This window comes from Psychrobacillus mangrovi (assembly GCF_037104765.1).
GTDB classification, from domain to species: Bacteria; Bacillota; Bacilli; order Bacillales_A; family Planococcaceae; genus Psychrobacillus; species Psychrobacillus mangrovi.
Genome location: NZ_JBAWSY010000001.1, coordinates 519,042 through 634,384, shown reverse-complemented (window position 1 = coordinate 634,384; position 115,343 = coordinate 519,042). Strand labels below are relative to the sequence as shown.

Genomic DNA, 115,343 nt, shown 5'->3' with positions numbered 1-115,343 from the left:
GCCAATTATCGATTATCACTGCCATTTGAGTCCAAAGGAAATATTTGAAAATAAAACATTTCAAAACATTACAGAGGCGTGGTTATATGGCGACCACTATAAATGGAGAGCAATGAGAGCTAATGGAATTAAAGAAGAGCTCATTACTGGAGGAGCTTCGGACTATGACAAGTTTTTAGCATGGTCAGCGACTATACCGATGACCATTGGTAATCCCTTATACAATTGGACTCACTTAGAGCTTCAACGTTTCTTTGATGTATATGACATATTAAATGAAGAAACGGCTCCAAGAATATGGAAGGAAGTAAATAGAAAGCTTACTGGTGGAGGCTTTGGAGCAAGAGATTTAATTAGGAAGTCAAATGTTGAAGTGATTTGTACTACGGATGATCCAATTGATACATTAGAATATCATGCGAAAATTAGAGATGAATCCGATTTTGACGTTAAGGTGCTACCGAGCTTTCGACCGGATAAAGGTTTAGAAATTAATTTGGATGGATATTTGCAATGGATTGACAAACTAGAGGAAGTGTCGGAAATACAAATTTCCAACTATGATGACTTCTTAAATGCATTACAGTCAAGAATTGAGTATTTTCATTTAAATGGCTGTCGTGTTTCTGATCATGCGCTAAATACATTGATGTATGAAGAAACAACAAAGAAAGAAGCATCAAATATTTTTACTAAAGCATTAACAGGACAAAAAGTATCGCTGGATGAAGAAAAAAAATATAAGTCTTACACTTTAACTTTTTTAGGGAAACAATATGCGAAATTTGAATGGGCGATGCAATTCCACATTCAAGCATTACGTAATAATAACTCGAAAAAGTATAAAGAATTAGGACCTGACACTGGATTTGACAGTATTAATGATGGACAGATAGCTGTGCCTTTAAGCCAACTACTTGATTCTTTGGCACGAGAAGATGCTCTTCCAAAAACAATATTATATTCAGTGAATCCAAAAGACAATTACGTGATTGGTAGTTTAATTGGTAATTTTCAGGGAGGGGAGCCAGGGAAAATACAGTTTGGTACAGCATGGTGGTTTAATGATCAAAAAGATGGCATGCTCGAACAAATGAAAACGTTATCTAATCTCGGTCTATTTAGCCGTTTTATCGGAATGCTGACAGATTCAAGAAGTTTTCTTTCCTACACAAGACATGAGTATTTTAGAAGATTAGTATGTGAGTTGATTGGAGAATGGGTGGAAAATGGGGAAGTCCCGAATGATATGAAAATGTTAGGTGGTATTGTTCAAGGCATTTGCTATCAAAATGCAAAAGAGTATTTTGACTTTTAATATTAATTGCTTGTAATTAAAGCAGAAAGTATACGAAAAGACATTAATTTGTTTTTTTAAGTATTTAGCAATGCGATTGAGAAAAATACGTATTGAGATTTCAGAAAAATCAGATTACAATAACAACTATTTTATTGTTTACACAAGAAACTTCTTTTCCACTTTTGAGGGGGTGATCTTGTTAAAATATTGAAACAGTGAATTCTGCAAGCAGGTAATTACTAAAGGGGAGGAAAGGCATGGGTTCAATATTGAAGAATCTAAAAGTCAAAAAAACAAAAAAGGCTATAACTGGTATCCTTGCACTATCATTGATTGCATCAATCGGTATTCCACAAGTAGGAGCAAATGAAAACTTAGGGTATGTTGATCCAAGCAAGAATACAAACCCTGGACTTTCAAGTACTAATGTTGAGACATATCGTGTTCTAGCTGACAGTAAAACTGGTCAACCGGAAATCGAAGCAACCAAAAAAGGCGTTCTTACATTTGATGGGAAACAGTTCAGAGACCTAAATGGTAACAAGAGTCTAGACCCTTACGAGGATTGGAGAATACCTGTTAATCAACGGGTAGCTGATTTAGTATCAAAGATGACACTTGCTGAAAAAGCAGGATTAATGTTGATTAACACTCATACTCCAATTGCGAATCCAACAGATGGAAAGTATGTTAAATCAGATGATCCATTAATTGTAGGAAAGAATATGCGCTATGTCATTTTCCGTCAAACTCCTACTGTTGATGTTATCGCTAAATATACAAACCAGCTACAAGAATTGGGTGAGGCTTCAAGATTAGGGATCCCAGTAGTAGTTACTTCAAATCCGAGAAACCATGCCTCAACGGACTACACAAATATAGCAGCAAGTGAAGGACAACATTCATTTTGGCCAGGACCATTAGGGTTTGCAGCAGCAGGTGACACAAAAGCTGTAAATGAATTTTCCGAAATTGCGGCAAAAGAATGGAGAGCAGCAGGAATTCGTAAAGTCTACGGATATACTGCAGATATAGCTACGGATCCACTTTGGGCAAGAATTGAAGATACATTTGGTGAAAACCCTGAAGTTGCTTCAAATATGATTTATAACGTCATCAAAGGATTTCAAGGTGATAAGCTTGGAAAAGATAGTGTTGCAATAACTGTAAAACATTTTCCAGGTGGTGGGGCACGTGACAATGGGTTAGATCCTCACTTTGTAGAGGGTAAATTCAATCCTTATCCAACTGAAGGAAGTTTACTTAAGTATCATATTCCTCCTTTTGAGGCTGCAATCAAAGCGAATGTTTCATCGATCATGCCATATTACGCGTATCCTAGCAATGATAGTGCAGATCAAGGATTACCATGGTTTAGTAAAGGACAGCAATTTGAAGAAGTTGGCTTTGCCTTAAACGATGCTATTTTAGATGGCTTCTTACGCAGCGGACTTGGATTCAAAGGATATGTTAACTCTGATACTGGTGCTGTTGGTGATAATGCTTGGGGAGCTGAAAGTTTATCTCCGGAACAAAAGTTTGCAAAAGCAATCAACGCTGGAACAGATATTATTTCTGGATCATCAGAACCACAGTATATTATCAATGCAGTAAATCAAGGCTTACTATCAGTAGAAGCAGTAAACGAATCTATCACATTATTGCTAACAGAAATGATGAATTTAGGGTTATTTGAAGACCCTTATGTAGATGCACAACATGCACTTGATGTGGTGGCTAATCCAAAGGCACAAGAATTAGCGTATAAAGCACACTTAAAATCCTTAGTTCTTTTACGTAATGATAAAAATATATTGCCTTTAAAGGATGCTAAGTTAAAGAAAGTAAAACTGTATGTTGAAATGTTCCCAGGAGGAACAGATGGAGCAAGTACAAAGGGATTAATAGAGACGATTAAAAAGCATGATCCTTCCATTACAATCACGAATAAACTGGAAGAGGCAACACATGCGTATATTTATGTAAAACCTGTTCAATCGAACTGGGATAATAATCCACGCATAACAGTAGGTCCTGAAACAGGAATCACAAATGTTGATCGAATCGTAGCTATACAAAAAACTGTTCCTACTATTACGGCAGTAAACATGACAAATCCATGGGTACTTGATGAAATTGAGCCAAATGCTGCAGCACTAATCGGTACTTTTGGAACAAAGGCGGAAGCTATAATTGATGTTATCCGTGGTGAGTTTAATCCAACTGGAAAGCTTCCATTTGCTCTTCCTGCAAGTATGAAAGCGGTAGAAAACGAAGTTGGAGATGTTCCTAGTTACGCAAAAGAAGAAGATCCTTCCTATTCTTATGTAAATAAATCTAAAGATGTATACAAGTATGGATTTGGTCTTTCTTATAATCAAGGGAAAGCAAAATAGAAATCTAAAAGAAATAAAGAACTATAAAGAAAATCGGCTGGATGTGACGAAGTCAACTTCCAGTCGATTTTATTATTAATAGAACGTAGTTAACTTATATTAGAATAGTAGTCATTTACCTATTTTCATTATTAATTTCATTCGAACCTTATACAACAGGGCAACTTTCATTGAAAAAGAGAAAAGTGAACTTAAATTGTCTATGTATAACAACTTAAGCTCACTTTTGTTTTCCTTATTCTTTATTCATTATGCTATGCTTTCTACCGTAAGTAAAATAGATGATCAGTCCAAAGACAAACCAAATAGCGCAGGCAATCCATGTAAAAACAGATAGTTGTGTAATTAAAAATAAACACAGTAGGAATGATAATATCGGTATTACTGGAAAGAATGGTACTTTAAAACTTCCAGATGGTATGCTTTTATTTTTCCTTAAATAAACAACTCCAATTGAAACGACTGTAAATGCTATTAATGTGCCCATGTTCACTAATTCTGCTAGCTTAGATAACGGAATGACGCCGGCACAAAAAGCTACTAATGTTGCAAACAACCACGTATTTTTAACTGGTGTTTTATATTTTTTATTAAGTTCGGACATACTTTTCGGCAATAATCCATCACGACCAAGGGCGTAAAGAAGTCTAGTTCCGCCATATAACATAACGAGTATAACTGTCATCATTCCAACAACAGCCCCAAGTGAAATAATGCCAGCCACCCAATCTTGGTTTACAACTTGCATAACAAAGCTAACTGGGTCACTTACATTTAGATGATTATATGAAACAATTCCAGTCAAAACAAGTGAAACAGCTACATAAAGAATTGTACAAATAAAAAGCGAACCAATAATTCCAATTGGCATATTACGTTGTGGATTTTTTACTTCTTCAGCTGCTGATGAAACTGCATCAAACCCAAGATAAGCAAAGAAAACTAGGGCCGCTCCACCCAAAACTCCATTCATTCCGAATGGCATAAATGGTTGCCAATTAGCAGGCTCAACATAAAAAATACCTACTCCAATAAATAAAAGAATAACAATGACTTTAATAAATACCATGATCGCATTAATTTTCGTAGACTCTTTTATACCAAGCGATAATAAAAAAGCAATGGTAAATATAATGGCTATAGCCGGTACATTTAAATATGTTCCCTCTGCTGGATTAAAAGAACTGGAGATGGCTCTTGGAATAGTAAGATTAAATCCCTCTAACAAAGAACTTAAATATGATGACCATCCAGTAGCAACCGCCGCAACTGCTAATCCATATTCTAATAGCAAAGCCCAACCAACTAACCAAGCAACTAATTCTCCAAACACAATATATCCATACGTATATGCACTACCTGTTACTGGTACAGATGAAGAAAATTCTGAATAACACAAGCCAGCCAATGCACAAACAATCGAAGCGATAATAAATGAAAAAACAATAGCAGGTCCAGAATGCTCCGCAGCTACTGTTCCAGGCAGGATGAATATACCTGTTCCTACAATGGCACCAATCCCAAGTAACACTAGATCAAATGCTCCTAGCGTTTGCTTGAGCTGTACATTACCATTTTTTTGTAGTAATTCTTCTACAGTTTTCCTTCTGAATAACCCACTTTTCATACCTAAAACACCCATTCTTTTTTAGAAACATATAAAGATTCTATACATTTATCTTTTAAAGGTCAAATAAATTCTGTCGAATTATAAGATATTTTGTCGAAAAATAATGTTTTTTAAGTCTTTCGAACCTGATTTGTTATAATCGGATGGATTTGTCGAGAAGAAGACTTAAAAGTCTAGACACATTAACGCTGAGTATTAAGTATCAGATGCAATGAGCTTTTCGATTGATAGTATTTCCAATATTCCTTGTATTAATTCTTTGCCGTACTGTGAAAAAAATTTCAAGTGAGAATTGAATATGGTTATTACTGTATTGATTCTTCATGTGGAAATCATTACAGAGTATCTTTATTTGCCTATTTATAATCCTAAAGATTTTTTATGCGTTCTAACTTTTAATTGAAGTAATACATGATGAACAGCTTTTATTTTTTGGTAAGATACTTAAATACCTACGAGGAAACTAAATAATCTCCATGTAAATACTATCAATATAACCACTATCCCCCTTCCCCGGTAGTATAAGAGTCACGAGCTAATTGTTAAGTGGCATTTCTTAAGAATCGTTTTTGTGAGTGTTATAACTTTTACCTTTACCTTGATGCTCAAAAATGGAATATTATAACTATTGATAGGTTACTAGAGGAGGACAAGAATGTTAACCTGTGGCGTATTATTGTACAATAAAAAATATTGGGTTCATTCAAAAGTGATTGATTCTAGGCAAATGATGAGGCATTGTCTATGAAAGTGTTGGACGTAGATACGGACTAGTTCCTGACGGTTGGCAAGTCCCTCATAAAATTTCTTTGGATCAAAGTGGTACCAATGTTGTGGAAAACTTAGTTCTAATAAAAAACGATCCCTATCACAAGGTTATTACAAATGAGCAAAATTCCTTAACAAAGGGTATGAAACCTGGGGACAGTAAAATAGTGGATTTTCCTATTCCAGAAGGAGACATTTATCCTCCTAATAAGGAATAAATAATTTTAGAAGGTGATTATATGTGGAGAGAGCAAATTAGTCAGATTTCCAAAATAAGAGAGAAACGAGATCGAAAACTCAATTTACCTACCAATGAAAACGAGTTATCAAGATTTCGTAAATCTGTAGTAGAAAAGTTTGGTGAAGATGTACTGCCACAGCAATACTATGAATATCTACAAACTGTTAATGGCATTGAATTTAATGGACTTAAAATTTATGGGATTGACCAAGTTTTTTTGGATTCTAACCCAATAAATCAGGTAGATAGTTTTTTTGATGCCAATGAAACATGGGAGTCAATTAAAGACGAAGATGAACTGATTTTTTTTGGAGATTCCGATATAGCTTGGTATTGTTATAATGTTTCTAAAAAAAGTTTTGTTGAACTAGATAAGCCTTCAGGTGAGCATATGGAGACTTTTTCCGATTTTGACACTATGCTTGAATCTGCTTTCTCTGCAGCACTTAGTTAAATGTATAATCCACCGCCAATTTTTGGAGGATGGAAAATGTAGTGTAGCACATAGAACCTGACCATCAGCTAACTGTTTATTTTCGGAAATGAATTGATGGAAGTGCACAAGCAGAATAGCTAGAATCAGGCAATTGGGTTGTATGCAGCATACCAGGAGTTGGGGAAATAGCGGATGGGGTAAAATAATTTGTAAAACTAGATCTTGACTGTCTTTATGCGGATGTTCACTCCAAGATTTTAATAGAAATTTTTTCAAATAATAAAATTTATTATTACTAATCATCTAAATAATAGTGTCACATAATGACATAAGTATTTTTTTTTGAAGTCAAATGAAAACATGACGAAATCCCTAAAGGATAACGTGATGTTTTTCTTTTTTTGTATTTTATAGCAAAGAGCACTGAAATGCTTGAATGGCAACCGGAAGCTGGAAAAGAGCAGCAAAGATGCTGATAGTCCTAAACTCCAAAGATAAGCCAGTAAGTAATGGTAAGCCTTTTTTTAAGATACCAATGTCGAAAGATGATTTGAAATTTTATGAATGGGGTATTAGTAACTTTGGATACTACCACAATTTATAGAATTTGAATCGTGGTCATTTCCCATATTGAATATTAAGTGTAGCGCAAAGAACATTTTTGGGAATTGGGTCTGGTTGCTTTTCCAAAAATCACTTTACTACATAAAATATAAATACTTAATTTCTTCAACATGAGTTGAAAACGCTTTCATTAAATAGTTGTCTAGAATAAACGGAAATGGTTAACAATCACAGTATAGGTATTATTTAAGGGAGGTCTTGTATATGAACATCAACAATGCAATTGAGGTTTTAGATCGGATGCGCCTACCGAACGGCGCTTACACTGCCAGTATTTCAAAGGACTACCATTTTGTTTGGATACGTGATGTCGTTTATACGGTTTTGCCTTTTTTGCAAAGCCAATCTGATCGGTATGAAAAAGCATATCATGCCTTATTCGAACTATTTAAAACCTATGAATGGAAAATCGATATTCACCGTGAAAAAAAACCGGTTTATCTTTTTGAATATATCCACTCACGCTATTCAACAGATTTAAAGGAAATGAGCCAAGAATGGGGTCATGCTCAGAATGATGCAATTGGTGCCTTTCTGTGGGGAGTAGGGGTGGGCGTTAGTCACGGACAAAAGGTTATCCGTGATGAGAAAGATCTCGCAATTGTTCAGAAGCTAGTCGACTATCTAGAGTGTCTTCAATACTGGCAGGCAAAGGATAATGGAATGTGGGAAGAGAATATGGAACTGCATGCTTCAAGTGTAGGTGCATGCGTGGCAGGCTTGCGTGCGGTGAAAATGCTCGTAAATGTAAAGAATGAACTGATTCAAAAAGGTGAAGAGACGCTACGTTTTCTTCTACCACGAGAAAGTGAAACGAAAGAAACAGACTTATCCCTACTTTCACTTATCTACCCTTATCGTATAGTGGAAAGGAAAACGGCACTTAAGATAGTCGAGATGGTTTCCGAAAGCCTTGAGCGGACAAATGGCTGTATTCGTTATCAGAACGATCAGTATTACAACGAAGGTAGCGAAGCAGAATGGTGCTTTGGATTACCTTGGCTAGGACTGTGCTATTTTGAAATGGGTATGCATGATAAGGCTTATGAATATGTGAATAAAACGGTACGAATCGTACCAGATAATTGGGAAGTCCCTGAATTATATATTGGCGGTAAAAATGTGCCAAATGGCAACACTCCACTAGCTTGGTCTGTCTCCCTTTCCTATTTATTTTTAAACCGTATGATTAATATGCCTTCCTCACAATTGACAGGAAATGACTGAGCTTAAAATGTAGGTATATATTTATAAATTCTCATGGGTCACATTTAATATAGTTTATTAGACAATCTTCACAATCAGTCAAAAGTAAGGTATAAAAAAGTATGGTATGTGGGAGGACAGCTGATAACTAGTCTACGGTTACTGCACCATAGAATTTTATTAATTTTAACAATTCAAGATAAAATGAAAGCTAAAAAAGTCCTTCATTCTATGGAGGATTTTTTATTTTGTCTAAAATTATTGATTATTTAAAAAAGTAAAATATTTTAAAGGTGATTTTAGATAGATGGCGAATAATTTAGGATAAGAACTGGTATATAAATTGAAATAATCATAGATTGAAAGAGGTGTTGAAGTGGTAGGAATTATGAAGTTGAATAACCGGCAATACCCAAGTGATTTTGATGTATATCTTTTTCATGAAGGAACACTGTTTGAAAGTTATAAGATGCTCGGAGCTCATATACTTTATGAGAACGATATTCAAGGTGTGCGTTTTGCAGTTTGGGCGCCGAATGCGAGGCAAGTTTCCGTTGTGGGTAACTTTAATAATTGGACTGGTACCCAGCATCCAATGGAACGCTTGGCTTCTGGGATCTGGGTATTGTTTATTCCCGAGCTTGCACATGAAGATATCTATAAATATGAGGTTACAGGACCAGATGGACGGAAGGAACTAAAAGCAGATCCGTATGCCTTTTATTCAGAGTTGCGACCGGCAACAGCTTCTATCATCTACAATTTAAATACATTTGAATGGCAAGATCAAAAATGGATGGCACAACGATTAAAGAAAGATATTTACAACAAACCGATGACGATTTACGAAGTTCACTTGGCTTCCTGGAAACAAAAAGAAAATGGTGAGTTTTATAGTTATCAAGAACTTGCTGACGAATTAGTCGATTATGCAATTGATAATGGTTTTACGCATATTGAGTTGATGCCTGTTATGGAGCATCCTTACGATGGTTCATGGGGTTACCAAATAACTGGATATTATTCTGCAACTAGCAGATACGGTACACCTGAGCAATTAATGTATTTTATAGATCAATGTCATCAAAAGGGACTTGGTGTCATTCTGGATTGGGTGCCTGCACATTTTTGTAAGGATGCTCATGGCCTTGGACTGTTCGATGGAACACCTCTCTTCGAATCGGTAGATCCCATGCGAGCCGAGAGGCCAATCTGGGGAACATATAGTTTTGACTATAGTAAGCCAGAAGTCGTCAGCTTTCTGATTTCAAATGCAATGTTTTGGATGGATTTTTATCATGTTGATGGAATTCGAGTTGATGCCGTTTCATCAATGATTTATCTAAATCATGATAATCCTCTTCCAGTAAAATTGAAAAATCAGTTTGGTGGCGAAGAAAATCTTGAAGCAATTAAATTTCTAAAAAAGTTAAATGAAACCATTTTCCAAAAGTATCCTGGTGCCCTCATGATGGCGGAGGAAGCAACCGAATGGCCGCTGGTTACAAGTCCTACTAGTACAGGCGGACTTGGATTCAATTATAAATGGAATATGGGTTGGTCAAATGATGTACTTAAATATATGAAGCTTGATGTTAAAGAACGACCAAAGCATCATCACCTACTGACTTTTTCATTTTTATATGCTTTTACGGATAATTTTGTCCTTCCATTTTCGCATGATGATATGGTTCATGGAAAAAGATCATTATTAAATAAAATGTCTGGAGATTACTGGCAAAAATTTGCAAACTTACGTCTCTTGTTCGGCTATTTATTCGCACATCCAGGAAAAAAGCTTTTATTTATGGGCAGTGAATTAGGCCAGTTTGACGAATGGAAATATCAGCAAGAAATGGATTGGATGCTGTTAGATTTTGAAGCTCACTCCAATTTCTATCGATACTATAAAGAGCTAAATAAATTTTATCAGGAAACCAATTCCCTATGGCGCCTGGATCATGAGCAATACGGCTTTCAATGGATTGATGCGGACAATGCGGAACAAAGCGTAATTACTTTTATGAGGAGAGGAAAACGGAAGGGAGATTATTGCATAGTTATTTGTAATTTTTCAGCCGATGTTTACCATAATTATCAAATAGGGGTTCCGTCCAACGGGAACTATTTCGAAGCATTTAATAGTGATGCTACATCATTCGGCGGATCGGGACAGTTGAACTCTGCCCCAATCCATGCCAGTAAAATTCCGCACAATAATCAACCTTACTGTCTAGAAATAACTGTACCGCCGCTAGGGATTGCTATTTTCATGAAAGAAACAAAAACAAGGAAAAGGGGAGTCAGTACAAATGGCATCTAAAAAATGGGTTGCAATGCTTTTAGCAGGAGGTCAAGGCTCAAGACTCGGGGAATTGACGAGTGACTTAGCTAAACCCGCAGTACCATTTGGAGGGAAATATCGGATCATCGATTTTACCTTAAGCAATTGTACACATTCAGGTATAGATACAGTTGGTATACTTACTCAATATCGTCCACATATTTTGAATTCATATATTGGTAACGGCCGCCCGTGGGATCTTGACCGCAATAACGGTGGAGTTTCTATGCTTCCACCTTATCAGGGAAAAGATGGTGGGGAATGGTATAAAGGTACCGCAAATGCCGTGTATCAAAATTTCCATTTTATCGATCATAATGACCCGGAATATGTACTTGTAATCTCAGGGGACCATATATACAAGATGGATTATAATAAAATGCTCGAAGATCATATTGATAAGGGTGCACATGTGACTATTGCTGTCATAGAGGTACCATGGGAACAAGCAAATCGCTTTGGTATCATGAATACCAATGAAACGGATCAAATTATTGAATTTGATGAAAAACCTAAACATCCAAAAAGTAATTTGGCTTCGATGGGTGTGTATATTTTTAATTGGAAGCATCTAAAAAAATATTTAACAGAAGACGAAAAGGATAGCAGTTCCACTAATGACTTTGGGAAAGACATTATTCCAAAGATGCTGCAAGATGAAGCAAAATTACAAGCGTATCGATTTAAAGACTACTGGAAAGATGTCGGTACGATTGATAGCCTGTGGGAAGCGCATATGGATTTATTGGAAGAATCATCCGATTTTAAGCTCGGAGACTCAAACTGGCAAATATATGCAGGGAATGCCAACCACCCCCCACAATATATATCTGAAGATGCTGATGTGACACAATCTTTAGTCAATGAAGGTTGTTTGGTATTTGGGAAGGTCGACCATTCTGTTCTTTCCTATAATGTCCAAGTTGGAAGTGGCTCTATCATAAGGAATTCTGTAATCATGCCAAATGTGAAAATTGGAAATAATGTAATAATCGAAAAGGCAATAATCGGTAGCGGTACAATTATCGAAGATGGTGCTGTAATCTCTGACACTAAACAAAGACTTACATTAATCGGTGAAAATCAGCTGGTTTCTTCGGAAAGTGCTTTGCTGCAAGCTTTATAATAGGAGGTAACTTATATGAGGAATGTATTGGGTGTAATTAATCTTGTAAATGAAAGACCCATTTTAAAAGAATTGACCCATCATCGTTGCCTGGCCTCCATACCATTTGGCGGACGCTATCGGATGATTGATTTCACTATGTCAAACTTTATGAACGTTTCCGTAAGTAAAGTTGCCATTTTCACAAAAGATAAATATCGATCGTTGATGGATCATCTAGGTTCTGGAAAGGAATGGGATCTCGATCATCGTTCACAAGGTCTATTCATTCTTCCTTCGATTCATCCTGATGAAAAAATCAGAGGAGATTTACAGCAGTTCTATGATCATTTAGAATTTTTCCAACGGGCAACTGCAGATACAGTAATTATTGCTCCTGGTCATCATATTTGTAAAATAGACTTTAACGATGTGATTAAAGAACACGAAAGTAATGAAGCTGATATTACAGTTCTGTATAAGGATTATGATGGGGTATCAGTGAAAAGACCAATATATCATCAAATTTCACTTGATACAAACGGTGAAGTCCGTGATATTAACTTTTATACATCACCTAAGAAAGGTGATCATATATGTTTGGAAACATATGTGATTAAAAAACAATTATTAATAGATTTAATAATGAATTGTATAGATTATGATGAATATGATTTTTTGAAAGATATTGTTAAAGCAAATTTGATAAATCTAAAAGTGCAAGGGTACCAGTTCACGGGTTATATGCCATTCATTCATTCCCTAGAAACATACCATGCTAGTAATATGGAATTTCTTAATCCAGAAATTCTTCGTAACTATTTTTATGATTCATGGGAAGTTTTCACGAAAATTAAACATGAAGCACCTGCCGAATTCACAAATTCCTCTAAGGTGTCTAATTCTTTAATTGCCAATGGATGTATTATTGAAGGCACCGTCGAAAATAGTATTATTTTCAGAGGAGTAAAAGTAAAAAAAGGTGCAGTAGTTAAAAACAGTATCATTATGCAAAAGGGTGATATTGAAGAGGGAGCACATGTCGAAAATGTGATTACTGATAAACAAGTAATCATTACTAGGGATCAAATCATAACGGCGAGAAATAAGCCGATGGTGATCAAAAAAGAGGAAGTAGTTTAAACTGGAGGTACACCAGCATGAATGTTTTATTTGCAGCCTCAGAGTGCGCCCCATTTATAAAGACCGGGGGACTGGGTGATGTTATTGGCGCCTTGCCTCAAGCTTTACATAAAAAGGGAGCAAACGTTAGCGTGGTACTACCGAAATATGACGACCTTCCATTACATTTTAAAGAACAAATGCAATGGATCAAAAGCATTGAAGTGCCTGTAGGCTGGAGACGTCAATTTTGCGGTATAGAAAAAATTAATTATCAAGGGATAACAGTATACTTTCTCGATAACGAATATTATTTTAAAAGGCATGGCAGTTATGGTTTTGGGGATGATGGTGAGCGTTTCGCTTTCTTTTCGCGAGCCGTGCTGGAGGCTTTACCGCATTTAGAGGAACGGCCCGATATTATCCACTGCCATGATTGGCAAACAGGGTTGATTCCTGTTCAGTTGAAGGCCAATTATGAAAATAACCCATATTATCGAGGAATCAAAACTGTCTTTACCATTCATAATTTACGCTACCAAGGTGTATATCCTAAATCAGTGCTTTCTGATTTACTGGATATAAGCGAGCTTTATTTTCATATGGACGCTTTAGAGTTTTATGGGGATGTCAGTTACCTCAAAGGAGGACTGGCCTTTGCTGATTCCGTGACAACTGTTAGTTCAACCTATGCATACGAAATACAGTCTCCCTATTATGGTGAAAGACTTGATGGGTTTTTACGAAAAAGAGGCGCTGATCTTCAAGGAATCGTGAACGGTATTGACAATGACTCCTATGATCCTAAACGTGATGAAAATTTGTTCATTCCATACGACGATTATAAGGGGAAGTATGTAAATAAAAAGCACCTCCAGGAAACACTTGGGCTTCCTATTAACGCTGATATCCCAATAATTGCTATGGTTACAAGACTAGTCGATCAAAAAGGTATAGATTTGATTTTACATGTCTTCCATGAAATCATCGGTTTGAATGTCCAATTTGTTTTATTGGGTACAGGCGATCAGCAGTATGAGGAGGCATTCAGATATTTTGAAAAAATTTTTCCCCAAAAAGTTTCAGCCAACCTTTATTTTGATGAAGCATTGGCACGGAGAATTTATGCCGGTTCTGATCTTTTTCTAATGCCATCACAATTTGAACCATGTGGCATTGGGCAATTGCTTGCACTTCGCTATGGAACCTTGCCGCTAGTTCGTGAAACAGGTGGTCTAAAGGATACGGTTATACCTTATAATGAATTAACCGAAGAAGGAAATGGATTCAGCTTTGCTAATTATAATGCCCACGAATTGCTGTATACAATTGAGCGAGCAGTTGCACTTTTTCGCTTACATCCTAACAAATGGAGGAACTTAGTAGAGCACGCAATGGGTCTCGACTTTAGCTGGTCATCATCTTCGCAACAATACCTCAAATTGTATGAACTCCTGAAATCTGATAAATAAAATAGAATGGTTTTCAAATTGTTGAGAACCATTCTTTTTATGGATCCTTAAATTAAGGGTTTCCAATCACAAAAAAGATGACACAGTCCTAGAGGGATGCGTCATCTTTTTTGTGCATAATATGGATGAGTCTTAAGGGGAAATAACTGAATTATTTAAATCGTATTATCGTTGAATTTATGTTAATAGCTGTATTATCGATTCTGTTGGTTATTTTGTTGCTCGTTTTTACGTTTAGTTTGGTTTAGATCTAAATCTTCTGCAAATTCTTCACGATTGTCCTTTCGTGAATTAGGTTCTTTCTTCTTAAAGTTTGGTTTACTTTTATTTGACATGGTATCGTCACCTCCTAGAGTTTAATGTGCTCAGTATAGATGGTCTTATTCAAAATGATTAGTTCTTTGCAATTCTTTAATGAAATTGGACTGATTCATTAAGTAAAAATTTTTAATAGGCTGGTTAAGGAATTTGAGTTTGCCTACAAATAACTGATCACTATAGTTGGTTCTATCTTTCTTTTTTCTGATTACACTTAATGTAAGAAAGAGTGTATGGAGGTGAAGTGGATTTGGTAAAAAAATACGGAATTACCGCACTTTTGTTATTTGGAGTATATGTATTCGTGATGTATGTATATATTTTTCATAGTAATAGTGGGGGAATACCTGAATCCTTGAAAGGGACAGTTGCAGATCCGCATGTTTTTATGTCGGAGCATGAACTGTACCTTAGTGAGGAGTATTCAAAAATAAAGAATTTCCTCTTTTTTGTAGCAACACCGTTCGAGTGGCTTGTCTATTTATTTATATTAATTACTGGACTTTCTCAAGCGTTTGAAAGTTGGATTCCGATGAAAAACAAATCGGCAATTTTGCAAAACGCAGTCTATTTATTTTTGCTTTCTCTTTTTATATTTATCGTTTTATTCCCTTTAGACTATTACAGTTATTTCTTAAGCAAAAGCTACGGGATCAGCACCCAAATTTTCACCTCCTGGATGCGGGATAATGTCATAGGATTTTGGATTAGCTTTGGTACGACATTAGTGATTGTGACGGTTCTTTATTGGCTTATTAATAAGAACCCAAAGAAATGGTGGATAAATGCTGGGTTATTAATGATTCCGTTCTCCATTTTCCTTATGTTCATTCAACCAGTAGTAATCGACCCACTATACAATGATTTCTATCCGCTAACGAATAAAGAATTAGAGACGAAAATTCTCACATTGGCTGAGCAAGCAAATATTCCAGCCAATCATGTGTATGAAGTGATTATGACAGAAAAGACAAATGCGCTAAATGCCTATGTAACGGGAATCGGTAGTAATTCAAGAATCGTATTATGGGATACGACATTAAACCGCTTATCAGAAAGTGAAATTCTCTTCATTATGGCACATGAAATGGGACATTATGTGGAGAAACATATATATTTCGGAATAGCAGGTTATATCTTAACTACAATTTTGGGGCTTTGGTTAACAGCGAAATTAATGCCTTGGATCATCGCACGCTTTGGACGTGGATTAAAAATAAAACGGATAAATGCTATTCACTCGTTACCATTGTTTTTCCTAATTACATCCTTTCTATTATTCGCTTCTAGTCCACTTTCAAATTATATTTCTAGGTATCAAGAAACTAGAGCTGATGAATATGCACTACAATTAGTGGCAGACCCAAGTGCTGCTGTGAGCACTTTTCAAGAACTTACGAAAGCTGGATTAAATGAAGTGAATCCACCACTCCTCGTAAAATGGTTTCGATATTCCCATCCGACAATGCTAGAAAGAATTATTAATGTAGCCAATGAAACAAGAACAAAAGAATGAGCAAAGACTATAAAATAAAAGACTTGTCCTTTAAAAGGCAAGTCTTATTGTTATCACAGTAAAAGAATCCATTTTGATTATTTTTTATTCAAAAGTGGATTTTTATTATGTAACATGAGGTTAAAAATTGAACCTTGTAGGATATATATATGAGTCTTCACGCAAGGGCAAGCTAAAGATGGATATTTATCGAGTTCTTTTTTTACTCAGTGAAGCTTATAAAGTTAACTAGAAAGCACTTAATTGTATAATAGACGTTTTAGCAAAGAAGAATTTGAATGATAGGCAAATTCATTCCAAGTGGTAACGAGTTCCAATGAGTTAATACACTGACTCAGTTAGAATAAAAACCTTTATATAGAGCAAATTAGACTCTAGGAGGTGAATATCCATGAGTAAAAATAACAATAAGACAATTAATGTTAGAACGCATAATAGTTTCGAACTGTATAAAAATCCTACGAATAATCCCGACGAAGAAATTGCTGAAGAATTTATCGCTATATCTAAAAATAAGGTGACGAAAGAAATTAATAAAAATAAACCTAAAAAAAGGGATTAAACCAGTACATGAAAGGTGAGTGTATTAGCTCACCTTTTACCTGGTTTCACCTTATCTATTAACAAGAGAGTTTCGCAATCAACCAATGTATACATTTTGAATGTTTTTAATACACGTCTACTTTAAATGTATCTATCGCTTCCAATGGAAGTAAAGCATTATTAACATTTTATTCTTTACTCATAATACTTAAATATACATACGAGTAAACAAGATAGAATTTAATTAACTGTCACGTACAATTACACCTAAAAAATTGCCATAAAAAAACTACAGCTACCCGAATTTCTAGGAGTATTACTGCAGTTTAAATGTTGCTAATCGTGTATAAGAAATTTATTCAAATTCTATTAGATCGAGAAATTGCCAATTTCCAGTTGCATCCTTTTCTAATAGATAAGTTAGATTATATTCAAAGCTTTCATTTTGTTCTGTTTCCACTTCATTATGACTCACAAGTGCCATACCATCAATAACAAAATGAGTTTCGATACCTAGTGTCTCGTACCTTAAGTCAAAGTCTTTAAATGTAGTTTCCATGTCATTTTTTAGAAACAAGTAATCAGGAAAGTCTTGGCTATAAAGACCTAAAAGGGACTCAACATCTTCTGTATTTGTATATTCTGTTGATTTTTTGAAGAACTCGATTATTTCTTTTTCTTGTGCTAAGAAGTTTGAATCCTTTCTAATAATTTCATAATAAGTTGTATATAGATCAGCAGCAATTTCCTCGTTTTTTATCATATCTTGCATATCGAAAAATTTAGCTACATTTGCCTCTACTTTGCTTTGAGTTGCTTTATTAGCAATTAAGCTATCTAAATAATTTAAATGAATCTTTGAAGAAATTACATATTTAGAAGCTAGAAGTGCCTTCTCACCAGGCTTTTTATATTTAGCTAAAATTGCCTCTCGGGTTGATTTTCCGTAAACGTGATAAAGAATCTGAGCTTGTTTCCGAATCTCAGTCGATAAATCATGGTACTTTTGTACTGTCATATTGGATGTTGGCGTTGAAGCATATAAGGTGTTGTATTGATTTGTTAAATTCGCAATTTTATTGCCAGAAGTAATTGCATCGATATATGATGTTGTTCGTGAAAGATGAATACCAACATTTTCATGTAATCGTTTTTCAAACTTAGCCTTGTCATTCTCACTTAATTTTTCAATTTCAAAATAAGCTTTCCAGTAAGCATTTTTAGTTAAGTTAAAAACAGTCATATCTGGATATTTTATTTCCTTCGTTATTTCATACGAACTTTGCCACTTAAGAGCACCTGCATGTTGCTCTGCTGTTTTCAAAAAAGATTCAACTCTAGAAATTGAAGCAGCTTCGGCATTGGCTAAAGGTAGTTGTAAACTAGTGCCGATAATTACAACTGCCAATACGATAAATAATAATTTCTTCATAATAATCTCTCATTTTTGGTAAATAGTCTTATATTGGTATGCTATGTATAAGCCTTATTTAGTATATTATATAACTATAATATCCGCTATTAATTATTGAATGTAATAGATAGAAATGTTATAAAATCGTTTAACTGTTTTTTAACTGTATTGACTAAAAGTTCAAGCATTTATTCAAAAAGGATTCATACTAAATGAATTATAATCATAAGAATAATTACTAAATACTCCTTTTGGCATTGGCAAGACCCCTCGTCTTAACTCCTACTAAATAACCGTTAAACCCCTTTTATAATAGTTTAAGAGTCACGAACAAATTTTTAAAACTTATTGCATAAGTTTATTTTTAAGAAAATTACAACTTCTCACTTTACCTTTCTATGGAAAAATGGAATATTATAACTATTGATAGGTTGCTAGAGGAGGAGGAGAAGAATGTTCACCTGTGGGGCAATATTGAACAATAGGGATTATGGGTTTTATTCAAAAGTAGTTGATTCTAGGTCAATGATGAGGCAATGCCTATGAAAGTGTTGGACGTAGATTTATTTCAAGATGGGCTACAGCGGAATATTACTATGCTTGACAGGCTACGAAGTGAAATAGAAGCAATCCATCGTGCAGTCGATGGACTCGTACAGATGGAGGATCAATTGAAAGGCGAGGGAGGGAATGCCATTCGCTCCTTTTATGGAGAGTGCCATTTGCCATTTCTTCAATATTTCCAATTGTTCTCCGAGAATTTCAAACAAGTTCTTCACCAGATGGAGGCTGCTCTTAACTCACTCGAACCTGATTCGGCAGGCCACATACTAGAACAATTCCTAGAAGGTGAGCTGGAACAAGGACTTACGCTTATCGGCCAGCTGACAGCTAGTTTGACTGATGAAACTAACAGTATCATGGATCAGGTAAGCGACATTGTCGGGCTACCCCACTTAGATGATAGCGGAGTGCAGGAGGGAGTCATTAATTCTAAGAGGAAACGTGATGACACGGTCACGCAGCTTCACGAATTCGATTCGAGCCAGACGACCGCACTGATGCCTATTGAGCAAGATATGCAGACTATGGAAAATTGGCTTGCGGATTTAGAGAGAATCTTTGAGTCTGGACTTACGGAAATCCATTTTCAAACAGAAAATTGGACAGGATTGACTTCTAAAAATAAATTAAAGACAGATTTGGTGTATCGTACAACTTCGATTGCCAGACTTTCCACCATATTAGATATTGAAAGTCAGATGACGACCATGTTACAAACATTTTTAGCTGGAGCGCGTCCAATTCAATTTGGCTATGGTGGTTTTATTAACATACAAAGTCCTTTTGTTGGTACTGATATGATTGCACTATCATGTCCAAGACCAGAGGGAAATGGGGCTGAACAAGAAAAAGTAAACGTCAAGAAAAATAGTAATATTCTTCAGGACTTAGCTGACTTAGGTATAGGTGCTATAAGTTCTATTCCTTCATTCTTTACAGGCGACTTTGGTTCAAAAATGATGGGAGAAGCAGAAAAAATAGCTCCTAGACAATCTAAAATTTTTGAAAACGTGCAACGCTTTTCACATAGAACAACTAATTCAGCTCTTTTAGGTCTACCTGCACAACTGGAGAAGAACGTTACAGGTGTAGTTTCGCCTTTCCAATCTCAACGAAAGTTTGGTGAGGGTGGAGGTACGGACATTTTAGCTGATATGCTAGGCTATTTAGTCCCTGGGGTTGGAACTGTAAAAGCTATTAGAGGTACAGCATTAGGTGCGAAAGGACTTACAACTGGGGTTTCTGCACGCAATTTAGTACAATTTGCTAAAGAAGGTGCTGCAGTTGGCGGTGTTATGTCTGGAGTTGAGGTCGGAGGTCGTGAGTTACTAAATCCAGAAGACACAAGTTGGGAACAAAATGCTTTGGAGCTAGGTTTGAATGTTGGTGCCGGTGCAGCACTTGATCCATTAGTTTCAATGTCAGTACCTATAGCTAAGTCTGTGCAGAAGATGTTAAATGACAAATCTATTGTAGATGCAGTGAATCGATCGTCGAAAACTGATGAAGGAATCCCTAAGGGTATCGGTAATAAGGAAGTAAGTGGAACTAATAGTACAATCCTAGATGAACAAAAAATTAACACAAAGGGTGGATCGAAGTCTCCATCAGAAATCGCTCAAAGTTGGCAAGGTTCAGGGAAATATCCAGGGGTTGATAAATATAAAGACATAGTCATTAAGAAAGATAAAATTATATATAGAGGTGAACCTAATGGGACTGGGTATTTTACAACAATATCGGCTATAGAGAGATCTTATAAAGATGCAACTAAAATTTTTGAAGGCTTACAGGTTGAAAAAAATGCAATACATGGATATAGAGGGACTATGCAAGGGTATAAAGTAAATATTGATATCGATGCCGCATTCGGTATTACAAAAGCAAATCCGCAATTTGGAAAAGGAGAATTACCTCAGATTTTCGTTCCTGACGTTGATGAATTAATTAGCAATGGATATTTAGTACCTGTAGATACTATTATTTTAAAAAAATAAGGAGAAATTATTCATGATTGATATAACAAGTGGTGAATTGTTCATAAATAATGAATTAATATTTAGACCCCTATATAGATTTGAAGAATTTAAAAATACATCATATTATAAAAATCAAGATGGTATAAGAGTAATATATTTAGAAGGAAAACAATCTATAGATGGAAATGACTATTACGTTAATTTTTTCTTTAGAGAAGGAAAGATTTATGCTGTAAATCTGATTAAAGATGATGAGAATATTACAGAGTTGACAGAACCACTAAGAAAGTTAGTACATGATAAGATATTAGTCAAATATGGAATTGAAAACGGAAAAGAATATCCATGGGGAAAAGTTGTTTCGGATTATGATGCAAGAGGGAATGTGAGTGCAATAACAATATATTATAATTAAATATGAGTGAGTGAAGTATAATCATTGTGAGTAGGGCAACAAAGTAACGAGATTAAAATAAATGATTTTGTTCTGCATAACATTTATTTATTGTATAAAAACTTCAAATATTTAATAAAATATCTACTTTAACGTAAAGCACTTAATTGTATCAAGGCAATGGGTGCTTTTGTTTTAATTTAACAATAAATGGTCATTTAATACTCGGTATTCTTTAAAAAACGTGATCCAAATTAAAATACATGTATCGGTTATATGGTTTTTCCTATTTAATTTAAAATTACAATAGTGAAAATTTTGTTTTATTCATAGGCGTGTGATGGAACATTAGGATGTTATAAGAAGTTATAAATAATAGGAGGATAAAATGATTAGGAATGATATTTACTGTCGATACAAAGGAAAAGAGTATCGATTTGTTCACAAAGCTGACGGAACTTATGAGATTGTAACTAAAAATAAATTTAATATTGATGAATCATTTGATTTTTATCAAAATGAAATTTATCGAAAACAAGTAGAATTAGATGAAATTGAAGATGTATATTCTATAAACAGTTTTGCCGTATATAAGGGAGAAATTTTTGGAGTCAGTCGCTCTATTGGACCTGACGTAGAATTGTATACATCAAATATAGATTTAGCTAAAGAGAATAGGATGAATCAAATTGGAAAAAGTGAGTTTATAAAAGTAGTTTCTAAATCAGAAGTTGAAGTTTTTGAAGAAAAGAAACAATTAAATCTGAAATAAGCAATAAGTGGTTGATGGAATTGTAAATATTAAATAGTTTTTTCAGGTTTCAGTTAGTTGGAGTAGGAATTTAATATAAAGTTGGGACAAAGAACAAAACTTTGTCCCCTAAGATTTGATTGATTCCTGTATAAATATAGACTAATGAAAACATAGATTATTTGTATATTATGGATAAAAAAATTATATTTGAACGTGGACACTTAACAGAAGAGACTCCGTTATTATCACAAATGATTAAACAAACTAAGTCTGATTGTGAATCGTTGTTACTCGCATTTGATACAGAACTTAATTTTGACATCTAATGCTTTTTATTCTGTCATCAGATGAACTTTAAAATTTATATAGCTGTAAAACAAAATGAAGTATAGACCGAAAGTATTGACACATAGATTGATGAATTAGTTTTAGGTATTCAGTGTGAACTTAACCAATCAGTAAGTAATTTAATAGAGCAAGGAGTGCTCAGAAGGGTGAGAAAATAGAATGAAGAAGGAAGAATTGCATAATTTACTGATTAACTCCAATGTTCCACCAGATTCGTATAACTTAAATGGAGGACTACCTAATGAGGCATTTTGTTTAAACAAAGAGATCATACTTGGGAAGTTTATTATAGTGAACATGGTGTGAAATCACAATTAAAAAAATTTGAATCTGAAGAAGACGCTTGCGAGAATTTATATATTAGAATTTCAAAATTTCTCAATTTATAGGGGGAACATTAACGTTTAATTCATAAAAGTAATGATTGTTTTAATTAGTTAAAGTTTAAATACCTTGACTGCTTAATCATGAAAAAAATCGAAATTAAGATAGGAAACCATCAAGTGAAAGATGGTAAATGTTTTTTGAAAATTTAACTAGTTATTTAAGTCAAATAAAAACATCTTTACGTTGAATTAAAACTGGGAATTGTCCCTTTAAATTCTAAGTGGAGGTGTTTTTTTTATATTAGTAAAAGTTAATTGTGTAACATTCTATCTCGTTACCACTTGTTAATGAATTTGCTTGTTATTTGCGTAATTCCTAACTCTCAAAAATAACAGTCAAAGCCAAAGTTTAATGCAACTGTTGCTGTCGTTATTTGTATTACAATTGCTTAGCAGACTCCACTTAGAAACTTCATGTTTTTGATTGTAATCCACAAGGAAGTGGAGATTGAAGAGTATAATTTAAATTACGATGAATTTAAAGATTTACGATTAAAACCATCTTATTAGTTAAATGATATTGAAAGAAATGATTATTCAAGAAATTCGTGACTATGTCCCACTACCAGATAAAAATACAACCTTAATAAAGAACATCATGTTAAAGATTTTCAAAAATACCTTGATGGAGAGTATACCTCTGTTAGAGGTTTTGTGGCAAAAGTTGAGGATAGTTATTTTTAACGGAAAGGTATTTATTGATGTAGATTAAGGAGGTGAATAATATGTTAAAAACAGGTTTATATGGATCTTATGAGGGAGTCGAGTAAGGATTAACTGTTGATAGGGATAATAATTTGAAATTTATGACTGATGAGAAAGAAAAAATAGATGCAACATTTGAAGATACTTACCAAAGTGGAGTTTACACTAAGATAGTGATAGCAAACGAATTAGTGAATTGTGTAAGTATTATTCCTTATGGAATTATAAAAGGAGAGAAGTTCAAATTTTAAAGGAAAAGGATGACCAATATCAAGTTGCTACAGATTCTTTACTAGTGGGTAGTAATCTAAATCTGCCTAGAATAGATAGAGATTCTTGGCTTGGGTGGGTATCTAAAAGTGAGATCAGGCTAATTGAAGAAATAACACCTATTAATCTGGAAGATTTATAATCGTTGCTTAAAATTTATTTCTAGTTTTGGAATTATGGTAGAGAGATATAATAATTAGCCTTGAATAGGTATAACCTTTTAAAATTTCTAAAACATTTGGAAATCAAATGATAACCGGAAGCGTTGCGCCACAATATAAATTTGAACAAAAATATGTAGAAGGAGAAAATAACTGGTGGATAATGGAATGAACAAAATTAATCGAGAAGTAGAGAATCAACAAACAAAGGTAATTGGTTTAATAGATATAGTTCTGGAAGAGCTATCTCTAGAAATAGAGGCTAGAAAAACGATAAGTGGCAATGAGATACCTTCAGTATTACAACTTGAATCTATTTCAAATGAATTAATTAAAATGAAAAATGTGTTGTCACCAAAAAATTATTATCCGACTTATACTAGACAAATAGTAGACTCTTGGGAGATAAATTCAAAATTCGGTGATAAATTATTGAGTGTTGAACAAGAATATACAAAATTAAATTGATTGGAATAGCCTTGACTAGTCTCGAACCAGTAACCCCCACCTTGTCGAGGTGAAACAAATGAGATAATTTTTTATACCTATTACCTTTCACTCGTGAACTGTTATTAGTAAGTAAATCTAGCCATAAAAAACACCCCGCAAATGTTAGTTTAGTGTCTAACATTTACGGGGCAGTTCATTGTATCTTCGGCTGCTTTCTTTATCAATAGATAAGAATCTCTTCTTTCATTCCCAAAAAGAACAAAACCACTTTGTATCTTGTGGTTGTAGGAGTGCGATGGATTCACATTTGCCACAGGATTACCGAAAAGAAAAAAATCCGCTGGAAGTGACGTAATCAACTTCCAACAGATTTTATCATTCTCTCGTTAAAGGTGTAGAAAATGTGCAATCCATAGCAACCCGAAAACCACTCAACACTAAGTTATTTCTATTTCTTCATATGTCTTATTTTCTCTTCATCCGGTGTAACAAACAAAGTAGTTTGCTCAAAATAAATCACAAAACCAGGTTTAGCCCCACTAGGCTTCTTCACTTGCTTAATCACCGTATAATCTACAGGCACTGAAGAAGATTCACGAGCTTTACTGAAATATGCAGCAAGATTCGCTGCTTCTAAAAGAGCTGTTTCTGACGGATCGTCGGAATGTATAACAACATGGGATCCTGGGATATCCTTGGTATGAAGCCATGTGTCTGTTTTTTTCGCCAGCTTAAAGGTGACAAAATCATTTTGTTTATTATTTTTACCTACAGAGATTTCCGTGCCATCTGAGGCAATGAATTTTTCTGGTGAAGGTTTTGTTGGTTTCTTCTTCTTTTTCGATGCTCTTGCTTTTAATAACCCTTGCTCCATTAGTTCTTCTCGAATTTCTTCGATGTCGGTTGGAGAGGCTTGCATTACTTGTTGGAGAAGCAACTCAAAGTACGCAATATCATCTTTCGTTATTTCAAATTGTTGTTCGATTTTTAGTAATGCCGTTTTCGCTTTTGTATAGCGATTATAATAGCTTTGTGCATTTTGCGTAGCTGTTTTTCGGTTATCTAATGGGATGGTAACTGTTTTACCATCTTCATCGTAGTAGTTGATTAGCTCCACTTCTTTTAAGCCTTTTTCAATTGCATAGGCATTTGCCATTAATAGCTCCCCGTACAATTGGAATGTATCCAGTTTTTCGGCTTGTTCAAAGTCTTTTTGGAGTTTTTTCATTTTCAGCTTTAATTTGTTTAATTCGTTTTGAAGCCATCTTTCTAAATCTCCAGCCTGTTGTTTCACACGGTCACGTTCTGCTTTGGCGAAGTACACTCGATCTAGTAAATTTCCTAGAGTTTCTTCATTATATTTATCTCCATCTAAATGAGATAAAGCATTAGGAGAATAAAACGTTTTTCCGTTGAATTCAACTATTTGTTTTGCAGAGCCACCTTGCTCAAATTCCTTCATATATGCTTTATAAACTTCTACACGAGCTGTCACATCATTAAATCGATGCAATAATTCCTTTGCATGTAATGGAGAGAAACTTGATATTTGCTCCACAATTTCTTTTGATTCATGAACGGATTGTATAACATTTATCAGTTCTTCTGAATACTCTAAGGGATGGAGCTTATTTTGAGCAGGAGGTGCAATGTAAGGTTGGCCAGGTAAAATTGTACGATAGCTATTCATGGAAGGTGATAAATGCTTAATACTTTCCAAAATTAGATTTCGAGTAGGGTCAACTAAAAGTAAGTTACTATGACGTCCCATGATTTCCATGTGGACTTCTCGTGTAATATCATCTCCGATTTCGTTTTTACTTTGGATTTCGAAGATGAGAATACGATCGGTTTCATGTTGTCGGATGGAAGTAATAATTCCACCTTCTAAATGCTTGCGTAACACCATGCAAAAAAGAGGTGGTTGTGCAGGGTTGTCAATTGTTTCATGAGTAATTTGCACACGTGAATAAGAAGGGTGAACAGAAAATAATAATTTATAGTTTTGCCCTTGAGCGCGAATTTGCATTAAAATTTCTTGTGCATTTGGTTGATGTATTTTAGAAATACGCCCACTAACTAATTGCTGTAATTCAGTTTTCATTGAAATTGTAAATAAACCATCAAAAGCCATAATATGTCCTCTTTCAAAACGTTTTTTTCGATCAAGCTTTGTCGCCTAATATCGACGCATGAGCTTTTCTATATTGTCCAGCTCCAGCGCCTTGCCCCTCGGGGTCAAATGGTAAAAAGCGAGGAGGCATATCTCCAGCCACCACAGCTTTTTACCATTTGCCTGTCGGGGCAGACATAGACGCTTATGCTTTTCTTATTATCTTATCATTTTCTGAGAAACTTGTGTTATAATCAGTTAAGTATGTAATTATAAGAAGAATTCGGTATATGAATGTATTTGAAGGAGACGTTATGCGAAGAGAAAAAGGGATATTAATCGTCTTATCGGGTCCATCCGGAGTCGGAAAAGGGACAGTGAGAAAAGAATTATTTTCAGAGCCTGGAACAAATTATGAGTATTCTATCTCGATGACTACAAGACTTCCAAGAGAAGGAGAAGTAGATGGAGTAGATTACTTTTTTAAAAAGAATGAAGAATTTGAGGAGTTAATTGAACAAGGAAAATTATTAGAGTACGCTTGTTATGTAGGTAATTACTATGGTACTCCTATTGATTATGTCAATGAAACGCTCGACTCTGGACGAGATGTATTTTTAGAAATAGAAGTTCAGGGTGCTGCACTTGTTCGTGAAAAAGCGCCAGAAGCACTATTTATATTCCTTGCGCCTCCTAGTTTGTCTGAATTAGAGCAAAGACTAATCGGCAGAGGGACGGAAACAGAAGATGTGATTAATTCTAGAATTCAAGCTGCAAGACAAGAACTAGAAATGATGCATTTATATGATTATGTCGTTGAAAATGACGAAGTAACAAAAGCATGCGCTAAAATTAATGCCATTGTTGCTGCGGAGCATTGTCGACGTGAACGAGTTGAAAAAAGATATTTAGCCATGTTGGAAGGGGAATTATAAATGTTATATCCATCAGTAGATTCATTAAAAAACAAAATTGATTCAAAGTATTCGTTAGTGAGTGTAGCCTCTAAAAGAGCTCGTCAGTTACAAGAAGAAGGCGGCGAACGTTTAACTTCATATATTTCTCATAAACAAGTTGGGAAAGCTTTAGAGGAAGTAGCTAAAGGTGAACTTTCAATCGAATCATCGAGTGAAAACGTAATTTACGAGGACGAAGTATAAAATATCCACTTCATTAGCTAGTCGTCCGAACGACTGCAGGATAAAGTGGATGCCTTTGGCGGATGCTACTGATTTTGTGATGGAACTCATTCAGCAGGCTGAATGTAAAATCTGGGCGCAAATACGCCAAGGCGAATTAGATTTGAAGCAAACACCTCCCAAGGAATAGTTCTTTGGGAGGTTGTTTAGTTAAGAGGACGAATTAACGATAAAGTAAATGTCTAGCTTCAGACGCCAACTGCGACTGCGCAAGCTCGTCGCAATAAAACCGCGTGCTCGAGGTCAAATGCCCATTTTCTGAGGTGGCTGAGGAACTGCCTCCTCGAAAACCGTCATTTGCTTGTCGCAGCTAGGCGGCGTCTGCCGCTTTTCCTTGGGAGGAGAAATCATTATGTTAACTTCAAAAAAAATTGTTGTTTGTGTAACAGGTGGTATTGCTGTTTATAAAGCGGTTGCGCTCGTTAGTAAACTTTCACAGGCTGGAGCGGACGTGCGGGTCATCATGACGAAATCAGCGATGGAATTTGTACAACCTTTAAGTTTTCAAGCGATGTCTCGAAATGATGTTTATTTTGATACGTTTGATGAAAAAGATTCTAGTGTTATTGCGCACATCAATTTAGCCGATTGGGCGGATTTAGTTATTGTTGCACCGGCTACCGCAAATGTTATTGGTAAGCTGGCAAACGGAATAGCAGACGATATGGTAACAACCACTTTACTTGCGACAACTGCTAAAGTGTGGATAGCACCTGCGATGAATGTGCATATGTATGAAAATGCTGCGGTTATACGAAACATCGATCAACTTTCAAAAGACGGATATTCATTTATCGAACCTTCTGAAGGTTTTTTAGCATGTGGTTACGTTGGAAAGGGCCGTTTAGAGGAGCCCGAAAAAATCGTTCAACTGCTGGAGGAATATTTTGCTCCCAAAGAGTTACCACTTAAAGGACAAAAAGTTGTTGTGACTGCGGGACCTACAAGAGAAAGAATTGACCCCGTGCGCTTTTTAACTAATTTTTCTAGCGGCAAGATGGGCTATGCAATGGCAGAAGCAGCAGCTAATTTAGGAGCAGAAACTATTTTAATATCTGGGCCAGTAAGCATAGATGCTCCAAGTAATGTAAAGCTCGTACCGGTGGAAAGTGCACAAGAAATGCTTGATGCAGTTCTAAAAGAGTTTGACACAGCTTCGATCGTTATCAAAACAGCAGCAGTGGCGGATTACAAACCGAAGGAAGTACATAGTCAGAAAATGAAAAAACAACCTGGTGAGTCTACAATTGTTTTAGAACGTACAACTGATATTCTGTCTGAGCTTGGCAGTAGAAAGACAAAGCAATTGTTAATCGGTTTTGCGGCAGAAACGAATGATGTGCTTCATTATGCAAAAGGTAAATTGGAAAAGAAAAATGCAGACTATATCATTGCCAATGATGTGACAGAGGCAGGTTCAGGCTTTGGAACGGATACAAATTCCGTTACTTTAGTAGGTAAACATGATGTTGAAGTGCATTTCCCTCATTTAAATAAAAAGGAGCTTGCTCATCAATTGCTTCAAACAATTATCAAACTCGAAAAAGATGAGCTTAAATGATAGTAGAAGTTATTGTTGATGTTTCTGCTTATCCAATTGACCGACCATTTGATTATATTGTTCCTGAGGAATTGAAGGATCTCGTTGAAAGAGGGAGCCGGGTTCACGTTCCTTTTGGAAATCGTAAAGTGCAAGGTTTTATTACCAATATCAAAGAACAAACAGATATCGATACTTCCAAGCTAAAAGAGGTACAATCCATTATTGATGTAGAGCCTGTTGTCACGGAAGAACTTCTACAATTATCTAAATGGATGACCAATAAAACACTTTGCTATGAAATAGATGCACTTCAGGTTATGCTTCCTGCTGCTTTACGTGCTTCGTATAAAAAGAATATAAAGCTGATAGATTCTAACGCAGTGGATGAATCATTTTTAGCTCTGTTTGGAAAAAAAGACACTATTACTTACGAAGTAATTGAAAAAGCTGGTTATTTACGACAAATGAAAAAGTATTTAACACAAGGTAGCGTTCAACTGGAGACAGTTATTAAACAGCACGTAAAAGCAAAGACGATTACAAAGTATAACGTCATTGCTACTAAAGAATACATTCAAAATCAAATAAGTAACCTAGCTAAAAATGCCGTCAAACAAAGAGAATTAATGGAATGGTTATTAATCCAAGAACAAGATTCTTTTACAATGGAAGAACTAAAAGAAACAGTCAACGCAAATAATAATGTAGTGAAAGCTCTAATTGAAAAAAATATTTTAGCATTAGAAAAAGCCGAAGTTTATCGAGAAATTACTACATTGGAGCATCATGACACGGACCATAGATTCCAGCTGACAGAGGAGCAGTCTGTTGCACTTGAAAAGATAAACCATGCTCAGAATCATGCAGAGAATACAACATTCTTATTACACGGGATTACTGGCAGTGGAAAAACTGAAATTTATTTAAATGCAATCGAGAACTCCATTTTAAAAGGAAAGCAAGCAATTATGCTTGTGCCAGAAATTTCATTAACTCCTCAAATGACTCGACGGTTTAAACTTCGTTTTGGTGATGAGGTTGCTGTAATGCATAGTGGCTTATCAATCGGTGAAAAGTATGATGAATGGCGTAAAATATGGCGTGGAGAAGTGAAAGTTGTCGTTGGTGCAAGATCTGCTATTTTTGCTCCATTTAAAGATCTCGGTGTCATCATTTTAGATGAAGAGCATGAATCTACCTATAAACAAGAAGATAATCCAAGATACCATGCAAGAGACGTAGCAATTTGGCGTAGCGAGTTTCATAAATGTCCTGTCATACTAGGGAGTGCTACTCCTTCACTTGAGTCGTATGCTCGCGCTTCAAAAGGTGTTTATTCGTTGTTAACGCTGAAAGCACGTGCGAAAGAACAAGCCTTACCAACCGTGAATGTAGTCGATATGCGAGTGGAACTGAAAAATGGTAATCGTTCTATGTTCAGTGTAGAGCTTGCAGATGCGATAAGAGAAAAACTCGATAGGAAAGAACAAATCGTATTATTTTTGAATAAGAGAGGTTTTTCTTCATTTGTATTATGTCGTGACTGTGGAACAGTCGTGGAGTGTAAGAACTGTGATATCTCCTTGACGTATCATCGTTCGGGAGAGCAGCTTAAATGCCATTATTGTGGACATGAGGAACCAGTTCCATCTATATGTCCAGAATGTGCAAGTGAACATATTCGCTTTTTTGGGACAGGTACACAAAAAGTAGAAGAAGAAATTGCGAAATTGTTTCCTTTTGCAAGAGTCATTCGAATGGATGTAGACACTACTAGAACAAAGGGTTCCCATGAACGAATTTTAAAGCAATTCGGTGATGGCGAAGCGGATATATTGCTTGGTACACAAATGATTGCAAAAGGGTTAGACTTCCCAAATATTACACTCGTAGGAGTGTTAAATGCTGATACAACTTTACACTTAGCAGATTTTCGAGCAGCGGAAAAAACGTTTCAATTGATGACGCAGGTTAGCGGAAGAGCAGGTAGGCATGATAAAGAAGGAAAAGTATATATTCAAACGTACACTCCCGAGCATTATGCTATTGAACTTTCCAAATTACAGATGTATGAACCTTTCTATCATAAAGAAATGCTCGTTCGTAAGCAGTATGAATATCCACCTTTTTATTATTTGACGCTCGTTCAAATAACGCATGAGAATGTTATGCTCGCATCCGAATATGCGAAGCTTGCAACGGATTGGCTAAGAGCTAATTTATCGGAACAGTCAATGGTTGTTGGCCCGACAGCTTGTGCAATTAGTAAGATACAAAATAGATATCGTTACCAATGTTTGATAAAATACAAAAAAGAACCAATTTTAATCGAAAAACTACAGCAATTAATAAAAATATATCGTACAGAGTGGATGAAAAAAGGTATTATCTTATCGATTGATCTAGATCCTTCCACGATTTTATAGGCGGTTTGAAAAGAGGAATAAAGAAATGGCAATAAGAGAAATTGTTACACATCCGAATGAAGTACTGACAACAAAATGTAAGGAAGTTACTGTATTTGATCAGATGCTAGCGACACTTTTAGATGATATGTACGATACGATGATCGCTTCAGACGGTATTGGAATAGCCGCTCCCCAAGTAGGTGAAGCAATTCAAGTTGCAATTGTGGACCTTGGCGAAGGGCAAGAAGTCATTGAAATGGTAAATCCGGAAGTAGTCGAAATAGGCGGTTCTGAAATTGAAGTGGAAGGTTGCTTAAGTTTTCCAGATTTATATGGGGAAGTAGAGCGTCCATTTTATGTAAAAGTAGAAGCGCAAGACCGAGATGGCGCTTTATATGAATTAGAAGCTGAGGATTATGAAGCACGAGCTATCTTGCATGAAATTGATCATTTACATGGTGTTTTATTTACATCTAAAATTATACGTTATGTGGATTTGGAAGAAATAGAGAAAGAGCTAGAGGAGGAACAACTATGACATCTATCGTTTTCATGGGGACACCTGCTTTCTCCGCTCCCGTTTTACGTATGTTAGTGGAGGAAGGCTATGATGTTTTAGCTGTTGTCACGCAGCCAGATCGTCCAGTTGGTAGAAAAAAAGTACTAACTGCTCCTCCTGTAAAAGAAGAAGCGGTTAAACTAGGACTTCCTGTCATCCAACCTACGAAACTTAAAGGTTCAGAAGAGTTAAAGCAAATTATAGCATTGCATGCAGATATCATCATCACTGCTGCATTTGGTCAATTACTTCCAAAAGAGTTGCTAGATGCTCCTGAACTTGGATGTATTAATGTTCATGCTTCCTTGTTACCTGCATATCGGGGTGGTGCGCCTATTCATCAAGCAATTATCGATGGGCAGGACAAAACAGGTATAACCATTATGTATATGGAAGAAAAACTGGATGCAGGGGATATAATTGCACAACGTGAAATTTCAATAAATCATACAGATGATACTGGGCTTCTATTTGATAAATTAAGTGTAGTAGGCACTGATTTATTAAGAGAAACACTACCATCCATCATTACAACAACAAATAATCGAGTGAAACAAGATGAGTCTCTTGTGACGTATGCAAAAAATATTTCACGCGAACAAGAACGAATTGATTGGAACAAATCTGCACTAGAAATACACAATCAAATCCGAGGTCTACACCCTTGGCCAGTAGCTTACACAACGCTTGATGGACAGTCGGTAAAAGTTTGGAAGGCAGACACAGTACAAGCGAAAACGAAAGAATTACCAGGAACAGTTGTGAAGGTGGAGTCGGATTATTTTGTTGTTCAAACAGGCTTTGAAGAAGCAATTCGAATAGATGAATTACAGCCAGCTGGGAAAAAGAAAATGTCCGCAGTAGATTATTTGCGTGGCGTAGGTTCGAAATTGCGAATAGGGGATAAATTTGAATGACAAAAAAACAAGAAAAAATTTGGTTAGGGAATGTTCGGGACGCAGCACTTACAATATTAATGGCAGTTGAGAAGCAACAAGCATACAGTAACTTATTATTACATCAAACAATTGAAAAATATAATATTGAAGATAAAGATCGAGCGTTATTGACAGAGTTAACGTATGGAACAATTCAATATAAAATGACGTTAGATTATTATTTACAACCGTTCATCAAAGGGAAGTTGGAGGACTGGGTTCTACAATTACTTCGCCTCTCTCTATATCAAATTCATTATTTATCGCGTATTCCAGATCATGCGGCTGTGAATGAAGCGGTTAATATTGCAAAAAGAAGAGGGCATAAGGGTATAGCAGGAGTAGTGAATGGTATCCTTCGTTCTATTTTAAGAGAAGGCGTTCGTTCAACCGAAGAAATTAAAGATGAAGTAGTTCGACTTTCGATTGAAACAAGTCATCCTCTATGGATGGTGAATCGTTTTATTTCAGAATATGGCTTTGAGACTACCGCTAAAATGTTAAAAGAAAATAATGAACCTCCAGTAACTACACTTCGAGTGAATTTATTTAAACGTACAGTGGAGCAGGTACTTCATTTAATGACACAAGAAGGATATGTCGTTGCACAAAGCGAAGTTATCCCAGAGTGTATTTATTTGTTTAACGGTCAAGCGGCTAAATCAACTGCTTTTCAAAAAGGCTTTGTCACGATTCAAGACGAAAGCTCCATGATTCCGGCTTATGCACTTCAAGTAGAGCCAGGAATGACTGTACTTGATATGTGTTCGGCACCAGGTGGTAAAACGACACATATTGCAGAAAAAATGAAAAATACCGGAAGACTTATCGCAATGGATATCCATCAGCATAAACTAAAGCTAGTAAAAGAAAATGCAGAAAGGTTGGGCTTTAGTTTTATTGAGACAGTAGAATTAGATGGACGAAAAGCAACAGAGGAATATCCAGAGCAATCTTTTGACCGTATCTTAGTAGATGCACCATGTAGTGGTTTAGGTGTAATGAAGAGAAAACCAGATATCAAATACACGAAAAATGAAAAAGATTTTGCTTCATTAAAACCGATTCAGCTGAATTTGTTAGAAGAAGCATATAAACTTTTAAAGAAAGATGGTTTATTAGTTTATAGTACATGTACAGTTGATCGGGAAGAAAATGAAGGAACCGCCAAATTGTTTTTAGAGGCTCACCCAGATATGCAACTACAAGCTTTTCCAGACGTTATTAAAGACATAAAAGACCAAGAGCAAGCAGGAATGCTTCAATTGTTTCCACAAGATTTAAGAAGCGACGGTTTTTTTGTATCAGTCTTTAAGAAAGCTTAAGACGCCCACTAAGCCGAGAAATGGCAAAGAAAATTTTCATTTCATATTAAAGAGGTGACGGAATAGATGGAGTTTGTTGTTAAAACGGATGTAGGAATGAGAAGAACTGTAAATGAAGATCGAGCGGACGTTTTTGTTCGCTCCGATGGGCGCATTTTAGCTGTAATAGCGGACGGTATGGGTGGTCATAATGCTGGTGATGTCGCGAGTGAAATAGCCATTTCTGAATTCAAAAGATACTTTGCGGCCTATAATCCAGCCATTGTGAAAGCAAAAGACTGGTTAACTTATACGTTTCAGTCAATTAATCAGGCAATTGTACAGCATTCAGCTGTTAATGTAGGTTGTGAGGGCATGGGGACTACGCTCATTGCTGGATTATTTGAAAAGAATAAGGGGATTATTGCACATGTAGGAGATAGTCGTGTATATGAACTTCTACCAAACAGTATAGCAAAGATAACAAGAGATCATTCTTATGTAAATGTCTTGATAGATTCAGGTGAAATAAACGAAGAACAAGCAAAAACACATCCAAAGAAAAATGTTCTTATGAAGGCTGTAGGAACAGAGCATACCATTCAACCAGATTTTCATGAAGTAGAATTTCAACCTAATTCTATTTTTCTCTTTTGCACAGATGGATTAAGCAACAAATTGAATGACCCATTTATTCATACAATTCTTTACTCGAAGGATTCTTTAGCGGAAAAGGGTACCCAGCTAATTGAAGAAGCAAATCGTGCGGGTGGAGAAGATAATATTTCTTTAATAATACTATCTAATAACAGTGAGGAGGTGTGAGGATGTTAATTGGAAAACGAATTAGTGGCAGGTATAAGTTGCTAGAAATGATTGGTGGCGGAGGTATGTCTCACGTTTATTTAGCGCATGATATGATTTTAGATCGTGATGTTGCCATTAAAGTGCTACGTTATGATTTTTCTAACGAAGAGGAATTACGCCGTCGATTTCAACGCGAAGCATTATCTGCAACAAGCCTCACACACCCTAACATTGTGAATATATACGATGTAGGTGAAGATGAAGATATTCACTACATCGTGATGGAGTATGTTAAAGGTGAAACATTAAAACAATACATACAACGTAACGCACCTGTTTCTCCTGCGAGAACAATAACGATCATGAGACAGCTAACATCTGCAATTGCGATTGCTCATAACAATCATATTATTCATCGAGATATTAAACCACAAAATATCTTATTGGATGAAGAAGGTAAAGTGAAAGTAACTGACTTTGGTATTGCCATGGCATTAAGCGCTACTTCCTATACACAAACGAATTCAGTACTTGGAACAGTGCATTATTTATCGCCTGAACAAGCTCGTGGTGGAACAGCAACAAACCGTTCGGATATTTATGCATTGGGGATTGTCCTATTTGAACTTTTAACTGGACAACTTCCTTTTTCAGGAGAATCAGCAGTTTCCATTGCATTAAAGCATTTGCAAGCAGAAACTCCATCTATTCGTTCTATCATACCGTCTATACCACAAAGCCTAGAGAATGTGGTACTTAAAGCAACTGCTAAAGATCCAAACAATCGCTATAACACCGCAGAAGAAATGGAAGAAGATTTAGCAACTGCTTTGTCACCAGAAAGAGCTGGTGAAGAAAAATTTGCAATAGCCGTCGATAATGACGCAACTAAGGTTTTACCTGTTATTAAGGAACCTGTGCCTTTTCAAGAGGTTGAGGAGACGAAAAAGATTCCTGTTACACCGAACAAGTTGGACAAGGATGTTCCAAAGAAAAAGATAAAAAAGTGGAAAATTGTAGCTGGGGTTATAGCAGGTGTGCTACTACTAGCATTATTATTTTTCATTCTCTTCCCGGGTGTATTTAAACCAGATAAAGTAGAAGTACCTGATGTTGCAAATCTAAATGTACAAGCTGCAATTGAACAATTGGAAGCAGAAGGTTTCGCAGTAGGTGAAGAAATATTAGAGTTTTCAGATGAGGTGGAAGAAGGGAATGTTATTCGAACCTCACCAGAAGCAGGTAAGCTGCGCGAAAAAGAAACGAAAATTGATTTGTTCATATCATCAGGAAAAGAAAGTTCTGAAATTGCCGATTATAGAGGGAGAAATATTAATCAAGTCACTGAATTACTTCAAAATCAAGAGTTACGTTCCATTAAACCTGAAGAACAATTTTCAGAAAAGCCAATTGGGGAAATTATCGGACAAGATCCACCACCAGGCACTGAAATTATCCCATCTGAAACAGATTTAGTGTTTACTGTTAGCAAAGGACTAGACTTACGTTCAATAAGCGACTTAACAGATTGGAATGAAAAAGCATTAAAAGATTATGAGAAATCTTCTGGTTTTAAAATAAAAATAGCAGATTCGAAGTATTCGGATACCATCCAAAAAGGTAATGTGATTAGTCAACAACCTCAAGCGAACAAAAGAGTGGCCCCTGGAAGTACAATAGAAGTTGTAGTCTCAGATGGACCAAAACCTGCATCTACAAAATTGGTAGTTAAAACGGTAACAATACCTTACGAGCCTCCAAAACCTGAAGAAGGTGATGGTGGTGAAGAAGGGGAGAATGAAGAAAATGTAGAGCAGACCGCTCCTGAAGAACAAGTTGTAAAAATTTATGTACAAGATAAAACACGTACTATGGCCGTTCCGATTGAAGAGTTCGTATTAACTGAAACGGTAGAAAGACATATTAAACTAGAAATAAGTGAAGGGCAAAAAGCTGCATACCGAGTAGAAGTTGGTAACACCGTATTTGCTCAAGAAACGATTGATTATAAGGATGTAAAATAGGGAGGTAACGGATGCCAACGGGTCAAATTAGAAAAGCATTAAGTGGATTTTACTATGTTTATGACAATGGACAATTAATAACTTGTCGAGGAAGAGGCGTATTTCGCAATAGAGGAGAATCACCGTTAGTAGGAGATATCGTTGACTATAAAGTAGAAGGTGAGAATGACGGAACAATTACGGTCATTCATGAACGAAAAAATAGTCTCGTTCGTCCGCCTATTTCCAATATTGATCAAGCAATTTTAGTTTTTTCTGTGAAGGAGCCAGATTTTAATACAATCTTATTAGATCGTTTTTTAGTTGTATTGGAGTCATTTCATATCGAACCGATTATTTGTTTAACAAAAAGTGATTTATTAGATGAAAAGATGGAAAAAACAATCTCACAGTATATAAAAGAATATGAACAAATAGGCTATAAGGTTTTAATGACGTTTAAAGATGACCCACAATTTGACGATAAAATTACTCCTTTATTAGAAGGAAAGACTACAGTGCTTGCTGGACAATCTGGTGTAGGTAAGTCTACTCTTTTAAATACAATTTTACCTGCACTTAATCTAAAGACAGGCGTAATTTCGGATGCTTTAGGACGTGGTAAGCATACGACAAGACATGTGGAACTTATAGAGGTATGTGGTGGCTTACTCGCCGATACTCCTGGTTTTAGCTCATTTGAGTTTGAATTAATGGAAAAAGAAGAGCTTTCTAGTTGTTTTCCAGAGTTTGTAGAAATTCAAGATGAGTGTAAGTTTAGAGCCTGTTTGCATGTAAATGAACCAAAATGCGCAGTAAAAAATGCAGTGGAAATAGGTAGCATTAAAGATTATCGATATAAACATTACCTACAATTTTTTAATGAAATAGTGGAAAGAAAGCCGAGGTACTAAATTATGGTTAAAATTGCCCCATCCATATTAGCAGCTAATTTTGCAAAGCTGGGAGAAGAAGTGTTAGAAGTAGAAAAAGCAGGTGCTGAACTTATCCATATAGATGTAATGGATGGTCATTTTGTTCCGAATATAACTATGGGACCAATTGTAGTGGAAGCACTACGACCTTTAACGAAGCTCCCTTTAGATGTACATTTAATGATAGAGAATGCAGATCAATATATTGAGTCATTTGCAAAAGCAGGTGCAGATTATATTACAGTTCATGTTGAAGCTTCTCCGCATTTACATCGTACAATTCAGTTGATTCGTTCTTTTGGAGTGAAACCGGGAGTAGTGTTAAATCCGCATACTCCGATTGAATCGATTCAACATGTTTTAGAGGATATAGATATGGTTTTATTTATGACAGTAAATCCAGGCTTTGGAGGTCAAAAATTTATCCATTCTGTTGTTCCTAAAGTAAAACAATTGGCTGATATCGTGAAAGAAAGAAACTTAGCGATTGAAATCGAGATTGATGGCGGCATAAATGAAGAAACAATTATTCCTTGCGTAGAGGCAGGGGCTACGATATTTGTAGCAGGTTCTGCCATCTATAATGCTGCTGACAAAGGAAAGGCTCTACAAGCGATAAAAGAAGCCGGTTTAAGTGTAGCGGTAAAATGAAAACGGTTATTGTTTGCTCAGGAGGTCCAGTAGAGGAAGTTGTTGATTTTAAACAACTTCCTTTTTCCAAAGAAGATACTTTTTTTATCGGAGCTGATCGCGGAGCTCTTCATTTATTAACAAATGGAATAACGCCACATGAAATAATAGGTGATTTCGATTCTTTAAAAGAAGAAGAATTTCATTTATTAGAATCAATGGTTCAAAAAGTTACAATATTGCAAGCGGAGAAAGATGAAACAGATACACATATAGCAATCCTTCGCGCTTTAGAATATAAACCGGATAACATTATATTAACAGCGGTTACCGGTGGAAGACTGGATCATTATGAAGCAGTTTTACATGATATGATCCGCTTTCAAATGAAGCATCCAGAAATTGTTTTCTACATACGTAATAAGCAAAATATTATTCGTTTTTTATTACCTGGAACATATGAAATTAAACCTGATCAACATTTTAAATATATTTCATTCTTTTCATACGGTGAAACAGTTAAAAATATATCTCTCAGAGGCTTTCTGTATGAAGTTACCAAAGAAAATATCTCCTTTGGCAATTCAAAATTTACTAGTAATGAAGTAAGTGGACGAATTGGTACTATCTCTTTTACCGCTGGCATATGTTTAATGATAAGAAGCAGCGACTAAAAGGGAGGAATTGTGTGTGAAGGTCTACACATTTAGATTGCCTAAATCAGTAAGTAGTTTTGTGAGAGTTTGCATTCGCATGTTTAAGAAAGAAGAAGTCAAGAAATAACAGATGACAGACGCCATGTCTTCTGGAGAAGAAAAGAAAAAATGCCAGGTCGACTGTTGTCGGCCTGGCATTAATTATGAGTACGATTAAACGCGCTCAATTTTTCCTGATTTCAAAGCTCTAGCAGAAACCCAAACACGTTTAGGTTTACCGTCTACAAGAATGCGGACCTTTTGAAGGTTTGCCCCCCATGTACGCTTGTTAGCGTTCATTGCGTGAGAACGAGCATTACCAGAACGAGCTTTACGCCCAGTGATTGCACATACTTTTGGCATTATATTTCCTCCTTTAAAAAAGAAGCTGAAAGATTTTTCAGTTCGATATTTCACATACTTTAATAATTTACCACAGACTAATATGAAGTGCAAGCATATCAAGAAAAAAACCTTTACAGTATATTTGCGTTAGACATCAATTTGTAACGCACAAAAAAAGTTTTTCTTTATCAAAAGCAAGACGTTTTTTGCCTATCTTTTCTTATTACCCTATAATATAGGGAAGATATGATAAATAGCAAACGCTCTCTTTTATAATTTTGAACGGTGTAGTACAATAAAGGATAGTCAAAAAGACTTGGGAGGTTTCATCATGTCAATTGAATTGAAAAATGAATTCGGACAAATTGATATATCGCAAGATGCAGTTGCACAAATTGCAGGCGGAGCCGCTATAGAGTGTTACGGAATAGTTGGTATGGCATCTAAGCATCAAATTAGAGATGGATTGACAGACATATTAAGAAAAGAAAATTTTACAAAAGGTGTTATAGTAAGACAAGAAAAAGAAGACTTACATATTGATATGTATATTATTGTTAGTTACGGAACAAAAATTTCGGAAATAGCTTATCAAGTGCAATCAAAAGTGAAATATACACTAAACAAATCTCTTGGTATGTCAGTGAAATCCGTAAATGTATATGTACAAGGAGTTCGCGTGGCAAGCGTGTGAATAAGGAGAGAAAACAATGAATTCAATTAATGGTATACAGTTTGCAGATATGGTGAAAATGGGTGCTCATCACCTTTTTCAAAACGCAGATTATGTAGATGCTTTAAATGTTTTTCCAGTTCCAGACGGAGACACAGGTACGAATATGAACTTATCGATGACTTCTGGAGCAAAGGAAACAGCAGCTCACACTGTAGAACATATTGGGAAAACAGCTCAAGCATTATCTAAAGGATTACTTATGGGAGCTAGAGGTAATTCAGGGGTTATTCTTTCACAATTATTCCGAGGATTTGGGAAATCAGTGGAGCAATCTTCTACACTAGATGCTAAACAATTCGCTGAAGCCTTAAATTATGGGGTAGAAACAGCATATAAAGCAGTTATGAAGCCAGTGGAAGGTACTATTTTAACTGTTGCGAAGGACTCTGCTAAAAAAGCAGTAGAAGTGAGCGAAACAGAAGAAGATATTCGTTTGTTAATGGAAGCGATTGTAGTAGAGGCAAAAGCTTCTTTAAATAGAACTCCTGATTTACTACCGGTTCTTAAAGAAGTAGGGGTAGTAGATAGTGGTGGTCAAGGCCTTGTTTTTGTATATGAAGGATTTTTAGCAAGCTTGAAAGGTGAAGCGTTACCGGAGAAAACAGTTACGTCATCAATGGATGATTTAGTAAGTGCAGAGCACCATAAAAATATTCAAGGATTCATGGATACTTCAGAAATTGAATTCGGTTTCTGTACTGAATTCATGGTTCGTTTTGAAGATGGTAAAAAAGCATTTGATGAAACTTCCTTCCGGAATGATTTAAGTTCTTTTGGTGATTCATTATTAGTAATTTCAGACGACGAAATTGCCAAAATCCATATCCACTCTGAAACGCCAGGTGAAGTACTGACATATGGTCAACAATATGGTGATTTGATAAAAATCAAAATCGAAAACATGCGTCAGCAACATACAGATATTGTTGGTGAAGGATACTCAAAAGAAGCCCCAGCCAAAAAAGCAGAGGTTCATCCTTATGCAGTCGTAACAGTTGCAATGGGCGAAGGGATATCAGATCTTTTAAAAAGCCTAGGAGCTTCCGCAGTAATTGAAGGCGGACAAACTATGAACCCTTCAACTGAAGATATTGTAAAAGCAATCGAAGCTGTTGGAGCAGAACGTGTCTTAATCTTGCCGAACAATAAAAATATTATTATGGCTGCAGAACAAGCAGCAGAGGTATTAGGTATTGAAGCAGCAGTTGTACCAACAAAAACACTTCCTCAAGGAATGGCTGCTATTTTAGCATTCAATCCACAAGCTACTGTGGAAGAAAATAAAGTACAGATGACTGAAGCTTTTTCTCATGTTAAAACAGGCCAAGTTACTTTCGCTGTTCGCGATACGTCAATTGATGGGGTGGACATTAAGAAAGATGATTTCATGGCACTGGCAGAAGGAAAGATTATTCTTTCTAATCCTTCAAGAGAAGAGGCAGCGACAAAGCTGGCACAAACGTTAATCGATGAGGAAGCAGAAATCGTAACTATTATTTACGGTGAAGATGTAACCGAAGAAGAGGCAACGAAATTTGCAGCTTATATTGAAGAGCGATTCGAAGATGTAGAAATTGAATTATATAACGGAAAACAACCTTTATATCCGTATATTTTATCAGTTGAATAGTAAGATGCCACGAGGATAGAAATTTAAATTTCCTCGTGGTTTTTTATTTGGTATTATTTGCTAGCTAATTCAATTTCTGATAAACCTGTTGCAGTAGTGTATACCTTACTACTCACACTATTTTCTCTTAATCTTCTAACCTTTGTTTAAAATGTTCATTCAGTGTAAAATAAGAATTAAATAATATATTGGAGGTCTATGCAATGAAGTTCAAATCCGTTTTTGACATTATTGGACCTGTTATGATTGGACCATCTTCTTCCCATACTGCAGGAGCAGCACGTATAGGAAGAGTAGCAAGAGATTTATTTGGAAAGCAACCTACATGGGCCAGAATACATTTATATGGTTCATTCGCAGAGACCTATAAAGGGCATGGAACAGACGTAGCGATTATTGGTGGGTTGCTTGACTATGATACATTTGATGAGCGTATAAAAACTGCTTTCGAAGATGCAAAAAAGGTTGGCATGACATTTGAGTTTATACCAGAATCAGCCCATACGGAGCATCCTAATACCGCTCGAATAGTGATTGGTGATGGTACACAGGAGATGTCAATGGTTGGGATTTCTATTGGTGGCGGTAAAACAGAAATAACAGAGTTAAATGGTTTCCCACTTCGCTTATCTGGTAATTTAGCTGCAATTTTAGTAGTGCATGAAGACCGTTCAGGTTGTATTGCAAATGTGGCAAATTGTCTCGCGAAATATGATATTAATATAGGTCATATGGAAGTTTCTCGTAAAGAAAAAGGAAATATGGCATTAATGGTTATTGAAGTGGACCAGAATGTGGATGCCAATATACTTGCGGAATTATCTACATTACCTAATATTACGCAAGTTACTAGAATAGCGGACTAAGGAGGAAGACAAATGGATGTTTTATTTCGTAATGTTCGTGAATTGGTTGATTTAGCTAATAAAGAACAAAAACTGATTTCAGAAATCATGATTGAACAAGAGATCTTAATAACAGATCGCACACGAGAAGAAATAATGGCTCAAATGGATCGTAATTTGACTGTTATGGAAGAAGCGGTTGAAAAAGGCTTGAATGGAGTTCGTTCAACGTCCGGCTTAACAGGTGGAGATGCGGTACTTCTTCAAAACTATTTACAAAAAGGTAACACTTTATCTGGAGAATTAATGTTAGATGCAGTTAGTAAAGCAGTCGCAACGAATGAAGTTAATGCAGCCATGGGAACTATCTGTGCAACTCCTACTGCTGGTTCTGCTGGCGTTGTACCAGGAACTTTATTTGCAGTGAAAAACAAGTTAAACCCTACGAGAGAGCAAATGATTGGTTATTTATTCACAGCAGGTGCTTTTGGTTTTGTGGTGGCTAACAATGCTTCTATTTCTGGAGCGGCAGGTGGCTGCCAGGCAGAGGTTGGATCAGCAGCAGGTATGGCAGCAGCTGCAATCGTTGAAATGGCGGGAGGAACACCTCAACAATGCTCTGAAGCTTTTGCAATCACCCTTAAAAACATGCTCGGCTTAGTGTGTGATCCTGTTGCAGGGCTTGTGGAAGTTCCATGTGTAAAACGTAATGCAATGGGTGCTTCTAACTCATTAGTTGCAGCAGATATGGCGCTTGCAGGTGTGACGAGTCGGATTCCATGTGATGAAGTAATAGATGCGATGTATAAAATTGGCCAAACGATGCCAACTGCCTTAAAAGAAACAGCTCGAGGCGGACTAGCAGCAACTCCTACTGGAAAATGGTTAGAATCAAAAATTTTTGGTGGGGCAGTAGTTAATAGTGGAAACTAAAAGGGATGAGTTAGTTACTTCCTTAAAAGGAGTGGGAAGTGGTACAGCTAACGCATTGCAAGAACTAGGGATCATCACATTAGAAGATTTGGTTATGACTTTTCCTTATCGCCATGAAGACTTTCGATTAAAGAACTTAGCGGAAACCGCTCACAATGAACGAGTAACAGTAGAAGGAAGGGTCGAGAGTGAGCCTTCTCTTCTTTTTTTAGGTAAAAACAAATCAAGATTACAAGTCCGTTTATTAGCAGGACAACATCTTATTAAAGCAGTTTTTTTTAATCAAGCGTATTTAAAAACGAAAATTATACCAGGCTCAGTCATTACAGTTACCGGAAAATGGGATAGAGGAAGACAAGTGATAAATGTTTCTACCTTTTCGGCAGGCCCTAAGACAGATCAACAAGATTTTGAACCTGTCTATTCGCTTAAAGGTACTATTAGCCAAAAGACTTTTAGAAAATTTATGAGGCAAGCATTAGATGAGGTAAATGGATACCTAGTAGATGTCTTGCCTAAATCTATTAGAGAGACCTATCGTTTACCGGATATTTCGTCTGCATTGGAAGGAATTCATTTTCCGCAAAATGCAGAGCATTCAAAAGATGCGAGAAGACGCTTTGTTTATGAAGAATTATTAATTTTTCAGTTAAAAATGCAAGCGATAAAGAAAGCTCGAAAGGAACAGAATGTTGGTAATAGCGTTGCATTCAATAACGATTTGGTTAAAAAGCTTATTGAATCTTTACCATATGAATTGACCGATGCACAAAAAAGAGTTGTCAACGAAATTTGTCGAGACTTAAAAGAACCTTATCGGATGAATCGACTATTACAAGGGGATGTAGGCTCTGGGAAAACGGTTGTTGCAGCTATTTGCTTATATGCAGCAATTACTGCAGGTTATCAAGGGGCACTTATGGCTCCTACCGAAATATTAGCAGAACAACATGCTAGCTCTTTGGATGATTGGCTTACTCCAATAGGAGTAAAAATTGCTTTACTGACAGGTTCTACAAAAGCGAAGGCTCGTCGAGTAGTACTAGAAAATTTAGAAGCTGGTAATATTGATTTATTAATAGGAACTCATGCTTTAATTCAGCCTGACGTCTCATTTAAAAATTTGGGATTAGTCATTACAGATGAGCAGCATCGATTTGGAGTCGAACAACGTAGAGTATTGAAAGAAAAAGGCGAAGACCCAGATGTATTATTTATGACAGCAACTCCAATACCCCGAACATTGGCGATTACAGCGTTTGGAGAAATGGATGTATCTGTTATAGATGAAATGCCGGCTGGACGAAAAAAAATTGAGACTCATTGGATGAAGCAAGATCAATTGCACAAACTAATAGTCCGTTTAAAAAAAGAATTAGCTAATGGTAGACAGGCTTATATTATCTGTCCGCTCATTGAAGAGTCAGAAAAACTAGACGTCCAAAATGCAGTAGATGTATACAATATGATGGCTACTGATTTAGGGAAAGACTATTCAGTAGGTTTGATGCATGGTCGCCTTCATCCTTACGAAAAAGAGCAAGTGATGAGAGATTTCTCAGAAGGAAAAGTACAAGTACTTGTCTCAACAACAGTTGTGGAAGTTGGAGTAAATGTACCAAATGCAACCTTTATGATTATTTTAGATGCAGAGCGATTTGGCCTAGCGCAACTTCACCAACTTAGAGGGCGTGTCGGGCGAGGAGAGCACCAATCGTACTGTATTCTACTAGCTGATCCTAAATCAGAAGAAGGAAAAGAACGTATGATTTCAATGACGGAAACGAATGATGGTTTTGCTCTAGCTGAAAAGGACTTAGAATTACGTGGTCCTGGTGACTTTTTCGGTAGAAAGCAAAGTGGGTTGCCAGAATTCAAAGTAGCGGATCTTGTACATGATTATCGTGCACTTAATACAGCAAAAGTGGATGCAGAAAGTTTGTTGAATTCTGATTCTTTTTGGCAGTCGGAAGAAATGGAAGGTCTAAGAAATATTTTAATAAATTCAAAAGCGTTAGATGGTGAGCGCATTGACTAAGAGAATGCAGGAAGGAATGCAAATCAATTCTTGCATTCTTTTTTTAATATTTATATACTGATATTAGTACCAAGTGCTAAAATGGTGGTGATTGGATGAAATACACAAAAAAAGATAGACAGAAGTTACTACTTAATACGTTAGAGAAGAACCCATTTATCACGGATGAAAACTTAGCTTCTACATTTAATGTGAGTGTGCAAACAATCCGTCTGGATCGAATGGAGTTAGCCATTCCGGAATTACGTGAGCGAATAAAATCTGTAGCAGCACATAATTTTGAAGAAGAAGTGAAATCACTTCCGATTGACGAAGTAATTGGTGAAATAATCGATATCGATTTAGATAAACAAGCGATTTCTTTATTGGATATTACAAAAGACCATGTGTTTGCAAGAAATGGAATAGCTAGAGGACATCATTTATTTGCGCAAGCTAATTCATTGGCAGTTGCAGTCATAAATGATGAATTAGCTCTTACAAGAAAATCTACCATTACATTTGTGAAGCCTGTTAAAGAAGGTGACAGAGTGATTGCAAAGGCAGTAGTAGTTTCATGTGATATGGAAATAAACACTACGCTTATTGAAGTAACGAGTAAAGTGGAGAATGACACTGTTTTTGTAGGCCAATTCAGCATGTATAGAGTGACAAAGTCTTAAATAAGGTGATGACATATGAAAATTTCTATTGATGCAATGGGTGGAGACAATGCCCCACATGAAATAGTAAAGGGTGTATATGAAGCGTTACACACTTTTGAAGATCTGCATATTCAGTTATACGGGGACGAGGAAAAACTGTCTTCTTTAGTAACCGCCCATGATCGATTACAAGTGATACATACGGATGAGATTATTGAAGGTACGGATGAACCAGTACGAGCTGTCCGGAAAAAGAAAAATTCTTCGATGGTTAAAATGGCAGAGTCTGTGAAAAACGGAGAAGTGGATGCATGTGTTTCAGCAGGGAATACAGGTGCTTTGATGGCTGCAGGTTTGTTTGTGGTTGGTCGTATTGATCAAGTCGATCGTCCAGCACTTGCTCCTACTTTGCCAACTTTGGATGGTAAAGGGTTTGTTATGCTTGATTTGGGAGCAAACTCGGATGCAAAACCCGAACACTTGGAACAGTTTGCCGTTATGGGGAGTGTTTATGCCGAAAAAGTTCGAGGTATTAAAAATCCACGAGTTGGACTTTTAAATATTGGTACAGAAGAGAAAAAAGGAAATGAACTAACAAAAGCGACATTCGATCTATTAAAAGAAGCACCAATTAATTTTGTTGGGAACGTGGAATCTAGAGATCTTCTAAATGGTGTTGCGGACGTTGTTGTGACAGATGGATTTACCGGTAATATGGTATTAAAAACAATTGAAGGAACAGCTTCTGGAATATTTACTTTGTTAAAAGAGGCATTTAATACCTCCACGAAAACAAAAATTTCTGCCCTTCTAGTAAAAGGCCAGTTAAAAGAGTTAAAAGGGAAGTTAGACTATTCCGAGTATGGGGGAGCAGGATTATTTGGTTTAAAAGCTCCTGTCATTAAAGCACATGGTTCTTCTAATGCAAATGCAATTTTTCATGCTATTAGACAAGCTAGAACGATGGTAGAACATGATGTATGTGGAATTATTCAAAGTACTTTACGAAAGGAATTGCCAAATGACTAAAATCGCATTTATTTTCCCAGGACAAGGTTCACAGTCTGTTGGAATGGGTCAACAATTTATTGAAATTGATCACCAAAGCAAAAAGTATTATGAGGTAGCAGATGAAGTTTTAGGCTTTTCTCTATCCAATATTATGTTAGAAGGACCTACTGAAGAATTGACAAAAACGTTTCATGCGCAGCCCGCTTTACTTACTACTAGTACAATGATAGCTAAAAAATTAACAGATGCTGGTATTTCTCCTGATTATACAGCCGGTCATAGCTTAGGGGAATATTCTGCATTGGTTGCTTCGAATGTAATGAGTTTTGAGGAAGCTGTTTTATTGGTGCACCAAAGAGGCTTATATATGAATGAAGCTGTCCCTGCAGGCGAAGGCGCAATGGCGGCTATTTTAGGGTTAGATAAAGAAGCGTTAACGGAAGTGACGAATGAAGTTTCTAATAGTGGTGAAATTGTCCAAGTTGCCAATTTGAACTGTCCAGGTCAAATCGTTATATCCGGAACTGTTGCTGGTGTTGAGACAGCTTCAGCTAAAGCAAAAGAAGTCGGAGCGAAAAGAGCGATACCACTAGTTGTAAGTGGACCATTCCATTCAGAGCTAATGCGACCGGCTGCACAAAAATTAGATTCCGCAATTTTGGCTATCACGTTAAATGATACGAAAACTCCGGTTATTTCTAATGTCACAGCACTTCCTGTTACTGAGGCTTCAAGAATAAAAAACTTATTGGTAGAGCAACTTTATTCTCCAGTTCGTTGGGAAGAATCAGTGGAGAAAATGATTGAGCTTGGTGTAAATGTATTTATCGAATGTGGCCCTGGAAAAGTACTTAGCGGCTTAGTGAAAAAAATCGATCGCTCTGTAACGACTTATTGCGTGTATGATGAAGCATCATTGCAACAAGTTATTTCAGAATTAGGAGAGGTTATGAATGGGTAAATTAGATGGCAAATCTGCAATTGTAACTGGAGCATCACGTGGAATTGGGAAAGACATTGCTCTTTATCTTGCAAAAGAAGGCGCAAAAGTAGCAGTTAACTATAGCGGTAGTAAAGAAAAAGCGGAAGCAGTTGTAGAGGAAATTAAATCATTTGGTGGGGAAGCATTTACGATTCAAGCGAATGTTGATCAAGCCGAAGACGTACAAAATTTAATTAGTGCTACATTAGAAAATTTTGGTTCTATCGATATTTTAATAAATAATGCTGGGATTACAAGAGATAATCTTTTAATGCGCATGAAGGAACAAGAATGGGATGATGTTCTTGATACAAACTTAAAAGGTGTCTTTCTTTGTACAAAAGCAGTTACTCGTCAGATGATGAAGCAAAGAAAAGGGCGTATTATCAACATTACTTCCATCGTTGGGGTTTCTGGAAATCCTGGTCAAGCAAACTATGTTGCAGCTAAGGCAGGTGTTATAGGATTAACCAAATCTACTGCACTAGAGCTAGCTAGCCGAAATATTACAGTAAACTCTGTTGCTCCAGGTTTTATTACAACCGATATGACAGATGCTCTTCCAGAAGAAGTGAAAACTCAAATGTTAAGTCAGATTCCACTAGCTAAGTTTGGAAACACGGAAGATATCGCTAAAGCTGTTGCGTTTTTAGCTTCGGATGATGCGAATTATATTACTGGTCAAACATTGCATGTTAATGGCGGAATGTATATGTAATCTTTCAGACTCATGAAAGCCGCTCGCATTCGTGGTCCTACTTTTTGCCTCGAATAACAAACGTTTTCATTCCGTCTGAAATAATATTCATTAATACTTAAATACTCTTTCAATAGGATGAAGTTTTTTGTATAATCATTGAGGGGAGGTGACAAATTTGTCAACAGTATTAGAACGCGTAACGAAAGTAATCGTGGATCGTCTAGGTGTAGATGAAAGCGAAGTAAAATTAGAAGCATCTTTCCGTGATGATTTAGGTGCTGACTCTCTTGATGTAGTAGAATTAGTTATGGAACTTGAAGATGAGTTCGATATGGAAATTTCAGATGAAGATGCTGAAAACATTTCAACTGTAGGTAGTGCAGTTAGCTATATTGAAAGTAAACAAGCTTAATTTCAATAACATCGGAGACGTTCTACTCATTCCTCGAGAATAGAGATAGAACGTCTCTATTTCTTTTGCACAAAGCTATAGAAACAGGTAAACTTAAACAGATAGATCCATAAGCAAGAAAGGCAGATAATTCATGAGAAAAAGTACGCATACGAAAAAATCGATTTTCCCTGAAAGTGTTAAAGAACATTTTAATCTCTTTCAACAACATTTTGATATTCATTTCGATAATCCAACACTATTGTATCAAGCCTTTACGCATTCATCTTATGTGAATGAGCATCGACGGAAGTTTTTTACCGATAATGAAAGACTAGAGTTTCTAGGAGACGCTGTTTTAGAATTGTCTGTTTCTCAATATTTATTTCAACAATATATGGGGATGAGCGAGGGAGAACTTACAAAACTTCGCGCAGCAATAGTTTGCGAGCCATCGCTTGTATTGTTTGCCAATGAACTGAACTTTGGAAAATATGTGTTGCTAGGAAAAGGAGAAGAATTGACAGGTGGACGTGAAAGACCTGCACTCCTTGCAGACGTTTTTGAAGCATTTATCGGTGCATTATACTTAGATAAGGGACTTGCAACAGTGATTTCATTTTTAGAAAAAATTGTTTTCCCTAAAATCGAACTCGGTGCTTTTTCGCATGTGATGGATTATAAAAGTCAATTACAAGAAATTATTCAGCAACAAAATAATGGAACGTTAAATTATGAAATTGTGGAGGAAAAAGGTCCTGCACATAATCGTACATTCGTTTCTCGTGTTGTGTTAAATACAAATGAACTAGGTATAGGAAAAGGACGCTCGAAAAAAGAAGCGGAACAACAAGCAGCAAGATTAGCAATAATTGCATTAAGGGATCATGAACGGGAGGAATAAATTTGTTCCTTAAACGATTAGAAATAATAGGTTTTAAGTCATTTGCGGACCGGATTGGAATCGATTTTGTTCCAGGTGTTACGGCAGTAGTAGGTCCAAATGGTAGTGGAAAAAGTAATGTAACCGACGCAATTAGATGGGTATTAGGAGAGCAATCTGCTAAATCGTTGCGTGGGTCCAAAATGGAAGATGTAATTTTTGCGGGAAGTGACTCCAGAAAAGCATTAAATTTTGCAGAAGTCACGTTAATATTGGATAATTCGGATCACCGAGTTGCTTTAGACTTTGCCGAAATTAGTGTCACTAGAAGAGTATTTCGTTCTGGAGATAGCGAATATCTACTAAATAAACAAACATGCAGATTAAAGGATATTACAGATCTTTTTATGGATTCTGGTCTTGGAAAAGAAGCTTTTTCTATTATTTCTCAGGGTCGAGTAGATGAAATTTTAAATAGTCGCCCAGAAGATAGAAGAACAATATTCGAAGAAACTGCTGGAGTACTAAAATACAAACAACGTAAGAAGAAAGCAGAATTTAAACTGATAGAGACAGACGACAATTTAAATCGTGTACTGGATATTTTACATGAGTTAGATAGTCGAATGGAACCTCTACAAATACAATCATCGCTTGCTTCGGATTATTTAAGAATGTCCGAAGAATTAAAAGATATTGAGATTGCTGTTATTGCACATGATTTAAGATTGTTTGTTCAGCAAAGTGCTGAATTACATACGAAACTTCAAACACTTGATGAAACTAAACGAGCTCTTCAACTACAAATAAATGAAGTTGAGTCAACTATACAAGCAGACAGAAGAAAAATGTCTGATATAGATGAAAGTTTAGATACAAATCAAAGTGAGCTAGTAGAAACAAGTTCAGAGTTAGAGCGATTAGAAGGTAGAAAGCTTTTACTTGCAGAGAAAAAACAAAATGCAAGTCAACAAATTTCCCAGTTAAAAAGAGCATTAGAAGAAGAAAGAGAAAAGCTGGGAATACTCGAGAGACAACTGAAAGATAATGACGGATCTAAAACAGAAAAACAAGTTTTGCTAAAAGAACTTCGCGCCAAAAAGTTGCAAATTGACAAAGTCTTAAGTAAATCCGCTTCTGAAGTAGAAGAAGAAATTGAGGATTTAAAAAGCACTTATATCGATTTATTAAATGAAGAAGCTACCATGAAAAATGAAATGAAACATATGGAGCAGCAACTTCAATTTGAACTCGTTTCTTCTGAAAAAATGATGGAAGATTATCGTGAGATTAAAGAAGAACTAGAGAAACTATCTAAACGCAAAACTGAATTAGAATCGTTACTTGCTATATGTCAAAAAGAATTAGAACAGAAACTGTCAGATTTTAAAACTAAACGTGAAACAGCTGATCAGCTTGAGCGCGGGTTTGAAGAACAACAGACGATGCTTCAAAAGGCATATCAAATGAAGCATCAAATGCAAGCAAGAAAAGATTCTTTAGAAGAATTAGAATCAGAGTTTTCGGGCTTTTTCCAAGGCGTTAAAGAAATATTGATTGCAAGAGATAAAAAAGAATTACACGGTATTCATGGTGCGGTAGCAGAGCTGATTCAAATTCCGCATACTTATATGAATGCAATAGATACTGCAATTGGACAACAATCACAGCATATTATTACAGATTCCAGTCAAGACGCGCGTTTAGCTATTGAATGGTTGAAAAAGAAGCGAGTAGGAAGAGCAACATTTCTACCGCTTCAAGTAATGAAATCACGTAAGGTAAATGAGCAAACTTTAGCGATGATTAAGGACCACCCTTCTTTTGTTAATACGGCAGATAAGCTAGTGAATTACAGTGATGGCTACCAAATTATTGTAGAAAATTTGCTAGGAAATATTATTATTGCAAAAGATTTAAAGGGTGCGAATGAAATGGCATCCCGTCTTCAATATAAATTTCGCTTTGTAACATTAGATGGTGACGTTGTGAATGCAGGAGGTTCACTCACTGGTGGTTCTGTAAAACAGCAGTCCTCATTATTTACTCGTAAAGTGGAGCTAGAACAGCTAAATGATAAATTAGTAGAATTGGAAAAGACGGTACTTCAAGCAGAAAAATCTGTTTCCTCTAAAAAGCAAGAAGTGCAAAAGTTACGATTAGAATTGGAAGAAACACGTCTTCTTGGTGAAAATTTAAGAGGAGAAGAACTTAAATTACTTTCAGAAACAAGAGAATGTACTGCTATTATTTCAAGAATTACGAGTCAATTACTTGAATATGATGAAGAGAAAATGGAAAAAGGTAACTTGCATGATGATTTAGTCCGTAAAAAAGAACAAACTTCCTCAAGAAGTGCGGAGATAAAAGAGTCATTAGCTACTATCCAAACATCGATTGATCAGCTACAAGTTTTAAAACTTCAATCGATTGAAGAAAAAGATAAATTTCAAAATGAGCTTGGTGAGTTGTTATCACAGATCGCTGTAGTTAATGAACAAGTCACCCAACAAGAAAAAGAAAAAGTTCAAATTACAAATTCGATTCAAGTTAGCACTCAAAAAATAGATACTTTAGAAAAAGAAATTACCTGGTATGAAAATGATGATCGAGAAGGTCCGACAGACGATGAATTAAGTGACCTTATTACAAAATACAAATTGTCAAAAGATCAATTAATCGAACAAATACAATTAGGAAAAAGCAACAGGGTAGAACTTTCCCAAAACATTAATAAAGCTGAAAACAGGCTCAAAGAGCTTCAACAACAAGCTGGGCTACTGACAAATGAAGAGCGTTCCTTTGAAATTAGACAAAGTAAACTGGAAGTAGAGATGAACACGCTATACAATCACTTAGAAGAAACATATGAGCTGACACTTGAAGAAGCTGAACGTGACTTCCCTTTTGAAATGGAAGAACAATTGGCTCGCAAAAAAGTCACCTTATTAAAACGATCTATTGAAGAGCTTGGTCCGATTAATCTTGGGTCTATTCAAGAATTTGAACAAGTGAGTGAACGACACTCCTTTTTAACAGAACAAAGGGAAGACTTGCTTTCCGCTCAAGAAACTTTGCATGAAGTGATCAGAGAAATGGATGAAGAAATGACCATTCGATTCGAAACAACATTCAAAGAGATACAGTCTCATTTTAGAGTTGTTTTCCGTGAACTGTTTGGTGGGGGTCAAGCTGATTTAGTCTTGACTGATCCTACTTCCTTACTTGATACAGGGATAGACATTATCGCACAACCACCTGGGAAAAAACTGCAAAACCTTACTCTTTTGTCAGGAGGAGAGCGTGCGCTTACTGCAATTGCCTTATTATTTGCTATCCTACACACTCGTCCTGTACCATTCTGTATACTGGATGAGGTAGAAGCAGCCTTAGATGAGGCTAATGTGGCTCGTTATAGCAACTATTTAAAGAAATTTAGTCACGATACGCAATTTATTGTGATTACTCATCGAAAAGGAACAATGGAAGGTGCAGACGTACTATATGGTATTACGATGCAAGAGTCGGGTATTTCAAAATTAGTTTCTGTTAAATTGGAAGAAGAATTAGTAACTTAAAAAGGAGCTTAGAGGATGAGTTTTTTTAAGAAGTTTAAAGAAAAGATGCTTGGATCGAATGAAGAGATAGAAGAAACAGTTTCGATTACAAATAAATTTAAAGAAGGTTTAGCGAAAACAAGAAATCAATTTACTTCTAAAGTAAATGACTTAGTAGCTAAATATCGTAAAGTCGATGAAGATTTTTTCGAAGAATTAGAAGAAATCTTATTACAAGCGGATGTAGGTTTTGAAACAGTTTCCGAATTAATGGACTCCTTGCGTTTTGAAGTACAACGCAAAAATATTAAAGATACTGCTGGAATTCAATCTGTTATTTCTGAAAAACTAGTCGATATTTATGAAGCTGGTGATGAAAATAGTACAGAGCTTCAACTTGAGGAAGAAGGATTATCCGTTATTTTATTTGTTGGAGTAAACGGTGTAGGTAAAACTACAACGATTGGGAAACTTGCACATCGTTTAAAAAGCGAAGGAAAAAAAGTCATTTTGGCAGCGGGAGATACCTTCCGTGCTGGTGCGATCGAGCAGCTTCAAGTTTGGGGCGATAGAGTAGGTGTAGAGGTGATAAAACAAGCAGAGGGCTCTGACCCTGCTGCTGTTATGTACGATGCAATTAGAGCAGCTAAAACGCGCAATGCGGATGTTTTAATTTGTGATACTGCAGGTCGTCTTCAAAATAAAGTGAACTTGATGAATGAGTTAGAAAAAATTCATCGTGTTATATCGCGTGAAGTTCCTAGTGCGCCTCATGAGGTATTGCTAGCACTAGATGCAACAACCGGTCAAAATGCACTTGTGCAGGCACAGACGTTTAAAGAAGCGACAAATGTTACTGGAATTGTATTAACGAAACTAGATGGCACCGCAAAAGGTGGTATCGTATTAGCGATTCGTTCAAAACTTCATATTCCAGTGAAATTTGTTGGATTAGGTGAGCAAATGGATGATTTACAACCGTTTGATTCCGAAAAATACGTTTACGGACTTTTTGCAGAAGGATTAGAGCTTGAAAGTGAAAATGAAACAAACGAAGAAAATGCAGACAAGTAAAAATACTTGACAGTTGTACCCTCAATTAATAAACTAGAGGATGTAATTGAATTGGTAAGGAGAGTTGGGAATGATTGAAAAAACAACACGCATGAATTTTCTCTTCGATTTTTACCAGGCTTTATTAACAGATAAGCAAAGAAGCTATATGCAGCTATATTATTTAGATGATTTATCCCTTGGAGAAATTGCAGAAGAATATGATATTTCCAGACAAGCTGTTTATGATAATATACGTCGTACAGAAGCAATGTTAGAGGAGTATGAAGAAAAACTTAACCTCTTTTCGAAATTTGAAAAACGTCAGGAAACGATTGAGCAGCTATTGCTTTTAGCAAAGGAACAATCATCTGAAGAACAACTGATTGAACTCATTAATCAATTAAAAGAATGGGATTAGGAGGCGGCATGCATGGCATTTGAAGGATTAGCTGAGCGACTCCAAGGAACGCTTCAGAAAATTAAAGGTAAAGGAAAGATTTCTGAAGCAGATGTAAAAGAAATGATGAGAGACGTTCGTTACGCACTTCTCGAAGCAGACGTAAACTTGAAAGTAGTAAAGGAATTCGTCAAAAATGTTTCGGAACGTGCTGTTGGGCAAGATGTAATGAAAAGCTTAACACCCGGTCAGCAAGTTATTAAAATTGTTAAAGACGAATTGACAGAGTTAATGGGTGGAGAGCAAAGTCAAATTTCTTTTTCATCGAGACCACCTACCGTAATTATGATGGTCGGTCTTCAAGGTGCTGGTAAAACAACCACTACTGGAAAGCTTGCGAATGTACTGCGCAAAAAATACAATAAAAAGCCTCTTTTAGTAGCGGCAGATATTTATCGTCCAGCAGCTGTCAAACAGCTTGAAACGCTTGGTAAACAATTATCGTTACCTGTGTTCTCTTTAGGCACTGATATTTCACCCGTTGAAATTGTGAAACAGGCGATGGAGCATGCGAAAGAAGAGCATAACGATGTTGTGATCATTGATACTGCAGGTCGACTTCATATTGATGAAACACTTATGCAAGAATTAAAAGATATTCGTGCCATTAAAGAACCAGATGAAGTGTTCTTGGTGGTAGATGCAATGACTGGACAGGATGCAGTCAATGTTGCGAATAATTTTAACGAATCTATTGGCATCACTGGTGTTGTATTAACGAAGCTTGATGGGGATACTCGAGGTGGAGCTGCTTTATCCATCCGTTCTGTTACGCAAAAACCTATCAAGTTTGTTGGTATGGGCGAAAAGATGGACGCTCTAGAATCTTTCCACCCAGAGCGAATGGCTTCTCGAATTTTAGGTATGGGAGATATGATGTCCCTGATCGAGAAAGCTCAAGCAAATGTTGATGAAGAAAAAGCAAAAGAATTAGAAGAAAAATTCCGTACGCAATCTTTCACATTTGATGACTTTTTGGAACAAATTAGTCAAGTGAAGAAGATGGGACCTTTGGACGAAATTTTGAAAATGCTTCCTGGAGCTGGTAAAATTAAAGGGTTGGAGAATGCAAAAGTGGATGAAAAGCAAATGGATCGTGTCGAAGCGATTATTTATTCCATGACTACGCAAGAAAAAACAACTCCTGAAATTATTAATGGTCCTAGGAAGAAAAGAATTGCAAAAGGATCTGGGACGTCTATTCAAGATATCAATAGATTATTAAAACAATTCGAAGATATGAAAAAAATGATGAAACAAATGACAAACATGCAACAAAAAGGGAAGAAAAAGATGAAAATGCCAGGTTTAGACTCTCTTTTTAAATAATTTTTCCCCAAAAAATTAGGGTGTTAAGAAAAAACACTTTACAAACAAATAAAAGCTTGATAATATACTATCTTGTGTGAAACTATTCGGAGGTGCAATAAAAATGGCAGTTAAAATTCGTTTAAAACGTATGGGAGCAAAAAAATCTCCTTTCTATCGTATTGTAGTAGCAGACTCTCGCTCACCACGTGATGGTCGTCAAATTGAAACAGTAGGTACTTACAACCCACTTACTAAACCAGCAGAAGTTAAAATTAACGAAGAACTAGCGTTAAAATGGCTTCAAGACGGTGCGAAACCATCTGATACAGTACGTAACTTGTTCTCTGAACAAGGAATTATGGAAAAATTCCATAACGCAAAACTCGGCAAATAATCGGAGGGGACAATGTGGAGCAGCTGATCGAAGCAATCGTCAAACCATTAGTTGATTATCCAGATAAGGTTCAGGTTGTAAAAGAAGAAAATGTAAACCGTATAGTTTATAAGCTTTCTGTTCATCCTGAAGACATGGGAAAAGTAATTGGCAAACAAGGGCGAGTAGCGAAAGCGATTCGTACTATTGTTTACTCAGCAGCAGGCAGTCACCAAAAGAAAAAAACATATGTCGACATATTAGATTAACGGACTTTAGTGGGGGACCTCCCACTGAAGAAAGTTAAAGCCTTTGGCAGATTCCATAGATTTTGAATAGCTGAGGCGTATTTGAATAAACAAAAAGGGAGAACAATTTGTTCTTCCTTTTTTGATAGGAGGTAGAATATTCATGGAATGGTTTAATGTTGGTAAAATAGTTAATACGCATGGGATCTGGGGAGAGGTTCGTGTTATCTCCAAAACAGACTTTGCAGATGAACGTTATGAAGTTGGTAGTGAGCTAGGTCTGTTTAAAGCAGATGGATCGAAACCAATCACCGTTAAAGTAGCTAGTCATCGAAAGCATAAAAACTTTGATTTATTAACATTTGAAGGATATTCATTGTTAAAAGATGTAGAGCCTTTTAGAGATGCCATCTTAAAAGTTTCTGATAAGTACCTTACGGAATTAGAAGAAAATGAATTCTACTATCATGAAATAATCGGGTGTACAGTTGTTTCTACAGAAGGTGAAACAATTGGAACTGTTACAGAAATCCTTGAAACAGGTGCTAATGATGTTTGGGCAGTTCAGCCTTCAAAAGGGAAAACACATTACATTCCATACATTGAAGATGTAGTAAAGTCAGTCGACATTGATAATAAGAAAATTGTTATTGAAGTGTTAGAAGGTTTATTATCATGATGAATATTCACATTCTTTCTCTATTTCCCGAAATGTTTGAAGGTGTTTTTAATACATCCATTTTGAAAAAAGCACAGGAAAAGAATGAAGTTATGCTGAATGTAGTTAATTTTAGAGACTTTTCAGGCAACAAACATCATCAGGTGGATGATTATCCCTATGGTGGTGGTGCTGGGATGGTGTTAAAGCCAGAACCTCTTTTTAACGCAATAGATTCTTTAACTACGAATAAAGAACAAAAGCGCAGAATCGTTCTACTCTGTCCTCAAGGAGAGCGCTTTACGCAGAAAAAAGCAGAAGAACTTGCAAAAGAGAAAGAACTTATTTTTGTATGTGGACATTATGAAGGTTATGATGAACGCATTCGAGAACATCTTGTAACAGATGAAATTTCACTTGGAGATTTTGTATTAACAGGTGGAGAGTTAGCAGCCATGACTATTGTTGATAGTGTCGTTAGGCTTTTGCCTAATGTATTAGGTAATGCAGAATCTCATGAAAAAGATTCATTTTCAACTGGTCTGCTTGAACATCCTCATTATACCCGACCAGTTGAATATCGGGGATATAAGGTACCAGATGTGTTATTATCCGGTAATCATGCTGAGATTGAAAAATGGAGAAGAGAACAATCATTAAAACGAACTCTTGAAAGAAGACCTGAATTATTAGAATCAATTGATTTAAATAAACAGGATCAAGAATTTATAAATAAAATAAATGAACAATAAACTTTAAATTATGCATTGCATCTATTAATTGTTTGTGGTATATTCTACTATGTACTTCTGTGTGAAGTATGGATTTTGGGTGTTCCGCTGCAACAGCTAATGGATGTAAGAGCATTCTATATAAGGAGAGAAAAATGATGCAAAACATTATTTCAGAAATCACTAAAGAACAATTACGTACGGATCTTCCTGATTTCCGCCCTGGTGACACAGTACGTGTACACGTTAAGGTTGTTGAGGGTACTCGTGAACGTATCCAAATGTACGAAGGTGTTGTAATTAAACGTCGTGGTGGAGGAATCAGCGAAACATTTACAGTTCGTAAAATTTCTTCAGGTGTTGGCGTTGAGCGTACATTCCCTGTACACACACCAAAAATTGCAAACTTAGAAGTTGTTCGTCGTGGTAAAGTTCGTCGTGCTAAATTGTACTACTTACGCGATCTACGTGGTAAAGCAGCTCGTATTAAAGAACGTCGCTAATAGTAAAAAATCAAATGTTGTAGTGAAAGTGATGCCACTTTCGCTACAACATTTTTTCTTTTCAGAGCGGGAATGCTTAATAAATAGAAAAGTGATTATTAGGATTTATCATTAATCATTATTTCTATTTAGTGTTTCCTTTGTATACATATCACTACATCCCACGGATGATTATTAGGATGTGCGCCTTAAAGTCGCAAGAGCGCGAAGAATGAGACCCCGTAAAGGATGTGGGAGTGACGTATGTACGACTCATCCTGTTGAGGCTCATGCGAAGCGTGCGGCAAGCGCACATCCGTGTTTAAGATTTCAAAGTATCAAAATAATATATAGAAATATTGAAAATTTTCATCACTGACTATAGGCATTCGCGCTGGCGGTACGTCCGCATGAGCCGCTATGCGCAAGTGCATTTCGCTGTCTCATACGGCACGTCATGCGGCTGGCAAGGTGCGATTGCCAGTGTATCCTATTAATGAATTTCGAGTAATGGTCTCTGTTACAGTGAAATTGGTCTCGGTTATGCTGCGATTAGTCTCGGTTGTCATTGAATTGGTCTCGGATACGCTATGAATAGTCTCGGCTGTAACTTAATTGGTCTCGTTCCGACATTTCGTGACATTTTTAGAGAGATATTTCCAATTAAAACTAGCTAACTCACATAGAGCTAACTCTTCACTTATCATTAACAAGTTACTTCTGACTGTATCTACGGAAATTTCTAGGATGTGAGCTTTAAACACCGCAAGAGCGCGAAGAATGAGACCTCGTAAAGGATGTGGGAGTGACGCAGGAGCGACTCATCCTGAGGAGGCTCATGCTAAGCGTACGACAAGCGTAAATCCGTGTCTCGGCAATCAATGGGCTAGAAAGAAGACAATGCAAAATTTGGAGCAACTCATTCTACTAATTGAAGCCTGCTACAAGCACATAAATGAGTTTCAGCTCACTAAAGCGCTCCATACGCATACTATTTTGTCCTTCAAAATTATAAAAATAGAAATAAACAGGAATATATTATCTTTTCTTTTTGCTTGAAATAGAATTTACTTGTACAATAAGGGAAGTATATAAAGGGGGCAAGTCGATGGAACGAGCGAAGAAAGAAAAGAACGAATTGTGGGAATGGTCCAAAGCATTGTTAATCGCTTTTGGGATTGCTGCAATAATTCGCTTCTTTTTATTTACACCAATTGTAGTAGACGGTGAGTCAATGATGCCGACTTTGAAAAACGGGGACCGAATGGTTGTCAATAAAATCGGTTATATGGTTGGTGAACCAGATCGTTTTGATATAGTAGTATTCCATGCACCAGAGCAAAAAAATTACATCAAACGGGTAATCGGTCTTCCTGGAGATCATGTGGAATATAAAAATGATCAACTATATATAAATGGAAAAGAAATTGAAGAGCCATACTTAGAACAATATAAAAGTGAAATTACCGAAGGATCTTTAACCGATGATTTCACATTAGAAGATATCGCTCAAGTAGATAAAATTCCTCCTGGCCATATATTCGTCATGGGTGATAATCGAAGATATAGTAAAGATAGTCGACATATTGGACTAGTTGCCATCGATGAAGTAATTGGAAACACAAATATAGTTTTTTGGCCCTTTGATGATGTTGGCTTTGTAAAATAAAAATATTAGCATTATGCCTGAGGTTAGATAGTTAAGAAAAAGTAACTTTCTCATCCTTTAAGGAGGAGATATGAAATGACAATACAGTGGTTCCCGGGTCATATGGCCAAAGCAAGAAGAGAAGTAACTGAAAACTTGAAGCTCGTAGATATTGTTTTTGAATTAGTAGATGCACGCTTGCCGTTGTCTTCTAGAAATCCAATGCTGGACGAAGTGGTGCACCAGAAAACGAGATTGCTTATTTTAAACAAGATGGATATGGCTGACGAAGTACAAACAAGAAAATGGATAGCTTATTTTGATTCAAAAGGGCTCCCTACGGTGGCGATAAACTCTTTAGAGGGAAAAGGACTACAATCTGTTTTTAAAGCCGCTAAAGAGCTTCTAAAGCCTAAATGGGATCGAATGAAAGATAGAGGCATTAAGCCAAGAGCTATTCGTGCGATGATTGTTGGAATTCCCAACGTTGGAAAATCCACTCTTATTAATCGATTTGCTAAAAAGAATATAGCGAAAACTGGTAATACTCCTGGAGTTACGAAAAGACAGCAATGGATAAAGGTCGAAAAGGAAATAGAATTATTGGATACTCCAGGGATTCTTTGGCCAAAGTTCGAGGATCAACAAGTCGGCTATAAACTTGCATTAACGGGAGCTATTAAAGATGCTGTTATCAATATGGAAGATTTAGCGGTATATGGACTTCGATTTTTACAAGAGCATTATCCCAAGAGAATGGAAGAAAGATATCAATTGACAGCTGTTAGCGAAGATTTAGTGGAAACTTTCGATCATATTGGAAAGTTAAGAAGATGCTTTGCTGGTGGCGGTGAAATAGATTATGATCAAGTTGCAGAACTGATTGTAAGGGACATCCGTAACCTTCATCTTGGTCGATTAACGTTTGATTTTGTAACTGAATAAAACATAAATAATTTGCCCTTTTTGCCACTTGGTGAGAAGGGTTTTCTCGATTATTTTGAATATTTACCGATACATAGAATAAGAACAAGAAAGTTGATGTGAAAGATATGCTAAGTTTGAAAGAAGTAAAAGAAAAATTAGATTATGCCAATTCATGGGAAGCGTGGATGAACGAACTTGAAAGTGATAATAGAATTGGTGCTATTAAGCTATTAAATACTTGGAAGAATAAGCAACAACTTATACAAAAGGAAATTCATGCTCACGAAGAAAAATGTTTATTCGATGCTAGTTTTAAACAAAACCCCACTGATTTAATAGCTGGAGTAGATGAAGCAGGGCGAGGTCCACTAGCTGGTCCAGTAGTTACAGCGGCAGTAGTGTTAAAAAGGAATACAGATGATTTAATCGGTTTAAATGACTCCAAGCAACTATCGAAAAAGAAGCGAAATGAACTTGCAACGAAAATAAAAAATAATGCACTGAGTTATTCTATTCACTTTCAATCAGTGGAAAAAATTGATGAGCTTAATATTTATGAAGCAACCAAGCAGTCTATGACTGAATCTGTTTTAAGCTTGAAGGAAAGCCCTTCAATCGTTTTAGTAGATGCCATGAAACTTCCTATTGATATGGAAACACATTCTATTATTAAAGGTGATGCAATGAGTTTATCAATTGCAGCCGCTTCTATCCTAGCTAAAACTGCAAGAGATAATTATATGGATCAGTTACACGAACAATTTCCTCAATATTTATTCAATAAGCACGCGGGTTATGGAACAAAGCAACACGTTGAGTTGATTTATAAATATGGTCCTACTATCCACCATAGAAAAACATTCGAGCCAATAAAATCTTTATTACAAAAATGAGGTGAAAATATGTCTTCAACATTTTTTTCTTCTATTCAGTCTCAACAAGCGCAGGTCATTTCTCCTAATATGCAAACGTCGATAAAAGAAGGACAAGTAATTCACGGAACTATTAAGAAGTTATATCCTAATCAAACCGCAGAATTGCAAATAGGCAATCAAAAAGTAATCGCCAAGCTAGAAACTCCTTTAAAAGCAGGAGATGCACATTTTTTTCAAGTAACTAAAACGGACCCAGAACTGCAAATAAAGGTCGTAACAGGACCCCTCGCTCAAGGGAATACGTTAGCTCAGCAAGCACAACAACTATTAAATGCAATGAACTTAACAAAATCAACGGAAATGCAGGCAGTAGTTCAGTTCTTTTTAAAGGAAAGATTGCCAATTTCAAAAGAGTTATTAGTACAAGCAGAACACCTTTTAAAACAATTACCTCCAAACATAACAATGAAGCAAGCAATGGAAGTGATTCAAAAAATGATGGATCTTAATATTCCTTTGTCACATAAAATGTTTGATACTGTGTTAAGTGGAAAATCTACAAATGGTCTTCAGTCACTAATTCAAGATTTTAAACAAACGTTACAACAGGATTTTACACTACCAACTAATATAAAAAACAATATTCTTCAAAGTTTGCAAAAGCTATCGGAGCCATTTGGAGAACCCGTTGCAGGTGCATTGCTAGGAAAACAAATAGAAACATTACAAAATCCACTTGCAAGCTTGGCTACAAAGTTACCGATTCTACAAAGCCTAAAAGAAGCGAGTATCTTACCTTCCAATGTAACATTGAATAATGTTTTGCCAATTTCAACTACACCATCGATATCTATGTCTGCTGGAGAAATAATAGCAAACTTGGTAAAGACACCAACTAGTGAAAAAGGTATGGCAATTGATCAGCTTCGAAATTGGGTAAGCGCTCAGCCTTTGTTAACATCTGAACAAAAGGAGCAAATAGGAACTTTATTAAAAAGTAATACGCAAGCCCTTCAAATATCAACCATTAACAATAAGCTTTTGGAAATATTTGCAAAGCAGAGTCAGGAAGCCGTTTTTTTGAAAGATCAGAATGGATTAACTGCAAAAGAGCACTTGCTATCATTACTTGGTAAGGGAGAAAACAAAGAAATCGTTTCCCAAACGCTACAGCAAGTAATGTCTTTTACCAAAAATAGTAATCAACATATTATTTCTACAGCACTTCAGCAATCCGAACAAAGTGTAATTCAACAGTTAGACGGCAAAGCATTTGAGCATGCTATGAAAGAAGTTCTGAAGTCACTTGGTTTTAGTTACGAAGCAAAACTTGGGGGAGGTAGTGATGAAGTTAGACAGATTGCAAATCAACTGAAGCCGCAATTGATAGACCTTCTTCAAAATCAAGTTATTTCTGCACCACTAAAAGATCAAGCAGAGCTACTACTAAATCGAATGAATGGACTGCAAATATTGTCGAATGAAAACGGACCTCAGCATCAGTTATTAATGCAAGTTCCATTAGAATTTTTAGGAAAGAAAATGGATGCCACGCTTGAATGGAATGGTCGTATGAAAGAGGACGGAAAAATAGATTCAGATTATGCTCGTATCATGTTTTATTTACAATTAGATTCTTTAGAAGAGACAGTTGTAGATATGCAAGTTCAAAATCGTGTAGTAACCATTTCTTTATACAATAACGACAATCACTTACAACAAATTGCTAATGTATTTAAAGACTCCCTAAAGGAAGGCTTATTGTCAGTTGGATATCAACTCTCAGGTGTATTTGTCAAAACGTTTCAAGAACAAAAACTTACATCACCAAAGAAAATACTCGGAAAAGAGTCACAAGGAGTAGATATTCGAATATGACTGAAGAAAAACATGTACGCAAGGAAGCAGTGGCTTTAGGATATAAACCGGGTATTATTGATGCTCCTACCATTCTAGCGAAAGGAAAAGGGAAAATAGCTGAAAATATTTTAATGAGAGCAAAAGAACATAATGTCCCCATACAAGAAGATCGTAGTTTAGTAGAACTTCTCGGCCAATTAGATATAAATCAATCTATACCCGAAGAGTTGTATCAAGCGGTAGCGGAGGTCTTTGCTTTTATTTATCGAATTGATCAAGAGAATGGTAAAATCAATTAAATTAATAAAATATTTGAATATTCTAAGTTTTAGAGAAAAAAATTACTTTTGTAGACAAGAAGTGACAGGTTTATTACAATGAAAAAGTAGTAAATTACTTGACATAAGTTTGATTGGAGGACGTAAGATGAATATCCATGAATATCAAGGGAAAGAACTCCTCAGACAATACGGTGTAGCTGTTCCTAATGGGAAAGTAGCATTTTCTCCAGAAGAAGCTGTTAAAGCTGCAAAAGAACTAGGTTCTGAAGTTGTCGTTGTTAAAGCTCAAATCCACGCTGGTGGACGCGGTAAAGCAGGCGGAGTAAAAATCGCAAAAAACTTGGACGATGTTCGTGCATATGCGAAGGAATTGTTAGGAAAAGTATTGGTAACACATCAAACAGGTCCAGAAGGTAAAGAAGTAAAACGCCTTTATATCGAAGAAGGTTCTGATATCCAGAAAGAGTACTACCTTGGTTTAGTTTTAGACCGAGCATCTTCTCGGGTAACTTTAATGGGTTCTGAAGAGGGTGGAATGGACATCGAGGAAGTGGCAGCTGCTACTCCTGAAAAGATTTTCAAAGAAGAAATTGACCCTGTAGTTGGACTTACTGGTTTCCAAGCACGTCGTATGGCTTTCAATATGAATATACCTACTAAATTAGTAAACAAAGCTGCAAAATTAATGCTTGGTTTATACGAAGCATTCGTGGATAAAGATGCAGCTATCGTTGAGATCAATCCACTAGTTGTAACTGGTGCTGGAGATGTAGTAGCACTAGACGCAAAATTTAATTTTGATGGAAATGCACTTTACCGTCATAAAGATATCGTAGAACTACGTGACTTTGATGAAGAAGATGCAAAAGAAATCGAAGCATCAAAATATGACCTAAGCTATATTTCTTTAGATGGAAATATCGGATGTATGGTTAATGGTGCTGGTCTTGCAATGGCTACAATGGATACAATTAGCTATTACGGCGGATCACCGGCTAACTTCCTGGACGTTGGGGGCGGTGCTACAGCTGAAAAAGTAACGGAAGCATTTAAAATCATTCTTTCTGACAAAAATGTTAAAGGTATCTTTGTTAACATCTTTGGTGGAATTATGAAATGTGATATTATCGCTGAAGGTGTTATCGTTGCTGCGAAAGAAGTTGGACTTGAAGTACCACTTGTTGTTCGTTTAGAAGGTACAAATGTTGATAAAGGTAAGTCTTTATTGAACGAATCAGGTTTAAACATCGTTGCTGCTGATTCAATGGCAGATGGCGCACAAAAAATTGTTGAACTTGTAGGCTAAGAAAGGCGGAGACAAAACAATGGCAATTTTTATTAATAAAGATACTAAAGTTTTGGTACAAGGTATTACTGGCTCCACTGCTCTATTCCATACTAAAAAAATGTTGGAATATGGCACAAAAATCGTTGCTGGTGTAACTCCAGGTAAAGGCGGTTCAGAGGTAGAAGGTGTTCCTGTATTCAATACTGTTGAAGAAGCGGTTAAAGCAACTGGCGCTAATGTTTCAGTAATTTATGTACCAGCTCCATTTGCAGCCGATGCAATTTTGGAAGCTACAGATGCAGAATTAGACTTGGCTATTTGTATTACTGAGCATATTCCAGTATTAGATATGGTAAAAGTAAAACGTTATATGACAGGCAAAAAGACTCGTTTAGTAGGTCCAAACTGCCCAGGTATTGTAACAGCTGATGAAAGCAATATCGGTATCATGCCTCCAAATATTCATTCTAAAGGCCATGTAGGTGTTGTGTCTCGTTCTGGTACTTTAACTTATGAAGCAGTTCACCAATTAACACAAGCTGGTGTAGGTCAATCTACAGCGGTTGGTATTGGTGGAGACCCTGTAAATGGTACAGACTTCATTGATGTATTAAAAGCATTTAACGAAGATCCAGAAACGTATGCAGTTGTTATGATTGGTGAAATCGGAGGTACTGCTGAGGAAGAAGCAGCAGAATGGATTAAAGCTAACATGACGAAACCAGTTGTAGGATTTATCGGAGGACAAACAGCTCCTGAAGGTAAACGTATGGGTCACGCTGGTGCAATCATTTCTGGTGGTAAAGGTACAGCTGCAGAAAAAATTAAAGCAATGCAAGAAGCTGGAATGGAAGTTGCACCAACTCCATCCGTAATCGGCGAAACTTTAATTAAAGCAATTAAAGCTGCAGGTCTTTACGACAAATGTAAAACACATTAATATTAAAGATACGGCACATCATCTGGTGTTGCCGTATCTTTTTTTATTTTAATAGGAGGGAAGCAATGAGCAATACCGATGAGCAATGGATAAATCGATTTTTAGCTTTACACTATGTTTTTCCAGTTCCTATGAACAAGCTACAACCCCTAATTGAATACACCCCCACATTATCTCAATTAGAAAAGATGCAAACAAATTTACTCTCAGGTCTTTTGAAAATTACACAAAATCGTGCGATTCAGCTTCAAAACATGTACCAAAAATTTGTGGAAACCCCATTTCTACAAGTCTATGATAAACATCAAATTACCCCAATTATTTTTACCAATCCCAATTATCCCTTAAGTTTAAAAAGTCTTTACGATCCACCCGCAGTTCTTTATGTAAAAGGAGATACTTCTTTATTAAACATGCATAAAAAGTTAGCTATTATAGGTTCTAGAGAGGCAACTAATTATTCTAAGAAAAGTATTGAAACAATATTACCTCCATTAATAAGCCGAAATTTCGCTATTGTGAGCGGTCTCGCTAAAGAAGCGGATACAATGGCTCATGAAAGCACAATAGCGCTAGGAGGCAAGACAATTGCGGTTCTGGGCACTGGTTTATTTCATATATACCCGAAGCAAAATGAAGAATTAGCGAAAAAAATGTCGAAAGAACATTTATTAATAACAGAATATCCACCATATATAACACCTAAAAAGTGGAATTTTCCCATGCGTAATCGTATAATTAGCGGTTTGTCACAAGGTGTCGTTATTACAGAGGCAAAAGAAAAGAGTGGTACAGTTTCAACAATGGAGCATGCATTAGAAAATGGAAAAGAAATTTTCGCCATTCCTGGATCTATTCATTCCCCGTTGTCTGCTGGCCCACATAACCTTATTTTAGAGGGTGCAAAGCCTGTATGGAATGGTTATCAAATACTTGATGAACTACAAGAATTTGAACAAATAAACAATTAAATAAATTAAAAGACTTGCTTTCTTTAGAAATCTGTTATACATTTTGCAACAGGTATTTGTTTTGAAGCTTAAAGCGAGTTACCTTCTATAAGGAGGCACATTTATGTCGGATTATTTAGTTATTGTGGAATCGCCAGCAAAGGCAAAAACAATTGAACGATATCTTGGAAAAAAATATAAAGTAAAAGCATCCATCGGTCATGTACGTGATTTGCCGAGAAGTCAAATGGGTGTAAATGTAGAAAATGACTATGAACCAAAATATATTACAATACGAGGAAAAGGTCCCGTATTGCAAGACTTGAAAAATGCTGCAAAAAAAGCAAAGAAAGTTTATCTCGCAGCTGACCCCGACAGAGAAGGGGAAGCTATTGCATGGCATTTAGCTAACTCATTAAATGTTGATATTAATTCAGAATGTCGAGTGGTGTTCAATGAAATTACAAAAGATGCTATTTTAGAATCATTTAAACATCCTAGACCAATAAATATGGATTTAGTTGATGCTCAGCAGGCAAGAAGAATTTTAGACCGCCTTGTTGGTTACAATATTAGTCCAATTTTATGGAAGAAAGTGAAAAAAGGTTTATCTGCTGGACGTGTTCAATCTGTAGCGTTACGGTTGATTATTGACCGCGAAAATGAAATAAATAGCTTTGTACCAGAAGAGTATTGGACAATTGAAGGGCAATTCGAGAAAAATAAAAAAGCATTCGACGCTCTTTATTACGGGACGGATAAAGATAAGGTTAAGCTAACAAACGAAAATGAAGTAAAAGATGTACTTAAAGGAATGAAAGGCAAAAAGTTTGAAGTAATAAATGTAGTAAAAAAAGAAAGAAAAAGAAATCCAGCATCATCATTTACAACCTCATCTCTTCAACAGGAAGCTGCTCGTAAACTTAACTTCCGAGCTAGAAAAACGATGATGCTAGCGCAACAATTATATGAAGGAATTGACCTTGGGAAAAAAGAAGGTACTGTAGGTTTAATCACTTATATGCGTACAGATTCTACCCGAATCTCTGATACAGCTAAAGCCGACGCTCACGCATATATTCAAAATGAATACGGGTCAGAATATATAACGAGTAAAAAAGAAGAAAAACAATCCAAAAAATCTCAGGATGCGCATGAGGCAGTAAGACCTACAAGTGTTCTAAGAACTCCCGATCAGTTAAAAAACATTCTGTCTAGAGATTTATTCCGTTTATATAAATTAATATGGGAGCGATTTATTGCTAGCCAGATGGCTCCTGCAATATTAGATACGGTTTCTGTTGATATGAAAAATGGGAATGCTTTATTTAGAGCAAATGGTTCACAAGTAAAATTTCCTGGTTTCATGAAAGTGTATGTCGAAGGTACGGATGATCAAACAGATGATAAAGACAAATTGTTGCCTGTTCTAGAGGTTGGAGACAAAGTAAATGCGCTGGCGATTGAGCCTAAACAACATTTTACACAGCCACCACCAAGATATTCAGAAGCGAGACTAGTAAAAACGCTAGAAGAACTTGGAATAGGCAGACCTTCCACATATGCTCCTACACTTGATACGATACAAAAAAGAGGGTATGTGGCTTTAGAGACTAAACGTTTTGTACCGACTGAGCTTGGAACAATCGTACATCAACTAGTACTTGAATTTTTCCCAAATATTTTAGATATCGAGTTTACAGCACAAATGGAAAAAGACTTAGATAGTGTGGAAGAAGGACAAGTTAGATGGGTCGAAGTTATTGATGGTTTTTATCAAGACTTTGCTAAACATGTGGAACATGCCGATGCTGAAATGGAAAAAATCGTTATAAAAGATGAACCTACAGGCGAAGATTGTGAAAATTGTGGTTCTCCTATGGTCTATAAACTCGGCCGATACGGTAAATTTATGGCATGTAGCAACTTCCCTGATTGTCGAAACACCAAAGCAATTGTGAAAGAAATTGGTGTTCCGTGTCCATCTTGTGGAGAAGGGCAGATCGTAGAACGTAAAAGTAAAACAAAACGAATATTTTACGGATGCGATCGATATCCAACATGTGATTTTGTTTCCTGGGATAAGCCAATAAATAGACCATGTCCTAAATGTAATGATATGTTAGTAGAGAAAAAGTTGAAAAAAGGCGTCCAAATTCAATGTGTAAATTGTGACTATAAAGAAGATCCACAGAGTTAAAAGAAAGAAGGTTTCACCATGACTGAAATAGTAAACGTGATAGGCGCAGGACTTGCAGGAAGCGAGGCTGCATGGCAAATTGCAAAGCGAGGGATAAAAGTTCGTCTTTATGAAATGCGTCCTGTAAAGCAAACACCTGCACATCATACAGATAAATTTGCTGAACTAGTATGTTCTAATTCACTTCGTGCTAACACCCTAACAAACGCTGTTGGGGTTATTAAAGAAGAAATGCGTATGTTAGATTCTCTTATTATTCAATCCGCAGATAATAGTAGTGTTCCTGCAGGTGGAGCATTAGCTGTAGACAGACATGATTTCGCTGGAAGGGTAACAGATACCATTCGCAATCATCCAATGATTGAGATCATAAACGAAGAAGTAACCGAGATTCCAGACGGTATTACCATTATCGCAACAGGGCCCCTAACTTCTCCTGCTTTGGCTGAGAGAGTGAAAGAAATAACGGGTCAAGATTATTTATACTTTTATGATGCAGCAGCTCCAATTGTTGAAAAAGAAAGTATTGATATGAATAAAGTATATTTAAAATCTCGATATGACAAAGGGGAAGCTGCTTATCTTAACTGTCCAATGACAGAAGAAGAGTTTAATCGTTTTTACGATGCACTCGTAGCAGCAGAAGTTGTGCCTTTAAAAGAATTTGAAAAAGAAATTTACTTTGAAGGTTGTATGCCAGTTGAAGTAATGGCTAGCAGAGGTCGTAAAACGCTTTTATTTGGACCGATGAAACCAGTTGGATTGGAAGACCCTAAAACAGGTAAACGTCCTTATGCTGTTGTACAGTTAAGACAAGACGATGCCGCTGGAACCCTTTATAATATTGTTGGATTCCAGACACATTTAAAATGGGGACCACAAAAGGAAGTTCTTAAGTTAATTCCAGGATTAGAAAATGTGGAAGTAGTCCGTTATGGAGTTATGCACCGAAATACGTTTATAAACTCACCTACTGTCCTACAGCCAACTTATCAGCTTAAAGCGAATCAACAAATTTTCTTTGCTGGTCAAATGACTGGAGTTGAAGGTTATGTAGAATCGGCAGGAAGTGGGTTACTTGCAGGAATAAACGCTGCTAAGCTTGCAAAAGGGGAAGAATTAATTGTATTCCCAAGTGAGACAGCACTCGGAAGTATGGCTAGATACATAACAGAAGCTGATTCAAAAAACTTCCAACCAATGAATATAAACTTCGGGTTATTTCCCGAGCTACAACCAAAAGTAAGAGATAAAAAAGTAAGAACTGAGCAGTTAGCTAATCGAGCATTAACGACGATTCAAAATTTTTTGAAAAATAAATCGGTTTAATTGCTTTAAGCCTCTAAAGGTTGTATACTTTTAGAGGCTTTTACTATGGGAATACACACGGGAGTTGTTTTAATGATTGGATTAGTTGAACTGTATTCATTTATAGACTATATTCAATTAGAGAAAAATTACTCTAATCTTACTATCCAAGAATATAGAAAAGACATTGAACATTTTTTACACTTTTTAGATGGAGAAAGTGTAACTAATTTAAATGAAGTTGAATATGTTCATGCAAGATTGTATGTAACAGCCCTTTATGAAAAAAAGTTAGCTAGAACCTCTATATCAAGAAAGATCTCCTCTATTCGTTCCTTTTACAAGTTTCTTCATAGAGAATTTGATATTCGGGAAGATGCCTTTCGATCCTTGTATCACCCGAAAAAAGAAGAAAGACTACCTCATTTCTTTTATGAAGAAGAAATGGAAAAATTGTTTCAAGGAAATGAAGGAGACGATCCGTTATCATTACGAAATATGGCAATACTTGAATTGTTATATGCTACAGGCATTCGTGTGAGCGAACTTATTTCTATTGAATTGAGTCATATAGATAAGAGCTATGGGGTTGTCCGTGTAATGGGTAAAGGTAGAAAAGAACGGTATGTTCCCATCGGAGACTTTGCTCTAAGTGCGGTCGAAGAATACGTAGAAAAAAGTAGACCAAAATTAATGAAGTCGACTTCTCATTCCTTTCTCTTTGTGAATAATAGAGGAGCGCATTTAACAGCACGTGGAGTGCATTATATCTTAAACGAAATGATGAAGAAAGCTTCTATGCATACAACTATTTTTCCTCATATGCTCCGACATACCTTTGCTACCCATCTACTGAATAATGGAGCGGATTTAAGGAGTGTTCAAGAATTATTAGGCCATTCCCATTTAACTTCTACTCAAGTTTATACGCATGTTACAAAAGAACATTTAAGAAAAACGTATATGAATGCTCATCCAAGGGCATAAGTATTGGAGGTAATGAATATTGGGTAATATACATGCAACGACAATATTTGCTGTAAGTCATAACGGAAGTCATGCAATGGCGGGAGACGGACAGGTCACTTTGGGTAATCAAGTAGTAATGAAACATACTGCAAAAAAAGTAAGAAGACTGTTTAATGGTCAAGTGGTTGCTGGTTTTGCTGGATCTGTAGCAGACGCTTTTACACTTTTTGAAATGTTCGAAGGAAAACTTCTGGAGTATAATGGTAACCTTCAACGTGCTGCCGTTGAGCTAGCAAAACAATGGAGAGGAGATAAAATGCTACGTCAATTAGAAGCGATGCTTTTAGTGATGGATAAAAGTAATTTACTACTCGTGTCAGGAACTGGCGAAGTTATAGAACCTGATGATGGAATTTTAGCAATAGGCTCTGGAGGTAATTATGCTCTAGCAGCTGGTAGAGCATTAAAACAATACGCTGGCCATCTATCTGCAGAAGAGATTGCAAAAGCTGCTTTAACAACTGCTGCAGATATATGTGTATTTACGAATCATCAAATCATCGTGGAGGTTTTAGGTGAATGAAAGAAAATAACTTAACACCAAAGCAAATTACTGAGCATTTAAATAAATATATTGTTGGGCAAGATGCAGCAAAAAAAGCTGTAGCAGTTGCTTTACGAAATAGATATAGAAGACAGTTATTAGATGAGGATATGAAAAATGAAGTAATCCCTAAAAATATTTTAATGATTGGTCCAACTGGAGTAGGGAAAACAGAAATAGCAAGAAGAATTGCAAAGCTAACAAAAGCTCCTTTTGTAAAAGTGGAAGCGACTAAATTTACAGAAGTAGGTTATGTCGGAAGAGACGTAGAATCTATGGTTAGAGATTTAGTAGAAGCAGCGATTCGTATAGTGAAAGAAGAAAAAATGGAAGAAGTAAAAGATCAAGCAACCCGTCTCGCAAACGACGCTATAGTAAAGCTTCTAGTTCCTTCCTTAAAGAAAAAGAACACAAATCAAAACCCTTTTGAAGCATTATTCGGCGGTAAGTCTGAGGATGAACCTTCAGAAACAGATGATACAGATGTCCGATTAAAACGTTCTCAAATTGCAGAGGATTTAAGAGACGGTAAACTAGAGAATGAAATAGTTACAGTAGAAGTAACAGAACATGCTCCATCCATTTTCGATGCATTGCAAGGCGGAGGAATGGAAAGTATTGGGATGAACATGCAGGATGCACTTTCTAGTTTAATGCCAAAGAAAAAGAAAAAAAGAAAAATGAAAGTAAAAGATGCTCGTAAAGTATTAATTCAAGAAGAAGCGAGCAAATTAATAGATAATGATGAATTATCACAAATAGCTATTGAAAAAACGGAACAAACCGGTATCATTTTTATCGATGAAATGGATAAAATCGCAAATAAAAGCGGTAATACTTCATCTGCAGATGTTTCCAGAGAAGGAGTTCAGCGAGATATTCTACCAATTGTCGAAGGGTCTACAGTTAATACGAAATATGGTGCTGTAAAAACTGATTATATTCTTTTTATTGCTGCAGGAGCGTTCCATATGTCCAAACCATCAGACTTAATCCCGGAACTTCAAGGTAGATTTCCAATTCGTGTCGAATTAGAAAAACTCACGAAAGATGATTTTGTTCGTATTTTAAAAGAACCTCAACACTCTCTAACGAAACAATATGAAGCTTTACTTCATACAGAAGGTGTAACTATTTCGTTTTCTGAAGAATCAATAGCAAGAATTGGTGAAATAGCTTATGAAGTTAATCAAGAGACAGATAATATAGGAGCGAGACGTCTTCATACAATCCTGGAGAAAATTTTAGAAGACCTTTCATTTGAAGCTTCTGACATTTCTCCAGCTCATATTCAAATAACTCCTTCCTATATTGACCAAAAACTTGACAATATTGTGAAAAATAAAGATTTATCGCAATTTATACTGTAATATTAAGTTGAATTACTTTCTAAAACAATTAAAAACCTTTAGAATATTAAAATAAATATGAAAATTATATTGGAGGATTCACCATGAATTTATTAGACAAAACAAGAAAAATTAACTCAATGTTACAAGCATCTGCAGGTAAACCTGTTAATTTCAAAGAAATGGCAACAACATTAAGTGAAGTAATTGAATGTAACGCATTCATTGTAAGCCGAAAAGGTAAACTTCTTGGATTAGAAGTACATCAGCAAATTGAGAATGATCGTATGATTACGATGATGGAAGAACGTCAATTCCCTGAAGAATATACAAAAAACTTATTTAATGTGAATGAAACTTCATCCAACTTAGATGTTTACAGTAAACACTCAATTTTCCCAGAAGAGAATCGTGAATTGTTTAAAGATGGTTTGACGACAATTGTGCCAATTATCGGTGGAGGTGAACGTCTTGGAACTTTAATTCTTGGTCGTTTGAAACAAGAATTCCATGATGATGATTTAATTCTTGGAGAATATGGTGCGACTGTTGTAGGTATGGAAATTCTACGTGAAAAATCAGAAGAAATTGAGGAAGAAGCAAGAAGTAAAGCTGTTGTACAAATGGCTATCAATTCATTATCATATAGCGAGTTAGAAGCTATTGAACATATTTTTGAAGAACTTGATGGTAACGAAGGTTTACTAGTTGCTTCTAAAATAGCTGATCGTGTTGGTATAACTCGTTCAGTTATCGTAAATGCTCTACGTAAACTTGAAAGTGCAGGCGTTATTGAGTCTCGTTCTCTAGGAATGAAAGGTACTTATATTAAAGTACTTAATGATAAATTTTTAGCAGAACTTGCTCATCTTAAAATGAAATAAGAATTATGATTAAAACCTCTTCTACCAAATGTAGAAGAGGTTTTTTTTGCGTGTGCCCAGCATGCGGATAATTGTAAAGGTAGAAGACTGTAAGCATAACGCAAGGACGTGCTGGTTGACTGGAACCTCAGGTATGAAGAGCACGAAATTCATATATGGAAGTCATGGTGTAAATATGATGCCCATAATTATTCTTAAGTCAGCATGTTAATTTTCAACGGATTCTATTAAGCGCACCTAGTCCGCTAAATTAAAATCAAAAACCTAAGGACGGAATGCGTCTAAAAGGCATTTCAACTGTGACAGACCCGTCTAATCAGGAAACGCTTGCCTTAGCGTTATCACGAGTATATGAAGGTCATGAGGAATATAATTATGGTTTTCTACCAAATAGAAGTTAGCATGACGAAGTAAGGAAAGCGAAAGGCTATTTAAAGAAGGACACCGATAGACCGTAGTTATGAATTTAAAGAAATGGTTATTTTGCATTATTTAGACTAGCTGGATTTGAAGAACACTTCGTATGTTCTATGGGAGAAATGGGAGAAAACAAAAACGAAGTGAGTAAAGTAATTCAGTTAGGTGTAACTAGACGGTAAGCCTACGAATGGGAAAAATACACGCAAGTTTTATTGAAGAGTCTCCAAGAGCCAATAATTCTGCTAGCAAGTTTTAAAAGCTTGCGTTATTCATCTTAATTAACCTCCGTATATGGGACGTCGGATGTTAAAAAACTTCTCATACTCTATTTCCAGTTGAAATGAATTTGTCAAAGGAATTAATATCCAGTTAATTGAAAATTTCCTCAAAATAGTAAGTGCGGAGGAGTAAATGCACCGTTTCCGACACAAAAAAGAGAAATATGGCGAAAAAAAAGGAAAAATGTCCTATGAAAAAGAATAAAAGAGAATAGACACTTTGTTACATTTTCATTACAATTAAATTATTATGATTATCATAGATTATTATTAACATCTTTCCGATTAGAATTCAAAGAGGTGTAGTAATTGAGTATTTTTGGAGGAACAATCTCGGATTTAGAGCGAGGATTAAACTTTTCTGCACTAAAACAGAAAACAATTGCGCAAAATATAGCAAATGTCGACACTCCGAACTATAAAGCAAAAAGCGTTAACTTTGCTGACGTTTTTTCGGATGCAAAACAATCGATAATATCTGCGAACCGTACAAATGAAAAGCATTTTAATTTTCAAATGAAAGTAAGTACTCCAGGTGTTTATAACTATTCTAATTTCCGTTATAACCACAATGGCAATGGAGTAGACATGGACAAAGAACAAGCTAATCTAGCAACAAATCAAATTTATTACAATGCATTGGTTGACCGTGTAAGCGGTAAGTTAAATACATTACAAACTGTCATAAGAGGAGGTAGCTAATCTTGTCGATTTTTCATGGAATGAATACCACTGCCTCTGCACTAACAGCTCAGCGACTTCGTATGGATGTTATTTCTTCCAATATGGCTAATGTTGATACAACTCGTGCAAAATTAGTCAATGGTGAATGGCAAGCCTATAGAAGAAAAAGTGTAACTTTACAACCACTTGAAGGACAATTCTCTAGCTTTTTAAATGTTGCTATGGGGAAAACAAATAAAGATACAGTTGGTAACGGCGTAAAAGTATCAGATATTAAAGAAGATACGGAAACACCATTTAAACTAGTTTTTGATCCAACTCATATCGATGCAAACGCAGAAGGTTATGTAGAAATGCCAAATGTAGATCCGTTGAGAGAAATGGTAGATTTAATTTCTGCAACTCGTTCTTATGAAGCGAACGTAACAGTGTTCAATGCCAATAAAGCAATGCTTTCTAAAGCTTTAGAGATTGGTAAATAGAGATTGAAAGAAGGTTCATAATTATGGCAATAGAATCTGTTTCCTTATTTAATACAGCTCAATTAAATCCGACTACTTCTACTCCGAAACCAAGTCCATTTGAAGCACAACAGAACTTTGGTGATTTTCTAAAAGGTGCACTTGAGTCAGTAAATGCTAATCAAAAAGCTTCTGATGTAGTAACAGAGAAGTTGATACGTGGAGAAGAAGTAGAATTGCATAATGTTATGATAGCTTCTCAAAAAGCGAGTATAACATTAAATGCAACATTGGAAGTTCGGAATAAAGTCATTGAAGCTTATCAAGAAATAATGAGAATGCCAGTCTAAACCCTCGGTTATATTTAAATATCGAGTAAAAATATTCACCATAGCCGGAGGATAATAATGAATGAACGAATAAAAAAAATCACAAGTGATGTCTCTGCTTTTTGGAAGAGCCGAACGAAAGTACAAAAAGGAACGATTATTGGAAGTTTGGCTGGAATAATACTTATCGCAGCAATTATTACATTCTTTTCGACAAGAACAGAATTTGTTCCATTGTATGCAGATGTAGCTCCTTCTGAAGTAGGTCGTATAAAAGAAACATTGGATGCACAAGGAGTAGAAAATCAAATAGCTCCTGGCGGGACTTCTATATTAGTTCCATCCGATCAAGTTGATTCGTTATTGGTTCAACTTGCAGCAGAAGGCTTCCCTAAATCTGGGATGATTGATTATAGTTTCTTTTCTCAAAATGCTGGATTTGGAATGACTGATAATGAGTTCAATGTATTAAAATTGGCTTCTACTCAGACAGAACTTGCTAATTTGATTAAAGGTATTAAGGGAGTGAAAGATGCAAAAGTAATGATTTCTTTGCCTGAAGAGGGAGTATTTTTATCTCAAAGCAATGAAAATGCTAGTGCATCTATTGTTCTTAATACTGAACCAGGATACCAATTTACGGATGTTCAAATTCAAACCTTATATAATCTAGTTTCAAAATCAGTTCCAAACTTATTGCCAGAAGACATAGTTATTACAAACCAATACTTTGAATACTTTGATCTTCAAACCGCTAATTCTAATTCAACGGGCGCTAATGTTGGCGACCAAATGGCTATTAAAAAATCAATAGAACGCGATTTACAAAGACAAGTGCAAACAATGTTAAGTACTTTAATGGGACCAGACAAAGTTGTAGTCTCCGTTACAACAGATATTGACTTTCAACAAGAAAAAAGAGAAGAGAACTTAGTGCAACCAGTAGATGAAGAAAATATGGCGGGTATTGAAATAAGTGCCCAACGAATTTCCGAAACATTTACTGGAACAAATCCTGTTGCAGGTGGAACCCCGCAAGGCGAGGATGCTACTGATAATTTTACAAATTATGTAGAAGGCTCTAATGCAAACGGAGATTACGAAAGAACAGAGGATACGATTAATAATGAGGTAAATCGTATTCGAAAAGAAATTGTAGAAAGTCCATACAAAATCAGAGATTTAGGGATTCAAGTAATGGTAGAACCACCAACTCCTGATGATATTACTTCTATGCCTGAAGGTGTTCAAGGAGATATTGAACAAATTCTAGCTACAATTGTACGAACTTCCATCGATAAAGATGAGGTTGAACAGCTAACTGAAGAGCAATTACAAGAAAAAATTGTTGTTTCCGTACAACCTTTCAATGGAAAAGCAAGTACAGTTGCTACAACAGATTCAATGATTCCTTGGTGGGTTTATGTTATCGGAGGAATTCTGTTAGCAGCAATCATTCTACTAATTGTTTTCATTATTCGTTCACGTAGAAATGAAGAAGAGGAATTAGTCATTCTGGAAGAACAAAGAGAAGAACTAAAAATAGATGATATTAATAATGAAAAAGAGACAGAAGCTACTTTAAGGCGTAAACAATTGGAAAAAATGGCAAAGGACAAGCCAGAAGATTTCGCAAAATTATTACGTACATGGATAGCAGAGGATTAATGGAGGACGGCTATGATAAAAAAAGAAAAAGAACTTAGTGGGAAACAAAAAGCCGCGCTTTTATTAATTTCTCTCGGCCCGGAAGTTTCAGCTTCTATTTATAAGCATTTAAACGAAGAAGAAATCGAGCGCTTGACATTAGAAATTTCAGGTGTGAAAAAAGTTGAGCCTGAAATTAAAGAAGATATTATAGAAGAGTTTCATAATATTGCACTCGCTCAAGATTATATTTCACAGGGTGGTATTGGTTACGCAAAAACAGTGTTAGAGAAAGCACTTGGTTCGGATCATGCACAAGCGATTATTAATCGATTAACATCTTCATTACAAGTACGACCATTTGATTTTGCAAGAAGAGCTGAACCAACGCAATTATTTAATTTTATTCAAAACGAGCACCCACAAACAATAGCGCTAATTCTGTCATACTTAGAAGCTCAACAAGCAGGTATTATTCTTTCTTCTTTACCTCAAGAGGTTCAAGCAGATATTGCGAAAAGAATAGCAATGATGGACTCAACTTCTCCAGAAGTTATTAGTGAAATTGAATCCGTACTTGAGCGAAAGTTGTCTTCGACGGTTACACAAGATTACACAGAAACTGGTGGCGTAGATGCTGTCGTTGAAGTATTGAATGGTGTAGACCGAACAACTGAAAAAACAATTTTGGATGCGCTTGAAATTCAAGATCCAGAACTTGCTGAAGAAATTAAGAAAAGAATGTTTGTATTTGAAGATATCGTTACACTTGATAATCGTTCTATTCAACGAGTTATACGTGATTGTGAAAACGAAGATTTACTCCTTTCGATGAAAGTTTCAAGTGAAGAAGTTAAAGATATTATATTCCGTAATATGTCTTCAAGAATGGCTGAAACATTTAAAGAAGAAATGGAGATTATGGGACCTGTTCGATTAAAGGATGTAGAAGAAGCACAAACACGGATTGTCTCTGTTATTAGAAGATTGGAAGACGCTGGTGAAATAATAATTGCTCGTGGTGGAGGAGATGACATTATTGTCTAAGATTTTCCGAAACGTACAAGTGAATGAAAATAGTGATAAAACGAAACCTATTCAAATTAAAAGTCTGCAATTAAGAGAAGAAATAGATACAGATCAACCTCTTTCCCTAGACGTAGTGTTAAAAGAAAGAGATCAAATGATTCATGAAGCAAACCTACAAATTGCTTCAACAAAAGAAGAATTAGCCAAAGAAATTGAGGAAACCAAACAATATATAGATGATCAATTAAAAACGTGGGAAGAACAAAAAATTGCTTACCAGCAAGCTGCCTATGATGAGGGTTTTACCCAAGGGCTAGAAGAAGGTAGAAGTAAGGCTACTGCAGATATGCAACAATCCTTAAATACTGCAAATGAAACAATCGAAGTAGCACACGAAAATGCGGCGAACTATTTACAACATCAAGAACAAGTTATTTTAGAAATTGCTATTCAGGTTGCTGAGCGAATTATTGGAAAGAAATTAGAGGACGACGAAGAATTCTTTTTATCTGTTGTAAAAAGAGGATTAAAAGAAGCAAGAGAGATGAAAGAGATAAAACTCTATGTATCTCCTATCTATTTTAAGTTAGTATCTAACAACCGGGTGGAACTTGCTTCTATATTTCCTGTAGATGTTCCATTTATGATATTTGTTGATGAAGAAATGAATGATACAGATTGTTATATTGAAACAAACCACGGACGAATTGTTGTAAGTATTGATGAACAACTACATGAATTAAGACTAAAACTAGTTGATATTCTAGATAATGTGGAGTGAACATGATGAAAGCAGTCGAATTAATTCAACAAATCCCAAACCTTTCAACATTTAAAAAATACGGGCGTGTGAATCGTGTTGTTGGATTAATGATTGAATCACAAGGTCCTGAAAGTTCTATTGGGGACGTATGTAAGATTCATATAAACTCCACTAAAAATGGCCATTCAGTCATTCTGGCAGAAGTAGTTGGTTTTAAAGAAGAAATAGTTGTTTTGATGCCTTATACCAATATTCGAGAAATATCTACAGGCTGTTTAGTTGAAGGTACCAGTCGACCGTTAGAAGTGAAGGTTGGACCTGATTTGATTGGAAAAGTACTCGACTCAATGGGGAATCCAATTGATGGAACAGTATTACCAAAAGGATTAATGACTGTTGGGACGGAACAAGATCCTCCTAATCCATTAACTAGACCCCCAATTAATGAACGAATTGAAGTCGGAGTTAAAGCTATTGATGGCATGCTAACAGTAGGAAAAGGTCAAAGAGTTGGGATATTTGCAGGGTCTGGTGTAGGAAAAAGTACGTTGCTAGGAATGATAGCAAGAAATACAAATGCTGATTTAAATGTTATAGCCCTTATTGGGGAGCGTGGACGGGAAGTACGAGAATTTATTGAAAGGGATTTGGGCAAAGAAGGTTTAGAACGATCTATTGTTATCGCTGCTACATCCGATCAGCCTGCTCTAATGCGTATAAAAGGTGCTTTTACAGCCACTGCTATAGCAGAATACTTTCGTGATAAAGGTCTAAACGTCATGCTAATGATGGATTCTGTGACACGTGTTGCAATGGCACAACGTGAAATAGGTCTAGCAGTAGGAGAACCACCTGCTACTAGGGGGTATACACCATCTGTATTTTCAATCTTGCCAAAACTACTGGAGCGTACAGGTACAAATGAAAATGGAACGATTACAGCCTTTTATACAGTTTTAGTTGATGGTGATGATATGAATGAGCCAATTGCTGATACGGTACGAGGGATACTAGATGGACATATTGTACTGGATCGTTCCCTTGCTAATAAAGGTCAATATCCTGCGATTAATGTGTTAAAAAGTATAAGTCGTCTAATGAATCATATATCTGATGAAAATCATAAAAAAGCAGCTGAACGTTTACGTGATTTATATTTCACATATAACAAATCGGAAGACTTGATTAATATAGGTGCCTATAAACGTGGAACTTCAAAAGAAATAGATGAAGCTATACAATATGAACCATTAATCACTTCTTTTTTAAAGCAAGGTTATTTAGACAAAGTATCGCTTGAGTCTAGTGTGAACGAATTAATCACTTTATCAAATGGTGGTGTTAAATAATGGTTGCTTATCAGTATAAATTTGCTAAAATCTTAAATGTTCGCGAGCAGGAAAAAACAGAGACAGAGCTCGCATACAAAGAATCAGTTATAGCCTTTGAAACAGTGGCTACGGAATTATATGATTTGCTGAAAAAGAAAGAAGATACAGTTGACGCACAGAATAACCAACTAAAGCAAGGATTATCTATTAATCATATTCATCATTTCTCAAACTTTATTGATGGATTGCAGAAAAGAATAAATAAAGTTCAAAAAGAAGTTATGCAAGCCCGTTCTAAAATGAACTGGTTCGAAGAGAAACTTCTAGAAAAATCAATAGAAGTTCGTAAATTTGAAAAGATTAAAGAAAAAGATTACGAACTTTTTCAGCAAGATCAACTCAGACTTGAAACGATTCAATTGGATGAAATCTCATCCTTAAAGTTTCAAAACAAAGAGATTAGGTGAGTAGAAGCATGGCTAAACGGAACAAAACTATTAAAAACATTAAGAAAGTGGACGATGATACAAAAGGTGTAAGCAAAATAAAAATGTTTTTTTATTGGTTTATCATTCCTTTTTTATTTGCTTTAGCTCTTCTCTTGATAGTTGCTCAAATTGCAAATATAAATATTTTCGAAAAGGCAAAAGATTTAACAGGAGCTGGCCAACCAGAAATCGTTACAGATGATGTAAAAACGAATCGATTAGAGGAAAGAGTCGTTTCTTTGCAAGCTGAAATACAACAAAAAGAAGCGGAAATAGCTAACTTACAATCAGACATAAATAACTCTGCGAAAGAAAATGAGGATCTATTAGTCGAACAGCAACGTTTGTTGGATGAAATAGAAAAACTCCAACGACAACAAACGAGCACAAATCAAGAATATGCTGAAATAGTATCTACATTTGAAAAAATGTCTGCAAAATCTGCAGCACCAGTAATTACAAAAATGAGTGATGCAGAAGCATTAAGAATATTAAATAGCTTAAAACCAGATACGGTTGCGAAAATCTATGAAAAGATGACTCCAGAAGAAGCAGCAAAATTTACAGAATTAATGACAAAGCAATAAAAGTTGTTTTCATTTGAGAGGAGGTGAATTATTGAATATCGCAGCAGTTGCAAATTTAGGAAATAATATTGTGGTCCAACCAAAAGGTAAACTACCAGTTATGAATACTAATAATCAACTATTTGGAAATGTTTTTGGACAAGTACTATCTAATGAGCAAGTTCAGTCAGTGCCAATAACAGATGATTCTCAACTAAAACTAGTACAAGATTTACTGAACATTTTAGATGTAGATTCATTGGGAGATGCGGAAAGTCTAATAGGTACTAAAGAATTGATAGTAAATCCAAAAGAACTGAAAGAATTATTAAATAAGCTCTTAGGTGAAAATGCTAATACAGAAGAAGATTTATCAGATTCAAATGTATGGGATTTGTTAGCAGGAATAAATGTACAAGCTAGCCAGCTTAAAGATGCTATTGTTATTTCTTTAAACGGACAAGGACCAGCAACACCTGTTGAAGCTAGCCAAGCATTGCAATTGTTGAAGATTGTGCAACTTATTGGAAAAAAGTCTGATTTGACACTAAAACAAGAATCTACTTTATTTGATTTAAATCAATTAGTGAAAGACCTCAAGGATGGGGTATCTAAAGAAGTTAAACTTCCATTGACACTTCAAACTGATATGTCTAACGATAAGGCTATAAATACTGCTATGAATAAGCTTTCATTAGATCAAGCAATGAAACCAGTTGTTCAACAAGTTATCATTAAACAAGTAGCTACTACAACCGAAAAAGTAATAGAGACGAAAGAAGTAACTTCTCCTATACAAGGACAGGCTTCAACGATTGTTCTAACAAAAGTAGAAACAGTTTCAGTTACACTGCCTACTGAAAAAACTGCACAATCGGAAGAGTTCCTAAAGGACTTACAAAAAGTCATGAATCGTGTTCAGTTTGGACAAGCAGGTGGAGCAAACAGACTGGTCATCAAGCTTTATCCAGAACAGCTCGGAACCATTCGAATTGAATTGATTCAAAAAGATGGAATGCTTACTGCCAAAATGTTGGCATCAACTACACTTGGCAAAGATTTGTTAGATTCTAATTCCAATCATTTAAGGCAAGGGTTAGTTAATCAGAACATCCAAATCGAGAAGATAGAGATTACACAAGCAATACAAGATTCAGCTAGACAAGAAAGAAATCAGTCTTTCCAAGAATCATTTAGACAACAACAAGAACGACAAGAAACTAATAAGGACGAGAAGGAAGAAGTTGCTACCTTCGAAGACTTTTTAAAAGAAGTGGAGGTTTAATATATGGCAGAAATGAATCCTATCAAAAGCAGTATGTACTTGTCACAGCAAAAAGCATCACGCACGACAGGGAATAGTACGCTTGGAAAAGATGAGTTTTTGAAAATATTAATGGCCCAATTACAAAACCAAGATCCAACGAATCCAATGAAAGATAACGAATTCATTGCACAAATGGCTCAGTTTTCATCATTAGAGCAAATGACGAACTTGACAAAAGCTTTTGAAAAGTATGCAGAAGCTCAAGAACAGACTCAAATGATTGAATACAGTAATTTCGTTGGTAAATCTGTAAAATGGCATGAATTAACAGATAAATTAGGTGAAGATGGTAAACCCATTACAAATGAAGGTACAGGGGCAATTGCTGGTGTTAAGTTTGTTGATGGTGGAGTACGATTCACACTTGCTGATGGAAAAGTTATTACACCAGGAAATATTTCCGAGGTTCTCTCCAATAATGCAAGTTCAAATAGTTTAGTAGAAGCAAGTTTGTTAATTGGAAAAACTGTAAGTTATACGAATGGTGACGCAGAAAGTACTGCTCAAGTCGAATCTGTATCGAAAAAAGATGGAAAAATTGTCTTTAATATAACTGGTGGATCATCTATTACTGCAGATCAAATTACATCAATTAAATAAATAAGAACGGAGAAATGCAATGGACAAAATTAATATTAATCGCGTTCCGCTGCAAACAACAATCCGTCAACCACTCACATCTAAACAAGTAACATCGCCAAAACAATCGTTTTTGCAACAGTTGCACGAGGCTAATGCGAAAACAGAATTGAAAGTAAGTAAACATGCAAATCAACGTTTAGCTGAAAGAAATATTCACATAACAGATGCAGAATGGCAACTGGTGAGTGACAAAGTATCAGAAGCACGCTCAAAAGGTGTGAATGACTCATTAGTATTGATGGACCAAGCAGCATTAATCGTAAGTGCAAAAAATGCAACAGTGATTACGGCCATGAATCGCACGGAAGCGAAAAATCAATTATTCACAAATATCGACGGCACAATTGTGTTGAACTAATAAATAGCAGGACCTTTAAAAGGATGCTATGTGCAGCTGACTGATAGACGCTAGCACGCAAATTGAAGGGAGAAAAAATAAATGATTCGCTCAATGTACTCAGGAATTTCAGGCTTAAAAAACTTCCAAACAAAATTGGATGTTATCGGTAATAATATCTCAAACGTTAATACTTATGGATTTAAAAAAGGCCGTACAGTTTTTAAAGATTTGATCTCGCAAACGACCTCTGGAGCATCTGCTGCAACTGGTACACGTGGTGGTGTAAACGCAAAACAAGTAGGTCTTGGTTCTCAATTATCTGCAATAGATACGATACATTCTGGAGGTTCTTTACAATCCACAGGGAATACCTTGGACTTGGGAATTTCCGGAGACGGATTTTTTCAAGTAGCTGATGGAACCGGAGCTACAGCTGCTGGTGGACCAACAGGATATCAAAATACAATGTATACTCGCGCAGGAAATTTTTATATGGATAGTAATGGGTACTTAGTTGATTCTAGTGGGAAATACTTAGTAGGATTTTCAGCAGCTATTGAAGGGCCTTTAACTCAAACTAATGCATCTGGTACTACTTCTACAAGTACACAAATTCTTCATCCTACACCAGATGAAATGAAGGCAACTTTTGATTTTAATACTAGTGGGGGTCCAACAGCAACAAATGCTACAGCTAGTATCACCGATTTACCCTCTGGGGTTTCTTTTACCGGTACAGCAACAGTTGCATATAAACCGATTACTATACCTACAAATGCTCAAAGTATGAGTGTTTCACAAGATGGTGCAGTGACGTATGTGGATCAGTTTGGAACATTAAGATGGGCTGGTCAAATAACGATGGCGAAATTTGCTAATCCAGGGGGATTAGAAAAAACTGGGGGAAACTACTATACTGAGTCTCCAAACTCCGGACAACCTTTATTTAATTCAGCCAATGCTGGCGGTAACGGTTCAATCAACTCCGGTTTCCTAGAAATGTCTAACGTTGACTTATCTGAAGAGTTCACAGACATGATTGTAGCGCAACGTGGTTTCCAAGCGAACACTCGTATTATTACAACTTCTGACCAAATTTTAGAAGAACTTGTTAACTTAAAACGATAATTTATTAAAATCTTAGTTCAAAGTAAGGGAGGGTTGGGCCGTTCCTTTTTATGGCCGGCCCTTTATATTGATAAATTTGACTCGTTTGAATGGCAAAGAGTTTACGTTGAATGCATTATACATAGAGACGGTTGAATCTTTTCCGGATACTACGATAACACTCACAAATGGTCATAAGTATGTTGCGTTAGAATCTAGAGAAGATGTGGCCAAAAAAATCATTCAGTTTTACAAAGATATACATATCTTATCGAACCCCCATTTAAGAGGTGAAGAACATGAAGAGTAAAAATAAACTGCTAACCATCATGCTAATTATTTTAGTTTGTATTACATTAATTGGAGTTGTGGCATTGCTTATTCTTTCTCAGCTAAACAAGCCAGATGAGGAAACAGGACCAACAATAGATGAAATTGTTGAATCTTCCATAGACATACCTGAAATTACAACAAATTTAGCTGGAAATAAATTTATCCGTATATCATTAAAAGTACAAACGGATAGCAAAGAAGCTGCAGATGAATTAACAAAACGTGATTTTCAAATTAAAAATATTGTTATTACAGAGCTTTCTGAAATGACTCCAGAAGATTTAGAAGGTAAGCAGGGGAAAGCGACATTCCAGTCATCCTTGAAAACTAAAATAAATGAATTGATGAATGATGGAGAAGTTCAACAAGTTTATATAACTTCTTATATAATTCAGTAAAGTAACTTTTTTGAATGGAGGTGGGCAGATTGGCAGGAGATATATTATCTCAATCCGAAATTGATGCGTTGTTAAGTGCGCTTTCCACAGGAGAAATGACTGCAGATGAAATGAAGAGTGAACAAGAAGCAAGAAAAGTTAGAGTGTATGATTTTAAGCGTGCACTTCGTTTTTCTAAAGATCAGATCCGTAGCTTAACGCGAATCCATGAAAACTTTGCTCGTTTATTAACAACATTTTTTTCTGCCCAATTAAGATCTTACGTACAAATTTCAGTAGTTTCTGTTGATCAAATTCCGTTTGAAGAATTCATTCGTTCCGTACCTCATATGACATTGATCAATGTCTTTGAAGTACCTCCACTTGAAGGGAATATTCTAATGGAAATAAACCCGAATATCGCCTATTCTATGTTAGATTTGTTAATGGGTGGTAAAGGGGAAGCTTATGCAAAAGTTAATAATATGACAGAAATTGAAACTAAAATTATGACGAACTTATTTGAGCGTTCATTTGATAATCTTCGGGAAGCATGGGCCAATATTGCGGATATTGATCCAATTCTAACGGAACTTGAAGTTAATCCACAATTTTTGCAAATGATTTCACCAAATGAAACAGTCGTTGTTATTTCATTTAATACTATAATTGGAGAAACTAGCGGGATGATTAATATATGTATACCTCATGTCGTTTTAGAGCCGATTGTACCTAACTTATCTGTCCGTTATTGGATGCAAACAAACAAAAAAGAAGTTTCTCCGGAACAATTAAAAGTATTAGAGAAACGAGTAAAATCAGCTGAAATTCCAGTGGTTGCGGAATTAGGAAGAACAGATATTTCAATAGAGGATTTACTGTTTTTACAACTAGGTGATGTAATCCAATTGAATTCAAAAATAGATGATCCACTTACTATTAATGTTGGTGAAATACCGAAATTTACTGCACAACCTGGTAAACTAAAAAAAAGAATGGCTGTACAAGTCATTGAAACTTTGAAAGGAGGAGAGGATGATGATGAGTGATGATATGCTCTCCCAAGAAGAAATTGAAGCCCTCCTTAGAGGGACGACAACAGATGAAGCAAAATCTACAAATTCAGAGATTATTAATGTAGAAGATTATTTAGATTCTTTTGCAATAGATACACTTGGAGAAATTGGAAATATTTCCTTTGGTAGTTCGGCAACTGCATTATCTTCATTATTAGGTCAGAAAGTTGATATTACGACTCCAAATATTGATATGATTAATCGTTCTAAATTGAAAGAAGAGTTTCCACATCCATATGTAGCTGTTCAAGTACAATATACTGCTGGACTTATAGGGATGAACTTACTTGTTATTAAACAATCCGATGCTGCTATTATTGCTGATTTAATGTTAGGTGGAGATGGTATAGATCCACAACCACAACTTAGTGAAATTCAATTAAGTGCTGTTCAAGAAGCGATGAATCAAATGATGGGTTCAGCAGCAACTTCAATGTCTACCGTTTTCAATAAAAAAGTAGATATTTCTCCACCTTCAATTGATTTAATGAACTTAGAAGTTGGCGAAGGAACAGACGCAATTCCAAATGAAGATTTATTGATAAAAATCTCTTTCCGATTAAAAGTTGGGGATTTGATTGATTCAAATATCATGCAATTATTACCTTTAGAATTTGGATTAAAATTAGTTAAATCATTAATGGGTGAGGATGAAGAAGACCAGGTTGCTGCTACGATTATGGAAGAAAGAGTAGAAACTGCTCCAAGTCCATCAAATCAACAACCAGTAAAAGAACAACCTCAACCGCAAATGCAATTTACGCAACCTCGTCCACAAGCTCCACAAGTGGAAGTACAACAAGCGCAATTTGCAAGTTTTGATGCACCTAGTTTAACTCAAAGTGAATCAAGAAATTTAAATTTGCTACTTGATATACCTCTTCAAGTAACAGTAGAATTAGGTCGTACGAAAAGAACAGTAAAAGATATTCTAGAACTTACAAGTGGATCCATCATTGAACTTGATAAACTAGCAGGTGAACCAGTTGATATTCTAGTGAATAATAGACATATTGCTAAAGGTGAAGTTGTCGTAATCGATGAAAACTTTGGAGTTCGTATAACAGATATTTTAAGTCAAGCAGAACGAATTCATAATTTAAGATAGTTAATGGAGGAAACAAAACATGTCTAAAAGAATTTTAATAGTTGATGACGCTGCGTTTATGCGTATGATGATCAAAGATATTTTATCAAAAAATGGCTTTGAAGTAGTTGGAGAAGCTGGTGACGGAATTCAAGCAGTTGAAAAGTATGCTGAATTGAAGCCAGATTTAGTAACAATGGATATAACAATGCCGGAGATGGACGGAATAGCTGCATTAAAAGAAATTAAAGCGAAGGATCCGAATGCAATTATTATTATGTGTTCAGCGATGGGGCAACAAGCTATGGTTATTGATGCAATACAAGCAGGGGCAAAGGATTTTATCGTTAAACCATTCCAAGCGGACCGTGTAATTGAAGCAATTTCAAAAGCAATCGGGTAATAATAGGATGAGGAAATTTACCCTCGTTTTTTGTTTCGTTTGTTTACTTGCGTTTTATCCATTAAAAGTAGAGGTTTATGCAGCAACTGATTCTAATAAAAGTGTTGAAGAATACTTTAACAATACTCAAGAAGAGAAGGACAAGGCACCAGTTGAAGAAACCGACAAAACAAAAGAAGAAATAAGTTCTGGTGGTGTTTCTGTAACAGCTTGGGATTATGTGAAAATGATTTTTGCATTACTTTTCGTTATTCTTTTGTTATATGGACTTTTACGTTTTGTAAATAGTAGAAATAGAACTTTTCAAACGAACCAACTTGTTCAGAATTTAGGTGGAGTTGGAATTAGTCAAGGTAAGTCTGTGCAATTACTTCAAGTAGGCAACTCGTTATTTTTAGTTGGTGTGGGGGAAGATGTTTCATTATTAAAAGAAATAACGGATCCTGAAGAGATAACTAAACTGACGAAAATCTATGAAGAGAAACAAGAAATTGGAAAGACAGTGCCTTACATAGCGGAGATTTTTAATCATTTTAAAGGTAATATCTCTCCGAAGGCAAATAACAAAGTAAAAAACGATCCTTCATTTAACGAAACGTTCCAAAAAAGATTACAAGAAATCAAAAAAGACCGTAGTGATGTATTAAAGGATTGGAAGACAAAGGAGCGAGAAGAAAATGAATGATTTCGTCCAGTTTTTTTCGGACAGTGATCCATCGAGTGTCTCCACTTCAATCAAATTGATGCTATTGCTTACGGTTTTATCTTTGGCACCAAGCATTTTAATACTTATGACCTCGTTTGCTAGAATCGTTATTATTCTATCGTTTGTTCGAACGGCACTTGCAACACAGCAAATGCCACCAAATCAAGTCATTATAGGTTTAGCTCTTTTTTTAACTTTTTTCATAATGGCCCCAACATTTCAGGAAGTAAATGAAAAAGCTCTTACTCCTCTATTTAATGAAGATATTACATTAGAGGAAGCATATGAGAGTGCTAGTGTGCCATTTAAAGAGTTTATGAGTAAACATACAAGACAAAAAGACTTAGAACTGTTTTTACGTTATACAGAGGTGGAGCGACCAGAATCTATAAATGATATTCCATTAACGATAATGGTTCCGGCTTTTGCACTGAGTGAAATTAAAACAGCATTTCAAATTGGTTTTATGATATTTATACCTTTTTTAGTAATAGATATGATAGTTGCTAGTGTATTAATGTCTATGGGTATGATGATGCTTCCACCAGTAATGATTTCACTACCATTTAAAATATTATTGTTTGTTTTAGTGGATGGTTGGTATTTAGTCATGAAATCCATTTTACAAAGTTTTTAGGAGCTGAAAGTAATGAATAATGAAATGGTAATCTCGATTGCAGAACGCGCTATTTGGGTCATTCTTCTTACATCAGGTCCTCTTCTCTTAATTGCTTTAATTACTGGTCTTGCCGTAAGTATTTTTCAAGCAACTACGCAAATTCAAGAGCAAACATTAGCATTTGTTCCGAAAATAATTGCTGTCCTAGTAGGAATCGTTTTTTTTGGACCGTGGATGCTGTCTCAAGTAACTACATATGCTGCGGATATCTTTGAAAATTTAATAAGATATATTGGTTAGCTCAATGGATGAACTTATTCCTAAACTAACCGTATTATTACTTATAATTGCTCGTGTATCCGCATTTTTCGTCACTTTACCGCTTTTTTCTCATCGTACAATCCCTGCGACACATCGTATTGCTTTTGCAGTGATACTTTCGTGGATGATGTACTATACAATGGATGTAGCGCCATTTGAAATAAACGGGGATTACATATTATTAATAATCAAAGAAGTGATGGTTGGATTATTTATTGGCTTACTAGCTTATATAATTATGTCAGCCATTCAAATTGCTGGAGGGTTTATCGATTTTCAGATGGGATTTGCCATTGCGAATGTTATTGATCCGCAAACAGGAGCCCAAAGTCCATTGATTGGTCAATTTTTGAACACTTTGGCTCTCTTATTATTACTAGCTTTAAATGGTCACCATTTGCTATTGGATGGTATTTTTTATAGCTATCAGTTTATTCCCATGGATATGACATTACTTGCTTTTGGGCAAGAGAACTATGTTGAATTCATTATGAAGACTTTTGCAGGAGTATTTGCAGTAGCCTTTCAAATGTCAATCCCAGTCGTTGCGACATTGTTTTTAGTAGATATCGCTTTGGGGATAACCGCTCGAACGGTTCCTCAACTAAATATATTCGTCGTCGGTTTTCCTATTAAAATCGGGGTAAGTTTTCTAGTTCTTCTCGTGATGATTGGTGTTCTCATGGCCGTTGTTCAAAAAATGTTTCAAATAATGATAGTTAGTATGCGGGATTTAATGATTATATTAGGTGGTGGCTAATTTGTTTGATATGCGATTAGATTTACAGTTTTTCGCTGGTGAAAAGACAGAAAAAGCGACGCCTAAAAAGCGACAAGATTCTCGTAAAAAAGGACAAGTGTTAAAAAGTGCAGATGTTACAAGCGCTATTGTATTATTAGCTGTTTTTGTTTTTTTGTTTTTTAGTGCAGGATTTTTAAGAAAAGAAATATTTTCTTTTTTTGATGTTACGTTTACAAAATATATGTTGATAGAGACATTAACAATTGAAACGACTGTTCAAATTTATAAAGACTTACTTATGGAAATGGCAGTAATATTGTTACCTATTATGGGTGTTGCTGTTGTTGCAGCTATCGCGGCTAACTTTTTTCAATTTGGTTTATTATTTACAACTGAACCATTAAAGTTTGATTTGAAAAAGATTGATCCTATTCAAGGATTAAAAAGAATATTTTCATTAAAAGCAATTATAGAGCTATTAAAATCATTGTTGAAAATTTCTTTTATAGGTTCCGTTACTACGCTCATCATTTGGATGAATTTAGAACAAGTATTATCTCTATCTTTTAAAACACCATGGGATACACTTTCCACAGTTGGTTGGTTAACTGGAATGATGGGAATTGCAGCTTCCTGTGTCTTATTATTTATATCTATTTTAGATTTCTTTTATCAGCGATATGATTATGAAAAAAATCTTAAAATGTCGAAACAAGATATTAAAGATGAACATAAAAACTCTGAGGGAGATCCCATCATAAAATCTAGGATCAGACAGCGCCAAAGGGAAATGGCGATGCGTCGAATGATGCAAGAAGTTCCTACTGCAGATGTGGTTATTACAAATCCAACCCATTTTGCTATTGCTTTAAAGTACGATGATGACTCAATGGATGCTCCGATCGTAGTGGCAAAGGGTGCTGATTTTGTAGCACAAAAGATAAAGCTAATAGCAAGGGAAAATGATGTAGTAATGGTTGAAAATCGTCCGCTTGCCCGCGCTATGTATGATCAAGTGGAAATTGGCCAACGGATTCCAGATGAATTTTTTAAAGCAGTTGCAGAAGTATTAGCTTATGTTTACCGTATTAAACAAAAAATTTAGATGTAAAGATTGAGGTGGAAGTATATGCAAATCCGCGATATATCCGTTTTAGCAGCTGTAATTTCAATTGTGGCTATGCTAGTAATACCTCTTCCTCATTGGTTGATAAGTTTTCTGATAATAATTAATATTACAATAGCTTTATTGATATTAATGACTTCTATGAATATGCAAGAGGCTTTACAGTTTTCCGTTTTCCCTACCGTTGTATTACTTGTAACTTTATTTAGACTCGCACTGAACGTGTCGACTACTAGAGCAATTCTAGCTGAAGGTGACGCTGGTAAAGTAGTTGAAACGTTCGGTACTTTCGTGACAGGTGGGAATATATTAGTAGGTTTAGTTGTATTTGCTATTTTAGTAATTATAAATTTTATCGTAATTACTAAGGGGGCGGAACGTGTGTCTGAAGTTGCCGCTCGTTTTACACTTGATGCTATGCCTGGTAAACAAATGAGCATTGATGCAGATTTAAATGCTGGGATGATTTCTGAAAAAGAAGCAAGAGAAAGACGTGAAAAAGTAAGTGGAGAAGCTGACTTTTACGGAGCAATGGATGGTGCTACAAAATTCGTAAAAGGGGATGCAATAGCAGGAATAATTATTGTAATTATTAACCTTGTATTTGGAATCATTATTGGAGTTGTACAATTAGGTCTTCCTTTTGCTGAAGCTGCGGTTCTTTTTTCTACATTAACTGTTGGAGATGGTCTTGTATCTCAAATTCCTGCATTATTAATCTCTACAGCAACTGGTATCGTTGTTACAAGGGCAGCATCTAAAGGCAATCTCGGTGGAGACATTACGGGGCAATTATTTAATCAACCAAAACTCCTGTATGTTGCAGCAGCTACTATTGCTCTTCTTGGTATTATTACTCCTATTGGAATAATATTAACATTCCCAGTTTCGATTGCACTCGCAATTGGGGCTTATATGATGAGTAAAGCAAGTAAAGAAGATCCGAATGAAATAGAAGAATTCGAAGAAGAAATTACTACGGATAATATGAAAAGCCCTGAAAATGTTATCAATCTCCTAAATGTTGATCCAATAGAGTTTGAATTTGGTTATGGTCTTATTCCTTTAGTTGATGCAGCCCAAGGGGGAGATTTACTAGACCGTGTTGTGATGATAAGAAGACAGCTTGCACTTGAGCTAGGTATTGTTATCCCTGTCGTTCGTATTCGAGATAATATTCAATTACAGCCAAATGAATATCGTATCAAAATTAAAGGAAACGAAATGGCTAGGGGCGAATTGTTACTTGATCACTATTTGGCTATGAGTCCTGGGGATGATGATTCCATTGAAGGAATAGATACAATTGAGCCTTCCTTTGGATTACCGGCTAAATGGATTACGGAATCTGTAAAAGAAGAAGCTGAAATTCTGGGTTATACAGTAGTTGATCCACCTAGTGTTGTTTCTACGCATATGACGGAAATTATTCGTAATAACGCGCATGATTTATTAGGTCGTCAAGAAACAAAACAACTTATAGATCACATCCGAGAAACTTACCCAATTCTTGTGGATGAATTAACTCCTACACCACTAACTGTTGGGGAAATTCAAAAAGTTTTAGGAAATTTACTTCGAGAGCATGTCTCTATTCGGAATTTGCCTATTATTTTTGAAACATTGGCGGACTATTCAAAAATGACATCAGATGTCGATATATTAACCGAATATACTAGACAGTCTTTAGCAAAGCAAATAACCTCGCAGTATGCAGGTAATAGTAATGTATTAAAAGTATTAACCGTTTCAGGAAGAGTAGAAAAAATCGTTGCCGATAACATTCAACAAACAGATCATGGAAATTATTTATCAATCGATCCTAATGATTCACAAGCCATTTTAGAATCTATGGCAAGAGAAATAGAACGCGCTTCTTTGATGGAGCAGTCACCAATTATTTTGTGTTCTCCTGCAGTTCGAATGTATTTACGTCAAATGACGGAGCGATATTTCCCTCAAATTCCGATTCTTTCTTACAATGAACTAGAATCGTCCATTGAGGTACAAAGCGTTGGGGTGGTGAATGTAGAGTGAAAATGAAAAAATATACAGCAACAACAATGCCTGAAGTAATGAAATTAATACGTAAAGAATTGGGCGAAGACGCTGTCATTTTAAATTCAAAAGTTGTTTATTCTAAAGGGTTTTTAGGGCTATTTAAGAAGAAATCAATTGAAGTTTTAGCAGGGATGGATTCTTATGACACAACTATTGTTCCTAAAGAAAATCCTTCCATACAATCATTTCAAACAAGTAATGCTACAGACGAAATTAAAAAAGAATTAGAGGACTTAAAGCATATGGTGAAATCTATTCAACGTTCTCCATTGGATGAAAATTATCCACCTGAGTTTGGAGCTCTTATTCAACATTTAAAGGAACAAGAGTTAGCAGATGAGCTTATCACAACAGTTAGTGATGAGCTTTTTGTGCATATGAAAAGTAACAATGAGAAGTTAGGCATGGATGAGCAATGTAATCGAACAAAGAAATGTCTTTCTTCACTTTTAGAACAGCTTCCTATTGGTGGTATGTCCTTTAATAAGAAATATATTAATGTCTTGGGTCCGACTGGGGTAGGAAAAACAACAACAATCGCAAAAATGGCTGCCCGTGCAGTATTAGAAAAAAAGAAAAAAGTTGGTTTTATCACAACAGATACATATAGAATAGCTGCAATTGAGCAACTAAAAACTTACGCAGGACTTCTACAAGCTCCAATTGAAATTGTTTATAGCGAGAGAGATTTACAAGATGCAATGGAAAAGTACCAATCATTAGATATTGTGTTCATTGATACTGCAGGTCGGAACTATAAAGAAATTAAGTTTGTGGAAGATCTTCAAAAGTTGATTAATCTAGAAGAAGATACTGAAACCTTCCTAGTGTTGTCTACGACATCTAAGCAAAAGGATATGGAAGTGATTATTGAACAATTTACGGACTTCCCAATTGAAAAATTTATATTCACGAAGCTAGATGAAACAAATTCTATTGGCTCAATCATTAATTTAATGGTTAAATATAAGAAGGGACTTGCTTACTATACGGATGGGCAAGAAGTCCCTGAGGATATTGTTGAAGCTAATCTAAATGAATTACTCAATTTGCTTTTAAAGGGGATTCGTTATGAGAGATCAAGCTGAAGAATTAAGAATGAAAATGCTTCGTACTCAAAATAAATTAGGTCGTTCTATTGCGGTTGTAAGTGGTAAAGGAGGAGTTGGAAAAAGTAATTTTTCTATGAACTTTACTACGATGTTAAGTTCTTTGGGCAAGAAAGTTGTATTGATCGATATGGATATTGGCATGGGTAATATCCATATTTTACTTGGTAAAACAGTGCAGACAAATTTGAAAGATTACTTAGTAGGTGATGCATCGTTAGAAGAAGTGTTATTCGATGGACCAAATAATCTTCAATATATTTCTGGGGGCTCTGGTTTATCAGGCGTAATGGAATGGAATGAAGGTATGTTTACTAGATTAATCGAAGCATTCGAGTTTTTACAGAAAAACTATGATTATATCGTATTTGATATGGGTGCAGGAGCTACTAATCAAACATTGGATTTGCTAGTATCTGTTGATGACATTATCGTAATTTCAACTGCAGAGCCAACTTCTATTACAGATGCTTACTCTATGATGAAATTCATATACTACAAGGATCCTGATAAGAACTTTTTTCTTCTATGTAATAGAGCTTTCAATGAAGAGGAAGGAATTGAAACAGTTTCTCGACTAAAATTAGCAATGTCTAAGTTTCTAGCGAAAGAAGTGGTTCTACTTGGTTCATTACCTGAAGATCCAGTTGTACGAAAATCAGTAAAAGAGCAAGTTCCATTTTCAATACTATATCCAGAAGCGGAAATTACAAAAAAGTTAAAAATAATAGTCAATAAGTTCTCTGATTTTGAAATGGAAGAAGAAAGTATTCCTAGACAAAGCAGATTCATTTCTCGATTGAAAAATCTCTTTTCGAGGAGGTCATGAATGAGCGATGTCCTTACAAAAAAAGAAGCTATTAATTGTTGATGATTCCGCATTTATGCGAAAGCTAATAACCGATTTTTTTAAAGACAGTAAAGATATTGAAGTAGTAGGGATTGCCCGTAATGGAAAAGATGCCATTCAAAAAATTAAAACACTTCAACCAGATGTGGTAACCATGGATGTTGAGATGCCAGAAATGAATGGGATTGAAGCTTTAAAAGAAATTATGTCGAAAACACCTGTTGCTGTCGTGATGCTATCTAGTACAACTCAAAAAGGTACCGAAAGCACACTACTTGCTATGGAACATGGAGCAGTCGATTTTGTAGCTAAACCAAGCGGCACAATTTCTTTGGATTTACATAAAATTAAAGAAGAATTAGTTCAAAAAGTTGAAAACGCAGCAAATATCTCACTAGTAAAATTGAATAGGCAGAAACAAGTTTCATCAAAAGTAGAAACTGGTTCTTTGCTGCATAAAACAACACATGCTACTACTTCAAATAAAGTGAACAATTGGAATAAAAATAATAAGAAAATAGTTTTAATAGGTACTTCGACAGGCGGTCCGAGAGCACTTCAAGAAGTAATCACTAAGCTCCCAAAAACATTAAAAGCTCCTGTACTTATTGTACAGCATATGCCGGCTGGCTTTACTAAGTCATTAGCAGATCGGCTCAATCAACTATCTGAAATAGAAGTGAAGGAAGCTGCAGATGGTGATATTTTACGAAATGGACATGCCTATATTGCACCAGGAGGTTATCATTTACGATTAAAAAAAACGGGAAGCGTATATACGATCGTTTTAGATAACGTTGAACCCCCTAGAGTAGGACACAGACCAGCTGTAGATGTTTTATTTGAAGATAATAGTAAGTTTAATGATTTCGATAAAATCGCAGTTATAATGACTGGTATGGGATCAGACGGCTCTCTTGGACTTCAAAAATTAAAGAAAACGGGAAATGTAGTCGCTATTGCGGAATCTGCTAATACATGCATCGTATATGGTATGCCTAAAGCAGCTGTTGAAACTAATTTAGTAAATGAAGTAGTAGATTTAGATAATATAGCACAGGCAATAATACAATACTTACCTTAAAGGGGTGTTAATCCATGGATACAAATCAATATTTAGAAATGTTTATAGAAGAAAGTAAAGAACATTTACAAGCTTGCAATGAACATTTATTAGAACTAGAAAAAAATCCATCCAATCTTGCGATCGTCAATGAAGTCTTTCGTTCTGCACATACACTAAAAGGTATGTCCGCTACTATGGGCTACGAGGACATTGCAAATTTGACACATAAAATGGAAAATATTTTAGATTTAATCCGAAACAATAAATTAGATGTAACACCAGAATTATTAGATGTTGTATTTGTTGCAGTAGATCAATTAGAGGGAATGGTCCTAGATATTGCAGCTGGTGGAGATGGAAAGTTAGATGTAACTGATACCGTACAAAAGTTACATAAAATTGAAACTGGCGAAGAAGTACCTGTTGCTGCTACTACTGTTGAAACAAAAGAACAAGCGGAAACGAATGATTCGAACTGGCTTTCTTATGATGATTATGAGCTTACAGTGATTCAGCAATCGTTTGAACAGGACTATCACACATATGAAATTTCTGTTCAGCTTAGAGAAGATTGTCTATTAAAAGCAGCACGTGTATATATGGTGTTTGAATTACTTGAAAAAATGGGAGATGTAATTAAATCTTCTCCTTCCGTTGAAAAGTTAGAGGATGAACAATTTGATAACGTTTTCTATATTGCTTTAGTTTCTACAGAACCGAAAGATGATGTACAAAAGAAATTACTGAAAGTTTCTGAGGTTACAGAAGTAAAAGTCAATCCTGTAACAATTGAGCAATTAAAAAATCGTCAAAACATTGAAAGAGACAAAGTAGAAGGTTCTCAACAACTAGTATTAGAAAAAGAGCAAGTAGATAATACGAATGATACAAAACCTGCTACAACAGAAAAATCTACACCTGCTAAAGGGAACCATCCTGCAGGGAATAAAACAATACGTGTAAATATTGAACGGTTAGACATTCTGATGAATTTATTTGAAGAGTTAGTAATAGATAGAGGTCGTCTTCAATCAATTTCAGAAGAACTGCATAATAGTGAATTAGATGAAACTGTAGAACGCATGTCCAGAATTACTGGTGATCTTCAAAATATTATCTTAAATATGCGAATGGTACCAGTGGAAACCGTCTTTAATCGTTTCCCAAGAATGGTTCGTCAACTTGAAAGAGATTTGAACAAAAAGATTAACCTTGAAGTAATAGGTGCCGAGACAGAATTAGATCGTACAGTTATTGACGAGATTGGCGATCCACTCGTTCACTTAATTCGAAATTCATTAGATCATGGTATAGAAAGTCCAGAAATTCGAATGGCTAATGGTAAGTCAGAAGAAGGCACAGTAGTACTACGTGCTTATCACAGTGGAAATCATGTCTTTATCGAAATTGAAGACGACGGTGCTGGTATTAACCGTCAAAAAGTTCTTAAAAAAGCGATTTCTAGAGGGCTTGTTTCGGAAGCGGTGGCTTCCACTTTAAGTGATAAACAAGTAGCAGAGTTTATACTATCTTCCGGTTTTTCAACAGCTGATAAGATTTCAGATGTATCTGGCCGCGGCGTTGGTTTAGATGTTGTGAAAACGACTATCGAGTCACTTGGTGGCACAATTGATATTACATCTACAGAAGGAAAAGGGTCATTGTTTTCTATACAGTTACCTTTAACGCTTTCCATTATTTCTGTCATGTTAGTAGAGCTTGGAGAAGAGATTTATGCAATTCCTTTATCATCAATTATTGAAACAGCTATTATCCGATCATCCGATATTCTAAATGCACATAATCAAAAAGTAATAGATTTCCGTGGTAAAGTTGTCCCATTAGTGTTCCTTGAGGACGTTTTTGATGTTCCGAGAGAAAGTAATGAAGATGAATTCCACTCAGTAGTTCTTGTACGTAAAGGAGATAAACTAGCTGGTTTAGTAGTGGACTCGTTTATTGGCCAACAAGAAGTTGTACTAAAATCGCTTGGAGAATATTTGACTAGTGTATTTGCAATTTCAGGAGCGACAATCTTAGGTAATGGTAAAGTAGCTCTTATAATAGACTGCAATGCATTAATTATTTAGGCCTGCGCAAATCTCGTCGCAAAACAACATGTGCACCTGTGAAAGCTAGTGGAAGTAAAGTTCGTTGCTCTCGCCATATTCAGGTAGAGCAACCTAGTTTACTTCTTGCTGAATCCGTCTATGCCCCAGGTTGTGCGCCTTACACGCCGCAAGAGCGCGAAGAATGAGACCCCTTAAAGGAGCGACTCACCCTTCGGATGCTCATGCGAAGCGTGCGGCAAGTGCACAACCGTGTATTTAACACATTTTATAAACGATTCATTTTCATCTATTTTAATTACAAAACCAACTATTTAATATAAACAGCAATAAATAATAGAGCCATAATTTAAGAGCAATTCTCTTTGGAAGGATGCGTAAACTATATGACAGAAGCTTTAGACGTTAAAAGTGTGAAAGTAGTTGTTTTCCAGTTAGCAGAAAAAGAATATGTAATACCTGTAAGTCATGTACAAGGTATAGAAAAATTAATTCATATTACACGTGTTCCAAAAACACCTTCATATGTTAAGGGTGTAATTAATTTAAGAGGTGTAGTGACGCCAATTATCGATTTAAAAAATCGATTTGGACTTGGGGAAAGTGAACTAAACGATTCTTGTAGAATTATTATTATCACTTTAGACAATATGAATGTTGGTGTAATTGTTGATTCTGCTAATGATGTATTGGATATCCCAACAGATGCTATTGAGCCGCAACCCGAAGTAGTAGGAGGGTTGGAGCAAGATTTTATAGCAGGTGTAGCAAAACTGGATCGTCGTTTGCTAATTCTTCTTCATTTGAATCTAGTATTAAACCCGATTAAGACAGGTGTATAAGTTATGTACGAAAAAAATATTACTTCGATGCATTTAGATGTCTTAAAAGAAATAGGTAACATTGGAGCAGCTCATGCAGCGACATCATTATCTACACTATTAAATAAAAAAATTGACATGAAGGTTCCAAAAGTAGAAATGGTTTCATTTGATGAAATGATGGAACTTGCAGGAGGACCAGATAGTGTTGTAGCTGGAATTTTTTTACGAATAGAGGGGGACGTTACTGGTAGTATGTTTTTTGTGTTACCAGTAGAACAAGCAAATCGTTTTATTAGAAGATTGGTCCAAGATGATCACTTTGATTTTCAAACGGGAGAAATATCTGAAATAGGTGCATCTGCTATGCAGGAACTAGGAAACATACTTTCCGGTTCTTATTTATCCGCACTATCTGATTTCACCGGATTAAAAATCTATCCTACTGTTCCAGCTCTTAGTATTGATATGGTTGGAGCTATTATTAGTTTTGGACTTGTAGAAGTCTCTCATGTAAGTGACTATGTCATTGTAATTGATACTGCGATTAATGAAGAAGATGTGCCAAATGTAGAAAGTGTAAGAGGACATTTCTTCCTATTACCGGATCCTGAATCATTTGAATCTATTTTTCTAGCATTAGGAGTAAATTAATATGAATGAACAAGGTCATGTAGTAAAAGTGGGTATTGCAGATATGAATATCGCAAAACTTCCGAATACAATACGGACTTCCGGGCTTGGTTCATGCGTTGGGGTTGTCTTATATGACGAAAAATCCAAAATAGCTGGTTTAATCCATGTAATGCTTCCTGATTCTAGTTTGGGGCGAGGGGAAAACATCAATATTGCAAAATTTGCGGATACAGGAATTCCTGCAATGATTGAGCAACTAAAAGTGGAAGGGGTACAGCCTTTTAAGCTTCGTGCAAAAATTGCTGGAGGTGCACAAATGTTTCAGTTTTCTTCAAGCAGAGATACTATGCGAATTGGTCCAAGAAATGTGGATGCTGTAAAAGATCAGTTAAAAAAGTTCACAATACCGATAGTTTCAGAAGATACAGGTGGTAATAGTGGAAGAACAATAGAATTCGACCCTTCTACTAGTATGCTAAAAATAAGAACCGTGAACCAAGGAGTGAGAGAAATATAATGGTGGGAACAATTCTATCTAACTTTTGGGCCGCGCTTTTTGCTTTTAGTATTTATTTTTTTTCGACTCATCCCTTTGTTGATCCAAAAAGTATTTTATTAAATGCAAGTATTATTGCAATTATTGTATTTCTACTAACCTTCCTTGTACGTGCAATTATTGCTTTTGTTTTAAAAAGTCCAATCGAAGAAGAAGTTTTAGTAACTACATTAAATTCGGAAGAAATAAACGAGTTACCTTCATCTGAAGATTTAGCAAGAGTTGTAAAATCTATGTTGAATGAGGACGAATAAAGTCCGAGAATCTAGGTGGTGTCGAATTTATATTCGGCGCCCCTTTTTTAGTTAGATTTGCTATAATAAACATATTCAGGAGATATCTTAGAAGAGGGGGATAATTGTGGCAAAACAATATTCGACAGAAGAAGACCTTCTTTGGAAAAATTGGATAGAAAATAAAGATCCTCAAGCTGGAGATTTATTAATACGAAAATATACGCCTCTTGTTTCGTATCATGTTCAACGTATTGGTGCAAGCATCCCTAAAAATATATCAAGAGACGAATTGAAAAGCCTCGGGATGATGGGTTTATTTGATGCACTTAATAAATTTGACTACTCAAGAGACTTGAAATTTGATACGTACGCTTCTTTTCGAGTTAGAGGAGCTATTATTGACGGCTTAAGAAAAGAAGATTGGCTTCCTAGATCATCAAGAGAAAAGGCAAAAAAGCTTGAAGTCAAAATCGAAGAGTTAGAACAACGATTAATGAGACATGCCTCCGCTGAAGAAATTGCCGATTTTGTTGAAATGCCTATTGAAGATGTGTATCAAACAGTTCAAGAACATTTTTTCTCAAATGTATTGTCTATAGACGAACAACTTCAAGACAATGAAGAAATGGAAAGTAAATCATTTATAATTAGAGATGATTCACAAAAAACGCCAGAGCAACAAATGGTCAAACATGAATTAATTCAAGATTTAGCCAAACAAATTAATCAGTTAAATGAGAATGAACAATTGGTATTAAGCCTTTTTTATACAGAAGAGCTAACTTTAACGGTAATTGGAGAAATGCTTGGATTATCTACATCAAGAATTTCACAGATACATTCCAAGGCGTTGTTTAAACTACGTAAATTATTAGGGAACGAAATAATGAATGTCTAAATAGGGGGCATGTCAAATGAGTTTAAAAGGTGTTGAGCTCCAAATTGCAATTCCAAAAACATTTGATGCTGGTAAAGTAGCTGAACAGCTACAACAACAAAGCTCTGTCAATCAAGCAAATGCCCAAGCTGCATCCGAAAGGCAATTAGAAAAGAATCGGGAAACAGTAACTAAATCACAAAATACATCTGAAACTGTTTTAGAGGATTCAAAGCAAGAGCGTGAAAAGCAAGAAAGAAATAAACGTGAAAAAAGAGAAAAAGAAATGAAAGAGACCAAGCATCCTTTTAAAGGAAACTTAGTTGATTTTAGTGGGTAGGAGTAATTATGACATCTATTATATTAGTAATATTATTTTTACTTCAATTAATTAGTTTTTATTTAATTGCTTTGTTATATGCAAAGTTTAATAAATTTAAAGATGTGGAGAAAAAACAAGAACAAGTTTTGGCAGAAATTGATGATGCTTTTGCAGCTTATATTGCAGAAATGAAAGATGAAAATAATAGGCTCATTCACGAACTGAATAGTTCAGATAGAGCAATTGTTCCTACTACACATGACATTACTGAAAATCAAACAAGTAAGAAGGAATTTACACGTTCAATTGAAATGCCAAAACCGTATGTTTCAAAACAAATAGCAGCAAATAGCTATTTAAAAACGGCTGCAACTACTGAGAAAAAAGAGCCTGTAACGATAAAAGAAAAAGTTTTGTATTATGATGAAGAAGGTAAAGGAAAGGATGAAATTGCAAAACTATTGCAGATCGGCAAGACTGAAGTGGAGCTTTTTCTAAAATTTAAGGATAAATAGTTGAAAGTATAAAATATGTATGGTATATTACAATACGGTATGAATACACACGCAGTTCGGATGGATTTAGCAGGTGCTCTATTTATAGAGTAGCTAATGAAAAATGATGACTGCGGAAGACTAAACCAAACCAGGAGGAAATAATCATGTCAGTAATCTCTATGAAACAATTACTTGAGGCTGGTGTACACTTCGGTCACCAAACTCGCCGTTGGAATCCAAAAATGAAAAAATACATTTTTGTTGAACGTAACGGAATCTACATCATCGATCTTCAAAAAACGGTGAAAAAATTAGAAGAAGCTTATGACTTCATGCGTCAAGTAGGTCAAGATGGTGGTAAAGTTCTTTTCGTTGGAACTAAAAAACAAGCTCAAGAAGCTATTAAAGAAGAAGCAGAACGTTCAGGTAACTACTATATTAACCAACGTTGGTTAGGTGGTACTTTAACAAACTTCGGTACTATTCAAAAACGTGTTGCTCGTCTAAAAGCGATTGAAAAAATGGAAGAAGACGGTACTTTCTCTGTACTTCCTAAAAAAGAAGTTGTACAACTTAAAAAAGAACACGAACGTCTAGTTAAATTCTTAGGCGGTATCCGTGATATGAAAGCTATTCCGGATGTTATGTTCGTTGTTGATCCACGTAAAGAGCGTATTGCTGTTGCAGAAGCTCGTAAATTGAACATTCCATTAGTAGGAATCGTTGATACAAACTGTGATCCAGATGAAATCGACTATGTAATTCCTGCAAATGATGATGCAATTCGCGCAGTAAAATTATTAACTGCTAAAATGGCGGATGCATTACTTGAAGCAAGACAAGGTGAAGACGAAGTAGCTCCAGCTGAAGTTGCTGCTGAGTAACACACATGTAAGTAACAGGTGATAAGCGGCCAAACCACTTATCACCTTTTTTTGAGACAATGATATTATTTGTACTAGGAGGAATTTATAATGGCAGTTACAGCACAAATGGTAAAAGAATTGCGTGAAAAAACTGGCGCAGGTATGATGGATTGTAAAAAAGCTTTAGTTCAAACAGAGGGTAATTTAGAAGCAGCAATTGACTTCTTACGTGAAAAAGGTCTTTCTTCTGCTTCAAAAAAAGCAGACCGTATTGCTGCTGAAGGAACTACTTTTATCCAAGTTGAAGGAAATAAAGCTGTATTATTAGAAATGAATGCAGAAACAGATTTTGTTGCTAAAAACGAAGCTTTCCAACTACTAGTACAACAAGTAGCTACTCATTTATTGACAACTGAACCAGCTTCAGTAGAAGAAGCATTAGCTTCTAACTTTGAAGAAGGTGTTACAGTTGAAAACTTAATCTCTAATGCTGTTGCAAAAATCGGAGAAAAAATTACATTACGTCGTTTTGTAATTGAAACAAAAACAGATGCTGATGCATTTGGTCCTTATTTACACATGGGTGGACGTATTGGGGTTCTTACGGTTCTTGAAGGTTCTACTGATGCACAAGCAGCTAAAGATGTTGCGATGCACGTTGCTGCTTTAAACCCTGCTTATATTTCTCGCGATGAAGTATCTGCTGAAGAAGTAGAACACGAACGTAAAGTATTAACAGAGCAAGCTTTAAATGAAGGTAAACCAGAAAATATCGTTGCTAAAATGGTTGAAGGCCGTCTTGGTAAATATTTTGAAGATGTTTGCTTACTTGACCAATCTTTCGTTAAAAATCCAGATCAAAAAGTTCGCGTTTTTGTTGAAGCTACTGGTGGTAATTTAAAATCATTCACTCGTTACGCTGTAGGTGAAGGTATCGAGAAACGTGAAGACAACTTCGCGGAAGAAGTAATGAGTCAAGTTAAAGGTAACTAATTAGAAAAGCACAAGAATTTTTATAAATAACAAGGAACAACTAGGGAACACGCAATTTGTGTTCCCTATTTTTCAAGATAAGAGACGGAGGATACCTATGAGCACACCACAATACAAAAGAATCGTTTTAAAACTAAGTGGCGAAGCGTTAGCTGGAGAACAAGGTTTTGGACTATCTCCGAAAATTATCAAGTCTGTAGCTGAACAAGTTAAGGAAGTAGTGGAACTTGGAGTTGAGGTTGCAGTAGTAGTAGGTGGAGGTAATATTTGGCGAGGAAAAGTTGGTAGTGAAATGGGAATGGACCGTGCTACTGCTGATTACATGGGAATGCTTGCAACAGTGATGAACTCACTTGCTTTGCAGGATTCTTTAGAAAAAGTAGGAATTGAAACTCGAGTTCAAACTTCTATTGAAATGCGCCAAGTTGCAGAACCATACATACGTAGAAGAGCAATTCGTCATTTAGAAAAGAAACGAGTAGTTATTTTTGCAGCTGGTACAGGAAATCCATACTTCTCAACAGATACAACAGCAGCTCTAAGAGCGGCTGAAATAGAAGCGGATGTAATTCTTATGGCTAAAAATAATGTAGATGGTGTTTATTCAGCAGATCCAAAAACGGATAAAACTGCAGTGAAATATGAAGAACTTTCATTCCTTGAAGTAATTCAACAAGGACTACAAGTAATGGATTCAACGGCATCTACATTGTGTATGGACAATGATATTGCACTTATTGTATTCTCAATTATGGAAAATGGAAATATTAAAAAGGCTGTTCTAGGAGAAACTATTGGTACAGTCGTTAGGAGGAATTCATAATGCCGAAACAAGTATTGGAACAAACTAAAGATAAAATGGCTAAAACGATTGCAGTTTTTAGTAGAGAACTATCCACAATTCGTGCTGGTCGCGCTAGCGCTTCTTTACTTGATAAAATTACTGTAGATTATTATGGAGCACCTACTCCAATCAATCAAATGGCTGGTATTGCAGTTCCTGAAGCACGTTTAATTACAATTCAACCATATGATAAAACTATTTTAGGTGATATTGAAAAAGCAATCATGAAATCTGATTTGGGCATTACCCCAACAAATGATGGATCTCTTATTCGTATTGCTATTCCTGCGTTAACAGAAGAGCGTCGTAAAGACTTAGTGAAACAAGTGAAAAAAGAAGCTGAAGAAGCTAAAGTTAACATCCGTAATGTTCGCCGTGATGGAAATGATGATCTGAAGAAACTAGAGAAATCTGGAGATATCACAGAGGACGATTTAAGAAACTATACGGAGCAAATTCAAAAGCTTACAGATTCTAATATCGAAAAAATAGATGCTATTACAAAAGAAAAAGAAAAAGAAATTTTGGAAGTTTAACATTAATTAGCAACAAGTATTATTTGCCAAATGCGAAAAGATTGGTACAGATTACACACGTATGCTGAAATTAATCTAAGCCTCCGGCGAATTTTTGATACATTGAGGCGTATTTAATGTTATGAACTTTTTATATGGAGAGGCGTCCTTCTAGAGGGACGTCTTTTTAATTGATAAGGAAAAACCAAATAATTTTACCGTTTATTCTATATGATTTTTGTATTTCTGATTTCGTAGAAGTAAAATTTGGAGAAATTTGATATGATAAGATATATATGTTCCGAGTTGGTGTAAAGTGGAGGCTTGAGTATGCTAAAAAAACTAATTCGTAAAAATGAACAAACGATAAGTAAAAACTTAACAGAAAGAATAGAGAGAGCTCAAAAAGAACAATTGCCGAGTCATATCGCTATTATTATGGACGGAAATGGAAGATGGGCTAAAAAAAGAGCACTACCACGTGTAGCAGGTCACCACGAAGGCATGAAAATAGTAAAAAAAATAACACGATTTGCTAATGAACTTGGTATTAAAACTTTAACACTCTATGCTTTTTCAACTGAAAATTGGAAAAGACCTAAATTAGAGGTGGAGTTTTTAATGCGTTTACCTGAAGAGTTTCTTGGTGCATATTTACCCGAATTAATGGAGCTAAATGTACGAGTGAAAATGATGGGTAACATTGAATCTTTACCAGAACATACGAAAAGAGCAATCAATAAGGCAATGGAACAAACTGCACATAATGATGGTCTAATACTCAACTTTGCTCTAAATTACGGTAGTAGAGATGAGATAGTGCAAGCTGTACGAAATATAGTAAGTGATGTTCAGTCCGGCAACATATCAACTGAGGTTATTACTGAAAAATTATTTGATAACTATTTAATGACAAAAGATTTGTCAGAACCTGATTTACTCATACGTACTAGTGGTGAAGTCCGACTAAGTAACTTCATGCTCTGGCAGCTTGCTTATACGGAGTTTTGGTTCACGGATACATTGTGGCCTGATTTTGACGAGGAATGTTTACTAGAGGCTATTGAGAGCTATCAAACAAGAAATAGAAGGTATGGCGGCCTTAAGGGGGAAGAGGTTAATTGAAACAACGTATTATTACAGGTGCAATTGCGGCTGCACTTTTTATTCCCATCGTACTGCTAGGGGGGCCAATTTTTAATATATTGATTTACCTAATGGCTGTTGTTGGGTTATTTGAACTTTTAAGAATGAAAGGAATAAAGTTACTTTCTCTTGCTGGACTAATATCGATTTTACTTTTATTCATATTATTAATTCCTTCATCTTTAGAAACTGTTGTGTTTCAAGTAACTGGTCATACAAAAATAGAATGGCTTTTTGTTGCAGTCTTTGTTCTATTAATTTATACAGTACTTGTAAAAAATAATTTTACTTTTGATGATGTAGCCTTTACGATCATGGCTACATTGTATGTGGGTATTGGATTTTATTACTTAATTGAAACTCGAGAGATCGGTTTGACTTATGTCATATTTGCATTATTAGTAGTCTGGACGACAGATTCAGGTGCGTACTTTACAGGTAAAAAATTAGGGAAACGAAAGCTTTGGCCAGAAATTTCTCCTAATAAAACTGTAGAAGGGTTTATTGGGGGAATTATTTGGGCTCTTATTGCTGCATTTATTCTTCAATGGATCACACCATTTAGTTCATCTTATATAATATTAATAGCTATTACGATAGCTGCATCCATTTTTGGGCAGTTAGGAGACTTAGTAGAATCAGCAATCAAAAGACATTATAATGTAAAAGATTCTGGTAAATTATTGCCAGGACACGGTGGGATATTAGATCGATTTGACAGCTTACTTTTTGTCATTCCGTTATTGCACTTTTTACATTTTGTATAAGGAGAAGACATTAAATCATGACAAAAAGAATAAGCTTATTAGGAGCAACAGGTTCTATTGGGATTCAAACACTAGATATTATTAAAGAGCATCCAAGCAAATTCCAATTAGTTTCTTTTTCTGCTGGAAAAAATATAGAAAAAACTCGGGAAATTTTGAAGCAGTTTTCCGTTGAAGTAGTTTCTGTATCGCGAGAAGAGGATGCTCGCATGTTACAAACCGAGTTTCCAAAGGTACATGTTTTTTATGGTGACGAGGGTCTTGTTCAAGTTGCAGCAAATACAAATGCAGATGTATTAGTGAATGCGGTACTTGGAAGTATTGGATTAAAACCAACTTTAGAAGCAATTAATAAAGGAATTACAATAGCAATTGCAAATAAGGAAACGCTTGTCACTGCAGGGCATCTTGTGATGCAAGCGGCAATGGATAAAAATGTTCCAATACTACCTGTAGATAGCGAGCATTCAGCTCTATTTCAAGCGATGAATGGTGAACAAAGATCAGAAATCTCCAAATTAATCATCACTGCTTCGGGAGGAAGCTTTCGAGACCAGTCGAGAGATGAGTTGAAAAATGTAACGGTTAAAGATGCATTGAATCATCCGAACTGGTCAATGGGAGCAAAGATTACTATTGATAGTGCGACAATGATGAACAAAGGTTTAGAAGTAATTGAAGCGCATGTATTATTTGATATCTCGTATGATGATATTGAAGTTCTATTACACAGAGAAAGTATCATTCACTCCATGGTAGAGTTTAAAGATACAAGCATCATTGCACAGTTAGGTACACCAGATATGAGAGTTCCTATTCAATATGCACTATCTTACCCAAATCGTTTAGAGCGTGCGAACGCAAAAAGGTTAAATTTAGCTGAAATAGGCAAGTTGCATTTCGAAGAGATGAACTATACCAGATATCATGCTTTAAAACTTGCAATTGATGCAGGAAGAGCTGGTGGTTCAATGACTACTGTTTTAAATGCCGCAAACGAGGCTGCGGTAGATTTGTTTTTACAAGAAAAAGTTTCTTTTCTAGAAATTGATGAATTAATTGAAAGAGCAATGAACGAACATGTGAACATATCTAGTCCAGATTTAGAAACAATTTTACAAGTCGATACTCAAACAAGAAAAACTATTCAAAACATGATAAAATGAGGAATAATGTAGGACAACCTGTTTTACTATAAAGGTGGGGTATAATGGAAACGGCCATTGCGTTTATTATAATATTTGGTAGTATTGTTTTTTTTCATGAACTTGGTCATTTTATTTTTGCAAAAAGAGCAGGAATAATGGTACGAGAGTTTGCGATTGGTATGGGACCTAAAATTTTCGGTATGACAAAAGGAGAAACGCTTTATACAATTCGTTTATTGCCTATAGGTGGGTATGTGCGTATGGCTGGAGAAGACATGGACAGTGTGGAACTTCAACCCGGTTATCGATTAGGCATTCATCTCAATGAAAACAATGAAATAGATCAAATTGTATTAAACCAAAACAAACAATTCCCTGACATGCTTTTCTTAGAAGTTGAGAGATCTGACTTGTCAAAAGAAATGTTTATAGAAGGTTACGATGAAGACGAACAATTAGTTCGATATAAAGTATCGAGAAATGCTGTCATTAATGAAAATGGAAATGAAACCTTTATTGCTCCATACGATCGTCAATTTGGTTCTAAAACAGTTGGACAAAGATCAATGGCAATTTTTGCAGGACCACTTTTCAACTTTATATTATCTTTTGTCATCTTTTTATTACTTGGTTTACTACAAGGGGTTCCTACATATGAACCTGTCATAACTACTGTTGTTGCTGATAGTCCTGCGGCACAGGCTGGAATGAAAGATGGCGACCTTGTAACAGAGATTGACGGTAGTCCCATCAGCACTTGGGATGAGTTGTCTGAGGAAGTAAGAGTAAGTGCAAATGAAAAAATGGACTTTACAGTAAATCGTGATGGTGAGTCATTAGAATTTACGATTACACCAAACGAAGTAACAGCTGGTAAAGAGAAAGTTGGACAAATTGGTGTACAATATATAAGTCCAATGGAAAAAAATCCGGTAAAAGCACTAGCTTATGGTGCAGAGCAAACGTACGATACAACGCTATTAATATTTACAGCACTTGGCAATCTTATAACTGGTCAGTTTTCAATCGATGATTTGTCAGGACCTGTTGGAATCTATAAAGTTACAGAAGAAGTTGCACAACTTGGTGTATATAATTTAATGTACTGGGCTGCTCTGTTGAGTATAAATCTAGGAATCATGAACTTATTACCATTACCTGCACTTGATGGAGGTCGATTGTTATTTTTCTTATTCGAAGCAATTCGAGGCAAACCGGTCGACAAGCAAAAAGAGGGAATGATCCACTTTGTTGGGATCATGCTTTTAATGGTATTAATGGTAGTTGTAACTTGGAATGATATACAGCGCTTCTTCTTTTAGGCTTTATCATTAGACGGCTAAACATTGGCCAAATTGATTTAACATTTTCAAGAAGGGAAAGTTCGATCATTTGAACTTTCCTTTCTTTTTCTGTTATGCGTCGCTATAGTAATTTTTGACGGGAGGGATTCAATATGATGCAAGATGGCATCGCAAGAATGCATATATTATTACAACAGCTAGATCTAACGGAAGATTCTTTTGTTAAGCATTTCGAAAATGCCTCTATCTCAAGGTTTACTGTACATAAAAAAGTGAGACAATGGCATTTCCATATTCATTGTTCTGCTATTTTACCCATTGATATTTTTACTATCTTTAGACAAAGATTAGAAGAGAAATTTACAGGTATTGCTAGTGTTCAATTGACAATCGAAAGTGAAAGTTCAAAAGTTTCAGATAATCAAATAAAAGACTATTGGATGCTTGTTATGAAAGAATTAAGTGATATGGCACCACCTCTTAAAGATCGTTTGCTCCAGCAACAACCAGAATGGAATGGACAAATGATTCAACTAACATGTGGACAAGAATTAGAACTACGTACATTCAAAAGAAAATATGTGGATCAATTAGCAGAAACTTATGTTAGCTTTGGATTTCCCAAAATGGCTATTGATTTTAAATTAGTAGAGGATACCCAAGCTTTAGCAGAAGCTCAATTAGCATTTCTAGAACAAAGAAAGTTAGAAGAAGAAGAACTTGGAAAAAAAGCATTAGTTGATTTACAGAAGAGAGAGCAAGATCGTCAAGAAAATGGTGCAGATGGAGCCGCAGAGGGTCCCTTCCAGCTTGGTATTCCACTTAAAAAGGATGAACCCATTATGGAAATTCGCCAAATTCAAGATGAGGAACGCAGAGTTACAATCGAAGGTTTTGTTTTTGATGTGGAAGTAAAAGAGTTACGTAGTGGAAGATCATTGCTAACAGCAAAAGTAACTGATTACACTGATTCGATTCTTGTAAAAATGTTCTCGCGCGATAAAGAAGATGCTCAAATGATGGAACGCTTGAAAAAAGGTATGTGGATTAAAGCTAGAGGGTCTGTTCAAAACGATACATTCGTGCGCGATTTAATTATTATGGCACAAGATATGAATGAAATTAATCCTGTCGTGCGTTTGGATACAGCAGAAGAGAAAAGAGTCGAATTACACTTACATACCCCTATGAGTCAAATGGATGCTGTTTCATCCGTTTCCGCACTAGTATCTCAAGCTGCTAAATGGGGGCATAAGGCAATAGCAATTACTGATCATGCAAATCTTCAGTCCTTCCCAGAGGCGTATGCTGCGGGGAAAAAGAATGGAATTAAAATTTTATATGGATTAGAAGCTAATCTAGTTCATGATGGTGTTCCGATTGCTTATGACGAACAACATATATCGCTAGATGATGCGACTTATATAGTATTTGACGTGGAAACAACGGGGTTGTCAGCTAATTATGATAAAATCATCGAATTAGCAGCAGTGAAAATGAAAAACGGTGAGATAATTGATAAGTTCGAGCGTTTTGTTAATCCTCATCACCCTTTATCTGCTACTACAATCGAACTTACTGGAATTACGGATGAGATGGTTCGTAATGCACCAGAAATTGAAGATGTAATCAGAGATTTTTATGAATTTATCGGAGACGGGATAATAGTTGCGCATAATGCCTCATTTGATATGGGCTTCCTATACGAAGGTTATCGAAAATGTGGTATTGATCACTTTACTCATCCAGTCATCGATACGTTAGAGCTAGCGAGATTCTTACATCCTGAGTTAAAAACCCATAGACTCGGATCGTTGGCTAAAAAATTTAATATAGAGTTAACTCAGGCCCATAGAGCTATATTCGACTGTGAAGCGACTGGATATTTACTGATGCATTTATTGAAGGAGTCGGAAGAAAAAAAGATTGAGTATCACGATGATTTTAATAAACATATCGGGCAGGGGGATTCTTACAAAAGAGCGAGACCTTCGCATTGTACAATTCTCGCCGTGAATGATGAAGGTCTGAAAAACTTATTTAAACTAGTTTCTATTTCTCATATTTCTACTTTTTACCGAGTACCTCGGATTACTCGTTCTACTCTTCAAAAATACCGCGCTGGATTAATCATCGGTTCCGGTTGTGATAAAGGCGAAGTATTTGAGGGTCTAATGCAAAAACCTTTAGAGCAAGTGGAGGAGATTGCAAAGTTCTATGATTATTTAGAAATTCATCCGAAAGAAGTTTATTCACATTTACTTCAATTAGAATTAGTACGAGATGAGTGGAATTTAGAGGATATCATCCGTAAGATGATTAAGCTAGGTAAAAAACTAAATCTACCGGTTGTTGCCACAGGAAATGTGCATTATTTACATGAAAATGACGCCATCTTTAGAAAAATACTTGTAAACTCTCAAGGTGGAGCAAATCCACTTAACCGTCATCAGTTACCTAAAGTTCATTTTCGTACAACAAACGAGATGCTTGACGCCTTTGCTTTTTTAGGGGAGGATTTAGCAAAAGAAATCGTTGTGACAAACCCTCAGAAAATAGCAGATTCCATTGAGGAAATAAAACCTATCAAAGATGACTTATATACACCTAAGATAGAAGGAGCAGACGAAGAGGTCAGATCCCTTACCTATGCTAAAGGAAGAGAAATCTATGGGGAAGATCTACCTGAAATTGTGGAAGCAAGAATTGAAAAAGAATTAGCTTCAATTATCGGGCATGGATTTGCGGTTATTTATCTAATTTCACATAAACTAGTAAAAAAAT

General features: G+C 35.8%; 112 protein-coding genes (2 of these 112 cut by a window edge). 107 read left to right on the top strand and 5 right to left on the bottom strand.

Annotated elements, in window-relative coordinates; genetic code table 11:
* Together uxaC and WAX74_RS03115 are read left to right on the top strand one after the other, a co-directional pair.
* Nucleotides 1–1,318, top strand: partial view of a glucuronate isomerase gene (uxaC, locus tag WAX74_RS03120; RefSeq protein WP_336496180.1) — the 3' portion only. 80 nt of this gene lie to the left of the window's left edge; only the last 1,318 of its 1,398 coding nucleotides appear in the window; the start codon falls outside the window, past its left edge; its stop codon occupies nucleotides 1,316–1,318.
* Between the two features lie 239 nt (nucleotides 1,319–1,557).
* Nucleotides 1,558–3,696, top strand: coding sequence for a glycoside hydrolase family 3 protein (locus WAX74_RS03115; protein WP_336496179.1), 2,139 nt, complete (start codon nucleotides 1,558–1,560; stop codon nucleotides 3,694–3,696).
* Nucleotides 3,697–3,931: 235 nt separating this feature from the next.
* Here the strand turns inward: WAX74_RS03115 and WAX74_RS03110 are convergent, their stop codons facing one another.
* Entirely contained in the window at nucleotides 3,932–5,323 is a 1,392-nt protein-coding gene (locus tag WAX74_RS03110; protein ID WP_336496178.1) for an amino acid permease, read from the bottom strand.
* 1,010 nt (nucleotides 5,324–6,333) lie between these two features.
* Here WAX74_RS03110 and WAX74_RS03105 point away from each other — a divergent pair.
* The 6 genes from WAX74_RS03105 to glgA all read left to right on the top strand — a co-directional run bounded on the left by WAX74_RS03105 (nucleotide 6,334) and on the right by glgA (nucleotide 14,644).
* Nucleotides 6,334–6,789 carry a YrhA family protein gene (locus tag WAX74_RS03105; RefSeq protein ID WP_336496177.1) on the top strand — a complete coding sequence of 152 codons (456 nt, stop codon included), beginning with the start codon at nucleotides 6,334–6,336 and terminating at the stop codon, nucleotides 6,787–6,789.
* A gap of 810 nt (nucleotides 6,790–7,599) precedes the next feature.
* Nucleotides 7,600–8,622 (top strand): glycoside hydrolase family 15 protein, encoded by a 1,023-nt coding sequence (locus WAX74_RS03100; protein WP_336496176.1) that lies wholly within the window; start codon nucleotides 7,600–7,602, stop codon nucleotides 8,620–8,622.
* A gap of 367 nt (nucleotides 8,623–8,989) precedes the next feature.
* Nucleotides 8,990–10,924, top strand: a complete 1,935-nt coding sequence (gene glgB, locus WAX74_RS03095; RefSeq protein WP_336496175.1) for a 1,4-alpha-glucan branching protein GlgB — start codon at nucleotides 8,990–8,992, stop codon at nucleotides 10,922–10,924.
* Nucleotides 10,914–12,071 (top strand): glucose-1-phosphate adenylyltransferase, encoded by a 1,158-nt coding sequence (locus WAX74_RS03090; RefSeq protein ID WP_336496174.1) that lies wholly within the window; start codon nucleotides 10,914–10,916, stop codon nucleotides 12,069–12,071. Before glgB ends, WAX74_RS03090 begins: the two co-directional genes overlap by 11 nt.
* A gap of 15 nt (nucleotides 12,072–12,086) precedes the next feature.
* Entirely contained in the window at nucleotides 12,087–13,193 is a 1,107-nt protein-coding gene (glgD, locus tag WAX74_RS03085; RefSeq protein WP_336496173.1) for a glucose-1-phosphate adenylyltransferase subunit GlgD, read from the top strand.
* A 17-nt stretch (nucleotides 13,194–13,210) separates the two neighbouring features.
* Nucleotides 13,211–14,644 carry a glycogen synthase GlgA gene (gene glgA / locus WAX74_RS03080; protein ID WP_336496172.1) on the top strand — a complete coding sequence of 478 codons (1,434 nt, stop codon included), beginning with the start codon at nucleotides 13,211–13,213 and terminating at the stop codon, nucleotides 14,642–14,644.
* 194 nt (nucleotides 14,645–14,838) lie between these two features.
* Here glgA and WAX74_RS03075 read toward each other — a convergent pair whose 3' ends face one another.
* Nucleotides 14,839–14,979, bottom strand: a complete 141-nt coding sequence (locus tag WAX74_RS03075; RefSeq protein WP_336496171.1) for a hypothetical protein — start codon at nucleotides 14,977–14,979, stop codon at nucleotides 14,839–14,841.
* Nucleotides 14,980–15,212: 233 nt separating this feature from the next.
* On the opposite strand from WAX74_RS03075, the gene WAX74_RS03070 reads away from it, so the two are divergent.
* Complete coding sequence (locus tag WAX74_RS03070; protein WP_336496213.1) at nucleotides 15,213–16,478, top strand: M48 family metallopeptidase; 1,266 nt, start codon at nucleotides 15,213–15,215, stop codon at nucleotides 16,476–16,478.
* Nucleotides 16,479–16,869: 391 nt separating this feature from the next.
* A complete protein-coding gene (locus tag WAX74_RS03065) occupies nucleotides 16,870–17,040 on the top strand; it encodes a hypothetical protein (RefSeq protein WP_336496170.1) in 171 nt (56 codons plus the stop codon).
* Nucleotides 17,041–17,376: 336 nt separating this feature from the next.
* Here the strand turns inward: WAX74_RS03065 and WAX74_RS03060 are convergent, their stop codons facing one another.
* Nucleotides 17,377–18,453: a hypothetical protein gene (locus tag WAX74_RS03060; RefSeq protein ID WP_336496169.1), complete on the bottom strand. Its 1,077-nt coding sequence runs from the start codon at nucleotides 18,451–18,453 to the stop codon at nucleotides 17,377–17,379.
* A gap of 524 nt (nucleotides 18,454–18,977) precedes the next feature.
* On the opposite strand from WAX74_RS03060, the gene WAX74_RS03055 reads away from it, so the two are divergent.
* The 6 genes from WAX74_RS03055 to WAX74_RS03030 all read left to right on the top strand — a co-directional run bounded on the left by WAX74_RS03055 (nucleotide 18,978) and on the right by WAX74_RS03030 (nucleotide 24,464).
* Nucleotides 18,978–20,996 (top strand): ribonuclease YeeF family protein, encoded by a 2,019-nt coding sequence (locus WAX74_RS03055; RefSeq protein WP_336496168.1) that lies wholly within the window; start codon nucleotides 18,978–18,980, stop codon nucleotides 20,994–20,996.
* A gap of 13 nt (nucleotides 20,997–21,009) precedes the next feature.
* Complete coding sequence (locus WAX74_RS03050) at nucleotides 21,010–21,393, top strand: hypothetical protein (RefSeq protein WP_336496167.1); 384 nt, start codon at nucleotides 21,010–21,012, stop codon at nucleotides 21,391–21,393.
* Between the two features lie 367 nt (nucleotides 21,394–21,760).
* The gene (locus WAX74_RS03045) at nucleotides 21,761–22,144 is read left to right on the top strand and encodes a hypothetical protein (RefSeq protein ID WP_336496166.1); all 384 of its coding nucleotides are present in this window, start codon (nucleotides 21,761–21,763) and stop codon (nucleotides 22,142–22,144) included.
* Nucleotides 22,145–22,633: 489 nt separating this feature from the next.
* A complete protein-coding gene (locus WAX74_RS03040; RefSeq protein WP_336496165.1) occupies nucleotides 22,634–22,780 on the top strand; it encodes a hypothetical protein in 147 nt (48 codons plus the stop codon).
* A gap of 886 nt (nucleotides 22,781–23,666) precedes the next feature.
* Nucleotides 23,667–23,816, top strand: coding sequence for a hypothetical protein (locus WAX74_RS03035; RefSeq protein ID WP_336496164.1), 150 nt, complete (start codon nucleotides 23,667–23,669; stop codon nucleotides 23,814–23,816).
* A 336-nt stretch (nucleotides 23,817–24,152) separates the two neighbouring features.
* Complete coding sequence (locus WAX74_RS03030; RefSeq protein WP_336496163.1) at nucleotides 24,153–24,464, top strand: hypothetical protein; 312 nt, start codon at nucleotides 24,153–24,155, stop codon at nucleotides 24,462–24,464.
* Nucleotides 24,465–24,894: 430 nt separating this feature from the next.
* On the opposite strand, the gene WAX74_RS03025 is transcribed toward WAX74_RS03030, so the two are convergent.
* Entirely contained in the window at nucleotides 24,895–26,580 is a 1,686-nt protein-coding gene (locus tag WAX74_RS03025) for an Rqc2 family fibronectin-binding protein (RefSeq protein ID WP_336496162.1), read from the bottom strand.
* 293 nt (nucleotides 26,581–26,873) lie between these two features.
* On the opposite strand from WAX74_RS03025, the gene gmk reads away from it, so the two are divergent.
* From gmk to spoVM, 13 genes are all read left to right on the top strand, one after another.
* The gene (gene gmk / locus WAX74_RS03020; RefSeq protein ID WP_336496212.1) at nucleotides 26,874–27,494 is read left to right on the top strand and encodes a guanylate kinase; all 621 of its coding nucleotides are present in this window, start codon (nucleotides 26,874–26,876) and stop codon (nucleotides 27,492–27,494) included.
* Nucleotides 27,495–27,719 (top strand): DNA-directed RNA polymerase subunit omega, encoded by a 225-nt coding sequence (rpoZ, locus tag WAX74_RS03015; RefSeq protein ID WP_336496161.1) that lies wholly within the window; start codon nucleotides 27,495–27,497, stop codon nucleotides 27,717–27,719. It begins immediately after the preceding gene.
* Nucleotides 27,720–28,110: 391 nt separating this feature from the next.
* Nucleotides 28,111–29,319: a bifunctional phosphopantothenoylcysteine decarboxylase/phosphopantothenate--cysteine ligase CoaBC gene (gene coaBC, locus WAX74_RS03010; protein WP_336496160.1), complete on the top strand. Its 1,209-nt coding sequence runs from the start codon at nucleotides 28,111–28,113 to the stop codon at nucleotides 29,317–29,319.
* Complete coding sequence (gene priA / locus WAX74_RS03005; protein WP_336496159.1) at nucleotides 29,316–31,727, top strand: primosomal protein N'; 2,412 nt, start codon at nucleotides 29,316–29,318, stop codon at nucleotides 31,725–31,727. Before coaBC ends, priA begins: the two co-directional genes overlap by 4 nt.
* 25 nt (nucleotides 31,728–31,752) lie before the next feature.
* Nucleotides 31,753–32,247, top strand: a complete 495-nt coding sequence (def, locus tag WAX74_RS03000) for a peptide deformylase (RefSeq protein ID WP_336496158.1) — start codon at nucleotides 31,753–31,755, stop codon at nucleotides 32,245–32,247.
* On the top strand, nucleotides 32,244–33,185 hold the full coding sequence (gene fmt / locus WAX74_RS02995; RefSeq protein ID WP_336496157.1) for a methionyl-tRNA formyltransferase: 942 nt from the start codon (nucleotides 32,244–32,246) through the stop codon (nucleotides 33,183–33,185). Before def ends, fmt begins: the two co-directional genes overlap by 4 nt.
* A complete protein-coding gene (gene rsmB, locus WAX74_RS02990; protein ID WP_336496156.1) occupies nucleotides 33,182–34,531 on the top strand; it encodes a 16S rRNA (cytosine(967)-C(5))-methyltransferase RsmB in 1,350 nt (449 codons plus the stop codon). The genes fmt and rsmB overlap by 4 nt, the downstream gene beginning before the upstream one ends.
* Before the next feature lie 66 nt (nucleotides 34,532–34,597).
* On the top strand, nucleotides 34,598–35,335 hold the full coding sequence (locus WAX74_RS02985; protein ID WP_336496155.1) for a Stp1/IreP family PP2C-type Ser/Thr phosphatase: 738 nt from the start codon (nucleotides 34,598–34,600) through the stop codon (nucleotides 35,333–35,335).
* 2 nt (nucleotides 35,336–35,337) lie between these two features.
* Nucleotides 35,338–37,341: a Stk1 family PASTA domain-containing Ser/Thr kinase gene (gene pknB, locus WAX74_RS02980; protein WP_336496154.1), complete on the top strand. Its 2,004-nt coding sequence runs from the start codon at nucleotides 35,338–35,340 to the stop codon at nucleotides 37,339–37,341.
* Between the two features lie 11 nt (nucleotides 37,342–37,352).
* Nucleotides 37,353–38,234, top strand: coding sequence for a ribosome small subunit-dependent GTPase A (gene rsgA / locus WAX74_RS02975; protein ID WP_336496153.1), 882 nt, complete (start codon nucleotides 37,353–37,355; stop codon nucleotides 38,232–38,234).
* A 3-nt stretch (nucleotides 38,235–38,237) separates the two neighbouring features.
* Nucleotides 38,238–38,906, top strand: a complete 669-nt coding sequence (rpe, locus tag WAX74_RS02970) for a ribulose-phosphate 3-epimerase (RefSeq protein WP_336496152.1) — start codon at nucleotides 38,238–38,240, stop codon at nucleotides 38,904–38,906.
* Entirely contained in the window at nucleotides 38,903–39,559 is a 657-nt protein-coding gene (locus WAX74_RS02965) for a thiamine diphosphokinase (protein WP_336496151.1), read from the top strand. The genes rpe and WAX74_RS02965 overlap by 4 nt, the downstream gene beginning before the upstream one ends.
* A gap of 16 nt (nucleotides 39,560–39,575) precedes the next feature.
* Nucleotides 39,576–39,668, top strand: coding sequence for a stage V sporulation protein SpoVM (spoVM, locus tag WAX74_RS20955; RefSeq protein WP_156316786.1), 93 nt, complete (start codon nucleotides 39,576–39,578; stop codon nucleotides 39,666–39,668).
* Nucleotides 39,669–39,754: 86 nt separating this feature from the next.
* On the opposite strand, the gene rpmB is transcribed toward spoVM, so the two are convergent.
* Nucleotides 39,755–39,943, bottom strand: coding sequence for a 50S ribosomal protein L28 (rpmB, locus tag WAX74_RS02960; RefSeq protein WP_093263405.1), 189 nt, complete (start codon nucleotides 39,941–39,943; stop codon nucleotides 39,755–39,757).
* Nucleotides 39,944–40,256: 313 nt separating this feature from the next.
* Here rpmB and WAX74_RS02955 point away from each other — a divergent pair, with 313 nt between their 5' ends.
* From WAX74_RS02955 to WAX74_RS02570, 78 genes are all read left to right on the top strand, one after another.
* Nucleotides 40,257–40,619 (top strand): Asp23/Gls24 family envelope stress response protein, encoded by a 363-nt coding sequence (locus tag WAX74_RS02955; RefSeq protein ID WP_053590015.1) that lies wholly within the window; start codon nucleotides 40,257–40,259, stop codon nucleotides 40,617–40,619.
* A gap of 16 nt (nucleotides 40,620–40,635) precedes the next feature.
* The gene (locus WAX74_RS02950; RefSeq protein WP_336496150.1) at nucleotides 40,636–42,291 is read left to right on the top strand and encodes a DAK2 domain-containing protein; all 1,656 of its coding nucleotides are present in this window, start codon (nucleotides 40,636–40,638) and stop codon (nucleotides 42,289–42,291) included.
* Nucleotides 42,292–42,494: 203 nt separating this feature from the next.
* A complete protein-coding gene (gene sdaAB / locus WAX74_RS02945; RefSeq protein ID WP_336496149.1) occupies nucleotides 42,495–43,157 on the top strand; it encodes an L-serine ammonia-lyase, iron-sulfur-dependent subunit beta in 663 nt (220 codons plus the stop codon).
* 12 nt (nucleotides 43,158–43,169) lie between these two features.
* A complete protein-coding gene (gene sdaAA / locus WAX74_RS02940) occupies nucleotides 43,170–44,069 on the top strand; it encodes an L-serine ammonia-lyase, iron-sulfur-dependent, subunit alpha (RefSeq protein ID WP_336496148.1) in 900 nt (299 codons plus the stop codon).
* A complete protein-coding gene (gene recG, locus WAX74_RS02935) occupies nucleotides 44,059–46,107 on the top strand; it encodes an ATP-dependent DNA helicase RecG (protein WP_336496147.1) in 2,049 nt (682 codons plus the stop codon). Before sdaAA ends, recG begins: the two co-directional genes overlap by 11 nt.
* A 95-nt stretch (nucleotides 46,108–46,202) precedes the next feature.
* Nucleotides 46,203–46,769 (top strand): transcription factor FapR, encoded by a 567-nt coding sequence (gene fapR / locus WAX74_RS02930; protein ID WP_336496146.1) that lies wholly within the window; start codon nucleotides 46,203–46,205, stop codon nucleotides 46,767–46,769.
* Nucleotides 46,770–46,784: 15 nt separating this feature from the next.
* On the top strand, nucleotides 46,785–47,780 hold the full coding sequence (plsX, locus tag WAX74_RS02925; RefSeq protein WP_336496145.1) for a phosphate acyltransferase PlsX: 996 nt from the start codon (nucleotides 46,785–46,787) through the stop codon (nucleotides 47,778–47,780).
* A complete protein-coding gene (gene fabD / locus WAX74_RS02920) occupies nucleotides 47,773–48,723 on the top strand; it encodes an ACP S-malonyltransferase (protein ID WP_336496144.1) in 951 nt (316 codons plus the stop codon). The genes plsX and fabD overlap by 8 nt, the downstream gene beginning before the upstream one ends.
* On the top strand, nucleotides 48,716–49,462 hold the full coding sequence (gene fabG, locus WAX74_RS02915) for a 3-oxoacyl-[acyl-carrier-protein] reductase (RefSeq protein WP_336496143.1): 747 nt from the start codon (nucleotides 48,716–48,718) through the stop codon (nucleotides 49,460–49,462). The genes fabD and fabG overlap by 8 nt, the downstream gene beginning before the upstream one ends.
* Nucleotides 49,463–49,619: 157 nt before the next feature.
* Nucleotides 49,620–49,856, top strand: coding sequence for an acyl carrier protein (gene acpP, locus WAX74_RS02910; RefSeq protein ID WP_053590007.1), 237 nt, complete (start codon nucleotides 49,620–49,622; stop codon nucleotides 49,854–49,856).
* A 133-nt stretch (nucleotides 49,857–49,989) separates the two neighbouring features.
* On the top strand, nucleotides 49,990–50,739 hold the full coding sequence (gene rnc / locus WAX74_RS02905; protein WP_336496142.1) for a ribonuclease III: 750 nt from the start codon (nucleotides 49,990–49,992) through the stop codon (nucleotides 50,737–50,739).
* A 2-nt stretch (nucleotides 50,740–50,741) separates the two neighbouring features.
* The gene (gene smc / locus WAX74_RS02900; RefSeq protein WP_336496141.1) at nucleotides 50,742–54,296 is read left to right on the top strand and encodes a chromosome segregation protein SMC; all 3,555 of its coding nucleotides are present in this window, start codon (nucleotides 50,742–50,744) and stop codon (nucleotides 54,294–54,296) included.
* A gap of 15 nt (nucleotides 54,297–54,311) precedes the next feature.
* Nucleotides 54,312–55,349, top strand: coding sequence for a signal recognition particle-docking protein FtsY (gene ftsY / locus WAX74_RS02895; RefSeq protein WP_336496140.1), 1,038 nt, complete (start codon nucleotides 54,312–54,314; stop codon nucleotides 55,347–55,349).
* Nucleotides 55,350–55,419: 70 nt separating this feature from the next.
* Entirely contained in the window at nucleotides 55,420–55,749 is a 330-nt protein-coding gene (locus WAX74_RS02890) for a putative DNA-binding protein (RefSeq protein ID WP_336496139.1), read from the top strand.
* 12 nt (nucleotides 55,750–55,761) lie between these two features.
* The gene (gene ffh / locus WAX74_RS02885) at nucleotides 55,762–57,117 is read left to right on the top strand and encodes a signal recognition particle protein (RefSeq protein ID WP_336496138.1); all 1,356 of its coding nucleotides are present in this window, start codon (nucleotides 55,762–55,764) and stop codon (nucleotides 57,115–57,117) included.
* Between the two features lie 103 nt (nucleotides 57,118–57,220).
* Entirely contained in the window at nucleotides 57,221–57,493 is a 273-nt protein-coding gene (gene rpsP / locus WAX74_RS02880; RefSeq protein ID WP_053590001.1) for a 30S ribosomal protein S16, read from the top strand.
* Nucleotides 57,494–57,507: 14 nt separating this feature from the next.
* A complete protein-coding gene (locus tag WAX74_RS02875; protein ID WP_336496137.1) occupies nucleotides 57,508–57,741 on the top strand; it encodes a KH domain-containing protein in 234 nt (77 codons plus the stop codon).
* 142 nt (nucleotides 57,742–57,883) lie between these two features.
* Nucleotides 57,884–58,399, top strand: a complete 516-nt coding sequence (rimM, locus tag WAX74_RS02870; protein WP_336496136.1) for a ribosome maturation factor RimM — start codon at nucleotides 57,884–57,886, stop codon at nucleotides 58,397–58,399.
* Nucleotides 58,399–59,130, top strand: a complete 732-nt coding sequence (gene trmD, locus WAX74_RS02865) for a tRNA (guanosine(37)-N1)-methyltransferase TrmD (protein WP_336496211.1) — start codon at nucleotides 58,399–58,401, stop codon at nucleotides 59,128–59,130. The genes rimM and trmD overlap by 1 nt, the downstream gene beginning before the upstream one ends.
* Before the next feature lie 137 nt (nucleotides 59,131–59,267).
* Entirely contained in the window at nucleotides 59,268–59,612 is a 345-nt protein-coding gene (gene rplS / locus WAX74_RS02860; protein WP_053589998.1) for a 50S ribosomal protein L19, read from the top strand.
* Nucleotides 59,613–60,699: 1,087 nt separating this feature from the next.
* Nucleotides 60,700–61,260 carry a signal peptidase I gene (gene lepB, locus WAX74_RS02855; protein ID WP_336496135.1) on the top strand — a complete coding sequence of 187 codons (561 nt, stop codon included), beginning with the start codon at nucleotides 60,700–60,702 and terminating at the stop codon, nucleotides 61,258–61,260.
* Nucleotides 61,261–61,335: 75 nt separating this feature from the next.
* Nucleotides 61,336–62,184 (top strand): ribosome biogenesis GTPase YlqF, encoded by an 849-nt coding sequence (gene ylqF / locus WAX74_RS02850; RefSeq protein WP_336496134.1) that lies wholly within the window; start codon nucleotides 61,336–61,338, stop codon nucleotides 62,182–62,184.
* A 107-nt stretch (nucleotides 62,185–62,291) separates the two neighbouring features.
* Complete coding sequence (locus tag WAX74_RS02845; protein ID WP_336496133.1) at nucleotides 62,292–63,059, top strand: ribonuclease HII; 768 nt, start codon at nucleotides 62,292–62,294, stop codon at nucleotides 63,057–63,059.
* Between the two features lie 9 nt (nucleotides 63,060–63,068).
* Nucleotides 63,069–64,919 carry a hypothetical protein gene (locus WAX74_RS02840; protein WP_336496132.1) on the top strand — a complete coding sequence of 617 codons (1,851 nt, stop codon included), beginning with the start codon at nucleotides 63,069–63,071 and terminating at the stop codon, nucleotides 64,917–64,919.
* Nucleotides 64,916–65,200 carry an EscU/YscU/HrcU family type III secretion system export apparatus switch protein gene (locus tag WAX74_RS02835; protein ID WP_336496131.1) on the top strand — a complete coding sequence of 95 codons (285 nt, stop codon included), beginning with the start codon at nucleotides 64,916–64,918 and terminating at the stop codon, nucleotides 65,198–65,200. The genes WAX74_RS02840 and WAX74_RS02835 overlap by 4 nt, the downstream gene beginning before the upstream one ends.
* A gap of 127 nt (nucleotides 65,201–65,327) precedes the next feature.
* On the top strand, nucleotides 65,328–66,488 hold the full coding sequence (gene sucC, locus WAX74_RS02830) for an ADP-forming succinate--CoA ligase subunit beta (protein ID WP_336496130.1): 1,161 nt from the start codon (nucleotides 65,328–65,330) through the stop codon (nucleotides 66,486–66,488).
* Nucleotides 66,489–66,507: 19 nt separating this feature from the next.
* Entirely contained in the window at nucleotides 66,508–67,410 is a 903-nt protein-coding gene (gene sucD / locus WAX74_RS02825; RefSeq protein ID WP_336496129.1) for a succinate--CoA ligase subunit alpha, read from the top strand.
* Between the two features lie 65 nt (nucleotides 67,411–67,475).
* On the top strand, nucleotides 67,476–68,381 hold the full coding sequence (dprA, locus tag WAX74_RS02820; RefSeq protein ID WP_336496128.1) for a DNA-processing protein DprA: 906 nt from the start codon (nucleotides 67,476–67,478) through the stop codon (nucleotides 68,379–68,381).
* Between the two features lie 103 nt (nucleotides 68,382–68,484).
* Nucleotides 68,485–70,560, top strand: a complete 2,076-nt coding sequence (gene topA, locus WAX74_RS02815) for a type I DNA topoisomerase (protein ID WP_336496127.1) — start codon at nucleotides 68,485–68,487, stop codon at nucleotides 70,558–70,560.
* An 18-nt stretch (nucleotides 70,561–70,578) separates the two neighbouring features.
* Nucleotides 70,579–71,889 carry an FADH(2)-oxidizing methylenetetrahydrofolate--tRNA-(uracil(54)-C(5))-methyltransferase TrmFO gene (trmFO, locus tag WAX74_RS02810; protein WP_336496126.1) on the top strand — a complete coding sequence of 437 codons (1,311 nt, stop codon included), beginning with the start codon at nucleotides 70,579–70,581 and terminating at the stop codon, nucleotides 71,887–71,889.
* A gap of 72 nt (nucleotides 71,890–71,961) precedes the next feature.
* On the top strand, nucleotides 71,962–72,855 hold the full coding sequence (xerC, locus tag WAX74_RS02805) for a tyrosine recombinase XerC (RefSeq protein WP_336496125.1): 894 nt from the start codon (nucleotides 71,962–71,964) through the stop codon (nucleotides 72,853–72,855).
* A gap of 19 nt (nucleotides 72,856–72,874) precedes the next feature.
* Nucleotides 72,875–73,420, top strand: a complete 546-nt coding sequence (gene hslV / locus WAX74_RS02800) for an ATP-dependent protease subunit HslV (RefSeq protein WP_336496124.1) — start codon at nucleotides 72,875–72,877, stop codon at nucleotides 73,418–73,420.
* Nucleotides 73,417–74,811, top strand: a complete 1,395-nt coding sequence (gene hslU / locus WAX74_RS02795; RefSeq protein WP_336496123.1) for an ATP-dependent protease ATPase subunit HslU — start codon at nucleotides 73,417–73,419, stop codon at nucleotides 74,809–74,811. Before hslV ends, hslU begins: the two co-directional genes overlap by 4 nt.
* An 83-nt stretch (nucleotides 74,812–74,894) precedes the next feature.
* Nucleotides 74,895–75,674 carry a GTP-sensing pleiotropic transcriptional regulator CodY gene (codY, locus tag WAX74_RS02790; RefSeq protein ID WP_336496122.1) on the top strand — a complete coding sequence of 260 codons (780 nt, stop codon included), beginning with the start codon at nucleotides 74,895–74,897 and terminating at the stop codon, nucleotides 75,672–75,674.
* Nucleotides 75,675–76,681: 1,007 nt separating this feature from the next.
* Nucleotides 76,682–77,074, top strand: coding sequence for a flagellar basal body rod protein FlgB (gene flgB, locus WAX74_RS02785; protein WP_336496121.1), 393 nt, complete (start codon nucleotides 76,682–76,684; stop codon nucleotides 77,072–77,074).
* A gap of 2 nt (nucleotides 77,075–77,076) precedes the next feature.
* Nucleotides 77,077–77,538 carry a flagellar basal body rod protein FlgC gene (gene flgC, locus WAX74_RS02780; protein ID WP_336496120.1) on the top strand — a complete coding sequence of 154 codons (462 nt, stop codon included), beginning with the start codon at nucleotides 77,077–77,079 and terminating at the stop codon, nucleotides 77,536–77,538.
* Between the two features lie 23 nt (nucleotides 77,539–77,561).
* Nucleotides 77,562–77,867 carry a flagellar hook-basal body complex protein FliE gene (fliE, locus tag WAX74_RS02775; RefSeq protein ID WP_336496119.1) on the top strand — a complete coding sequence of 102 codons (306 nt, stop codon included), beginning with the start codon at nucleotides 77,562–77,564 and terminating at the stop codon, nucleotides 77,865–77,867.
* A 57-nt stretch (nucleotides 77,868–77,924) separates the two neighbouring features.
* A complete protein-coding gene (fliF, locus tag WAX74_RS02770; RefSeq protein ID WP_336496118.1) occupies nucleotides 77,925–79,514 on the top strand; it encodes a flagellar basal-body MS-ring/collar protein FliF in 1,590 nt (529 codons plus the stop codon).
* 12 nt (nucleotides 79,515–79,526) lie between these two features.
* Nucleotides 79,527–80,540 (top strand): flagellar motor switch protein FliG, encoded by a 1,014-nt coding sequence (gene fliG, locus WAX74_RS02765; protein ID WP_336496117.1) that lies wholly within the window; start codon nucleotides 79,527–79,529, stop codon nucleotides 80,538–80,540.
* On the top strand, nucleotides 80,524–81,303 hold the full coding sequence (gene fliH / locus WAX74_RS02760) for a flagellar assembly protein FliH (RefSeq protein ID WP_336496116.1): 780 nt from the start codon (nucleotides 80,524–80,526) through the stop codon (nucleotides 81,301–81,303). Before fliG ends, fliH begins: the two co-directional genes overlap by 17 nt.
* A 5-nt stretch (nucleotides 81,304–81,308) precedes the next feature.
* Entirely contained in the window at nucleotides 81,309–82,634 is a 1,326-nt protein-coding gene (gene fliI, locus WAX74_RS02755) for a flagellar protein export ATPase FliI (RefSeq protein ID WP_336496210.1), read from the top strand.
* The gene (gene fliJ, locus WAX74_RS02750) at nucleotides 82,634–83,083 is read left to right on the top strand and encodes a flagellar export protein FliJ (RefSeq protein ID WP_336496115.1); all 450 of its coding nucleotides are present in this window, start codon (nucleotides 82,634–82,636) and stop codon (nucleotides 83,081–83,083) included. Before fliI ends, fliJ begins: the two co-directional genes overlap by 1 nt.
* An 8-nt stretch (nucleotides 83,084–83,091) precedes the next feature.
* Nucleotides 83,092–83,691: a MotE family protein gene (locus tag WAX74_RS02745; RefSeq protein ID WP_336496114.1), complete on the top strand. Its 600-nt coding sequence runs from the start codon at nucleotides 83,092–83,094 to the stop codon at nucleotides 83,689–83,691.
* A gap of 31 nt (nucleotides 83,692–83,722) precedes the next feature.
* Nucleotides 83,723–84,955 (top strand): flagellar hook-length control protein FliK, encoded by a 1,233-nt coding sequence (locus tag WAX74_RS02740; RefSeq protein ID WP_336496113.1) that lies wholly within the window; start codon nucleotides 83,723–83,725, stop codon nucleotides 84,953–84,955.
* Nucleotides 84,956–84,958: 3 nt separating this feature from the next.
* Nucleotides 84,959–85,597 carry a flagellar hook assembly protein FlgD gene (gene flgD, locus WAX74_RS02735; RefSeq protein ID WP_336496112.1) on the top strand — a complete coding sequence of 213 codons (639 nt, stop codon included), beginning with the start codon at nucleotides 84,959–84,961 and terminating at the stop codon, nucleotides 85,595–85,597.
* Between the two features lie 19 nt (nucleotides 85,598–85,616).
* A complete protein-coding gene (locus tag WAX74_RS02730) occupies nucleotides 85,617–85,997 on the top strand; it encodes a TIGR02530 family flagellar biosynthesis protein (protein WP_336496111.1) in 381 nt (126 codons plus the stop codon).
* Nucleotides 85,998–86,078: 81 nt separating this feature from the next.
* Nucleotides 86,079–87,107, top strand: coding sequence for a flagellar hook-basal body complex protein (locus tag WAX74_RS02725; protein ID WP_336496110.1), 1,029 nt, complete (start codon nucleotides 86,079–86,081; stop codon nucleotides 87,105–87,107).
* Between the two features lie 67 nt (nucleotides 87,108–87,174).
* On the top strand, nucleotides 87,175–87,396 hold the full coding sequence (locus WAX74_RS02720; protein WP_336496109.1) for a flagellar FlbD family protein: 222 nt from the start codon (nucleotides 87,175–87,177) through the stop codon (nucleotides 87,394–87,396).
* Nucleotides 87,386–87,817 (top strand): flagellar basal body-associated protein FliL, encoded by a 432-nt coding sequence (gene fliL, locus WAX74_RS02715; RefSeq protein WP_336496108.1) that lies wholly within the window; start codon nucleotides 87,386–87,388, stop codon nucleotides 87,815–87,817. Before WAX74_RS02720 ends, fliL begins: the two co-directional genes overlap by 11 nt.
* Nucleotides 87,818–87,846: 29 nt before the next feature.
* A complete protein-coding gene (fliM, locus tag WAX74_RS02710) occupies nucleotides 87,847–88,845 on the top strand; it encodes a flagellar motor switch protein FliM (RefSeq protein WP_336496107.1) in 999 nt (332 codons plus the stop codon).
* Nucleotides 88,838–89,980: a flagellar motor switch phosphatase FliY gene (gene fliY / locus WAX74_RS02705; protein ID WP_336496209.1), complete on the top strand. Its 1,143-nt coding sequence runs from the start codon at nucleotides 88,838–88,840 to the stop codon at nucleotides 89,978–89,980. Before fliM ends, fliY begins: the two co-directional genes overlap by 8 nt.
* 19 nt (nucleotides 89,981–89,999) lie before the next feature.
* On the top strand, nucleotides 90,000–90,362 hold the full coding sequence (locus WAX74_RS02700) for a response regulator (RefSeq protein WP_336496106.1): 363 nt from the start codon (nucleotides 90,000–90,002) through the stop codon (nucleotides 90,360–90,362).
* Between the two features lie 7 nt (nucleotides 90,363–90,369).
* Nucleotides 90,370–91,047, top strand: coding sequence for a flagellar biosynthetic protein FliO (locus WAX74_RS02695; RefSeq protein ID WP_336496105.1), 678 nt, complete (start codon nucleotides 90,370–90,372; stop codon nucleotides 91,045–91,047).
* Complete coding sequence (gene fliP, locus WAX74_RS02690) at nucleotides 91,040–91,705, top strand: flagellar type III secretion system pore protein FliP (protein ID WP_336496104.1); 666 nt, start codon at nucleotides 91,040–91,042, stop codon at nucleotides 91,703–91,705. Before WAX74_RS02695 ends, fliP begins: the two co-directional genes overlap by 8 nt.
* Nucleotides 91,706–91,717: 12 nt before the next feature.
* Entirely contained in the window at nucleotides 91,718–91,987 is a 270-nt protein-coding gene (gene fliQ / locus WAX74_RS02685) for a flagellar biosynthesis protein FliQ (protein WP_053589966.1), read from the top strand.
* Between the two features lie 4 nt (nucleotides 91,988–91,991).
* Entirely contained in the window at nucleotides 91,992–92,768 is a 777-nt protein-coding gene (gene fliR, locus WAX74_RS02680; protein WP_336496103.1) for a flagellar biosynthetic protein FliR, read from the top strand.
* A gap of 10 nt (nucleotides 92,769–92,778) precedes the next feature.
* A complete protein-coding gene (gene flhB, locus WAX74_RS02675; RefSeq protein WP_336496208.1) occupies nucleotides 92,779–93,855 on the top strand; it encodes a flagellar biosynthesis protein FlhB in 1,077 nt (358 codons plus the stop codon).
* A gap of 24 nt (nucleotides 93,856–93,879) precedes the next feature.
* Nucleotides 93,880–95,913, top strand: a complete 2,034-nt coding sequence (flhA, locus tag WAX74_RS02670) for a flagellar biosynthesis protein FlhA (RefSeq protein WP_336496102.1) — start codon at nucleotides 93,880–93,882, stop codon at nucleotides 95,911–95,913.
* Nucleotides 95,910–97,025 (top strand): flagellar biosynthesis protein FlhF, encoded by a 1,116-nt coding sequence (gene flhF, locus WAX74_RS02665; RefSeq protein WP_336496101.1) that lies wholly within the window; start codon nucleotides 95,910–95,912, stop codon nucleotides 97,023–97,025. The genes flhA and flhF overlap by 4 nt, the downstream gene beginning before the upstream one ends.
* Nucleotides 97,009–97,875 carry a MinD/ParA family protein gene (locus tag WAX74_RS02660; RefSeq protein ID WP_336496100.1) on the top strand — a complete coding sequence of 289 codons (867 nt, stop codon included), beginning with the start codon at nucleotides 97,009–97,011 and terminating at the stop codon, nucleotides 97,873–97,875. The genes flhF and WAX74_RS02660 overlap by 17 nt, the downstream gene beginning before the upstream one ends.
* A 7-nt stretch (nucleotides 97,876–97,882) precedes the next feature.
* Nucleotides 97,883–98,980, top strand: a complete 1,098-nt coding sequence (locus tag WAX74_RS02655) for a protein-glutamate methylesterase/protein-glutamine glutaminase (RefSeq protein ID WP_336496099.1) — start codon at nucleotides 97,883–97,885, stop codon at nucleotides 98,978–98,980.
* Between the two features lie 14 nt (nucleotides 98,981–98,994).
* Complete coding sequence (locus WAX74_RS02650) at nucleotides 98,995–101,052, top strand: chemotaxis protein CheA (protein ID WP_336496098.1); 2,058 nt, start codon at nucleotides 98,995–98,997, stop codon at nucleotides 101,050–101,052.
* A 365-nt stretch (nucleotides 101,053–101,417) separates the two neighbouring features.
* Nucleotides 101,418–101,873, top strand: a complete 456-nt coding sequence (locus WAX74_RS02645) for a chemotaxis protein CheW (RefSeq protein WP_336496097.1) — start codon at nucleotides 101,418–101,420, stop codon at nucleotides 101,871–101,873.
* A 3-nt stretch (nucleotides 101,874–101,876) separates the two neighbouring features.
* On the top strand, nucleotides 101,877–102,506 hold the full coding sequence (locus WAX74_RS02640; protein ID WP_336496096.1) for a chemotaxis protein CheC: 630 nt from the start codon (nucleotides 101,877–101,879) through the stop codon (nucleotides 102,504–102,506).
* Nucleotide 102,507: 1 nt separating this feature from the next.
* Nucleotides 102,508–103,005 carry a chemotaxis protein CheD gene (locus WAX74_RS02635; RefSeq protein ID WP_336496095.1) on the top strand — a complete coding sequence of 166 codons (498 nt, stop codon included), beginning with the start codon at nucleotides 102,508–102,510 and terminating at the stop codon, nucleotides 103,003–103,005.
* Nucleotides 103,005–103,298, top strand: a complete 294-nt coding sequence (locus WAX74_RS02630; protein ID WP_336496094.1) for a hypothetical protein — start codon at nucleotides 103,005–103,007, stop codon at nucleotides 103,296–103,298. The genes WAX74_RS02635 and WAX74_RS02630 overlap by 1 nt, the downstream gene beginning before the upstream one ends.
* 106 nt (nucleotides 103,299–103,404) lie before the next feature.
* Nucleotides 103,405–104,178, top strand: coding sequence for a FliA/WhiG family RNA polymerase sigma factor (locus tag WAX74_RS02625; RefSeq protein WP_336496093.1), 774 nt, complete (start codon nucleotides 103,405–103,407; stop codon nucleotides 104,176–104,178).
* Between the two features lie 16 nt (nucleotides 104,179–104,194).
* Nucleotides 104,195–104,497 (top strand): RNA polymerase subunit sigma, encoded by a 303-nt coding sequence (locus tag WAX74_RS02620; RefSeq protein ID WP_336496092.1) that lies wholly within the window; start codon nucleotides 104,195–104,197, stop codon nucleotides 104,495–104,497.
* An 8-nt stretch (nucleotides 104,498–104,505) separates the two neighbouring features.
* Nucleotides 104,506–104,994, top strand: a complete 489-nt coding sequence (locus WAX74_RS02615) for a DUF6115 domain-containing protein (RefSeq protein WP_336496091.1) — start codon at nucleotides 104,506–104,508, stop codon at nucleotides 104,992–104,994.
* A gap of 146 nt (nucleotides 104,995–105,140) precedes the next feature.
* Nucleotides 105,141–105,860 carry a 30S ribosomal protein S2 gene (gene rpsB, locus WAX74_RS02610; RefSeq protein WP_053589953.1) on the top strand — a complete coding sequence of 240 codons (720 nt, stop codon included), beginning with the start codon at nucleotides 105,141–105,143 and terminating at the stop codon, nucleotides 105,858–105,860.
* A 90-nt stretch (nucleotides 105,861–105,950) separates the two neighbouring features.
* On the top strand, nucleotides 105,951–106,835 hold the full coding sequence (tsf, locus tag WAX74_RS02605) for a translation elongation factor Ts (protein WP_336496090.1): 885 nt from the start codon (nucleotides 105,951–105,953) through the stop codon (nucleotides 106,833–106,835).
* Between the two features lie 97 nt (nucleotides 106,836–106,932).
* Nucleotides 106,933–107,658 carry a UMP kinase gene (gene pyrH / locus WAX74_RS02600; RefSeq protein ID WP_336496089.1) on the top strand — a complete coding sequence of 242 codons (726 nt, stop codon included), beginning with the start codon at nucleotides 106,933–106,935 and terminating at the stop codon, nucleotides 107,656–107,658.
* Nucleotides 107,658–108,215 (top strand): ribosome recycling factor, encoded by a 558-nt coding sequence (gene frr, locus WAX74_RS02595; RefSeq protein ID WP_336496088.1) that lies wholly within the window; start codon nucleotides 107,658–107,660, stop codon nucleotides 108,213–108,215. Before pyrH ends, frr begins: the two co-directional genes overlap by 1 nt.
* 309 nt (nucleotides 108,216–108,524) lie before the next feature.
* On the top strand, nucleotides 108,525–109,319 hold the full coding sequence (locus WAX74_RS02590) for an isoprenyl transferase (RefSeq protein ID WP_336496087.1): 795 nt from the start codon (nucleotides 108,525–108,527) through the stop codon (nucleotides 109,317–109,319).
* Nucleotides 109,316–110,107 (top strand): phosphatidate cytidylyltransferase, encoded by a 792-nt coding sequence (locus WAX74_RS02585; RefSeq protein WP_336496086.1) that lies wholly within the window; start codon nucleotides 109,316–109,318, stop codon nucleotides 110,105–110,107. The genes WAX74_RS02590 and WAX74_RS02585 overlap by 4 nt, the downstream gene beginning before the upstream one ends.
* A 17-nt stretch (nucleotides 110,108–110,124) precedes the next feature.
* The gene (locus tag WAX74_RS02580) at nucleotides 110,125–111,273 is read left to right on the top strand and encodes a 1-deoxy-D-xylulose-5-phosphate reductoisomerase (protein ID WP_336496085.1); all 1,149 of its coding nucleotides are present in this window, start codon (nucleotides 110,125–110,127) and stop codon (nucleotides 111,271–111,273) included.
* 44 nt (nucleotides 111,274–111,317) lie between these two features.
* A complete protein-coding gene (gene rseP, locus WAX74_RS02575) occupies nucleotides 111,318–112,577 on the top strand; it encodes an RIP metalloprotease RseP (RefSeq protein ID WP_336496084.1) in 1,260 nt (419 codons plus the stop codon).
* Between the two features lie 134 nt (nucleotides 112,578–112,711).
* Nucleotides 112,712–115,343 carry the 5' portion of a PolC-type DNA polymerase III gene (locus WAX74_RS02570; protein WP_336496083.1) on the top strand. 1,688 nt of this gene lie beyond the right edge of the window, so the window shows 2,632 of its 4,320 coding nt (coding positions 1–2,632); the start codon lies at nucleotides 112,712–112,714; its stop codon lies beyond the right edge, outside the window.

Coding starts and splice junctions, on each gene's coding strand:
- WAX74_RS03115 (WP_336496179.1), top strand. CDS start 1,558: ATGGGTTCAATATTGAAGAATCTAAAAGTCAAAAAAACAAAAAAGGCT.
- WAX74_RS03110 (WP_336496178.1), bottom strand. CDS start 5,323: ATGAAAAGTGGGTTATTCAGAAGGAAAACTGTAGAAGAATTACTACAA.
- WAX74_RS03105 (WP_336496177.1), top strand. CDS start 6,334: ATGTGGAGAGAGCAAATTAGTCAGATTTCCAAAATAAGAGAGAAACGA.
- WAX74_RS03100 (WP_336496176.1), top strand. CDS start 7,600: ATGAACATCAACAATGCAATTGAGGTTTTAGATCGGATGCGCCTACCG.
- glgB (WP_336496175.1), top strand. CDS start 8,990: ATGAAGTTGAATAACCGGCAATACCCAAGTGATTTTGATGTATATCTT.
- WAX74_RS03090 (WP_336496174.1), top strand. CDS start 10,914: ATGGCATCTAAAAAATGGGTTGCAATGCTTTTAGCAGGAGGTCAAGGC.
- glgD (WP_336496173.1), top strand. CDS start 12,087: ATGAGGAATGTATTGGGTGTAATTAATCTTGTAAATGAAAGACCCATT.
- glgA (WP_336496172.1), top strand. CDS start 13,211: ATGAATGTTTTATTTGCAGCCTCAGAGTGCGCCCCATTTATAAAGACC.
- WAX74_RS03075 (WP_336496171.1), bottom strand. CDS start 14,979: ATGTCAAATAAAAGTAAACCAAACTTTAAGAAGAAAGAACCTAATTCA.
- WAX74_RS03065 (WP_336496170.1), top strand. CDS start 16,870: ATGAGTAAAAATAACAATAAGACAATTAATGTTAGAACGCATAATAGT.
- WAX74_RS03060 (WP_336496169.1), bottom strand. CDS start 18,453: ATGAAGAAATTATTATTTATCGTATTGGCAGTTGTAATTATCGGCACT.
- WAX74_RS03055 (WP_336496168.1), top strand. CDS start 18,978: ATGAAAGTGTTGGACGTAGATTTATTTCAAGATGGGCTACAGCGGAAT.
- WAX74_RS03050 (WP_336496167.1), top strand. CDS start 21,010: ATGATTGATATAACAAGTGGTGAATTGTTCATAAATAATGAATTAATA.
- WAX74_RS03045 (WP_336496166.1), top strand. CDS start 21,761: ATGATTAGGAATGATATTTACTGTCGATACAAAGGAAAAGAGTATCGA.
- WAX74_RS03040 (WP_336496165.1), top strand. CDS start 22,634: ATGAAGAAGGAAGAATTGCATAATTTACTGATTAACTCCAATGTTCCA.
- WAX74_RS03035 (WP_336496164.1), top strand. CDS start 23,667: ATGACTGATGAGAAAGAAAAAATAGATGCAACATTTGAAGATACTTAC.
- WAX74_RS03025 (WP_336496162.1), bottom strand. CDS start 26,580: ATGGCTTTTGATGGTTTATTTACAATTTCAATGAAAACTGAATTACAG.
- gmk (WP_336496212.1), top strand. CDS start 26,874: ATGCGAAGAGAAAAAGGGATATTAATCGTCTTATCGGGTCCATCCGGA.
- rpoZ (WP_336496161.1), top strand. CDS start 27,495: ATGTTATATCCATCAGTAGATTCATTAAAAAACAAAATTGATTCAAAG.
- coaBC (WP_336496160.1), top strand. CDS start 28,111: ATGTTAACTTCAAAAAAAATTGTTGTTTGTGTAACAGGTGGTATTGCT.
- priA (WP_336496159.1), top strand. CDS start 29,316: ATGATAGTAGAAGTTATTGTTGATGTTTCTGCTTATCCAATTGACCGA.
- def (WP_336496158.1), top strand. CDS start 31,753: ATGGCAATAAGAGAAATTGTTACACATCCGAATGAAGTACTGACAACA.
- fmt (WP_336496157.1), top strand. CDS start 32,244: ATGACATCTATCGTTTTCATGGGGACACCTGCTTTCTCCGCTCCCGTT.
- rsmB (WP_336496156.1), top strand. CDS start 33,182: ATGACAAAAAAACAAGAAAAAATTTGGTTAGGGAATGTTCGGGACGCA.
- WAX74_RS02985 (WP_336496155.1), top strand. CDS start 34,598: ATGGAGTTTGTTGTTAAAACGGATGTAGGAATGAGAAGAACTGTAAAT.
- pknB (WP_336496154.1), top strand. CDS start 35,338: ATGTTAATTGGAAAACGAATTAGTGGCAGGTATAAGTTGCTAGAAATG.
- rsgA (WP_336496153.1), top strand. CDS start 37,353: ATGCCAACGGGTCAAATTAGAAAAGCATTAAGTGGATTTTACTATGTT.
- rpe (WP_336496152.1), top strand. CDS start 38,238: ATGGTTAAAATTGCCCCATCCATATTAGCAGCTAATTTTGCAAAGCTG.
- WAX74_RS02965 (WP_336496151.1), top strand. CDS start 38,903: ATGAAAACGGTTATTGTTTGCTCAGGAGGTCCAGTAGAGGAAGTTGTT.
- rpmB (WP_093263405.1), bottom strand. CDS start 39,943: ATGCCAAAAGTATGTGCAATCACTGGGCGTAAAGCTCGTTCTGGTAAT.
- WAX74_RS02955 (WP_053590015.1), top strand. CDS start 40,257: ATGTCAATTGAATTGAAAAATGAATTCGGACAAATTGATATATCGCAA.
- WAX74_RS02950 (WP_336496150.1), top strand. CDS start 40,636: ATGAATTCAATTAATGGTATACAGTTTGCAGATATGGTGAAAATGGGT.
- sdaAB (WP_336496149.1), top strand. CDS start 42,495: ATGAAGTTCAAATCCGTTTTTGACATTATTGGACCTGTTATGATTGGA.
- sdaAA (WP_336496148.1), top strand. CDS start 43,170: ATGGATGTTTTATTTCGTAATGTTCGTGAATTGGTTGATTTAGCTAAT.
- fapR (WP_336496146.1), top strand. CDS start 46,203: ATGAAATACACAAAAAAAGATAGACAGAAGTTACTACTTAATACGTTA.
- plsX (WP_336496145.1), top strand. CDS start 46,785: ATGAAAATTTCTATTGATGCAATGGGTGGAGACAATGCCCCACATGAA.
- fabD (WP_336496144.1), top strand. CDS start 47,773: ATGACTAAAATCGCATTTATTTTCCCAGGACAAGGTTCACAGTCTGTT.
- fabG (WP_336496143.1), top strand. CDS start 48,716: ATGGGTAAATTAGATGGCAAATCTGCAATTGTAACTGGAGCATCACGT.
- rnc (WP_336496142.1), top strand. CDS start 49,990: ATGAGAAAAAGTACGCATACGAAAAAATCGATTTTCCCTGAAAGTGTT.
- ftsY (WP_336496140.1), top strand. CDS start 54,312: ATGAGTTTTTTTAAGAAGTTTAAAGAAAAGATGCTTGGATCGAATGAA.
- WAX74_RS02890 (WP_336496139.1), top strand. CDS start 55,420: ATGATTGAAAAAACAACACGCATGAATTTTCTCTTCGATTTTTACCAG.
- ffh (WP_336496138.1), top strand. CDS start 55,762: ATGGCATTTGAAGGATTAGCTGAGCGACTCCAAGGAACGCTTCAGAAA.
- rpsP (WP_053590001.1), top strand. CDS start 57,221: ATGGCAGTTAAAATTCGTTTAAAACGTATGGGAGCAAAAAAATCTCCT.
- rimM (WP_336496136.1), top strand. CDS start 57,884: ATGGAATGGTTTAATGTTGGTAAAATAGTTAATACGCATGGGATCTGG.
- trmD (WP_336496211.1), top strand. CDS start 58,399: ATGAATATTCACATTCTTTCTCTATTTCCCGAAATGTTTGAAGGTGTT.
- rplS (WP_053589998.1), top strand. CDS start 59,268: ATGCAAAACATTATTTCAGAAATCACTAAAGAACAATTACGTACGGAT.
- lepB (WP_336496135.1), top strand. CDS start 60,700: ATGGAACGAGCGAAGAAAGAAAAGAACGAATTGTGGGAATGGTCCAAA.
- ylqF (WP_336496134.1), top strand. CDS start 61,336: ATGACAATACAGTGGTTCCCGGGTCATATGGCCAAAGCAAGAAGAGAA.
- WAX74_RS02845 (WP_336496133.1), top strand. CDS start 62,292: ATGCTAAGTTTGAAAGAAGTAAAAGAAAAATTAGATTATGCCAATTCA.
- WAX74_RS02840 (WP_336496132.1), top strand. CDS start 63,069: ATGTCTTCAACATTTTTTTCTTCTATTCAGTCTCAACAAGCGCAGGTC.
- WAX74_RS02835 (WP_336496131.1), top strand. CDS start 64,916: ATGACTGAAGAAAAACATGTACGCAAGGAAGCAGTGGCTTTAGGATAT.
- sucC (WP_336496130.1), top strand. CDS start 65,328: ATGAATATCCATGAATATCAAGGGAAAGAACTCCTCAGACAATACGGT.
- sucD (WP_336496129.1), top strand. CDS start 66,508: ATGGCAATTTTTATTAATAAAGATACTAAAGTTTTGGTACAAGGTATT.
- dprA (WP_336496128.1), top strand. CDS start 67,476: ATGAGCAATACCGATGAGCAATGGATAAATCGATTTTTAGCTTTACAC.
- topA (WP_336496127.1), top strand. CDS start 68,485: ATGTCGGATTATTTAGTTATTGTGGAATCGCCAGCAAAGGCAAAAACA.
- trmFO (WP_336496126.1), top strand. CDS start 70,579: ATGACTGAAATAGTAAACGTGATAGGCGCAGGACTTGCAGGAAGCGAG.
- xerC (WP_336496125.1), top strand. CDS start 71,962: ATGATTGGATTAGTTGAACTGTATTCATTTATAGACTATATTCAATTA.
- hslU (WP_336496123.1), top strand. CDS start 73,417: ATGAAAGAAAATAACTTAACACCAAAGCAAATTACTGAGCATTTAAAT.
- codY (WP_336496122.1), top strand. CDS start 74,895: ATGAATTTATTAGACAAAACAAGAAAAATTAACTCAATGTTACAAGCA.
- fliE (WP_336496119.1), top strand. CDS start 77,562: ATGGCAATAGAATCTGTTTCCTTATTTAATACAGCTCAATTAAATCCG.
- fliF (WP_336496118.1), top strand. CDS start 77,925: ATGAATGAACGAATAAAAAAAATCACAAGTGATGTCTCTGCTTTTTGG.
- fliG (WP_336496117.1), top strand. CDS start 79,527: ATGATAAAAAAAGAAAAAGAACTTAGTGGGAAACAAAAAGCCGCGCTT.
- fliH (WP_336496116.1), top strand. CDS start 80,524: ATGACATTATTGTCTAAGATTTTCCGAAACGTACAAGTGAATGAAAAT.
- fliI (WP_336496210.1), top strand. CDS start 81,309: ATGAAAGCAGTCGAATTAATTCAACAAATCCCAAACCTTTCAACATTT.
- fliJ (WP_336496115.1), top strand. CDS start 82,634: ATGGTTGCTTATCAGTATAAATTTGCTAAAATCTTAAATGTTCGCGAG.
- WAX74_RS02745 (WP_336496114.1), top strand. CDS start 83,092: ATGGCTAAACGGAACAAAACTATTAAAAACATTAAGAAAGTGGACGAT.
- flgD (WP_336496112.1), top strand. CDS start 84,959: ATGGCAGAAATGAATCCTATCAAAAGCAGTATGTACTTGTCACAGCAA.
- WAX74_RS02730 (WP_336496111.1), top strand. CDS start 85,617: ATGGACAAAATTAATATTAATCGCGTTCCGCTGCAAACAACAATCCGT.
- WAX74_RS02725 (WP_336496110.1), top strand. CDS start 86,079: ATGATTCGCTCAATGTACTCAGGAATTTCAGGCTTAAAAAACTTCCAA.
- fliL (WP_336496108.1), top strand. CDS start 87,386: ATGAAGAGTAAAAATAAACTGCTAACCATCATGCTAATTATTTTAGTT.
- fliY (WP_336496209.1), top strand. CDS start 88,838: ATGAGTGATGATATGCTCTCCCAAGAAGAAATTGAAGCCCTCCTTAGA.
- WAX74_RS02700 (WP_336496106.1), top strand. CDS start 90,000: ATGTCTAAAAGAATTTTAATAGTTGATGACGCTGCGTTTATGCGTATG.
- WAX74_RS02695 (WP_336496105.1), top strand. CDS start 90,370: ATGAGGAAATTTACCCTCGTTTTTTGTTTCGTTTGTTTACTTGCGTTT.
- fliP (WP_336496104.1), top strand. CDS start 91,040: ATGAATGATTTCGTCCAGTTTTTTTCGGACAGTGATCCATCGAGTGTC.
- fliQ (WP_053589966.1), top strand. CDS start 91,718: ATGAATAATGAAATGGTAATCTCGATTGCAGAACGCGCTATTTGGGTC.
- fliR (WP_336496103.1), top strand. CDS start 91,992: ATGGATGAACTTATTCCTAAACTAACCGTATTATTACTTATAATTGCT.
- flhB (WP_336496208.1), top strand. CDS start 92,779: ATGCGATTAGATTTACAGTTTTTCGCTGGTGAAAAGACAGAAAAAGCG.
- flhA (WP_336496102.1), top strand. CDS start 93,880: ATGCAAATCCGCGATATATCCGTTTTAGCAGCTGTAATTTCAATTGTG.
- WAX74_RS02660 (WP_336496100.1), top strand. CDS start 97,009: ATGAGAGATCAAGCTGAAGAATTAAGAATGAAAATGCTTCGTACTCAA.
- WAX74_RS02655 (WP_336496099.1), top strand. CDS start 97,883: ATGTCCTTACAAAAAAAGAAGCTATTAATTGTTGATGATTCCGCATTT.
- WAX74_RS02650 (WP_336496098.1), top strand. CDS start 98,995: ATGGATACAAATCAATATTTAGAAATGTTTATAGAAGAAAGTAAAGAA.
- WAX74_RS02645 (WP_336496097.1), top strand. CDS start 101,418: ATGACAGAAGCTTTAGACGTTAAAAGTGTGAAAGTAGTTGTTTTCCAG.
- WAX74_RS02640 (WP_336496096.1), top strand. CDS start 101,877: ATGTACGAAAAAAATATTACTTCGATGCATTTAGATGTCTTAAAAGAA.
- WAX74_RS02635 (WP_336496095.1), top strand. CDS start 102,508: ATGAATGAACAAGGTCATGTAGTAAAAGTGGGTATTGCAGATATGAAT.
- WAX74_RS02630 (WP_336496094.1), top strand. CDS start 103,005: ATGGTGGGAACAATTCTATCTAACTTTTGGGCCGCGCTTTTTGCTTTT.
- WAX74_RS02620 (WP_336496092.1), top strand. CDS start 104,195: ATGAGTTTAAAAGGTGTTGAGCTCCAAATTGCAATTCCAAAAACATTT.
- WAX74_RS02615 (WP_336496091.1), top strand. CDS start 104,506: ATGACATCTATTATATTAGTAATATTATTTTTACTTCAATTAATTAGT.
- rpsB (WP_053589953.1), top strand. CDS start 105,141: ATGTCAGTAATCTCTATGAAACAATTACTTGAGGCTGGTGTACACTTC.
- tsf (WP_336496090.1), top strand. CDS start 105,951: ATGGCAGTTACAGCACAAATGGTAAAAGAATTGCGTGAAAAAACTGGC.
- pyrH (WP_336496089.1), top strand. CDS start 106,933: ATGAGCACACCACAATACAAAAGAATCGTTTTAAAACTAAGTGGCGAA.
- frr (WP_336496088.1), top strand. CDS start 107,658: ATGCCGAAACAAGTATTGGAACAAACTAAAGATAAAATGGCTAAAACG.
- WAX74_RS02590 (WP_336496087.1), top strand. CDS start 108,525: ATGCTAAAAAAACTAATTCGTAAAAATGAACAAACGATAAGTAAAAAC.
- WAX74_RS02580 (WP_336496085.1), top strand. CDS start 110,125: ATGACAAAAAGAATAAGCTTATTAGGAGCAACAGGTTCTATTGGGATT.
- rseP (WP_336496084.1), top strand. CDS start 111,318: ATGGAAACGGCCATTGCGTTTATTATAATATTTGGTAGTATTGTTTTT.